Below are 115343 nucleotides of genomic sequence, written 5' to 3' on the forward strand. Positions count from 1 at the left end.
GATTAAGGGGTGTTACCACGGCCATGCCTCAAGATAAGGTGCAAGGGAATACTGCAGTTTTTCTGCGTAATCGCTAGAATAGCGGCCTTTGTGAAGTTCTGGAGTTTCCCCCTAATGCGCACTTTTCGGCTGGTGATTGCTTGCCCGGACCGGGTTGGCATCGTTGCCAAGGTCAGTAACTTTCTGGCTTCCCATAATGGCTGGATCACCGAGGCGAGCCATCACTCGGACGATCTCAGTGGTTGGTTTTTCATGCGTCACGAAATCCGTGCCGATACGTTGCCCTTTGGCCTGGAAGCCTTCCGCGAGGCGTTTGCGCCGATTGCCGAAGAGTTTTCGATGACCTGGCACATCACCGATACAGAGCAGAAGAAACGCGTGGTGCTGATGGCCAGCCGCGAATCCCACTGCCTGGCAGACCTGCTGCACCGCTGGCACAGCGACGAACTCGATTGCGAGATTGCCTGCGTGATCTCCAACCATGACGACCTGCGCAGCATGGTCGAATGGCATGGCATCCCTTATTACCATGTGCCGGTCAACCCACAGGACAAGGAGCCGGCATTCGCCGAAGTGTCGCGCCTGGTCAAGCAGCATGACGCGGATGTAGTGGTGCTGGCGCGCTACATGCAGATCCTGCCACCGGAGCTGTGCCGCGAATACGCTGGCAAGGTGATCAACATCCACCACAGCTTCTTGCCGTCCTTTGTTGGTGCCAAGCCTTATCACCAGGCTTCCCTGCGTGGCGTGAAGCTGATTGGTGCAACCTGCCACTACGTGACCGAAGAGCTGGACGCCGGCCCGATCATCGAGCAGGACGTGGTGCGCGTCAGCCACAGCGACAGTATTGAAGACATGGTGCGTTTCGGCCGTGATGTCGAGAAGATGGTGTTGGCCCGTGGCTTGCGCTACCACCTGGAAGATCGCGTGTTGGTGCACGGCAACAAGACCGTGGTCTTCTGACCCAGCGGTTTTGATTGAAAGACACCGGGGCCTGGAGGTAAAACTCTCCAGGCCCTTTTTTATTTCTGTTTCAGGAGATTCCCATGAGCAACCCGCTGGATAAAGCCACCTCAAGGGCACCTGCTACCTTGGGCGAGGGCTGTTTGAGTCGTTACGACCCGGACGCGCTGGATGCCGAGGATGGTACTGATTTTCCAGGCGCGGCGCGTTTATGGGAACAGACACAGGCGCAGGATGAGCAGCCTGCCGCCCCTGAAAAAGACGCTTGAGCAGCGGTTTGCCGACCATCAATAGAAACACTGGCGCACCGGCCAGCAAATAGAAGTAGTAGGTCACCGCGCGCCAGATCAGAATCGCCGCAGCCGCTGTGGATGTGCCCACCATGGGCGCCAGCAGTGCCGCTGACGTCAACTCCGCAGCGCCGGCCCCGCCTGGCGCCAGGCTGAACTGCCCGGCAGTCAGGGATAACATCTGGATCAGAAAGCTCCAGGCCCACTGCACCTCGCCCCCCAACCCGCGCAGCGCCAGGTACAGCACGCTGTAACGCAGCAGCCAATGCAGGCTGGTCAGCGCAAAGACCCCAAGCAAGGTGCTGCGGGGTAGTTTCAGGGTGGCGCTGAACGCCGCAAGAAAACGCAGCAACCGGCGTGCCCAGCGTCGGCGGGTGATAGCACTGACCTTCATGGCCTTGAGTACCAAACCCGCCAGGCGAATCAGCCGTCGGTGAAAATGCACCACGGCCCAGCCACTGATTACCCCACCCACCATCGACACGGCGCTGAGCCCCAGCAACCACTCCAGGCGCGGGCTGAGGCTATGGAACAGCGCATATAGCAAGATCCCCACCAGTGCGCAGAGAAAAAACACGAGGTCGCTCAACTGGTCCATGGCAAACACCGCGCTGCCTTGGGCGGGGCGGATGCCATTGCGTGCCAGCAGGGCCATCAGGGTCAACGGCCCGCCGCTGCCGCCGGGTGTTGCACACATGGCGAACTCGGTGGATATCACCACGCCAAGGCTTTTAAGCGGGCCTAACTCGCCGCGATGCTCGCCAAGCAGTAGGCGGATACGCAGACTGTTGATCAGCCAGCAGCCAATGATCATGGCGAACATCCCCAGTAACTGGGGCAAGGGAAACTGGCGCAGGCGCGCAATGCTTTCGCCGCCGCCCAGCCACAATGGGATCACCAGCGCCACCAAGAGCGCCAACACTAACCAGATCAGTCGGCCCATGGCTGCGTCGCCAGCCAGGCGGCCTTGGTTTGGGGGACGCGCCCCGTGTTGAGCAGGCGTTGCAGGGTGTCTAGCCAATAATCGCGGGAAAACCTGTGGCGCATGTCCACCGGGTGCAAACCCAGTCGGATCAGCGGGGCCTCCTGCCACCGCTGTTCACGGCGATCACTGAGGATTTTGGACAATCCCCGGCGCCAGGCACTGCGGGCGCTCCACACCAGGCCGGGGGCGTTGATAGGCGTGAAGTCCGGCAGGCGATAAAGATGTTGTGGGTCGCTGGTGTAGCTCAGCGGCAACTGGCGCAATGCCTGCCGGGTGCCGTCGCTCATCAACCAGGCGGGCGCAACAAAGCCATGCAGAGGCCAGCCATTGCGCTCAAATACCTCAATGCCGGCGGTCAACCGCCGCAACGCCTCGGCTTCGGACAGCTGGTAAAACTCGCCTTCGTGGGTATAGATGCGTCGCATAAACCATTCTTTTGGCGTACGCGGCCGAGGTTGGTCGTCGCAATGGTAGTAACCGTGCAAGGTGAGCTCATCGCCCTTGGCGACACGGCTGTCGAGCAGGCGCCGAAAATCGCGGTGGGCGGCCAAGTCGTCATGGTGATGGAAGTCTGGCACCACCAGCCAAGTGATGGGCACGTGGCCCAGTGCATCGACGGCCTCGACGAACGGCCGGTAGTCGGCCCAGGTGTGCGGAGCCACGTCGTGCAGTACCAGCATCAGCGCGCGCTCAGCCATGGGCGAGCATCGGTTCATGGCTGCCCAGCACGGCGCAGTAATGCCCCAGCAGGCTGTCGACTACCGTGTCCCACGCATAATGCTGCTCGACATGGCGCCGAGCCTGAGCACCCAGGCGTCGGCTGTCGGTACTGAACAGCTCGCGCACCGCCTCGGCCATGGCCTTGGGGTTGTTTGGCGCGCACAGCAGGCCACAACGCTCGTCGACAATCTCGGTAAAGGCCCCGGCCGCCACGGCGACCACTGGAATACCGCAGGCCATGGCTTCCAGGATCACCAGGCCGAAGGTCTCCTGGTCGCCACCATGCAGTAAGGCGTCGGCGCTGGCCATCAACCGAGCGACATGTTGGGCGGGCCGGAATCCGTCAACCACGGTGACATTGTCTGGCACGCTGGCCGGCATGCCGGAGCCCACCAGCAGCAAGTGGTAGCCTTCCCCCAGGCGTTTCATGCAGTTGAGCAGCACCGGCAGGTTTTTCTCCTTGGAGCCGCGCCCGGCGAAGATCAGTAGCCGAGTGTCTTCGCCAATCCCCAGTTCGGCGCGCAGGCCGGGGTCACGTACCTCAGGGGTGAAGGTTTGCAGGTCTACGCCCAGGGGTTGTACGAAGACATTTCTGACGCCAAGCCCGATGAGCTTGTCGGCCATTACCTGGCTGGGGGCGAGCACTCGGTCAAAATTCCCATAGAGTTTGCGCACATAGGCTTCAACATTGGGGGTAAACCAAGGCCCCATGCGGTTGCTCACCAGCAGTGGCAGGTCGGAGTGGTAAAAGCCGATGACCGGCACATCCAATTGGCGTCGGGCATCCAGCGCGGCCCAGGCGGTCAGGTAAGGGTCGCCAACTTCGATCAGGTCGGGCTGTAAATCGTGCAGGACATTTCGCCAAGGCGCCAAACGAAGGGGGAAGCGATAGCCTTTGCCGAAGGGCAGGGCGGGCGCCGGTACTTTGAAGATGCCGTCCTGCTCGCTCAAGTGTGCGCCAGGAATCAACAGGCTATGGCGAATGCCCGGCTTGAGCGCCAGACGCCGGTGCTTGGCGTCAAGGTAAGTGCGTACGCCACCGCTGGCCGGGGCGTAGAACATGGTTATGTCAGCGATATGCACGATGAACATCCCTCCGATCCATTGCTCTCCCTAGATGGACCTGAGGTAAGGATAGATGTTCGGTTTAGATTCGCAGCATGACGGTGGCGGGAGTGGACAAACGCACGCTGTAGGAGCGAGCTTGCTCGCGAAAAACTCACAGACTCCGCGTTTCTTCAGGCAGCCCGCGTTATCGTTGACGTTTTTCGCGAGCAAGCTCGCTCCTACAGGTGGATTAAGGTGGGGGCACCTCAGATCCGGAAGCTGCCCACCAATTGCTTCAAGCGCGAGGCCTGTTGTTCCAGGTCCGAGCAGGCGCGCAGGGTCGATTGCAGGTTTTCCACCCCTTCCTGGTTGAGGGTGTTGATCTCGGTGATGTCCATATTGATCGACTCCACCACCGAGGTTTGTTCTTCCGTTGCGGTGGCGACCGACTGGTTCATGCCGTCGATCTCGCCAATGCGCTGGGTCACGCTGTTCAGGCGCTCGCCGGCCAGGTTGGCGATTTCCACGCTGTCCAGGCTGTGGCGTTGGCTTTCGCTCATGGTAGTCACAGAGTCCCGGGCACCCACCTGTAGCTCTTCGATCATCGTCTGCACCTGTTGCGCCGACTCCTGAGTGCGATGAGCGAGGTTGCGCACTTCATCGGCCACGACCGCAAATCCACGACCGGCTTCCCCCGCGCGCGCCGCTTCGATCGCCGCATTGAGCGCCAGCAGATTGGTTTGCTGGGAAATGCTGGTGATCACCTCAAGAATCTGGCCGATATTCACCGTTTTGCTGTTAAGTGCTTCAATATTGGTGCTTGAGGTGCTGATCATGCTGGATAACTGCGTCATCGCCTTGATATTGCGTTCAACCACCTGCTGGCCGTCTTCGGCCAAGTGTCTGGCATCGCTGGCCTGACTGGAGGCTTGGGCGGCGTTGCGTGCGATCTCCTGGGCTGCGGCCCCCAGTTGATTGATGGCGGCAGCGACGCTGTTGGTGCGGTTGGCCTGTTCGTCAGAGTTGACCATCGACGAGTTGGAGGCGCTGACCACCCGCAGGGCCACTTCATTGACGTGCTCGGTGGCTGAAGACACTTCGCGAATCGAGGTATGAATGCGCTCGACGAAGCGGTTGAAAGCATTGCCCAGGGTGCCGAATTCATCATTGTTCTGGATGGTCAGGCGGCGGGTCAGGTCGCCTTCACCGTCGGCAATGTCTTGCATGGCGCGGGTCATCAGGTGCAAAGGTTGCAGCAAGACGCGGATCAGCATGCCGAGCAGGGCGATGATGATCACCACCGCGATGATCGTGGCGATCACCGCCGAGGTGCGGAACTCACTGAGCATGGCGAAAGACTTGTCCTTGTCCACCGAAACGCCCAGGTACCAGTTCACCGATGGCAGGCCCTTGATCGGTGTGAACGTCACGATATTGGTCTTGCCATTGGCTTGCACTTCGCTGAAGTCGCCGCTGATCTTCGGCGTGTCTTTTGGATAAACGTCCGACAGGGTCTTCATCACCAAGGCTTTATCGGGGTGCACCAGCACTTTGCCGTCGGCGCTGACCAGGAACGCATAGCCCATGCCGCCAAAATCCAGCGCGCCGATGTTGTCCACCAGGGTCTGCAGGCTCAGGTCGCCGCCGACTACGCCGATGCTCTGGCCGCCCTTGGTACTGGGCGTGGCAACGGAGATGATCAGTTGCCCGGTCGCCGCGTCGATATAGGGTTCGGTCAGGGTCGAGCCATTACTGGCCTGGGCGCCCTTGTACCAGGGGCGAACACGCGGGTCGAAGCCGTCGGGCATCTTGGTGTCAGGGCGGATGGTGAACGTGCCCTGGCTGTCACCGACGTAGGTCGCCATGAATGACGAAGTCAGCGCTTTCTGCTCCAGCAGGCTGGCGACGACGGTTTTTTCAGGGTTGATGGCGATGTTCTGTGCGGCGTTTTCCACCAGGGCGATACGTCCGGTGAGCCAGGTCTGGATGTTGCTGGCGGTAACGTCGCCCATCTCGTGCAGGTAGTTGTTGAGGTCGTCGCGAATCGCGTTGCGCTGCAGATAGTCGTTGTAGAGGGTAAACAACGCAAAGGCGGCGATGACGATAAGGGAGGCTGCAAGCAGGATCTTGTGGCTGAAGCGCAGATTTTTGTTCATGGCTTGAAGGGTCCGCTAAGGTCTTAATATCCGAGGCGCATCCAATGCGGGAGGCGCGAAATGGCAGCGTTAAAAAAGGTGTGGTATTTCTGGTGATAGCTCCGTTGGTCCGTATCGGAATTATCTGACCGTTTTTTAGTCTTTGTCGGGCTTACATCCGTCTATATCGACCTCGCGGCACTAAAGATTAACCATAGGTGACGAAATGCCTGACTCCACACAACTGCTTATCGGTGCAGGCCCTGACGGCCAGCCCATCGCCCAGTCCATGCGCCTGGCCAACCGTCATGGGTTGATCGCCGGCGCCACCGGCACCGGCAAGACCGTCACCTTGCAGCGCCTGGCGGAAGCCTTCAGTGATGCGGGCGTGGCGGTGTTCGCTGCCGACATCAAAGGCGACCTCTGCGGCCTGGGCGCCGCCGCCAACCCCCAGGGCAAAGTGGCCGAGCGCATCGCCGGTATGCCCTTCCTTGATTACACGGCCCAGGCGTACCCGGTCACCCTGTGGGATATCCACGGCCAATCCGGTCATCCGTTGCGCACCACCATCAGTGAAATGGGCCCGCTCTTGCTCGGCAGCCTGTTGGAACTCACCGACAGCCAGCAGTCGGCGCTCTATGCGGCGTTCAAAGTGGCCGACCGCGAAGGCCTGTTGCTGCTGGACCTCAAGGACCTCAAGGCACTGCTCAATCACCTGCGCTATCACCCGGAACTGCTGGGCGAAGACGCCGCCTTGATGACCACCGGTTCCAGCCAGGCCTTGTTACGACGCCTGGCGGTGCTGGAGCAGCAGGGCGCCGAAGCCTTGTTTGGCGAGCCGGCCCTGCAACTGGAGGATATTTTGCAGCCCGCCAGTGATGGGCGTGGTCGCATCCACCTGCTGGACGCCAGCCGCCTGGTGCATGAAGCGCCGAAGGTCTACGCGACCTTCCTGTTATGGCTGCTGGCAGAGTTGTTCGAACAATTGCCGGAACGCGGCGATGCCGACAAACCGTTGCTGGCGTTGTTTTTCGATGAAGCGCACTTGTTGTTCGCCGATACGCCAAAAGCCTTGCAGGAGCGTCTGGAGCAAGTGGTGCGCCTGATCCGTTCCAAAGGGGTTGGCGTGTACTTCGTCACCCAGTCGCCGGGCGACCTGCCGGATACGGTACTGGCGCAACTGGGCCTGCGCATCCAGCACGGTTTGCGCGCATTCACCGCCAAAGAGCAGAAATCCCTGCGAGCGGTGGCGGACGGTTTTCGGCCCAACCCGACGTTCGATACTTTGTCGGTGCTTACAGAATTGGGCACCGGTGAGGCATTGGTGGGAACCTTGCAGGAAAAGGGCACGCCGGAAGTCGTCCAGCGCGTACTGGTTGCTCCCCCGCAATCGCGGATCGGGCCGCTCACCGAAGCCGAACGTAAAGCGTTGGTTGCCAGTTCGCCGCTGTTGGGGCGCTATGACAAACCAGTGGATCGTGAGTCTGCCTATGAGGTGCTGATGGCCCGCAAGGAGCTTGGGCCTGCCGAGCAGGCTGCTCCGGCCGCCGAAGAGCCGAGCTTCACCGACAAGGCGGGTGCATTCCTGGGGACCACGGCGGGCAAGGCGTTGAAATCAGCCATGCAGCAGGCCGCCAATCAGATGGGGCGCCAGTTGGTGCGGGGGTTGCTGGGTTCGTTGCTGGGCGGCAGCAAACGCAAATAGCGCTTCAGGCTTTGGGCCGGGCATGGGCGGCCAGCCGTTCCAGGGCAGCGCGCAACCCCGGGTCGTTGATCCCTTCAGCGGTGGCCTGAAGGGTTTCGGCGGCCGTTTCCGACAGGTCCATGGTATGCCCCACTGCGCCTTGCGGCACGGTGGGTGGCTGTACCTTGAACTGAATGCGCGTCAAATTGGCAAATTCGTCGAACGCCATCAACTGGCGCTGCAAGCGCTTCTGTTGGTAGCGCAAGCGGGTCGCCCAATGCCCATCGGTGACAATTAATAGCAGGTTGCCTTCACGCCAGGAGGCGACGTGACAATGTTCCCGGGCGGCCGGCTGCAGTTGGCTTTCCAGCAGGCGTTGCAGATGGCCCAAGCGTTGCGCCTGGCCGAAGATAGCTTTCAGCGGTTTGGCTTCGCGGAGCAACGCGCCGGGGGCGCGGGCTGTGAGAGGGCGAAATGCCATGTTTAGACACCTTAGGTAACAGAGCGGCTATCTTAGCAGAAAGCGCCTGTATGCCCTGAGGCTCTGCGTCGGCAGGGCTTTCTCCGTCAAATCAATAAGTAACTTCTGCGCCTGGTGGGTTGAAGTTCCAGCAAAAGCCCTTATTTTAAACATGCCCTCTCACTATGCCGTGCCTGTCTCAGGGAACAACGCCACTTTCCTCACCCACGATTCCGGGTAGAATGCGCGTTCGCAATGCGGCCGTGAGGGCTGCTCGGGCCACTCACGGTGCGCCCTCCATCCCTATGTGTGGAAGAACCTGCCGATATGTTTGCGCCTTTGTTAAAGAAACTTTTTGGAAGCAAGAATGAGCGCGAAGTCAAACGCATGCTCAAGACGGTGCAGCTGGTCAATGCCTTCGAAGAGCAGATGGTTGCTCTGTCGGACGAGCAATTGCGCGCCAAGACCCAAGAGTTCAAGGCCCGCATAGCCAAAGGTGAAACCCTCGACAAGCTGCTGCCCGAAGCCTTCGCGGTTGCCCGTGAAGCCGGTAAGCGCGTCATGGGCATGCGCCACTTCGACGTCCAGTTGATCGGCGGCATGACCTTGCATGAAGGCATGATTGCCGAAATGCGCACCGGTGAAGGCAAGACCCTGGTGGCAACCCTGGGCGTTTACCTCAACGCACTGTCCGGCAAGGGCGTGCACGTTGTGACGGTGAACGATTACCTGGCTCGCCGGGACGCCAACTGGATGCGCCCGTTGTATGAATTCCTCGGCCTGACCGTCGGCGTGGTAACGCCGTTCCAGCCGCCGGAAGAGAAGCGCGCCGCGTACGCCTGCGACATCACCTACGGTACCAACAACGAATTCGGTTTCGATTACCTGCGCGACAACATGGCGTTCAGCATGGATGAAAAATTCCAGCGTGAACTCAACTTTGCCGTGATCGACGAAGTCGACTCCATCCTCATCGACGAAGCCCGTACCCCGCTGATCATCTCCGGCCAGGCCGAAGACAGCTCGCGCCTGTACACCGAGATCAACAAGTTGATCCCGCGTCTTGAGCAGCACATCGAGGAAGTGGAAGGCGTGGTGACCAAAGAAGGTCACTTCACCATTGACGAGAAGACCCGCCAGGTCGAACTCAACGAAGCCGGTCACCAGTTTGTCGAAGAAATGCTGACCCAGATCGGCGAACTGGCCGAAGGCGAAAGCCTGTACTCGGCGCACAACCTGGGCCTGTTGACCCACGTGTACGCTGGCCTGCGCGCCCACAAGCTGTTCCACCGCAACGTCGAATACATCGTGCAGGACGGCCAAGTGGTACTGGTTGACGAGCACACCGGTCGTACCATGCCCGGTCGTCGCCTGTCCGAAGGCCTGCACCAGGCCATCGAAGCCAAGGAACACCTCAACATTCAGGCCGAAAGCCAGACGTTGGCGTCCACCACCTTCCAGAACTACTTCCGTCTGTACAACAAGCTGTCCGGCATGACCGGTACGGCCGACACCGAAGCGTTCGAATTCCACCAGATCTACAACCTGGCCGTGATGGTCATTCCGCCGAACAAACCGTTGGCGCGTAAAGACTACAACGACCTGGTGTTCCTGACCGCCGAAGAGAAATACGCGGCGATCATCAACGACATCAAGGACGGCATGGCCAAGGGCCGTCCGATCCTGGTGGGTACCGCCACCATCGAGACCTCCGAGCACGTGTCCAACCTGCTCAACAAGGAAGGCATCGAGCACAAGGTACTGAACGCCAAGTTCCACGAAAAAGAAGCCGAGATCATTGCCCAGGCCGGTCGCCCAGGCGCATTGACCATCGCCACCAACATGGCCGGTCGTGGTACCGACATCCTGTTGGGCGGCAACTGGGAAGTGGAAGTGGCCTCGCTCGACAACCCAACGCCTGAGCAGATCGCCCAGATCAAGGCCGACTGGCAGAAGCGTCACCAGGCTGTGCTGGAATCCGGTGGCTTGCAGGTGATCGCGTCCGAGCGTCACGAATCGCGTCGTATCGACAACCAGCTGCGTGGCCGTGCCGGCCGCCAGGGTGATGCCGGTTCCAGCCGTTTCTACCTGTCGTTGGAAGACAGCCTGATGCGTATCTTCGCATCGGACCGGGTGAAGAACTTCATGAAAGCCCTGGGCATGCAGTCCGGTGAAGCGATCGAGCACCGCATGGTGACCAACGCCATCGAGAAGGCCCAGCGCAAAGTAGAAGGCCGCAACTTCGATATTCGCAAGCAACTGCTCGAGTTCGACGACGTCAACAACGAACAGCGTAAAGTGATCTATCACATGCGTAACACGTTGCTGGCCGCCGACAACATTGGCGAGACCATCGCTGATTTCCGTCAGGACGTGCTCAACGCCACTGTCAGCGCCCATATTCCGCCACAGTCGCTGCCTGAGCAGTGGGATGTTGCCGGCCTGGAAGCGGCATTGAAGAGCGACTTCGGTGTGGACTTGCCGGTTCAGCAATGGCTGGACGAAGACGACCACCTGTATGAAGAAACCCTGCGCGAAAAACTGATGGCCGAGTTGCTGGCGGCGTACAACGAGAAAGAAGAGCAGGCGAGTGCCGAAGCTCTGCGCACCTTCGAGAAACAGATCGTATTGCGCGTGCTGGATGACCTGTGGAAAGACCACCTGTCGACCATGGACCACCTGCGCCACGGTATCCACCTGCGTGGCTACGCCCAGAAGAACCCGAAGCAGGAGTACAAGCGCGAGTCGTTCACGCTGTTCTCCGAATTGCTGGATTCGATCAAGCGCGATTCGATCCGCGTGCTGTCCCACGTTCAGGTGCGTCGCGAAGACCCGATCGAGGAAGAAGCACGCCTGCGTCAGGAAGCCGAAGCACTGGCGGCGCGCATGCAGTTCCAGCATGACGAAGCGCCGGGCCTGGATGAGCCTGAAGCATTGGGTGAAGAGGTCGATGTGGCCCTGGCCCAGACCCCGGTTCGCAATGACCAGAAGCTGGGCCGCAACGAGCTGTGCTACTGCGGTTCGGGCAAGAAATTCAAACACTGCCACGGCCAGATCGAATAAGATTTTCGCCTGACGCTGCAACACCCCGCGCCGCGACCGGCCTTTGCCGTCGCGGCGTTTTGCCATTAATTCCCACCGTCGATAGCGACGGCACAGACATCACCTATTTTTGAGGAGCGCATTCATGGCTGTTGGTCTTGGTCCTTTGCCCACGTTGCACCCGGTTGCCGGTTTTGAACTCGGTATCGCTTCGGCGGGCATCAAGCGCCCGGGGCGCAAGGATGTGGTGGTGATGCGTTGTGCGGAAGGCTCGACCGTGGCGGGCGTGTTCACCCTCAATGCCTTCTGCGCTGCGCCGGTGATTCTGGCCAAGCAACGAGTGGCCGGGTCGATTCGCTACCTGCTGACCAATACCGGCAATGCCAACGCCGGCACCGGAGAGCCGGGCCTTGTCGCGGCGGCGCGCACCTGCGCCAAGCTGGCCCAGTTGACCGGCGTCGATGCCAGCCAGGTGCTGCCGTACTCCACCGGTGTGATCGGTGAGCCGCTGCCGGTGGAAAAAATCGAAGGTGCCCTGCAAGCCGCGCTCGATGACCTGTCTGCGGATAACTGGGCGGCTGCCGCTACCGGCATCATGACCACCGATACCTTGCCAAAAGGCGCGAGCCGTCAGTTCGTGCATGAGGGCGTGACCATCACCGTCACCGGTATCAGCAAGGGCGCAGGCATGATTCGACCAAACATGGCCACCATGCTCGGTTATATCGCCACCGACGCCAAAGTCTCCCGTGATGTGCTGCAACGCCTGATGCTGGACGGCGCCAACAAGTCGTTCAACCGCATCACCATCGACGGTGATACCTCCACCAACGACTGCTGCATGCTGATCGCCACCGGCCAGGCCAACCTGCCGGAAATCACTTCCACCGAAGGTCCATTGTTCGCGGCGTTGAAACAGGCAGTGTTTGAAGTGTGCATGGACGTGGCCCAGGCCATCGTGCGTGACGGCGAGGGCGCGACCAAGTTCGTCACTGTTGAAGTCAACGGTGGCGGCAACCATCAGGAGTGCCTGGATGTGGGCTACACCGTGGCGCACTCGCCGCTGATCAAGACCGCGCTGTTTGCTTCGGACCCGAACTGGGGCCGTATCCTCGCGGCTGTCGGCCGTGCTGGCGTGCCGGACCTGGACGTGAGCAAGATCGACGTGTTCCTGGGTGACGTGTGCATCGCCAGCCGTGGCGCCCGCGCCGAAACCTACACCGAAGCCCAGGGCTCGGCGGTGATGCAGCAGGAAGAAATCACCATCCGTATCGAACTGGGTCGTGGTGACTGCAGCGAAACCATCTGGACCACCGACCTGTCCCACGAGTACGTGAAGATCAACGCGGAATACCGTACCTGAAAATGACCCTCCCCCTGTAGGAGCGAGCTTGCTCGCGAAAAACTCAATGCCATCGCGGTTATCCTGGATGCACGCGTTATCGTTGACGTTCTTCGCGAGCAAGCTCGCTCCTACAAAGGGCTACGACGAGAGGAAGCAGTGGCGTGAAACGAGTGCATGTAGCAGCAGCGGTGATCCGCGGTGTCGATGGCAGGATCCTGCTGGCGCGCCGTGCCGATACTCAGCATCAAGGCGGCCTCTGGGAGTTTCCCGGCGGCAAGGTGGAGGCTGATGAGTCGGTTGCCACGGCTTTGTCCCGTGAATTGCAGGAAGAGCTGGGCATCCAGGTCACCACGGCGCGGCCGCTGATCAAGGTGCAACATGACTATCCGGACAAGCAGGTATTGCTGGATGTCTGGGAAGTCTCGGCTTTTACCGGCGAGCCCCATGGCGCTGAAGGGCAGCCGTTGGCGTGGGTGGCACCGCGGGACCTGGTCAACTATGAATTTCCGGCGGCGAATGCGCCGATTGTCGCCGCGGCACGCTTGCCCGCCGAGTACCTGATCACCCCTGGCGAGCTGGAGACCCCGACGCTGTTGCGCGGTATCCAAAAGGCTATTGCTGGTGGCATCAAGCTGGTTCAACTGCGTGCGCCCAACGGCTATGACCCCAAATACCGTGACCTGGCGGTAGATGCGGTGGGCCTGTGTGCCGGCAAGGCGCAATTGATGCTCAAGGGGCCGTTCGAGTGGCTGGGGGATTTCCCAGCTGCCGGCTGGCACATGACCTCGGCGCAGTTGCGCAAATACGCCAGTAAGGGCCGCCCACTGCCCAAAGACCGTTGGCTGGCGGCTTCGTGCCACAACGCGGAAGAGCTGGCCCTGGCAGAAATGATGGACGTGGATTTCGTCACCCTGTCGCCGGTGCAGCCGACCCAGACCCATCCGGATGCCCAGCCGTTGGGGTGGGAGCAGGCGCAGCAGTTGATCGCCGGGTTCAGCAAGCCGGTGTTTCTGTTGGGCGGGGTTGGGCCGGCGCAGCGGGAGCAGGCCTGGGAGGCTGGTGCGCAAGGTGTGGCAGGTATTCGAGCGTTCTGGCCGCAGGTGTGATGATCATTCCCACGCTCTGCGTGGGAATGCCTCCTGTGACGCTCTGCGTGATGTTTTGGACGCGGAGCGTCCCTTGATACATTCCCACGCAGAGCGTGGGAGCGATCAGGTCAGTGTGGCTTGGCCGCCGCCTGCCACAACACTTCCGCAACGCCTTGGCGCTTGGCAATCACCCTGGCCGCCACAAACAGCAAATCCGACAACCGATTGATGTACGCCAACCCCACACCCTCCAGTGGCTCCACCGCATTCAAGTGCTGACAGCGGCGCTCGGCGCTGCGCGCCAGGCTGCGGCACACATGGGCCTGGGCAATCAGGGCTGAGCCGCCGGGCAGGATGAAATTCTCAAGCGGCCCGACTTCCTCGTTCCAGCGATCAATCGCTGCTTCCAGCCGATCCACTTCCGCCGCATTCAGCGCCTTGTATACCGGCATCGCCAGTTCACCGCCCAAGTCAAACAGACGGTGCTGGCAAGGCGTGAGCACTTCAATCACGTCCTTCAACGCCGGGTGCTTGCCGCTTTGTTCTTCAAGGTTGGCCAGCAGCAGGCCCAGTTGGCTGTTCAGGGTATCCACCTCGCCAATCGCTTCCACGCGTGGATGGTCCTTGGGCACGCGGCGGCCGTCGCCGAGGCCGGTTTCGCCTTTGTCGCCGGTACGGGTGTAGATCTTCGACAGGCGAAAGCCCATGGTCAGTGCTCCAGTTGGGTAAGTTCAGTGGGGGGCAATTGGCTGCCGGCCAAAGGCAGGCGCAAGGTAAAGCAGGTGCCCTGGCCCAGGGTGGAATGCACTTCCATCTGGCCCTTGTGGTTGTTGGTGATGATGAAATACGACACTGACAGCCCAAGCCCGGTACCTTGGCCGATTTCCTTGGTGGTAAAGAACGGTTCGAACGTGCGTTTGCGCACGTTTTCGCTCATGCCGATGCCGTTGTCTTCCACCTGGATTTCCGCCCACGGCGGGTTGAGGCGGGTGCGCAGGATGATGCGCCCCGGCTCGCTGTCGTCCTCGCGCAGGTGAATCGCCTGGGCAGCGTTTTTCAGCAAGTTGAGCAGCACTTGCTCCAGCTCGTTGGCGGTGCCGGGCACCGGGCCCAGTTGCGGATCGAACTGGCGGATGATCGCCTGGCCCTTGAAATCGAAACCGATGGTCAGGTCAAAGTCGTTACCGGCGATGTCCACGGCCTGGTCGATCAGCGCTGGCAAATCACAGGGCGCCATCTGGCGATTGCTGCGGCGGCTGAAGCTGAGCATGTGGGTAACGATTTTCGCGGCACGCGCCCCGGCCTGCTGAATGCCGTCGAGCAGTTGCGGGACTTCGCGGCCTTGCAGGTATCGGTTGACCGTCTCCAGCTCGATGCCCACCTGTTCGGCAAGTTCAAGGTTCTTGGGCAGCTCGGGGGACAGGCGCCGCCGAATGTTCTGCACGTTATGCAGGATCGCGCCCAACGGGTTGTTGATCTCATGGGCCATACCTGCGGCCAGGCCGCCCACGGAGAGCATTTTTTCCGATTGCACCATCATTTCTTCCAGGGACAGGCGCTGGGTGATGTCGTCGATTCGGATCACCACACCGCGCCCGGCGCCGCCCATCAACGGGTAGAACGTCAGCGCATAATGCTTGGGCTCGTCGTCCTTGATCCAGGTGACCCGTTCTATCCGCTCCACTGTGTGCTGCTCCACGGTGGCCTTGATCTGTGGCAGGTACGGCTTGAGCGGCTGGAAGGCCAGGAACACCGGCTGGTTCAGGGCTTCGTCCAGACGCGTACCGGAGAGGGCGGTAGCTTCCTGGTTCCACTGGGTGACATAGAGTTGTTCGTCCAGGGCGATCAGCGCCGAGGGCATCGAGTCAATGATGCTGTTCAGGTAGTTCTGGAAGCCCGTGAGCTTTTTCTCGATCTTGCTGCGTACCTGGACCTCCAGTTCCAGCTTGCGGTTGGTATGCCGGGTTTCTTCGGCCAAACCCTGGGCCTGGTCATACGCGGCCTGGGAGTCGTCGCGCGCGCGTTTGAGTTGCTGCTCGCGGGCTTCGATGCGCGACAACATGGTGTTGAACGCTTCGGCCAGGCTGCCGATTTCATCACGGTTGCCACGCCCGGCGCGTAAAGCGTAGTTCTCCTCGCGGGTCACCTGGCGGGACAGTTCTTCAAGTTCATGAATTGGCCGTGTGATCAGGCGTTTGATCTGCCGGGCGATGACCAGCCACAACAACACACTGAAAATCAGGATGCCCAGGCTGGCGGTCAGCGTGCCGGTATAGAACGCCACCGGCAGCTCACTGCTGGCCACCAGCAACAAATGCCCCGAAGGCTGAGTACCACGGGGCAGGGTGATGACCTGGTTACTTCGAAATTCAGTGAGGCGCCACGCTTCGATATGCCGGTAGTGGTCCGGCAGGTGCAGGCGGTCGCCGTGCTGCATCTGCGCCAGGCGGTTGCCTTCGCCATCGTACAAAGCGGCGGCGCGCAACGGTGAATAGCTGGTCAGCTCATTGAGCAGCGCCTCGGCCTTGGTCGGAGACTCAAGAGCCTCGGCGGCAAGCGCGGGGTTGGACACCAGTCGACCAATGGACTGCAAGGCCTGGGGGGCCATGCTTTCCTGGGAGATCCAGTAGGCGGCGCTGATAAACGTCAGGTTGGCCACCAGCAATACGGTGGTCAACAACACCAGCAGGGCCGCCAGCAGTTTCTGCCCTACCGGTAGATTTTCAAGACGCTGGCGCAATGGCATCAGGGGTTTCCCAGGTGATAGACAGGTAGGCAGGGTAGCGCGTGCCTCAGTCGCTGGCCAATCCGCGTGCGCGCAGATATTCGACCAGGCGCGCTTGCAACTGTTGCAGGTGCGGCAACACCAATTGATGGCGGGCCGCCGCCTGGCAGGCATAGCCCAGCAGGTAGCTGATCTCGGTACGTCGGTGGTTGGCCACGTCCTGGTGCATGGACGAGTAATTGGCCGCCGTGGCCTGGATCACCCGCTGCACTTCGCTGTGCAGGTCCTGTGCGGCAGCAGGCTGGCCGCAGCATTCCAGCAGCTCGGCCAATTCAGCGCACAAGGTTGCCACTTCACACGCGTGGGCTTGCAAACCGCCGTTGCGGCACTGGTAAAGCACGGTCAGCGGGTTGATGGCGCAATTGAGCGCCAGCTTGCGCCACAGGCGTGTGAGGATATCACTGGCCCAATCGTGGGGAATGCCGGCCGCTTGCAGGTCGTTCAGCCACAGCGGTGGCGTGGGGTGGCTCGCATCCCCCAGCCAGGTGTAACCATGGCCGGCAAATACCACCCGCCAGTCGCCTTCGCGAAACGCGCCTTCGGTACTTGAGGCATAGATGCAACGGGCCAACGGCACTTGTGCAGCCACTGCGTCCTGGCTGCCAAGGCCGTTTTGCAGCAGGATCAGTTCGGCGTCGGGCGCAAGTCTAGGGTGCAACTGGGCGATAGCGCTTTGAGCATCGTAGGCTTTGCACGCGACCAGCAGGCGATGAATCGGCTCCGGGCTGCCAGGCGTTTCACCGACTACCGGGTAAGTCTGTTCCACACCCTGCTCGACCAGGGTCAGCCCTTGGCCGGCTCGATAGTCGGCCAGGCGCGCTTCATTGCGCAGGATCAGCCTGACGGGCACCCCCGCACGTGCCAGCCGCGTGGCCCAGAGGGTGCCCAGGCTGCCAGCGCCAAGAATATGCCAGGGGGTCGACATCAGTGTGTACTCCATAAGGTCGCCAGCGGTGAACGGCGCGAAAGAACCGCTATAATGCCCCGGCATTTTAGCTCGGGCGCGCTCCATCTCTACTGAGCCCGCCCCTTATATTGGAGAAATCACATGCCTTCGTTCGACGTGGTATCTGAACTGGACAAACACGAAGTCACCAACGCCGTCGAGAACGCCGTCAAGGAACTGGACCGTCGCTATGACTTGAAAGGCAAGGGCAGCTTCGAATTCAAGGAAAAGGAACTGACCGTCAACCTGACCGCTGAAGCCGATTTCCAGCTGGAAGCGATGATCGAGATCCTCAAGCTGGCCCTGGTCAAGCGCAAGATCGACGTGCAGTGCCTGGAAGTCAAGGACGCCTACGCCTCAGGCAAACTGATGAAGCAGGAAGCCGTGCTCAAGGAAGGCATCGACAAAGAGCTGGCCAAGAAGATCGTGGCGCACATCAAGGACGCCAAGCTCAAGGTCCAGGCCGCCATCCAGGGCGAGCAGGTTCGTGTCACCGGCAAGAAGCGTGACGACCTGCAAGAGGCCATCGCGGCCCTGCGCGCCAAGACATTTGACATGCCGCTGCAGTTCAATAACTTCCGCGACTGATGGCACTTTGGGGAACCTGTGGGCACTTTTGGCGTCCCACGCCCCAGCATCAGTGCCTACAATTGAGCCCTTCGGGGCTCAATTGCGTTTTCAGGCAGTCAATACAGCCTTATCGCCGCACAACAGGAGAAAGTAGATGGATTTGAACGCTGAAATGGATCACCTGATCAAGACCTCCCAGTCTTGGCTCCCCATGATCATGGAATATGGCAGCCGCGTATTGCTGGCGTTGGTCACCCTGGCCATCGGCTGGTGGCTGATCAACGTCTTGACTCACCGCGTGGGCCGTCTGCTGGCCATGCGTAACGCTGACTTGGCACTGCAACACTTCATCACCAGCCTTGCTAACATCGCGCTCAAAGTCATGCTGGTGGTCAACGTGGCCTCGATGATTGGTGTGGCCACCACCTCGTTCGTTGCGGCGATCGGTGCCGCTACCCTGGCAATCGGCCTGGCCTTGCAAGGCAGCCTGGCGAACTTTGCCGGCGGCGTGTTGATTCTGTTGTTCCGCCCGTTCCGTATCGGTGACTGGATCGAAGCCCAGGGTACCTCGGGTACCGTCGACAGCATCCAGATCTTCCACACGGTGCTGCGCACCGGCGACAACAAGACGGTGATCATTCCCAACGGCAGCCTGTCCAACGGCCTTATCACCAACACCAACCGCCAGCCGACCCGCAAGGTTGTGTTTGACGTGGGTGTGGACTATGAGGCGGACCTGCAGAAGGCCCGTGAAGTGCTGCTGGCTTTGGCTGAAGACCCGCGTGTACTAAAGGACCCTGCCGCCGTGGCGGTGGTGTCGACCTTGGGCGACAGTTCCATCACCGTCTCCCTGCGTTGCTGGACCAACACACCGGATTATTGGGACGTGATGTTTATGTTCAATGAGCTGGCGCGTGACCGTTTGAAAGCGGCCGGGATTGATATTCCGTTTCCGCAACGGGTTATTCGAGTGATGCAGGAAAGTGCGCCGAAGTAACTTGGCGTGATGCTATCGAAGTTGGCCGAAAGGTCAGCTTTGAAAAACTAGTTACTTAGCTTGCTAGTTGTTTTGTTGGTTGAAATAAAACTGCAATAAAAAAGCCGCTCCCTGTTTAAACAGAGGAGCGGCTTTTTGTTTAAGGCCGAGGCCTCAAGTCATCGTTGTAATTGAACCGGCAATTACAAGATGTTCAGCGGGTAGTTGGCGATCAGACGCAGCTCGTCGATCGATGGCGAACCGTAGTACACGCCATCACCGGAACGGTAAGTCGCTTGACGCAGGCGCAGGCTCAGGTCTTTTGCCGGGCCGCTCTGGATCACGTACTTGGCTTCGATGTCGCGTTCCCACTCTTTGCCATTCGAGGTGGTGCCCGTATTGGCGCCGCTACCGGTTACATAACGGGTCATGAAGCTCAGGCCCGGAATGCCGAAGGTTGCCATGTTGATGTCATAACGCGCCTGGTAGGACTTTTCGCCTTCGGCGTTGAAGTCGGAACGGGCGATGGAGTTGGCCAGGAACACAGTGCCGCCGCCGTCTACGCCGTAACCGTAGTCGCCGTCACCGGTGACTTTCTGGGCTGCCAGGGTGAAGGTGTGAGCACCGATGGTGTACGCGCCCTGCAAGCTGAAGGCGCGGTTGTCGAGCTTGGTCACGCCATCTTTCTCTGCGCGTTGCAGGCCGGCGCCGTCGCTCTTGGTGTCGTAGATGTTGAAGTCCAGGGCGAACGACTGATCATCGCTCAGGGCGTGGGTCCAGTTCAGGTTGCTGTAGTACTTGCGGAAGTAATCTTCGGTTTTCGCGTAGTACAGGCTGCCGGTGACTTCTGGAGTGAAGGCATACACACCGCCGACGAAGTCGGTTTTGGTCAGGCCCAGGCTGTCGTGGTAGGTCTGGTTCTGCGCGACGCTGGAAGTGAAGTGACCGCCTTCAAGCTTCAGGCCCTTGATTTCGTTGCTGGTGATGGAGATACCTTGCGGCAGCTCTGGCAGCAGGCGGCTGTCGTCGGAGGCAAACACTGGGGCTGTGGTGTATTGGTCACCGACTTTCAGCACAGTGTTGGAGATGCGGAACTTCACCGCGCCGCCGCCTTTGGAATAGTCATCTTGCGAGCGACCGTCGGAACCGGTTGGGAACAGGCCGGTGCCGGCGCGACCCTTGCCGCTGTCGAGCTTGACGCCCATCAGGCCGATCACGTCGACACCGACACCAATGGTGCCTTGGGTGAAGCCCGATTCGTACAGGGCATTGAAGCCCAGGCCGGTTTCTTCAGCACGGCTCTTGGAGCCTGGGCCCGACGGGTTGTTACGGAAGTCACGGCTGAAGTACAGCGCGCGAGTATTGATGCTGAACGTACTGTCTTCAACAAAGCCCTTGGAATCGTCCTGGGCGGACGCCATTGCGAACTGCGAGGTGCCTGCTGAAACAGCCAGGGCGATCATGCTCCACTTCATCACGCGCATCGTGATTTGCTCCTTTGGTTTTAGGAAGAGTACTGCCGTCCCACCTGTATTTTTATCTGGGCGGCTCTTTCTTTTTGTGTCGGCGCAAAGTTATCTCACGCAGACCCTATTGACGATACTTACTCAGTTATCCTTTCAGCTTCTTTACGAGGCTGTCGTAAATCGCTAGATCCATGTCGCAAATTCACAGCCTGAAATGTATCCAGGCTGACAACTTCAATGCTGTTTTCAGACTTCTTTCAAAGTTTGAACGCATCCCTGATACACATTGAAACGCCACTATTTTTATCGCGAAACACCTGTGTCCAAACGGGTGTCGTTGCCGACGATATGGGGGTGAATGCAACAAGCGTGCTCAAACCACTTACCGAATGTCATTTTTTCGTGAAAAGTGTGATGAACCTGTAAAAACCGCATAAGCACGGGGGTTTTACGCCATTTCGGTTGGGCTTGACGCCAGGGTGTTACCCCGGTTCGGTGGTACCTGAATCCTGTACCTGGGTAAAACGTTACCGGTTGACCCTTATCAGTGGGTAATCGGCGGATCCCTTTGAGGCACAGGTGGGTCATTTTGGTGCGTCCCGTTGAGGCCCGGCCTAGCGTTGCTCACCTGGGCTATTGCCTCTAAAGGGTGCATTTTTTTGCCTGGTTGCCTCAAGGCTGCCAGCATTGCCCGTGAAGCCTTGGGCATTCGAAGGTATGCTGGGCACCTGTTACCGACCTGCCGAACGGAGTGTCACGTGTTCGCCTTAGATCAACGCCTGCAACAAGATACCTTGGCCATTGGGGACTTCCCGCTCTGTCGCCTGCTGCTGTCCAATGACGCCAATTACCCCTGGTTCATCCTGGTGCCGCGCATCGAAGGTATCAGCGAAGTGTTTCAACTGGATGTCGCAGATCAACAAACCTTGTGGCAAGAAACGACGGCCCTGGCGCGGCTGCTTAACGACGGGCTGGCGGCCGACAAGATGAACATCGGCGCGCTGGGTAACGTGGTCAGCCAGTTGCATGTGCATGTGATTGTGCGCAAGCGCGACGACGCCGCCTGGCCAGCCCCGGTGTGGGGCAAGCACCCGGCCCGGCCCTACACCGAAGAGCAGGTGGCCGCGACTCGCAGCCGATTGCGCGAGCTATTGCCTGCCGACTTCATCTTTACCCAGGACTGAACCATGGACCTGCAAGAACGCGTCACCGACCTGGAAAGCCGCCTGGCCTTCCAGGACGACACCATTGAGACCCTCAACGACATCCTGGTCACCCAGCAGCGGGCCGTCGAACGTCTGCAATTGCAAATGACTGCATTGCTCAAGCGCCAGGAAGAAATGGGCGGGCAGTTCGAGTCATCCGAAGAGGAAGCGCCGCCGCCACACTATTGAGTGCGCAAGCAATAAAAAAACCGCGCCCCAGCCAAGGCTGGATCGCGGTTTTTTTTGCTGCGAGGGCTGGGATCAGCGACGCGGCAGGGCAGCGATGACATCTTCGGCTTGCAGGCCCTTGTCACGGTTCATCACCGAGAACTCTACGCGCTGGCCTTCGACCAGGACGCGATGGCCTTCGCCACGAATGGCTCGGAAGTGGACGAAGATATCGTCGCCCGAGTCGCGGGAAATGAAGCCGAAGCCCTTGGAGGTGTTGAACCACTTGACGGTCCCGGTATCCCGGTTGGTCATGTCATAGTTTTGCGACGCGGCCGCTGGAGACGAGCGGTAGAAGCTGATGGCCAGGTGAAGAACGATGGCGACCACAGCGATCACCAGGCTGAGCAGGATGGCCGGATGGCCCCCGACTTCAGGCATGGGCGCCAGGAGGGTGAGGGTTTGTACGACAACAGTCAGCACCAGCAGCGCACTGACCAGGTTTTGCAGTTGATGACGCGTGCCTTTGTTCCAGTAAGGGATTACCGGTGCGAGCGTCAGGTTAAGAAGGCCGAACAAGGCCAGGTACAGGGCGTCGTGTTGTTCCAGGTAGGGCAGGCTTTCAGGCTGCAGGCTCGGAATAAAGGACAGCAGCAAGGCTGCGACGCCCGTTAGCAGGTGGACGATTTTCAACATTTTGGTTAACTCACGTTAAGACGGATCACAAGGAAGAGCTGACTGGCACGGTTCGCTTCTGAACAATGGGAGGCGTTGAGCACGTGCGCGGGTATCAGCCTATGTGACGTGCCGCAGGAATAAACGGCAGCCACACCGCGTCTATTTAACAGCAAAGGCTGTGCCTACTCAAATCAAGCATTTCGGGGTGTTGCCACGGCCACGGCATTTCTGCGTCAAACGCTTGTCCTAGACAGGTGCGGGATTTTTTCAGTGGTGGCCTAGACCCTTCCTACAGGTAAATAGGCTTGCCAAGTCAGATACCGCAGTCGGTGCGGGGCGATTTGCCGCATGCAGCCCGAGTGTGTCGGGCTGCACGTGGCGCACTCTCTTGCTAGAGTGGAACTGCACCTGATCAATGAATGCTCGTCAATTGAAGGGGAAACACATGGCAATCGATATTGGTATCAGTGAAGAAGACCGTAAATCCATCGTCGACGGACTTTCCCGCCTACTCTCCGATACCTATGTTCTGTATCTGAAGACCCACAATTTCCATTGGAACGTCACAGGCCCCATGTTTCGTACGCTGCATCTGATGTTCGAAGAGCAGTACAACGAGCTTGCGCTGGCAGTGGACTCCATCGCCGAGCGTATCCGTGCCCTGGGCTTCCCGGCGCCGGGTGCCTATTCGATTTACGCCCGCCTGTCTTCCATCAAGGAAGAAGAGGGGGTGCCGAGCGCCGAAGAGATGATCAACCAGTTGGTGGCCGGTCAGGAAGCAGTCACGCGTACCGCGCGAGGCATCTTCCCATTGCTCGACAAAGTCAGTGATGAGCCGACGGCGGACCTCTTGACCCAGCGTATGCAGGTTCATGAGAAAACCGCGTGGATGCTGCGCTCCCTGCTTGAAAACCAGTAACTGTCGAACCCAGGCGGCGCCTTTTCGGCGCCGCCTGCTGGTTTCCCTGCGCTTCCTGGCGTTGTCCTACAACTAACAACTCCCCGTCTTCTGGCTGCTCTGCGCTGGCTGCTGTTTTATAGGCCATCGTCCAATGGGAGAAGCCCATTGGCTGCTGTTTGGCAATGGAGTGTCAGGTGTATGTCACGTGGAGTGGGTAAGGGAATGATGGAAGCCTGTGGTTTTCACAAGATAAAGGTCGACCCTTTTACCAAGGGTTTTGATATGGGGCTGGCCAAGCCACTGTCCCGTTCGGTCAGGCTCAATGGGTTTTCTACCTGCCTGCGGCTTGAACAGATCTATTGGAATATCCTGACGGAAATCGCCAGGCTCAATACCTGTTCGGTCAGTGCGCTGTTGTCCTATGTCGATCGGGAAGTGCATTTGCGTTACGGAGGCGTGAAGAACTTCAGTGGGCTGGTGAGGGTGGTGTGCGTGGTTCACGTCCTCAAAGGTCGGGGCGCCCTCACGTCCGGGGATACGCTCGCGCAGTAGTCCGATGGCCGGGCCTTCAGCCCGACGGGCCGGGTCCTGGGCACAAAGCCGGCTGCGCTGTATTGATTTACCAGATATAATCCCGCGCTTTGCTGCGCATGCCGGGCTTTATGCACAGGGCAGGGCGTGGCGCTGTAACGATCTGATCGCCGAGACATCTCCATGCCCATGTACGACTATCAATGCGCTTCCTGTGGTCATCAGTTGGAAGCCATTCAGAAGATCAGCGCCGCGCCGCTGGTCGATTGCCCTGCCTGCCAGGCACCTGAGTTGAAGAAGATGTTGTCCATGCCGGGCTTCCGCCTGAGCGGCAGCGGCTGGTACGAGACTGATTTCAAGACCGGTGCCAAGAAGAACCTGGCCGGCGGCGACAAAGCAGACTGAGTTGAACTCTACGCGCAGGCTCCTGCATTATCCGTCCCCTGCTTTAATGTGCGGTGACGAGGCGGGCCTGCCACCGAATTTCGAATTACGAGAAGTGAAACCACGACCATGATGCGCAGCCACTATTGCGGCCAACTGAACGAGACCCTGGAAGGTCAGGAAATCACCCTTTGCGGATGGGTTCACCGTCGCCGCGACCACGGCGGGGTAATCTTCCTCGATATCCGTGACCGTGATGGTCTGGCCCAGGTAGTGTTCGACCCGGACCGCGCCGAAAGCTTCGCCGCCGCCGACCGCGTGCGCAGCGAATACGTCGTGAAGATCACCGGCAAGGTACGCCTGCGTCCGGCCGGTGCCGTGAACAAGAACATGGCGTCCGGCGGCATCGAAGTGCTGGGCTATGAGCTGGAAGTGCTGAACGAGTCGGAAACCCCGCCGTTCCCGCTCAACGAATACTCCGACGTGGGCGAAGAAACTCGCCTGCGCTACCGTTTCCTGGACCTGCGTCGTCCGGAAATGGCCGAGAAGCTGCGCCTGCGCTCGCGCATGACCACCAGCATCCGCCGCTTCCTGGATGAAAACGGCTTCCTCGACGTCGAAACCCCGATCCTCACCCGGGCCACCCCGGAAGGCGCGCGCGACTACCTGGTACCGAGCCGTACCCATGCCGGCAGCTTCTTCGCCTTGCCGCAATCGCCGCAGCTGTTCAAGCAACTGCTGATGGTGGCTGGTTTCGACCGCTACTACCAGATCGCCAAGTGCTTCCGTGACGAAGACCTGCGTGCCGATCGCCAGCCGGAATTCACCCAGATCGACATCGAGACCAGCTTCCTCGATGAAAAAGAGATCATGGGCCTGACCGAGCAGATGATCCGCAACCTGTTCAAGGAAGTCCTGGACCTGGAGTTCGGCGAGTTCCCGCACATGACCTTCGAAGAAGCCATGCGCCGCTACGGTTCCGACAAGCCAGACCTGCGTAACCCGCTGGAGCTGGTGGACGTGGCCGACCAGCTCAAGGACGTCGACTTCAAGGTGTTCAGCGGCCCGGCCAACGATCCTAAATGCCGCATCGCCGCCCTGCGTGTGCCTGGCGGCGCGAGCATGCCGCGCAAGCAGATCGACGACTACACCAAGTTCGTCGGCATCTACGGTGCCAAGGGCCTGGCGTACATCAAGGTCAACGAGCGCGCCAACGGTGTCGACGGCCTGCAATCGCCGATCGTGAAAAACATCCCTGAAGCCAACCTGAACACGATCCTCGATCGCGTCGGTGCGGTGGATGGCGACATCGTGTTCTTCGGCGCCGACAAGGCCAAGATCGTCAGCGAGGCCCTGGGCGCGCTGCGTATCAAGCTCGGTCACGACCTGAACCTGCTGACCTGCGAATGGGCGCCGATGTGGGTTGTGGACTTCCCGATGTTCGAAGAGAACGACGACGGCAGCTTCAGCGCCTTGCACCACCCGTTCACCGCACCGAAGTGCTCCCCGCAAGAGTTGGAAGCCAACCCTGCAGGCGCGCTGTCCCGTGCCTACGACATGGTGTTGAACGGTACTGAACTGGGTGGCGGTTCGATCCGTATCCACCGCAAAGAGATGCAACAAGCGGTCTTCCGCCTGCTGGGCATCAACGAAGCGGAACAGGCAGAGAAATTCGGCTTCCTGCTCGACGCCCTGAAATACGGTGCGCCGCCGCACGGTGGCCTGGCGTTCGGCCTGGACCGTCTGGTGATGCTGATGACCGGCGCCCAGTCGATCCGTGAAGTGATCGCCTTCCCGAAAACCCAGAGCGCTGCGGACGTCATGACCCAGGCTCCGGGTGTGGTTGATGCCAAGGCACTGCGCGAGCTGCACATCCGCCTGCGCGAGACGCCGAAGGCTGAGTAAGGCTGCAGCGTGAAAGCGCGATAAGGTTGTACGCAGTCAAAAAGGCGCATCTTCGGATGCGCCTTTGCGTTTAAAAGAGGGAAATCTCGCCTGGGGCGTAATGCCGATCAGTTAAGGCTTTTTGTAGGAGCGAGCCTGCTCGCGAAAAACTCACAGGCGCCGCGTTCAATCAGGAAGCACGCGTTATCGTTGACGTTTTTCGCGAGCAAGCTCGCTCCTACAGGGGGCGATATACGCTTAACTGAACGGCATTACGCCGAGGGCGGGATTGATAAGATTTCTAGAGAATTCGGAGTTGTGTTATGGCTGGCCATTCCAAGTGGGCGAACATCAAGCACCGCAAAGAGCGTCAGGATGCCAAGAAAGGCAAGATCTTCACCAAATGGATCCGCGAACTGACCGTGGCGGCCCGCCAGGGTGGCGGTGACCCGGGCTCCAACCCGCGTCTGCGCCTGGCGCTGGACAAGGCGCTGGGCGCCAACATGAGCCGCGACATCATCGACCGCGCCGTGGCCCGTGGTGCTGGTGCGGCCGACACCGACGACATGGTCGAGCTGACCTATGAAGGCTACGGCCCGGGCGGCGTGGCGGTGATGGTCGAATGCATGACCGACAACCGCAACCGTACCGCGGCAGCCGTGCGCCATGCGTTCAGCAAGTGTGGCGGCAACCTTGGCACGGACGGCTCGGTGGCCTACCTGTTCGAGCGCAAGGGGCAGATCACCTTCGCACCGGGCACCGATGAAGACGCGCTGATGGAAGCCGCGATGGAAGCGGATGCCGATGACGTGGTCACCAACGAAGACGGCTCCATCGATGTGTTCACCTCGTTCGCCAGCTTCTACGCCGTGCGTAATGCCCTGGAAGCCGCTGGTTTCAGCGGCACCGACGCGGAGATCGTGATGCTGCCGACCACCAGTGCCGAACTGGACCTGGACGGTGCCCAGAAGGTGCTGAAGCTGCTGGACATGCTTGAAGATCTGGATGACGTGCAGAATGTGTATTCGAATGCCGACATCCCTGAGTCTGTGGCCGAACAGCTCGCTTAAGAACGATGAATATCCACTGTGGGAGCTGGCTTCTATGCTGTTACACAAATGTGTGCCTGGCACATACCGTTGTAAATCCAACCCGCAGGCGTTATGACTTTAATCCTAGGTATCGACCCCGGTTCGCGCATCACCGGCTTTGGCGTGGTGCAGCAGACCCCACGCGGCTGTGTGTACGTCGCCTCGGGCTGCATCCGCACTGGCGCAGGGGAATTGGCCGAGCGGCTGCAGATCGTCTATCGCGGCGTACGTGAAGTCATCCAGACCTACGGCCCGGTCACCATGGGCATAGAGAAAGTCTTCATGGCCAAGAATGCCGACTCGGCGTTGAAGCTCGGGCAGGCCCGGGGCGCTGCCATCGTGGCAGGTGCCGAGGAGGGCATGGAGATCGCTGAATACACCGCGACCCAGGTCAAGCAGGCCGTGGTCGGCACCGGTGGCGCCAACAAGGAGCAGGTGCAAATGATGGTCATGCACATGCTCAAGCTCACTTCAAAGCCGCAGATCGACGCCTCGGATGCCCTGGCCATCGCCATTTGCCATGCCCATACCCGCTCCAGCCTGTTGCCTCACGGCTTGGGCGCAGCACGTAGTCGTGGCGGGCGGCTGCGTCTCTGATAGCATCAGCGCAATCGTTATTTTTGCGGTCAGGCTCCGATCTGACCCCCAAGCTTTAAGGATCTGAACCGTGATTGGACGCTTGCGCGGCACCCTGGCTGAGAAACAGCCGCCGCACCTGATTCTGGATGTGAATGGGTTGGGTTATGAGCTGGAAGTGCCCATGACCACCCTGTATCGCCTGCCGTCGGTCGGCGAGCCGATAACCTTGCACACTCATTTAGTGGTGCGCGAAGACGCGCAACTACTCTATGGTTTCATCGGCAAGCGTGACCGCGATTTCTTCCGCGAGCTGATTCGTCTCAATGGCGTGGGGCCCAAATTGGCCCTGGCCTTGATGTCGAGCCTGGAAGTGGATGAATTGGTCCGGGCTGTATCGGCCCAGGATACCTCGGCCCTGACCAAGGTGCCGGGGGTGGGCAAGAAGACCGCCGAGCGCTTGTTGGTCGAGCTCAAGGACCGCTTCAAAGCCTGGGAGGTGGTGCCGAGCATGTTCGCCCTGGTACCGAACCAGCCGGATATGCCGGCGGCCCAGGTCGCCAGCGCGGAAAGCGATGCCGTCAATGCGCTGATCTCCCTGGGCTACAAGCCTCAGGAAGCCAGCAAGGCCGTATCGGCCATCAAGGACAAGAACCTGAGCGCTGAAGACATGATTCGCCGTGCCCTGAAGGGAATGATTTAAGTGATTGAAGCCGATCGTCTGATCGCGGCCACCGGCCCGCGTGACCGTGAAGAAGTCCAGGACCGGGCCATCCGCCCGTTGAGCCTGGCCGAATACATCGGCCAGCCCACCGTGCGCGAGCAGATGGAGCTGTTTATCCAGGCCGCTCGCGGGCGCAGTGAGTCCCTGGACCACACCCTGATCTTCGGCCCGCCGGGTTTGGGCAAGACCACTCTGGCCAATATCATCGCCCAGGAAATGGGCGTGTCGATCAAGTCCACCTCCGGCCCGGTGCTTGAGCGTCCTGGCGACTTGGCCGCGTTGCTGACCAATCTTGAACCCCATGACGTGCTGTTTATCGACGAAATCCATCGCTTGTCGCCGATTGTCGAAGAAGTGCTGTACCCAGCCATGGAAGACTTCCAGCTCGACATCATGATCGGCGAAGGCCCGGCGGCCCGTTCGATCAAACTCGACCTGCCGCCCTTTACCCTGGTGGGCGCGACCACCCGCGCGGGCATGTTGACCAACCCGCTGCGAGACCGTTTCGGCATTGTTCAACGTCTAGAGTTCTATAGCACCGCCGATCTGGCGACCATTGTCAGCCGGTCGGCGAGTATCCTCGGCTTGCCCCTGGACCCGGAAGGCGCCTTTGAAATCGCTCGACGCGCTCGCGGTACGCCACGAATTGCCAACCGTTTGCTGCGCCGCGTGCGAGACTTTGCCGAGGTGCGTGCCAAGGGCCACATCACCAAGGCCGTGGCGGACCTGGCCTTGAACCTGCTGGATGTGGACGAACATGGTTTTGATCACCAAGATCGACGCCTACTTTTGACCATGATCGAGAAATTCGACGGTGGCCCGGTCGGCGTGGACAGCCTGGCCGCAGCCATCAGTGAGGAGCGCCATACCATTGAGGATGTGCTGGAACCGTACCTGATTCAGCAGGGCTACATCATGCGAACCCCGCGGGGCAGGGTGGTGACGCGTCATGCCTATTTGCACTTCGGGCTAAACATTCCGTCACGATTGGGAGAGATGCCCGTGGTAGACGAATTCCTCGATGCAGTGGACGATTAAAAAATTGCAGGAGCGAGCTTGCTCGCGAAAAACGCCAACGATAACGCGGTATGTCTGGTTATACGCGGCGTGCTCAGGTTCTTCGCGAGCAAGCTCGCTCCTACAGGGTATTTGTCATGTGGGGTGATTTATCTGAGCTTTGTGCTGTCCCAGTGTCTGGCGTCGTCATTTGAAAGCGTTCAGGAATGAAAAAACAGTTGCCCAGCCAATTGGCAACCTGAGGAGTAAGCACTAGAGTATGCGCGCGCAAAACGGGGATCAGTCGTTCGCACATCGCTGTCGCGTTTATTACGAGGACACCGATGCCGGCGGCATCGTTTATTACGTCAATTACCTGAAATTCATGGAACGGGCTCGAACCGAGCGGCTGCGGGAGTTGGGTTTTGCCCAGTCCGAGCTGGTAGGCGAGGACCTGTTATTCGTCGTGCATTCCAGCGAGGCGCGGTATTACGCGCCGGCGCGACTGGACGATGAGTTGCTGGTCAGCGCTGAAGTCATCGAATTGAACCGTGCCAGCCTGCGTTTCAAACAGCAGGTCAGGCGGGCCACGGATGCAACGCTGCTCTGTGAGGGGCAGTTCCTGGTGGCGTGTGTGCGCACCAACAGCTTGAAACCTCGGGCCATTCCCGAAACTCTACGCGCGGCCTTTGCCGCCGTGAGCGGCGCGGGTCAACAATCAAAGCAGGAGATTTAGCGTGGAACCTACCGTCGTCGACCATTCCTCCATGTGGAGCCTGGTCAGCAATGCCAGTGTCGTGGTTCAACTGGTCATGCTGACCCTGGTAGCCGCATCGGTTACCTCTTGGGTCATGATTTTTCAGCGCAGCAACATGTTGCGCGCCCGTCGACGTGCCCTGGAGAGCTTTGAAGAGCGCTTCTGGTCGGGTATCGACCTGTCCAAACTGTACCGCCAGGCAGGCAGCAACCCGGATCCGGATTCGGGCGTCGAGCAGATCTTCCGTGCTGGCTTCAAGGAGTTCTCGCGCCTGCGCCAGCAGCCAGGTGTCGATCCTGAAGCGGTGATGGAAGGTGTGGCCCGTGCCATGCGCGTGGCCATCTCCCGCGAAGAAGAGAAACTCGAGCAGGGCCTGCCGTTCCTTGCCACCGTCGGTTCCGTCAGCCCGTACATCGGCCTGTTCGGTACCGTATGGGGCATCATGAACTCCTTCCGTGGCCTGGCCCAGGCGCAGCAAGCCACACTGGCCACCGTGGCCCCGGGTATTGCCGAAGCCCTGATCGCCACCGCGATCGGCCTGTTCGCCGCTATCCCCGCAGTAATCGCCTACAACCGTTTTGCCGCAACCAGCGAAACCTTGATCGGCCGTTACTACACCTTCGCCGATGAATTCCAGGCGATCCTGCACCGTAAAGTGCACACCAGCGAAGAATAAGCAGGTAATTCCCAATGGCTTTAATCGCTCGAGCTCGCAAAAAGCGCAAGCCGGTCGCCGAGATGAACGTAGTGCCCTACATCGACGTGATGCTGGTGCTGCTGGTGATCTTCATGGTGACCGCGCCGATGCTCAACCAGGGCGTGAAAGTTGATCTGCCCAAGGTTTCCAGTGAAGCCTTGCCGCAGGACAACAACACTCAGGTCCTGACCATTTCGATCAAGGCTGACAAGACCTATTACTGGAACCTTGGCAGCGAAGTCGATACGCAAAAGCAGCAGGACAAGGCCCTGACCTTGCCTGCAATGACCGATGCGGTGACCAAGATCATTCGCTCCGGCAACGAAGGCGGCAAGCACACCCAGGTGTTTATCCGGGGTGACAAATCGGTCGACTACGGCTCCGTCATGGGCGCCATGGGCGGGCTGCAGAAGGCCGGCGTCGGTAACGTTGGCTTGATTACCGAGGCGCCCTGATGCAGCAACAGCGAGAGCCGTCCGCCTCGGAAAGCTACTTCTGGCCTGGCGTGTGGGCAATTGCCCTGCACGTCCTGGTGTTCGGCATGCTGTTCGTCAGCTTTGCCATGACCCCGGACCTGCCGCCAGCCAAGCCGATCGTGCAGGCGACCCTGTATCAGCTGAAATCGAAAAGTCAGGCCACCACCCAGACCAATCAGAAGATTGCGGGTGAGGCCCAGAAGTCGGCCGCGCGCCAGACTGAAGTCGAGCAGATGGAACAGAAGAAGGTCGAGCAGGAAGCGGTGAAGGCTGCTGCGGAACAAAAGAAAGAAGAGGCGGCTCAAAAGGCCGAGGAATCGAAAAAGGCTGACGAAGCCAAGAAGGCCGACGAGGCTAAAAAGGCTGATGAAGCCAAGAAAGCCGAGAAAGCTGCCGAAGCGAAAAAGGCCGAAGAGAAACAATTGGCTGATATAGCCAAGAAGAAATCGGAAGAAGAAGCCAAGAAGGCTGCCGAAGAAGAGGCCAAGAAAAAGGCCGCTGAAGAAGCCAAGAAAAAGATAGTCGAAGACGCGAAAAAGAAAGCCGCCGAAGACGCCAAGAAAAAAGCTGAAGCAGACGAGGCGAAGAAGAAAGTCGCCGACGAAGCGAAGAAGAAAGCTGCCGCCGACGCCTCCAAGAAAAAGGCCCAGGAAGCAGCACGCAAATCCGCCGAAGAGAAAAAGGCCCAGGCCCTGGCAGATTTGCTTTCCGACACGCCGCAGCGTCAGCAAGCCTTGGCCGATGAGCGTGGCGATGAAGTCGCGGGCAGTTTCGACGACCTGATTCGGGCGCGGGCAGCGGAAGGTTGGACACGTCCACCTTCGGCACGTAAAGGCATGACAGTAGTGCTGCAGATCGGCATGTTGCCGGACGGTACGGTGACTTCGGTCAGCGTGGCCAAGTCCAGTGGTGACGGTTCGTTCGACAGTTCGGCGGTTGCCGCGGTCAAGAATATTGGCCGGTTGACCGAGATGCAGGGAATGAAACCAAGTGACTTCGCTCCCTATCGTTCATTCAAGATGACATTCACACCTGAGGATCTAGCCTTGTGAGAAACCTTCTTCGAGGAATGCTTGTCGTTATTTGCTGTATGGCAGGGATAGCGGCGGCGGATGAAAAGAACATCCTGGTAACCAGCGGCAGTGATCGGGCCACCCCGATTGCAGTCGTGCCGTTCGGTTGGCAGGGCGGCAGCGTGCTGCCGGACGACATGGCCCAGATCGTCAGCGACGACCTGCGTAACTCCGGTTACTACGCGCCGATTCCAAAAGGCAACATGATCAGCCAGCCAACCCAGGCCAGCGAAGTCATCTTCCGTGACTGGAAGGCGGTGGGTGCCCAGTACCTGATGGTCGGCAGCATCACGCCGGCCGGCGGTCGCCTGCAGATCCAGTACACGTTGTTCAACGTGGCCACCGAGCAGCAGGTCTTGACCGGCAGCGTATCGGGTACCGCCGAACAACTGCGCGACATGGCTCACTACATCTCGGACCAGTCGTTTGAAAAACTCACCGGTATCAAGGGGGCGTTCTCGACGCGCCTACTGTATGTCACGGCTGAGCGTTTCTCTGTAGACAATACCCGCTACACCCTGCAGCGTTCGGACTACGACGGTGCTCGTGCAGTGACCTTGCTGCAGTCCCGTGAGCCAATCCTGTCGCCGCGCTTCGCGCCGGACGGCAAGCGTATTGCCTACGTATCGTTCGAACAGCGTCGCCCGCGTATCTTTGTGCAGCACATCGATACTGGCCGTCGTGAGCAGATCACCAACTTCGAAGGCCTCAACGGTGCGCCAGCCTGGTCGCCGGACGGTTCGCGCCTGGCTTTCGTGCTGTCCAAGGACGGCAACCCGGATATCTACGTGATGAACATGGCCTCGCGTCAACTCTCGCGTGTGACCAGCGGCCCGGGCATCAACACCGAACCGTTCTGGGGCAAGGATGGCTCGACCATCTACTTCACCTCCGACCGTGGCGGCAAGCCTCAGGTCTACAAGGCAAATGTGAACGGCGGCGGTGCGGAACGTGTGACCTTTATTGGTAACTACAACGCCAACCCCAAGCTTTCGGCCGATGAAAAGACGTTGGTGATGATTCACCGTCAGGATGGTTTCACTAATTTCCGGGTTGCGGCCCAGGATTTGCAGCGCGGAACCGTAAAAATCCTTACAGATACCAACCTTGATGAGTCAGCCACTGTTGCGCCCAACGGCACCATGGTAATCTACGCCACCCGCCAGCAGGGCCGGGGAGTCTTGATGCTCGTGTCCATCAACGGACGCGTAAGGCTCCCACTTCCTACCGCACAAGGCGAAGTCAGAGAACCATCCTGGTCCCCTTACCTGAACTGACGCGGCGCTACAAAAAGAAGTACTTAACACACTGGGGTTCATTAGGAGTTTCACGATGGAAATGCTGAAGTTTGGTAAGTTTGCTGCTCTGGCTCTGGCTCTGTCCGTAGCCGTTGGTTGCTCCTCTAAAGGCGGCGACAATGCCGGTGAAGGCGCAGCTGTTGATCCAAACGCTGGTTACGGCGCCAACACTGGTGCGGTCGACGGCTCCCTGAGCGAAGAAGCTGCTCTGCGCGCTATCACCACTTTCTACTTCGAATACGACAGTTCGGACCTGAAGCCAGAAGCCATGCGCGCTCTGGACGTTCACGCCAAGGACCTGAAAGCTAACGGCGCTCGCGTTGTTCTGGAAGGTAACACTGACGCCCGTGGTACTCGTGAGTACAACATGGCACTGGGCGAGCGTCGTGCGAAAGCCGTTCAGCGCTACCTGGTACTGCAAGGTGTTGCTCCAGGCCAACTGGAACTGGTTTCCTACGGTAAAGAGCGTCCAGTTGCAACTGGCAACGACGAACAGTCGTGGGCTCAGAACCGTCGCGTCGAACTGCGTAAGTAATTCGTCATGCGAACGTGCCGTCGTGCTCTAACTGTATTGGCTCTCAGCTTCGCACCGCTTGCGGTGTGGGCTGCGGTTCCTGTAACGGATAGCAACTCAGGCTATAACAATAGCGGGAGCAGTTATCCGCCAGCGGGTTATGGCACGAACGGCGCCTATGCGGGGGGAGCGGCTACGTCCGCTCCCTCGGCACAGGGCGAACTGTTCAACCAGCTGCAACGCATGCAGGATCAGTTGGCCCAGCAACAAGGCGCCATTGAAGTTCTGCAGAACCAAGTGAACCAGCTGAAGCAAGAAGGCCTGGAGCGTTACCAGGATCTTGACCGTCGTATTGGAGCCGGTGTTGCACCTGCCGCTACTCCTGATAATTCTTCTACCGGTGGCGCACCCAGTGCCGCTGCCGGTGGCGCAGCAGCGGGGGCCGCCGCGGCTGCCCCTGCCGCCAGCAGTGAACCGGGTGATCCGGCGAAGGAAAAACTGTATTACGATGCAGCCTTCGACCTGATCAAGGCCAAGGATTTCGATAAGGCCAGTCAGGCCTTCACCGCTTTCCTGCGCAAGTACCCCAACAGCCAGTACGCGGGCAATGCCCAGTACTGGTTGGGTGAGGTCAACCTGGCAAAGGGTGATTTGCAGGGCGCGGGCCAGGCTTTTGCCAAGGTCAGCCAGCTGTACCCCAAGCACGCCAAGGTTCCGGATTCGCTGTACAAACTAGCTGACGTAGAACGCCGCCTGGGTCACACCGACAAGGTCAAAGGTATTCTGCAGCAGGTGGTTGCCCAGTATCCGGGTACCTCCGCGGCGCAGTTGGCCCAGCGGGACCTGCAACGCTTGTAAGCAATGCAGCCCGTTCAGAAGAAACCCGCGCTTGTCGCGGGTTTTTTCGTTAGAATCCACGCCCTTTTATGAAACACGCTTCCTGGGGTTGACGCGTTGGCGCAATCCCTTGAAGTGCCTGACGGAGGCGGACAGCCTGTTTAGCTGTTACGCCCGTGGCGACTATGCAAGACACATTACGTATTACCGAAGTCTTTTACTCGTTGCAGGGTGAAACGCGCACTGCTGGCCTGCCCACTGTCTTTGTACGGTTGACCGGCTGCCCGTTGCGTTGCCAATACTGTGACAGCGCCTACGCCTTCAGCGGCGGCACTGTGCGCACCCTCGACGACATCCTGGAGCAGGTTGCCGGTTACCGGCCGCGCTACGTCTGCGTGACGGGCGGTGAGCCTCTGGCGCAACCCAACGCCATTCCGTTGCTCAAACAGCTGTGTGATGCCGGTTACGAGGTCTCCCTGGAAACCAGTGGCGCCCTGGACATCTCCGCGGTCGACCCGCGCGTCAGCCGAGTGGTTGACCTCAAGACCCCGGACTCCAAGGAAGCCCACCGCAATCGCTACGAGAACATGGACTTGCTGACGGCCAACGATCAGGTCAAGTTCGTCATCTGTTCCCGTGACGATTATGACTGGGCCACCTCCAAGCTGATCCAGTATGGCCTGGAGCGTCGAGCGGGCGAGGTGCTGTTCTCGCCAAGCCATCACGACCTGAATGCCCGTGACCTGGCGGATTGGGTAGTGGCGGACAACCTGCCGGTACGCCTGCAATTGCAGCTGCACAAGTACCTGTGGAACGACGAGCCGGGGCGCTGATCCGGCTGCTGCGATAGGCGTTCTACCCACCGAATTACCGTTCAAATGCGTTTTTTCTGATTTATTTAAAATAAGGTGTTGAATAATCCTTAGAAATCAGTATTATACGCGCCACCACACAGCGGGTCGTTAGCTCAGTTGGTAGAGCAGTTGGCTTTTAACCAATTGGTCGTAGGTTCGAATCCCACACGACCCACCATTTTTGGCGGTTTAGAAAATCCGGAAGGCCCACGCAAGTGAGGATTTCCGGGTTTTTTTTTGCCTGTGATTTGGCCTGCCCGAGTCGACGTTGGGTCAACGTCTGCGCAAATTTCCGTTGTCGTCCAAAAATTCCTTAAATTCAAATATTCATATGCGGACCGGTGCTGACCCAATAGTCCGGGCGTTCGTGTGGGTGCTCAATGTGTATCAAATCTGATACCGCTGGTCGGAAAACAACCAATAACTTCAAGCGATATCCATTCTTATTCGATTATTTTCTTTATTCGTCAGCTAGTTACAGTTTTTTTAGGGTGTTACCCAAAGGTGGGTCAGATTATTGGCGAGAAAGGCGGTCGATGTTAGTTTGCCACCCTTCGTAAATTCGATGGATCGAACATGAATTCCCAACCGCCACGGACTCGGTATTCACTGAGCATTGCCCTGCTTGTCTGCCTCGCCTCCCCCAGCGTGATGGCGGCAACCCTTCCGGGTGATCAGGACCTGATCCGCGACCGGCAAAACCGCCTGTTGGAAGATCAGCAACGCCGCCTTGAACAACTCAAGGAACTGCCCGGCAAAGAGGCCAGGCCCGAAGCGCCAGCAGCCCCGGTGGACAGCCGTTGCTTCCCGATCCAAACCATTGAACTCCAGGGGGCCGACCACCTGCCTGCCCCTGAACGCGAGCGTCTGCTCAAACCGTACACCGGTCAATGCCTGGGCGTCTCACAACTCAACGCCCTGCTCAAAGACCTCACCGACTTCTACATCGACAAGGGCCTGATGACGAGTCGCGCCTACTTGCCGCAACAGGACATGTCCAAGGGGCATCTGCAAGTGCTGGTGGTGGAGGGCAAACTCGAAGGCTTAAAGGGCGCCGACAACAGCAAGTTGACGGACCGCGAGCTGGCCATGGCCTTTCCCGGCAAAAGCGGCGAGATATTGAACCTGCGAGAAATCGAGCAGGCCGTCGACCAACTCAATCGCTTGCCGTCCAATCAAGCCCAAATGGAGCTGACCCCGGGCGAGGCCGTGGGCGGCAGCTCGGTATTGGTCAAAAACACCCCGCAAAAGCCATGGCGCGCCAGCCTTTCACGTAACAACGACGGCCAGAAAAGCACCGGCGAACAGCAGTGGGGCACCGGCTTTGAATGGGACAGCCCGCTGGGCCTGGCCGATCAGCTGATTCTGCGCGGCGGCCATGACGCGGTCAGCGACCATCAGAAAACTTCCAAGAACGCGATGCTCTACTACAACGTTCCCTGGGGGTGGTGGAACTTCAGCTACAGCTACAACCAGAGCGATTACCGTTCGGTCGTCCAGGGCGACGGTTTCGACTTCAAGCAAACCGGTGACAGTGAAAACCATCAGTTACGCGCTGAGCGGGTGATCCACCGTGATGCCGTGAGCAAGACGTCGCTCAACGTCGGCTTGTCCCACCTGCGAACCAACAACTACATCGATAGCAGCCGCCTCAAAGAGAGCAGCAACCGCCTCAGTGAACTGCAGTTGGGCATCAACCATGGTCGTCGTATCGGTAGTGCGTTCGTCAACGTCGATGTGGGCATGCAAAACGGCACCGGCGCCTTCGACGCCCAAGGCAATCATAACCCCCTGCCTGGCGTGCCGGATGCGCGCTACCGCAAGTACACCGCCACCGTCAGCTACCTGCAACCCTTCACGCTGTGGGGCGAGTCGTTCAGTTTCACCAGCCTGGCCACCGGCCAACGCAGCGAAGACGTGCTGTTCAGCCCCCAGCGCATGAGCCTCGGTGGCTCGGCGTCGGTACGCGGCTACAAGGATCAGCAACTGACCGGCGACAGCGGCGGTTACTGGCGCAATGACCTGCGCTGGAGCCGCCCGGTGACCCTCGGTTGGCTGCGCCCGGTGTTCGGCGAGTACGGTGCCAGCGTGGGCTACGACCAAGGCGTGATCCGCAATGGTCGCTACAACGGCGAAGTGCACGGCCGCGTCTCGAGCAACTCCCTTGAGCTGTTCGCCCGCGGCCAACACGTGAGCACCAGCGTGACCTTTGCCCACTCGCTGGAACGACCGGCCGCGCTGCTTGAGCGCGAAGCACCGATCTACTTCCGCATGGATTTCTTCCTGTAATTCAACGCCCAGTTGCAACGAGAATTTGAAATGGATGTTCGCCAATTTGCCTTCCTGGTTCGCCAGCCTTCTGCTGCCCTGAAAAGCCGTGACGCGTTCCTGGGCCTGCCCAAACGTGGCGTGGCGCTGATCCTGGCCAACGCGCTGTTCTGGCAACCGCTGCTGGCCCAGGCCGAAGGCATCGTGGTCAGCGCGCCGGGCACCACGGTCGGCCAGGCGGGCAATGGCGTGCCGGTGGTAAACATCGCCGCCCCCAATGGCAGTGGCCTGTCCCACAACCAGTTCAAGGACTACAACGTCGGCGCCAACGGCGTGATACTCAACAACGCCACCGACCGTACCCAATCGACGCAACTGGGCGGCATCATCCTCGGCAACCCGAACCTGCAAGGCCGCGCCGCCAACATCATCCTCAACGAAGTCAACGGCGGCAGTCCCAGCCAACTGCGCGGCTACACCGAAGTGGCGGGCCAGTCGGCCAAGGTCATCGTCGCCAACCCCTATGGCATTACTTGCAGCGGCTGCGGCTTCATCAACACCCCCAACGTCACCCTGACCACCGGCAAACCGATACTCGACGCAAGCGGGCAACTGCAACGTTACCAGGTTGATGGCGGCGCCGTGACCATCGACGGCCAGGGCTTGAATGCCGATAACGTCGACCGCTTTGAAATCATCACCCGCTCGGCCAGGATTAACGCACAGATCAATGCGCGCAACTTAAGTGTGGTTGCCGGGCGCAATGACGTCGATGCTAAAAGCCTGCAAGCCACTGCCCGCGCCGACGACGGCAGCGCTAAGCCCGAGCTGGCGATTGATTCGACGGCGTTGGGTGGGATGTATGCCGGGGCGATCAAACTGGTGGGCACCGAGGCCGGGGTGGGCGTGAAGCTCGACGGTACGTTAATGGCCAGTGGCGGTGATATTCAGCTCGATGCCAATGGACGACTGAGTTTGGCTAATGCCAAAGCCAGCGAAGCGGTGGTGATCAAGGCCGGTCAATTGGACGCTGCGGGTGCGGTGTATGCCGGCACGCGAGTCGATGTACAAACTACGACAGGCCTGAGCAACCAGAAAAGCCTGGCGGCCCGCGACAGCATCACCGTGACCAGCGGTGGGGCGCTGGTCAACAGCGGCATCATCGAAGCCGGTGTCAACGCCGATGAAAGCCGCAATGCTGGTGGCGATGTCAGTCTGCGCGCGGCAAACCTGAGCAATAGCGGCAGCGTGGTTGCCAGCCGAACCCTTACCGCCACGGCCAACCAAACCTTGAACAATCAAGGCGGCACTCTGAGCGGTACCACCGCCGTGATTAACGCCGGTCAACTCGACAACCGTGGCGGTCGTGTACTGGGTACGGACTCGCTCAAGGTCACGGCCACCGGTCTGGATAACCGCACCAACGGTCTGCTGCACAGTGAAAACAGCACCGACGTTACGGTGACCGCTGCGCTGGATAACCAGAACGGTCGCGTGATCGGCCTCAAGAACCTGACGCTCAACGCCGGCCAACTGACTAACGATAACGGCCTGGTCGCCAGCCAGGCGCAGGCCCGTGTAACCGCAGGGCAACTGAGTAACCAGGCGGGTGAAATCTCTGCCAGCCAGACAACCGTGATTGCCACGAACCTGGATAACCGTTCAGGAAAATTGCTGGGCAGCAACCTCAACGTAACCGCCAGCGGTGCCATCGATAACCGCCTGGGGATTTTCTCTGCGTCCAGCCTGACAGTACAGGCGGCCAGCCTGGATAACCGCGACAAAGGTTCCATCGCCGCCCAAGGCGTGATGAACCTGACCGTCGCCGGGCTGCTGGACAATCGCAATGAAGGCAACCTCGTCAGCCAGGGGGCTCAACAAATAACCGCAGGGCAGTTGAACAACAGCCAGGGCGGCTTGGTGTCCAGCAAAACCACCCTGGCGTTGCACGGCGACAGCCTGATCAACCAGGGTGGCGTGGTCATTGCCGACGGCGCGCTGACCCTCACCGGCGGCGATCTGGATAACAGCCAAGCGGGCGTGATCAGCACCAAGGCCGCCGCGCACGTGCAACTGAACCAGTTGAACAACAGCAATGGCGGCAAGTTGGGCAGCGATGGTGCGCTGACCCTCAACGCCAACCAGCTCGAAAACGGCGCCGGTCGTATCAGCGCCAAGGGCGACCTGCAGGCAACCGTCGGTGTGCTCAATCAACAAGCGGGCGAACTCGTCAGCGACGGTGCGCTGAACCTGACCGGCGCGTCCCTGGATAACCGCAACGGCGGCCTTATCGCTGCCACCAAGGGCGTGGACCTGCGCAGCCAGACCATCCTCAATCAGCAAGGCGAGATCTCCAGCCAGGCCAGGGTGCTGGTGGTCGCCGATCAACTGAACAACACCACCGGCAAGGTCATCGGCGACAGCGGCCTGACGCTCACGGTGCAGCGCCTGCTCAACCAGAGCAACGGCTTGCTGGCGGGGCGTGAGAGCCTGGCATTGAATGGCGACCAACTGGATAACAGCCTGGGTGGCCGCGTTACCAGCCAAAAAGACCTGACCATTAGCCTGACCGGAGGCTTGCTCAACCAAGGGCAGGGCACGCTGCTGAGCGAGGGCGGACTGACCGTCAGGGCTGGCACCCTGGATAACAGCCGGGGCGGTATTCTTTCTGCGGCCAATGCGCTGTCGATCACCACCCAGGGCCAACTGAACAATCAGGCTGGCAAGCTGCTGGCCGATGGCACCGCCACGCTGGTCAGCACTGCGCTGAACAACAGCCAGGGCGGCGTGATCAGCGCCAAGCAACAGGTGGACGTGCGCAGCGCCGGCCTGGACAACAGCCAGCGCGGCAGCATCAGCAGTGACGCTGGCATCACCCTCAACGCAGGGCGACTGGACAACAGCCAACAAGGTTCGATCTTCGCCAAGTCCACGGTCAAGGCAACCCTGACCGGGCTGGACCAACATGATCGTGGCGAGCTGATCAGCAATACCAGCATCGACCTGGACTTGAGCCATGGGCAACTGATCAACCGTGACCACGGCCTGATCGCGACACCGGGCCAACTGCTGCTGAACAACCTGGGCACCGTCGACAACAGTCAGGGCGGTGAAATCTCCAGCACCCAATCATTCCTGTTGATGGCCGATGCGCTGAATAACCGCGGCGGTAAAGTCATCAGTGGCGACAGCCTGCAGGTACGTATCGCCAAGGCGCTGGATAACAGTGTGGAAGGTGTACTGTCCGCCAAGAGCGTTCTGCAGGTGGCAGCCGACAGCCTGGACAACCAGGCCGGTGGCGCGCTCGCCAGCCGTGGTGCGCTGGACCTGAAGGTCACCGGCGTGCTGGATAACCATAACCAGGGGCAGATCTTTGCCGCTACGGTTTTGACGACCACCTCAGGCTCCTTGAACAACAGCGACAAGGGCAGCCTCTCGGCCGGCACGCTACAGACGCTCAACACCGGCGCGCTGGACAATCACCAGGGCGGGCGAATCGTCAGCGATGGTAGCCAGACGGTCACCGCCGCCAATGTGGATAACCGCGCGGGTGTGATCGGCAGTCAACAGGCGTTGAACCTGACCACTGCCAACCTCGATAACACTGCCGGGTTGATCAACAGCCAGGCTGATTTGACTCTGACCGGGCAAACAGTCGACTCAAGCCTGGATGGCGAAATCTCAGCCAAGGGCGACTTGAAACTCATCGTCCAACAGCTGATCCAGCGCCAGGGCCGCTTGATCGGCGAACGCGCTGTGAGCCTCGATCTGCAAGGCGGAAATCTCGAAAACAGCGCAGGCTTGATCAGCGCCAAAGGCCCGCTGACCTTCGCGCGCCTGGCTAACCTGACCAACCGAGAACAAGGCGAAATCTCCAGCCAGACGGCGTTCACCATCGCCGCCAAACGCATCGATAACGGTGATCGCGGGGTCATCCTCAGTGCCGATCAATTGCGCCTTGAAGCGGATACCGTGGTCAACACCAACAAGGGCTTGATCTCCGGCTGGAACGGTCTGACGGTGGTCGGCAATGGCCTCGACAACAGCGCCGAGGGCACGTTGTCGAGCAAGAGTGGCACCCTGCACACTGACCTCACCGGTGTATTGGATAACCACGCGGCGGGTGCCCTGGTCAGCATGGGCAAACAAACGCTCATCGCGGGCAGCCTGAACAATGATCAGGGGATCATCTCCGGCCAGGCCGATGTCGACCTCAACGTTGCCGGTCGCCTGGATAACAGCAACAACGGCCTGATTTCCGCAGCTCAACACCTGGGCTTCAATAATGCCCAGAGTCAAATTCTCAACCGTGGTGGGCGTATCAACGCCGCCAACATCACCTTTATCGGCGAGAGTCTCGACAACAGTGCTGGCCAACTGATCAGCCAGGGCACCTTGGACGGCACCCTCAGTGGCGCGCTGATCAATGCCAACAATGCGCGCCTGGCCAGTGGCGCAGCCCTGTTGCTGAACGCCGCCAGCCTGGGCAACCAAGGCGGCCAACTGGTCAGCCAGGATCGCCTTGACCTGACCCTCGCCAATGGCGACCTGGATAACAGCGCCAAAGGCACGCTTGCCAGCCAGAAAGACCTGGTGATCAAGCTGTTGGCCGGTGACGTTCAAAACCAGCAAGACGGCCTGATGTTCAGCCAGAAGGGCAAGCTCGACCTTACCGCCCGCGCCCTCACCAACGATCAAGGCACGCTGCAAAGCCAGACCGATAACCGCCTGCGCCTCAGCGGCGCCCTGAGTAACCAGGGCGGCCGCGTCGACAGCCTCAGTGGCAACCTGGACCTGGAAACCGCCAGTGTAGCCAACACGGCCGGTGGCGTACTCAACAGCAGCAAGGGCTGGGTCAAACTGGTCACTGGGTTGTTCACTAACAGCAACGGCATCACTCAGGCGCAGTCGCTGGATATCCAAGCCAAGGGCGGGCTGCTCAACCAAATGGGGCATTTGTCCGCACTCGGCGGTGAAAGCCGCATCGTCACCACGACCTTCAATAACCAGGGCGGCGGTGTCTACGCCGATACCTTGCTCAAGGTCACTGCCCAGGCTTTCGATAACCAGGGCACGGCGGCCGGTAAGGGCGGCAAGGTCGGTGCACGCAATATCGACTTCGGCCTCACTGGCGCCCTGAGCAATGGCTATGGCCTGATTGAAAGCGACGACGTCCTGCGCCTTGCTGCGCAAACCATCAACAACGTCGGCGGTAACCTGCGGGCCATGGGCCGTACGGGCACGACCGACATCGATGTTTCCGGCCTGTTCGATAACCGCTTCGGCGTGCTTGAAAGCGCCAACGAACACCTGAACCTGCAAGCCGCCGGCCTGGACAATAACGGCGGGCGCATCGTACACACCGGCACCGGTACGTTCGACCTGACCTCCGACCAAGTCACCCGGGCCGGCGGCAGCTTCGTCACCAACGGCCAGTTGGACATCAAGGCTGCCAGTTGGACCAACAGCAGCGTGATCCAGGCCGGGCGCCTGAACCTCGACATCGGCCAGTTCACCCAGACCGCCAGCGGCCAGTTGCTCGGTGCACAAAGCCTGATCGGCATTGGCGACACCTGGACCAACGACGGCCTTCTGGCCAGTGATGGCACCCTCAGTGTGACGCTCACCGGTGGCTACAGCGGCAACGGCCGCGTCAGCAGCCTGGGCAACATGAGCCTCACCAGCGCCAGCATGGACCTGGGCGAGAACGCCCGCATTGCCGGCGGCGCACTCAACCAGGTCACTAGCACGAGCCTGAATAACCACGGGCGCCTGACTGCCATCGGCGACCTGACAGTCAATGCCACCACCCTGAACAACTACGGCACCCTGGGCGGCGCCGGAAAAGTCCGGCTGAACGCCACGCACTTGGTCAATGACAAGGGCTTGCTCTTCAGCGGCAACGACATGGCGTTGCGCGTCAATGATTTCAGCAACCGCTATGGCGACGTCTACAGCCTCGGCGCCCTGGACATCGCCCGGGATGATGCGAGCGCGCGCAGCAGCCTGATCGAGAACGTCTCCGGCAGCCTGGAAAGTGGCACCGGCATGCGCTTGCTGGCAGACACCCTGAGCAACCGTCGTGACCAGTTCACCACTGAAATGAAGCTGGTGTCGGGCAACCTCAATATCTATTGGAACGACTACTGCAAAGGCAAAGGCTGCGAGCTGTACTTCAACTCGGTGGAGAAATACGAAGATGTCATCACCGGCAGCTCGGCCTCTGCGTTCATCAACGCCGGTGGCGACCTGACTGTGGGCAGCCAGACCTTCGATAACCTTTACAGCTCGGTATCCGCCGCCGGGAATATCCTGATCAACACCGATGTGCTGACCAACCGTGGCGCGGCAGGCGGCGAAGAGCGTCACTTCAATTCCGGGCTCTATACCCGCGACCGTGGCATCTACAACACCTTCATGGAGCGCCAGAACCAGTTCAACATCTACAACAATCCCAACTCAGGCGACTACCGCCCGGGCCAGATGACGATGGACCAGGTCAGGGCAGGCGTTGGCAATTTCTATGAAAGCAGTAGCTATGTAGTGCCCACCACCGGCAGCGTGATTGCACAGGCGGTGATTCAGGCCGCAGGTGCGGTGACGGTCAATGCGACCTCCAGGATCGACAACAGCGTCATCCGCCCCAACGCTACCCACATCGACACCCCGGCGGCCAACCGCAACACCAATTCCGAGGTATTTGCCTCCACCGTCAAGCCGGCGATCACCGCACAGCTACCGCCAGATCTGGCCCAACGCCAGGTCAACCCGGTGACCTTGCCCGGCTTCAGTTTGCCGACCAGCCAGAACGGCCTGTTCCGTCTCAGCGGCCAGGCCGCGAAGGGTGGTGCAGCGGGTAACGCGGCTACCGGTAGCGGTGACTTCAGCGTGAGTGGACGTGTAATCAGCGCCGCCGAGCGCGAGAAAACCCTCGACTACAACGCCGTGCAAGAACGCGGTTTCAGCCTCGATGGCCAGCCCGTCAGCGGTGCAGTCAACGGCCAGGGCCCGCTGGCCTTGGACAACCGCGCGCCCTCCGTCATCCGTGTTCAAGGAATGCCGGACATCACCCCGGCGGATAACAGCCACAAATATCTGATCGAAACCAACCCGGCGCTCACCGACCTCAAGCAGTTCATGAGCTCCGACTACCTGCTCGGCAAACTCGGCTACAACCCCGATACCAGCTGGAAGCGCTTGGGCGACGGCCTGTACGAGCAACGTCTGATCCGCGAAGCCGTTGTGGCTCGTACCGGCCAACGCTACATCAACGGCCTCGCCAGCGACGACGCACTGTTCCGCTACCTGATGGACAACGCCATCTCCTACAAGGACTCGCTCAACCTGCAACTCGGCGTGTCCCTCACCGCCGAGCAAGTCGCGGCACTGACCCACGACATCGTTTGGATGGAAGAAGCCGAGATCAACGGCCAGAAAGTCCTCACCCCGGTGCTCTACCTGGCCCAGGCCGACAACCGCCTGGCCCCCAACGGCGCGCTGATCCAAGGCCAGGACGTGAGCCTGGTCACCGGCGGCGACCTGCACAACAGCGGCACCCTGCGTGCCACCAACAACCTGAACATGGTTGCCAACAACATCGACAACAGCGGCCTGATGCAAGCCGGCAACCGCCTGGAAATGCTCGCCACCGACTCGATCCGCAACAGCCGTGGCGGCATCATCAATGGCCGCGACATCAGCGCCACCGCCGTGACCGGCGATATCATCAACGAACGCACCGTCACCACCTTCAAACAGGAAGGCCAGGGCTACAAACTGCGCAACGACGTGGCCAGCGAAGCCTCCCGTTTCGAAGCCACCGACACGCTCAAACTGAACGCCGGGCGCGACGTGCTTAACCTCGGCAGCAACCTCAAGGCCGGTGGCAACGCCAGCGTAACCGCAGGGCGCGACGTACTGATCGCCAGCCAGACCGAACAGGACGACTACGCCTACCAACGCCGTCGCATCAGCGGCACCGAGCAAACCATCCTGCAACATACCTCCGCCGTGGACGTCGGCGGCAACCTCGCCATCGACGCCCGCCGCGACATCGCCGTGGTCGCCAGCACCGTAAGCGCGGCCAAAGACCTCAGCGTCAAAGCCGGCGAAAACCTGACCCTGGCTGCTGCCGCCAACGAACAACACGACTACTCCAAAGGTAAAAAAGGCGGCACCAAAACCACTACTCAACTGGACGACGTCACCCAACAAAGCGCCGAACTCAAAGCCGGCGGCGACCTGATCGCCATCGCCGGCACCGACCTCACGCTAGTCGCCAGCAAAATCAGCGCGGGCAACGAAGCCTATGTGCACGCTGATAACGAACTGCAAATGCTGGCGGCGCAGGACAGCCACTACTCGCTGTACGACATGAGCAAGAAGGGCAGTTGGGGCAGCAAAAAGACTCAGCGTGATGAAGTGACCGATGTGAAGAATGTCGGGAGCGAGATCAAGACTGGGGGGGATTTGACGCTGGAGAGTGGGGGGGATCAGAAGTATCAGGCGGCGAAGCTTGAGAGTGGGGGGGATATTGCGATTGTCAGTGGAGGGGCCGTCGAGTTTGAGGCGGTGAAGGATCTGCATCAGGAGAGTCATGAGAAGAGCAATAACAATGCCTTCTGGGTGTCCTCCAAAGGCAAAGGCAACACCGACGAAACACTGCGCCAGACCCAGATGGTTGCCGAGGGCAACATCGCGATCAAGGCGGTGGAAGGCCTGAAGATCGACGTCAATCAGGTCAATCAACAGACCGTCAGCCAATCGATTGAGGCGATGGTCAAGGCCGATCCGCAACTGGCCTGGATTAAGGATGCAGAGGCTCGTGGGGATGTGGACTGGAGGCAGGTCAAGGAGATTCATGACAGCTTCAAGTACAGCAACTCAGGGTTGGGGCCTGCGTCGCAGATCATTATTGCGATTGTGATGGCGGCGGTGGTTGGGCCGTTGGCTGCGGGTGCGGCTGCCAGCGCAGGGGCGGGCGTTGGCGTGGCAGCTGGAGCTGGAGCAGTGGCTGCAGGAGCAGCGACCAACGCTACGGTCAGTGTCGTTAACAACCGTGGCAACTTGGGCGCGGTACTCAAGGACGTGACTTCTTCGGATGCGATGAAGGGGTATGTGATTGCTGGCGTCACGGCTGGCATGACCGCTGCATATTTTGGTGATTGGACGGGGACTCAAACAAACACAATCACTGGGAAAGTCACGACGCCAGGTCTACTGAATACGTGGAGCGGTGTCGGTAAATTTGCCGCCAACCAGACGTTGCAAAGCGGCACATCCATGCTGCTGAGCAAGGCACTCGGGCAGGGCGGTAGCGCCAGCGATGCATTAAAAAGTGCGCTGTTCAATACGTTGGCGGCAGCTAGTTTCAATCTGGTGGGAAATTACACCCAAGGTGTAGTTGCCGATGGGTCGGCACCCAAGATTGCGATTCACGCGATGGTAGGTGGTTTGCTGGCTGAGGCTACGGGCGGCGATTTTAAAACCGGTGCGTTGGCAGCGGGGGCGAATGAGGCGCTGGTTACTCATCTGAATACGCTGGTTAACGGCAACGAAGAGTTGCTGACGATGAGTTCGCAGATCGTGGGTGTGTTGGCGGCTGCGGGGCAGAAAGATGCGGACGCTGCCAAGATCGAGAAAGGGGCTTGGGTTGCGCAAAACCTGACGCAATACAATTTTCTGGAGCATCTGCCACCAGGCTTAAGTGAATACGGATCAGCGGCGACTACTCTGGCAAAGGACATGCTGGAAAAAGGTGCCACTAACGACCAAATTGCCCAAGCACAGCTGGAGCTGGCCCAAGGACAAGGTTTTGAAGGGGTTCAACCGGCTAACGAGTTCGTCAAGGCTTGGGGCTATTTTATGGCCGGTGAACTCACAGGTGCTGGGCTGGCGGCAGTATTAGGTCGGCTTGTGATGGGAGGTGCAAAAGGATTGCCTTCCGCCCTGCAAAATTTCGGCGGCCGCACTTTCGATGATCTATCTGCCGCAGCTTCAAATCCTATCAATAAGGAAGGTCTGACAGAGGCTGCTAGGGCGCTCACAAAGCATGCTTCTGGCCAGCGAGCTACTGGAACGTTCCCAAAACTCACAGGTGGAATTGAAAAGCAAAATGCAACTGCACTCGGTATTATTGATGACGTTCTCAAGAATCCAAATTCAACATTCTCAAATTTGAGTCGCGGTGGGCTAGAGGTCCGGGCTCCCGATGGAAGAGGTCTGCGCTACAATAATGATGGCTCATTTTCTGGGTTTTTGGACCCTAAGGCGAAACCATGAAACTTGAAAGTAATTCGGATTTTGAAGTTCTGGGCTTTAGTGATAATCGCTATAAAAGGCTGACTGCGGAGATTCAATATAAAGGCGAACCAATTGCTCAAGTTAATCAGGATAAAGGGGTGGACGCTTTAGAGGTGGAGATCTTTGCTGACTTAAGTAGCGCGACTTTGAGAGTTCCATTCTCTGGTTTTTTTGAGGCGATGATTCTAGCGAAAGATTTCATTGTTGAGTCGGGGTGAGGCTAGAAGAAAAAATGGGGCAAATTTGAGCGTCACTTACTTGACAAGAAAAGGGGGCAGGTTTTTTGAGGTTTGGGCTTTGTGAAGATCTTGAGACGTAGCGGATGAGTCTCTGAAAAAATAAATCTGTCCATTTTTTTTCGTTCAATTACCTTACAAAGGTTCCACCGTTATCGGTCATGCACTATCGAAGCACGCGGGTAGAAATCCTGATATTTGGGGTAAGACTACAGGGTCTATGGCTACTTGGAACGAGCAGGCTATGAAGCAGTTACGTGAAATAATACGTGCTCCCGGCGAGTTTAAGTCGGTGACAACAGAAAAAGGAATTCCATTTATAGAGAAACGTCTTGGCGACGGGCGTGGCATACGGTTGAATTTAGATGGGGCATTTAAAGGGTTTGTCGACTAATTTATGAAAGAGTTATATGAGGTTGTTCTAGGTGGTGTGGTTGAAGACGATATTATTATTCTTCTGAAGGATTTGGAGAGTCATTCGGAGCGCGTCGACGATGTGACAGCTTCAGAAGTGCTCGGTATTGCGAGTTGCTTGGGCCTTGATCAAAGTATGGTTGCGGAGCTTTGTCGTTTTGAAGGTGATGTTTGTGTGTCTGCTAAGTTGTATGGTTTTGATATTGTATCTGCTTCCTCCGATTTTTTTGTATTACTTAGAGTTGTAAAATGTGGGGGCGGTGTTGACGTAGAGCTGTGTTTTGACGATTCTGTTTTTAGTGATGTTGATAAAGTTATGCTTCTACTGCAGAAATATCTGAAAGAGATTTCTGATAGAGTTCGTATGAAGGAGTATTACGGAGGGATGGAGCCTGCTAAAGACTTAGGAACTCGGTACTTTACTGGCGAAATGTTAGGCCCTCTGGTTACGCGTTTTCGCTGACAGGTGGCAAAATGGGTGAGTATAAGCCTACATCCACGAAAACGACTTACGATCCAAAGGTTCTGCCGGATAGCAGGGTGGCTGATATGTCTAGTCGAGCGGCAGTCCAAGCCGAGTCTTTGTTTAAAACCAACCCAGCGTTGAGAGAAGCTAGTATTAAAGTTGATGGCTATCACTTCCAAGTGACACGTAATAGCAAGACAGGAGAAATAACAAATTCCTTTATCACTATGCCCCCGAGGACAAACTAATGGATAGCTTGGCTTGGCTTAAGAGGTTCAAGGAGTCATTTGCTTCAACTGGTCTGGACTATGAAGATCTTTACGAATTGATAGAGGCTTCTATGGCGAGGGGAAGGACTAATTTTCCAGCGTTCATCTATGACGCTTCGCAGGGATTTGGCTTCTCTGTGAGTGAAGGTTTTTTTTACGCCCTTGATCAGGACTGGGACGATCCAGAAAGTTTCAATAAGGTTAGTTTCTTTTTGGGCGAAGTGGAAACTTCAAGTATCCCAGTGCCTGACTACGTTTCCCTGATGAAAATTGCAGCAGATGTTTATTCTGCTTTCTTTCCTGATGATGGGGATGGCGTTCTAAGGTCTGCTGAAAGATTAGAAGAGCGTTACTCAAAAAAATTTTCAGTCTAGTTGGAGTGGAAAAGGGGCAGATTTATTTGATTGCTCTATTGGCGGTTTGCTGTTTAATAACGTGGTTTTATTTTTTGGTACCTGCTAGCTTTATAGTTAGCCAAAATGGATGTCTATAAGGCACCATTTTTTTGTAAGTATTCAATTGTTTAAATATAAGTGATAGATGGGGTAGGCCACGATATTTCGAATAAAACTGCGTAACCTATCCTCATCTATTTTTCTCCATTAAAAATCAGAGGGTTACTGGACTCGTTTTTTTCAGAGCATCGTTTACTAGAAGGTGCGCGCTTTCGATCAGCTGGGCCAACCCGAAGGTTTGAAGTCGCTGTGATCCGTTTGAGGAAAACGCCTGTTCATTCGCCATTGCTGATGCCGAAGCCAAAAGCTCACTCGCATTGAGAAAAAAGGGGACAGATTTATTTTTTCCCCATTTGCTAGGCTGTAATTCTCTAAGGAAGGAGGTTACCTATGCCCAGAGTGGGACGTGTCGTTTTGCCCAACTATCCTCATCATGTTGTACAGCGTGGTCACAACCGCCAGGTGATCTTTGCTGCCGAGGAGGACTACCAGCGCTACGTGAGAGACCTTCGAGAGCTTAAGGACGCATTTGGCATAAAAATATACGCCTACTGTTTGATGACAGAAAAAAGGGGACAGATTTATTTTTTTCTGATAGAAAAAAGGGGACAGATTTATTTTTTTCCATTTGCTAGGCTGTAATTCTCTAAGGAAGGAGGTTACCTATGCCCAGAGTGGGACATGTCGTTTTGCCCAACTATCCTCATCATGTTGTACAGCGTGGTCACAACCGCCAGGTGGTCTTTGCTGCCGAGGAGGACTACCAGCGCTACGTGAGAGACCTTCGAGAGCTTAAGGACGCATTTGGCATAAAAATATACGCCTACTGTTTGATGACTAATCATGTCCATTTACTGGTTTCTCCGGGTAACTCGGTTGCAGGGCTAGGGCAGTTAATGAAGGCGCTCGCGGCTCGGGCCACTCGGTATCGAAACAGGTTAGAAGGGCGGACAGGTACATTATGGGAGGGACGGTATAAATCAAGCGTGGTGCAAACGGAGGCTTACTTGCTAGCTTGCTGCAGGTACATTGAATTAAATCCGGTTCGTGCATGCATGGTAGCTGACGCGGCGGATTATCCATGGTCAAGTTACAGTGCCCGCACAGGGGTGGTGCCTGATAGTGACTGGCTTGATGTTGATGCTTGTTTTTCCATATTGGGGGATACAACGCTGAAGCGCCGCGAAAATTATAAGGTATTTGTGAAGCAGTCCGTTTCGAGTGATGAGACGAGAATTATTCGTGAGGCGTTGCAACGGGGGCAGCTTACCGGAACTGCTCGTTTCATTGAAGAAGTTGAGAGGATTGCAGGCGTTCGTATTGAGCGCCGAGGGCAAGGGCGGCCGAGGTTGGATGGTGGTAAATAAATCTGTCCCCTTTTTGGTCGTCGTCCCCTTTTTGGTCGTCACCCCCTTTTTGGTCGCTTTTTGCTCGTCCTGAACGTAACCTACAGGTATCCAATCAAGTGTGTTCAGAAAACCCGAGAGCCTTACACAGGTAAGGTTCTCGGGTTTTTTTTGCCCGTCAGAAATGTTTTCCCTGGCTCCCTCAGCCCGTTCATCCAAGCGATAGGTTCTTTTTTACTGATTTTGCCGGTAACTCCTGGCTTGCGGTCTTTGATTGTTGATTTTTATTCCTTTGCGCAATATTTTTTCGGTTTTTTTGAACGTTTTGGATTTTTCTTTGGATTTTTTCATTCCGCAAACTCAACAACGCAATTTGTATCAAACTATGTTCGTTTAGTATTGGATCCAATCAGTCGGCATTGCCGGTGGTGTGTCTGACACAAACAAACTGCTGAAAAAGGAGAAACGCCATGATGCTCAAGGACCCTTCCCGCAAATATCGCCACTTCACCACGGTCAACCTGCCGGATCGCACATGGCCCAGCACTGTCCAGGCTGCCGCTCCCACCTGGTGCAGTGTGGATATGCGTGATGGCAACCAGGCTTTGATCGAGCCGATGAATGCCGAGCGCAAGCGGCGTTTCTTCGATTTGCTGGTGAAGGTCGGTTTCAAGCAGATCGAGGTGGGCTTTCCTGCCGCTTCGCAGACCGACTTTGACTATGTCCGTGAGCTGATTGAAAGCGGTTCGATTCCTGATGATGTGACGATTCAGGTCATGACCCAGGCGCGCAGCCACCTCATCGCGCGCACGTTTGAGGCGTTGAAGGGCGCGCCTCGCGCCATCGTGCATGTTTACAATGCGACGGCGCCGGTGTTTCGGGACGTTGTCTTCAATGTGGACAAGGCGGGCTGCATCGAGATTGCTACCCAGGCAACACGAGAGATCAAGCAGCACATGGACGCGAACCCCGATACGCAGTGGACGTTCCAGTACTCCCCGGAAACCTTTTGCTTCACCGAGCTGGATTTTGCATTGCAGGTGTGTGAAGCGGTGACGGATACGTTCGAGCCGACCCCGAGCAACAAGATGATCCTGAATCTGCCCACCACCGTGGAGGTCTCTACCGCCAATGTCTTCGCCGACCAGATCGAATGGTTCTGCCGGCACTTCAGTCGCCGTGACAGTGTGGTCATCAGCGTGCATCCGCACAATGATCGGGGCACTGGAGTTTCCACCGCGGAGCAGGCGTGCCTGGCCGGTGCCGAGCGTGTCGAGGGCACGTTGTTCGGTAACGGTGAGCGTACCGGCAACGTCGATATCCTCACGTTGGCGATGAACCTCTACACCAGCGGCATCGATCCGCAGTTGGATTTCTCCGACATCCTGCACGTCCAGCGTGAGGTGGAGTTCTGCAATCAGTTGCCGACCCATCCTCGTCACCCTTACGCCGGTGAGTTGGTGTTTACCGCGTTCTCCGGCTCGCATCAGGACGCGATCAAGAAAGGCTTTGCGGCGCGCCAGGCCAATCCGCAGGGCATGTGGGAAGTGCCGTATCTGCCTATCGATCCTGCCGATATGGGCCGTAGCTATGAAGCGGTGATTCGCGTGAACAGCCAGTCGGGCAAGGGGGGCGTGGCCTATCTGTTGGAGCAGCACGGCATTGTGATGCCGCGTCGCTTGCAGATGGAGTTCAGCAGCCTGGTACAACAGGAAGCCGATGGCTCCGGCCAGGAAATCAGTGGCGAGATGATCCTTGCCTGCTTCACCCGGCATTACCTGGAGCAGGGCAAGCCTTACGCGTTACGAGCCCCCAAACTGGTGAGCGAGGGCGATGTGACTTACCTGGAGGCCACCCTTGAACAAGGTACACAGCGTATCGACTTGAGTGGCGAGGGCAACGGCCCGCTTGCGGCGCTGGTCGATGCGTTTGCCCAGCGTGGCATTCATTTTGATATCGCCGATTACCACGAACATGCCACCCGTGACGGTGCCCAGGCTGAGGCGTTGGCCTATGTGGAAATTCGCGTGGGCAACCAGTTGCTGTTCGGCGCCGCTCGCGATGGCAGTAGCCTGCTCGCTTCCCTCGAAGCGGTCACCAGTGCGGTCAATCGTGCATCGCGCCTGGGCCTGCTCAGCGTGGTGAATGCTGCGGTGCCGTCCTGAGATGAACGCGCATACCGCATTGGCGGCACTTGCCGGTAATTATGGCCACGGTGACATCGTGGCCTCGCATCGACATGACGAAGGCCAACTGGTCTACGCCATCAACGGCGTGATGCTTGTGTCGGTGGAGGAGACCACTTGGGTGGTACCTTCCGGGCATGCCCTGTGGGTGCCTTCAGGTTTGGAACATCAGATCCGCATGACCGGCGAAGTGCGCATGCGCACTTTGTTGATCTCACCGGGAGCGCACCGTCGTTTGACGGAGGAGTGCGAGGTCATCAGGGTTTCACCCTTGCTGCGCGAGCTGATTGTGGCCGCCGGCGATGAGCCTGACAGCCACCCGGCGTCGTTGCGTCATGTACAGATTGTCGAGCTGATTTTCTCGGAACTTGACCGTGCGCAAAGGGTGCTGGCTCACGTGCCGATACCGGACGAGCCGAGGCTCAAGTCACTGTGTGCGGACTTTATCGACAACCCTTCTCAGGAGTCGAAACTGGAGAGTTGGGCGGTGCAACTCAATATGAGTTCACGCACCTTGGCTCGGCTGTTCCAGAAAGAGTTGGGCATGAGTTATGGCGAGTGGCGCAAGCGCACGCGGCTGCTGCTCAGCATGCAGCGGCTGGCCAGTGGTGCCTCCATCCTTGAAGTGGCATTGGAGCATGGTTATCAGAGTCCGAGTGCATTTACCGCGATGTTCAAACGCACCATGGGCTACACCCCGAGTAACTGTCGCTTGGTCTGAATCTGACTGGCGATAGCACCACCTCCTTTTGAACATGGCCCCGCCTCCAGGCAGGGCCATGTTTACCTGTGCCTGGTGTATGGAGCCTGCGGCGCAGAGGGCGCGCCGGCACATTGTCCCAATCGAAACGATGGTTGTCTGGAACTCGGGAGATGCGCAAGCGGTTGCTCTCTTACCCTGCGTCTCTACTTGGCATTCTGGATTTCTTCGATGGGTTCGCCTTCTCTTTTCCCACGGCATTGCCGTCTTTCGCTGCTTGGCATGGCGGTGGCGTTGTTGGCGGGTTGTTCGTCCTGGGTCGCCCATACACCGGCACAGCCACATCCGGAACGCATCAATGCCCTGAGCCACCTGCCCCAAGGTGTCTCGGACCAAGCGTTACCTGAGCGCTGGTGGCAGTTGTATAACGATCCGCAACTCGATGCGCTGGTGCAACAGGCGTTGCTGCACAACCGCGACCTGGCGGCGGCCCAGGCCCATGTGCAAGCGATGCTGGCCGGGATCCAGCAGGCCGATGCCGAGCGCTGGCCGTCCACCCAGGCGTCGCTGGGGGCCGCTTATGGCAAGACGGCCGATGACCAGACGCTGGCCAAGGCCACCGATAGCCATGCGCCGTCAGAGTGGGCATTCAACCCAGGCTTCGAGCTGGCTTATCAAGTGGATGTGTGGGGCCAGGTTCAGCGCACCATTGAACGTGCCCAAGTGCAAACCGCAGCGGCGCAGGATGCCGAGGACTTGCTGCGCATCACGGTCGTGGCGCAAACCACTCGCGCCTATGTGAATGCCTGCGCCCTGGGGGCGCGTGCCAAGGTACAGCGCCATTCGTTGGACGTGGTCGGGCATAGCCTGGCGTTGACCGATCGCCAGCGCCAGGCCGGTGTGGTGACAGACCTTGAATACAGCCGCATGCAAGCCCTGCAAGGCGAAACCCAGGCGTTGCTGCCGATGTTGGAGGCGCGTCGACAAGCCGCGCTCTACGAATTGGCCATGCTGACCGGCGTCGCTGAACTGGACCATGGCTCTGGCGCCGCAACGTGTGAAGTGGTGCCCCAACTCAATGCCGAGTTGCCGGTGGGTGATGGCTGGCAACTATTGGCGCGCCGCCCCGACATACGTCAGGCCGAGCGCGCGTTGCAGGCGGCCACGCTGCAAGTGGATATCGTCCAGGCCGACCTGTACCCCAAGGTGACCTTCGGCGCTTCAGTGTCCTCCTCGGCCAACAAACCCCATGAGCTGGGGGACAGCAGTGCGGTGATGTTCGGCATCGGCCCACTGATTACCTGGCAGTTCCCTAATTGGCAGGCCAACCGCGCGCGGGTCAAGCAGGCACGGGCACTCGAGCAGGTGGAGGTCGCGCAGTTCGAGGCCAGCGTCCTCAAGGCCCTCAAGGAGGTGCGCCAGGCCCTGGCGTTGTACGACGGCGAACGGCAGCGCCACGCGGCCTTGAGCCGGGCGCTGGACAGCAGCCGCCAAGCCTACAAGTTGGCCCAATTCAACTACGACGCCGGTTCTATCGACTTTCTCGACGTGCTGGACAGTGAGCGTGAACTGATCCGCTTGCAGGCCACGCGCGCCGACGCCGATGGCCAGTTACTGCAACGCCAGATCGGCCTATTCCGTGCCCTTGGTGGCGGTTGGCAGTCCGGCGCCGTCGATACCCCGGCCGCTGCGCCCACCCACGCGTCTATCCCTTCTTCCGGTACCCAGCCATGAATATCGCCGTTGATGAAAAAACTGCTGTCCAGGACGAGCAGGAGAATGTGCTCGAGCAACTTATGCATGCGCGTAAGCAACGGCGCAAAAGAAACCTGATCCTGCTGGGCGGCGCCGGGTTGTTGATCGCGGCGGTGGTGTTCGGCGTGTACTGGATGACCGTCGGCCGCTATCTGGAGCAGACCGATGATGCGTATGTGCGGGCCGACTGGATCCCCATCAGCCCGAAAGTCTCAGGCTACGTGGCCGAGGTGATGGTAGAGGATGATCAGCCGGTCAAGGCAGGGGATGTGCTGGTACGCATCGAGGACCGTGACTACCAGGCCCGTTTGGCACAAGCCCGCGCAGAACTGGCCGAGACCCAGGCCTCGGTGGCAGCGCAAGAGGCCAACTTGACAGTCACTGACAGCCTGATCGCCCAGCAAAAGGCCGGGGTTGCCCAGGCTGAGGCCCATGCTCGCAGTGTGGCCGCTGAGTTACGCCGCGCAAGCCTTGACCAGCGTCGCTACGAAGGCTTGGTGCGCGAACATGCTGCCAGCACGCAGCGTCTGGAAACGGCCGCCGCCAGTTACACCCAGGCCAATGCTGCGGTGGAAATTGCCAAGGCGATGCAACGCCAGCAGGAAACCCGCTTGACCGTGGCCACCACCCGCCGTCAACTGGCCCAGGCTTCGCTCCAGCAGCAGATAGCCCGGCGCAGCCAGGCCGAGGCGCAGTTGAACCTGGCGACGCATGCGTTGGAGGACACCTTGATCCGCTCACCCATCGACGGCGTGGTGGGGCAGCGCAAAGTCCGTACCCGCCAATACGTCGCGCCAGGGTTGCCACTGCTGGCGGTGGTGCCTTTGCAGCAGGCTTACGTCGTGGCCAACTACAAAGAAACTCAATTGCGCGATATGCGTGCCGGCCAACCGGTGGATATCAGCGTCGACAGTTATTCGGGGCGCAAGCTCAAAGGCCATGTGGTGAGCTTCTCGCCAGGCTCCGGGGCGGTGTTCGCACTGTTGCCGTCGGACAACGCTACCGGCAACTTCACCAAGATCGTGCAACGCTTTCCAGTCAAGATCGTCATTGATGAGCATGACGAAGGCGGGCCCATCCTGCCGGGCATGTCGGTGATCACCACGGTGGACACCCGCCCAGCTGAGCAGGGCGCTGCACATGACTGAAGCGGCTGAAAAGAGCGTCTCCTTTCGCGCCTGGGTGGCGGTGATCGGGGGGCTGTTCGGCTGTTTCATGGCCGGCATGAACGTGCACGTGACCAGCGCCGCGCTGCCGGAGATCGAAGGCTCCCTGGGCGCGACGTTCGAGGAAGGCTCGTGGATTTCCACCGCCTACCTGGTCGCGGAAATCGTGATGATCCCGCTGACCGCCTGGTTGGTGCAGGTGTTCTCTCTGCGACGTGTGATGCTCGTGGGCTCGTTTGTATTTTTGGTGGCGTCCATTGCCTGCTCCTGGGCGCCCAACCTGGAAGTGATGATCATCATTCGGGTAATCCAGGGCGCTGCCGGCGCAGTGCTGATTCCCTTGTCATTCCAGCTGATCATCACTGAACTGCCGCCCAGCAAGATCGCGATGGGCATGGCGCTGTTCGCGTTGTCCAACAGCGTCGCCCAGGCCGCCGGGCCGTCCATTGGCGGCTGGCTGACCGATGCCTATTCCTGGCGCTGGATCTTCTACCTGCAACTGGCCCCCGGCATTCTCTTGCTGTTGGCGGTGGCATGGTCGATCGATGCCAAGCCCATGCAGTTGAGCCTGCTCAAGCGCGGCGACTGGGGCGGGATCATCGCCATGATCGTCGGCCTGGGTGGCTTGCAGATCGTGCTGGAAGAAGGTGGCCGCAAGGACTGGTTCGGCTCCGATTTCATTGTATGGATGTCACTGATTGCCGGCGTTGCCTTGGTGTACTTCGTGCTGTCGCAGTTGTATGGCAGTCGCTCCTTCATCAACCTGCGCCTGCTCAAGAGCTACAACTTCGGCGTGGCCAGCGCAGCGATGTTCATCTTTGGCGCGGCCACCTTCGGCCTGGTGTTCCTGGTGCCCAATTACCTGTCTCAGTTGCAGGGCTACAACGCCCGGGAGATTGGCATCAGCCTGATCGCCTACGGCATGGTGCAACTGGTACTGGCGCCGTTCATGCCGCGCCTGATGAAGTGGCTCAACCCGAAACTGATGGTTGCCAGTGGCTTTTTCATCATGGCCCTGGGGTGCTATCTCGGCGCGCACCTGGACGTGGACAGCGCCGCCAACGTGATTATTCCGTCCACCGTGGTACGGGGCATCGGGCAGCCGCTGATCATGGTGGCGCTTTCCGTGCTGGCGGTGTCTGGCCTGGCCAAAGATGAAGCCGGCTCGGCCTCGGCCTTGTTTTCCATGCTGCGTAACTTGGGTGGTGCCGTGGGCACGGCGGGCCTGACGCAGATCGTGGCCATGCGCGAGCGCTTTCACTCTGAGCGGGTAGGGGAGTCGATCACCCTGTTTTCCCCGGCCTTTCAGGAGCGCCTGCGCGCCAGCATGGCCGACAGCGAGGCTTTTATCTTCAACCAGCTATTACCCGCTCAACAGCAGGTCCTTGAGGGCTTGATCCACACCGTGCGTCGTGAGGCGTACCTGATGGCCTACAGCGATGCGTTCTATGTGTCCTGTATTGCTTTGATCTTGTGCGGGGTCGCGGCCCTGGCATTGCGCCAATCAGCAAAGAACTGAACTCATTACTGCCCGCAGGTAATACGCGGGCGCTTATCAGCGGTAAGAGGGAACTTGAATGGTAAAAAGGCGAATGGCCGCGTTCATAGACTAGTTAATTGCTAACTTAGCAATTCCATACAGTTTGTTTGCACTCCCTTGAGGGGTGTTAGCCAACTATTGCCTGGCGAAGTTGATTTTATTAACTTCGGTCGGGCTTCTGTTTTTGTGGGTTTTACAACTTGGAAATAAATTGTATTAATTTTCCAAAAAACACTTGCTGATCATCATGAACTTCCTCTAAGTTTCGTCTTGCTTCGACGGCTGACCTTCGGGTCACGGAAGCATAACCGTACAACTTAATTGAATAAGACTCTAGCACTGGCCAAGAACGGCGAGGCAGGCCTGCTTATGCCTGAAAAAAGGTAAGCGGGTATCTCTCGAGTGGTCAGCGTTAACTAAAGCCTGATAAGGAGCGCAACATGGAAGATAAAAAGACGCTGTTGAACGCCAAGAAAGTATAGCTGGGCAATCATCGGATCTTTGCTGAAATCAATTCGCTGCCGGTCCTGCGCGCCTTTATGGAAACCCATGTGTTTGCGGTGTGGGATTTCATGTCCCTGGCCAAGCGCCTGCAACAGGACCTCACCTGTACTCGCCTGCCTTGGCTGCCTCCCGTGGACCCGGCGGCCGCGCACCTGATCAACGAAATCATCCTGGGCGAAGAGTCCGACCAGAACTTGCAAGGCGGTCACTACAGCCACTTCGAACTCTACCTGCATGCCATGCGCGAAGTCGGCGCCAGCACCGACAAGATCGAACACTTTGTCAAACTGATGCGCGAAGGCGTCGATCTGAAAACGGCCTTGAGCCGTTGCGGTGCAGGCCTGGCAGCGTCGGCTTTCGTCACTGACACCATCGAAACCGCCATCAACGCTTCCACCCACAGTGTGGCTGCTGCGTTTTTGCATGGCCGTGAAAGTGTCATCCCGCAGATGTTCCAGCGCATTCTGGACGATTGGGATATCACCGCAGACGACGCGCCAACCTTTCGCTATTACCTGCAGCGCCACATCGAAGTCGACTCGGAAGACCACGGCCCGGCGGCAGAAAGCCTGTTGGCGCGCCTGGTCAATGGCGATGCGCAGCGTCAGGAAGAGGTCTACGTATCGGCTATCGCGGCGGTACAAAGCCGCCTGGCGTTGTGGGACAACCTGCGCGTGGCCATGGGCGAAACGGTCAGTGAGTGCGTGGCATGAACTTCGAAGTGATCGAGGCCGACCAGGCCCAATGGTTTGAGGTGACCTCTGAACGCGGTATCACGCTGACCGTCTTCAAAGACACATTGGACCCTGTTACGAAAACTGGAGTGCGTACACGTCTGGTACGTTTTCACCCTGGGGGCGGCACCCGTGAAATCTATACCCATGATTATCACGAAGAAGTGTATTTGATTGAAGGCGACCAGACAGAGCAGGCCAGTGAGGGGCGCCCGGAGAAAACTTACCGCGACGGTAGTTACTTCTTCAGGGCCGCACACACGGAGCACGGGCCGTTTAATTCGAAAGACGGATGCCTGTTGTTTGAAGTGCACTACTACTGAGTATCATGAATAAAGGAAGTAGTCATGAGAGCTGAAGCATATCAATCGTTTTCCGAGTCGTGGGAGGAAAGGGCGACCATTCGGACGCGCCCGAGACGACGCTTGGAAGATGACGAAAAGTTAATATTTCCGGCCAGTCGTCAACCATTGGTCATGAGCGCAACCTTTATGCAGGAGTGTAGTCACTTACAGCATTTTGTTCTCGTTCAGAGCTTGTATAAGTTCATTAATGATGTGGTGATTTTCGAAACCGAAATTGTCGACAAGACCGCCAGGAGCATTGCGAAAGATAACTTCGCTATCCGCTTTCCGTTTGCGTGCCGTTACGACGCGATGACCGTGGTCGTCGATGAGGACTATCACGCGCTAGTGGCGATGGACTACATGCAACAGACCATCGAGTTGACGGGCATCGAACCCATCACCTTGCCAGCGGAAATCGAGCTCAGCCGTTCTATCCCCAAGGCATTGGCCATGGCGCCCGCGCACCTCAAGGCTGCTGTCGAGCTGATCTGCGTGGCCATTGCGGAAAACACCCTGACCAACGATGTTGCCGCGTTTGCCCGCGACGACTCGGTCAAGGCATCGGTCAAGGGGTTGATGGCCGACCACTTGGCGGATGAGGGTCGACATTCGGGCTTTTGGGCCAAGTTGACGCGCATTTACTGGAATACCGCGAGCGAAGAGGACAAACGTGTGCTGGCCTCGATCATGCCGGTGTTCTTGGGTGAGTACCTGACCAACGAGATCCAGCAGGGGTTTGATTTCGCGCTGATCGAGCAACTGCCGGTGAACCCCAGCGTCAAGGCGGCGTTGCGTGAAGAGGTCGAAGGCATGAGTTTTCCGATCACGCCGTCTCACCCGCTGGTAGGCAACATCGTCCGATTCTTCAAACACAGCGGCCTGCTCGACGCTCCCTGCATGCAGGAAGCGCTCGCCGATTATCTGCGCTAGAGGACAACTTCGATGAGACATCTTGATATCGTTTTGTGCGGGCGCAGCCATGCGCTCGCCTGCCTTACGCAAGAGTTGGAACAGATGGGGCACACCGCCCGCTTGTTGACCAGCGATAACGCCATTGAGCTTTGCCAGTTATCGGCGCCGGACGTGCTGATAGACGACGCCAGCACGGCGCAACTCCCGCACTATCCGTCGTGTCATCGCCTATCTTTGCGGGCGCAGGCTGACGATGACAGTGATGTTCTCGCGCCACTGCGGGTGGACTGCCTGTGGCGTCCTGGCGATGGCGACTGGATGCTGCTGGGGCGTCGTGAAGTCAGCGCCTCCCTCGCCGGCAACGGTGCCGACCGGGCACGTGAAGCGATAGCGCAAGTGGTAGAGATGGCCAGTGTGCACATCGGGCGTTTCTCACGCAGTGCTGACTATCTTGAGGCGCCCCGTGAGCCGGTGCAGGCGATTGATCGCTTGTCGAGCCTGACCCTGTTGGATGGCCTGGCCTGGCGTCATCGCCACAATGCGAGCGCTAATACCGGCATTCTGGAGGAGGCCAGGCGCCCCTTTGTGCAGCGCTTGGCCGATAGCCTGTTGGCCAACGCCGAGCGCAACGCCCTGAAAGTGCAAGGGCGGGGTATGTCCTATGCGCAACTGCACGCTTATAGCGTTGCGATCCAGGAACGCTTGCAACCCTTGCTTGAAACCTCGACCCCAGGGTTGACGGTGGTCGGCATCTCGTTGCCCAAAGGCACTGCGCTCTATGCAGCGATCCTGGCGGTGATTGGTTGCGGTGCGGTGTACCTGCCGTTGGACCCGAACCATCCTGTCGAACGCCGTGCGGCCATCCTCAAGCATGCCGGTGCCAGCCTGCTGATCCAGGACACCGAGGCAGACAACCCGCTACCGGGCCTGGCTACCCTGGATATTGGCCATCTGGACTTCTTCCACCACGGCGCCAAGGGCTACAGCCGTGTCGCCCTGGCCCCGGATCAGAGCCTGTTGCGCGTAGCGCTGGACGGTTCGGCACCCTGCGTGGCGATCTACACGTCCGGTACCACCGGCCAACCCAAAGGCGTGTTGCTCACAGTCGACAACTTGAGCCACTTCTGTGCGTGGTATGCCCGTTATGTGGAACTGGACCGCCATAGCCGTGCCCTGCAGTTCTCGACCATCAATTTCGATGCATCGCTGCTGGATATCTTCCCGACGCTGATCCAGGGTGGCGAGTTGATCGTGCCCACCGAAGACCAACGCCGCGACCCGGTGGCGCTTGCTGAATTGATCCAACAGGAGCAGGTCACCCACGCCTTTTTGCCGCCGGCTTTGCTCAGCATCATCCAGCTTGAATCGCTGTACGGCATTCAGCACTTGGTGACGGGCGGCGATGTGTGCGAACCCCACGTGATCGAACAACTGGTTGGCCATTGTGCACTGCACAACATCTATGGCCCCACCGAGACCACGGTGCTCGCCACCTGCCGTACCTTCCAACGGGGGGACAACAATCGCAACCTGGGCGTACCGATTGCCAATACCGCGATTTACCTGCTGGATGAGCACGGCCAACCGGTAGGCGAAAATGACAGCGGTGAAATCCACATCGCCGGGCCAGGGGTGGGCGCCGGTTACCTGGGCGCCTTGCAAATGACGGCCGAACGCTATCGGCTGCACGAGTTGCCCGATGGCCAGTGGGTGCGCCTCTACCGTACCGGTGACCTGGCGCGTTGGACCGAGGAGGGCATCCAGATCATCGGGCGCCTGGATAACCAGGTGAAGATCCGCGGTTTTCGGGTGGAGCCGGAAGAGATCGAACACCTGCTGCAATCGAGCCAGTTGTTCCGGCAACTGGCGGTGGTCATCGATCACCAGCGCCGCATCCTGACGTTTTTCTCCCAGCCTCAAGAGGGCGAGGGCCAGGCGGCCAGTGAGCAGTTGCAGGCCTATGCGCTCAAGCATTTGCCCGACTACATGCGCCCCAGCGCCTATTGCCTGCTGGACCGGTTGCCGGCCACGGCCAATGGCAAGGTCGACCGCAGGGCCCTGAGAGACCTGCCGGTCAACTACAAGACGCAAGGGCCGCGCCTGGCTCCCCAGAACGCCACCCAGGCGCAGTTGCTGGAGCTGTGGTCCAGGCTGCTCGACTTGCCTGGGCCGGACATTTCCGTAGATGACAGTTTCTTCAATCTGGGTGGCCATTCGATCCTGTTGTCGCAGATGCTCATGGGGATTCGCGAGGCGTTCGGCAAAGGAGTCTCGATCAACCGTTTTATTGAGCAACCCACCTTGGTCAACCTCGCCAACCTGATCGAGCAGGACGTCGAGGCCACTGCTACGGTCAGTCCGCAGGCGCTGCAAGACGCCATGATCCGGCCTGAGCTGGAGGTACTGCCCATCAGTCGATTGGGCAACGTACATAAAGTCATCGTGACCGGTTCCAACGGGTTCCTGGGTGTGCATATCGTCGAGGCCCTGCTGGAACTGGGCAGCACCGAAGTGGCGTGCCTGGTGCGCGAGTCCGGCGGCATGAGCGCGCAAGAGCGCTTCGAGGATGCGCTGATCCAGAACCGCCTCGAACATCTGGACCTGAGCCGGGTCAAGGTCCTGGCGGCGGATATCAGCAAGCCGCGCCTGGGGTTGTCCGAGCAGGACTATGAATGGCTGGATCGTGAATACGGCGTGTTGATCTACAACGCGGCCAACGTCAACCACGTGCTCGACTACGAGTCGCTGGTCAAGGACAACGTCACGCCGGTGCTGGAATGCCTGCAATTGTGTGAAGGGCGCAGCAAGAAAATTTTCAACTTCATTTCCACCCTGTCGGCCTCCAGCACGGTGGACGAGCAGGGCCGGGTATTGGAAGAACCGCCTGCCTTCACGCCGCCCATCTACATCCGCAATGGTTACAACCTCTCCAAATGGGTGGCTGAGCGCATCTTGTGGAACGCCAGTGAGTCGGGGGTGTGGGTCAATCTCTATCGCCCTGGAAACATCGCGTTCAATACGCGAACCGGTGTGTGCCAGCCTCATCAGAACCGTTTGATGCTGATGCTCAAAGGCTCCTTGCAGCTTAAGCAAGTGCCCGAACTGGCGCTCAACTTCGACCTGATGCCGGTGGACTTCCTCGCACGCTTCATTGCGTTTCACGCCAGCCGTCATAACCGCACCAAAGCGGTGTTCAACTTGCACAACCCGCTGCCTTTGACATGGGCTCACTATCTGGAGGCGTTCCGCGCGGCCGGTCACGATTTCCAGATGGTCCCGGTGACACAATGGCAGCAACGCCTGTCGGCCATCGACAGTGATAACGCGTTGTTCGGCGTGGTCGGTTTTTACCTCAATGGGTTTGAAGAAGACATTGGCGATATCTCGATGATCGAGTACCGCAATGCACTCTCAGGCATCCAGAGCATGGGCGAAGACTACCCAGCCAAGAACAGTGAGTTGCTGCAAAAAGGCTGTGACTACCTCAAGCAAATCGATTTCATCTGAGCAAAAAAAAGGAGCTTACCCATGCAACATTTTGAACCCGATACCCTGGTCCGTAATCCAGTCGGCAACCCTGTCGTCGCCAGCGTCAGCGTGAATGGCGATGCTCGCAGTGTGTGGAATGTCGTCGGAGATTTCGCCGGTTTCGCGAAGTTTATTCCGGCCTTGTCCCATATCGAGATGACGGGCGAGGGCGTGCGCTCGGTACGCAAGAAGCTGTTCAAGGACGGCAATGTCGTGATTGAGCAACTCAACAGCCATGACGATCAAGCCATGACCATGACCTGGTCGCTGATCTACACCTCGCTGAACATCGGTAACCTGTGGGCGCTGATGGAGGTGGTGCCACAAGGCCCGAACCAGAGCCTGGCGACCTGGACCATCATTGGCCAGCCCTACACGGGCGGCAAGGAAGACGTACCGGCGTTCGAAGCTTTCCTGCAAGGCTTTGCCGATGACGCGATGAAGAACGTACAGGCGCTCTTCAACTGACATAGGAAGAGCAGGCAGTGGCTGATTCCGTGGCGAGGGAGCTTGCTCCCGTTGGGGCGCGAAGCGACCCTGAGAATAGGACTGCTGCGCAGTCCAGCGGGAGCAAGCTCCCTCGCCACAGAAGCGTTCTGCTGTTTTAAGCGTTAGTTGATGGCCTGATCAATCCCCGCCTGCAAGGCCTGGCTTTCACTGTGCCCACCCGCTCGCAGCGGGCCCAGGTTGAAGGCTTGGTCATTGCGTGTGGCGTCGTCGTGTTTCTGGGTCAGTTCGTCCTTGGCACCCAGGGCCAGGTTGACCGGTGACTTCGAAACGTTCAGCCCGACATCGGCGCGGTAGTCGCTGCCGGCCAGTGTGGTTGCCGTCACCTTGGAGCCACCCAGCTCAACCTTGCCATTGGGCGCACTGATCCTCGCGCCCGTAAGCTGGGTATCACCCTTGACCTGCAGGTTGACGCCGTGGCTCGCGCGAATGCCTGACGCCTGGGTGACGCTGTCCTTGGCCACATGGCTGACATCCAGATACAGAGTCGGGGTGTAGCTGGTGTTGCCGCTCTTGTCGCCGAACAACACGCTTTCGGCGGTATTGGCCACCTTGCTGCCGGTGGTGTCTTTGCCACTGACGGTGTAGCTGTCGCTGGTTTTTGGCCAGACCTTATCCTTGAAGCCAGACAAGCGCGTGCCCAGGGCATCGGTCTTGTCTGCCAGGTATGCCTTGGCCTTGTCCACGCGGGTACCGAAGGCGCCACGGGGTTCCGGGTTCACATCGTAGCTGCCACTGCGAGTGAGTTTTTCGCCCAAGCGTTCCTTGGCATTGACCACGCTGTTGACCACGCTGTCCTTGGCCGAAGCCAGGTGCCCGGTGCCTTTGTCGACGACGTTCTCCAGCTTGTCGCGATGCTTGTCGAACGCGCCTTCAGCCTTGGCTTGTACCTTGTCCTTCAGTGGGCCGCTGGCTTTGGCCAGTTTATCCACCACCCCCGGCTGGTTTTTTTCGACATCCAGCCTGGCGTCGACATTCACCTGAGTGCTGTTGACCTGGTCCTTGCGGCTTTCGACGACGAGGTCGCCGCCCACCGTGCCATGTACCTTGTTGGCGTCGATACGCGCTCCGGCCAGATGGGTATCGCCGGCACTGTTGAGGGTGACGTCACCCGCTGTGATCAGGCTGTTGTGCTGGGTGGTACCTTGCAAGTGATCCACATCGACCTTGGCCCGCGCATTGATGCCGCGCTGGGTCTTGGGTGTCTCATGTTCACCGGCGTCGGCCAAGGTGGTTTTGCCGACGCTGCCCCCTGCGCCCAGGGTGACGCCCCAGTTGCCACGGGCCTGGTTCGATTGCGCAGACTCTTGCAGGATGCCTCCGTTTTGCGCATCCAGGCTAATGCTGGCTGCGCTGACCTGAGTGCCCTGCAAGTGGATGGCATCGGTTGCATCAGCGCCGCTGGCGAGGCTGACCTTGCCGCTGCTGTGCAACTGCCCGACGACGGCGCTCTGGTCGTTTTCCGCTACTTTGCCAATGTTGAAGTTGGCGCTGAGGCTGCCGGTCTTGCTGCTGCTTTCGGCGCTGCTGGTCTTGCCGGCACCGAGGGTCAGGCCACCGCCCAGGTTACTGCCGTTGCTGACGTGGCTATCGGTGGCGGCTTGCAGGTTTAGCTTGCCGCCGGCATTGAGGCTGATATCGCCAGCCTTCGCGCCCGTACTGCCGATCTGCGTGCCTTGCAGGGTCATGTCAGCGCCGCTGCTGAGCTTGACGGGGCCGCTGCCCTGGATGGTTGCGACCTGCGCCTGGCTGTCCTGGGTGTCCAGGCGCTTGTTATCCAACTGCACGCCGGCACCGAGGTTGACGTTGCTGCCATTGGCGCCGGGCGCGGTGCCCACCGTCAGTGAGCCGTTGCCGCGCAGCGTGCTGCTGTTTTTACTCTGGGTGTTGGTGGCCTGGTTGAGCGCCAGCTCATCGCCGGTCTTGAGGTTGACCCCGGCCTGGCCGCCGTCGAACTGGCTGCCTTCATAACGGGCATCGCCCTTGGCTTCGATGCTCACGCCTTGGCTGGCCACATAGCTGCCGACCACCGCCGTGCTGCTGGACTCGCGCACATCGCTGCTGCCGCCCAGGCCACTGCCGCGCACATTCAGGTCTTCACCGGTGGTGGTATAGACTCGCACGCCAGCCTTGGCGTCCACGCCTTGCTCGCTGCTGCTGTGGGTGTTGGCCGCTGCGGTAGCAACGTGCTCGCCCGCCTTGATGTTCAGCCCGCCCTCGGTGGCGCGGTACTGGGTGCTCTCGTCCTGCAAGGTGCTGGCCGCATTGACCTGCACTGTGGCGCCACTGAACTGGCTGACCACGGCGGTGCTGTCCTGCGTTGTGCCGGTTTTGTTCGTGTGCCCGACTTCCACATCCAGGCCGACATTGGGTTGCTCGAATGCATCCAGCAAACCGGGCTGATGGAACTTGGCCTGGGCCACGCCCTCGACGGCTTTTTCGATCGGGCGGGTAATGCCTTTGTATTCCACATTGGCGCCAACATCGGCGGTCCAGCCGTTTTCCTTGTGGGTGCTGGTCTCGGTGGAATGGGCGGCCTGGTTGTCGATCTGGCCAGCGTTGACCTGCAGCCCGGCGCCGGCCTTGGCCTGTGCACCCTCGCTGGTGAAGGTGTTGCCAGCGTTGATGGTCAGCTTGCCGGCCGCGGCCACGGTGCTGGTTTGCGCAGTGGTTTTTTCAGCGGTGTCTTGGCTGCTTTGGTGGCTGAACTGAGCGCCACTGCCTGCCCGATCAATGCCGCCGGTGTAGTAGAAACTGCCGCCGGTGGCGGTTTTGTCGACGGCTTCGGTGCGCTTGTCGTGGGCGGCCAACAGCTCGACGTTTTTGCCGCTCAGGCTCGCATCGCCTTCGGTGGCCTGGAGGTTGGACCCGGTGATGCTGACATCGCCTGCGGCGTTAACCGCCACACTGGCGCCTTTAAGGCTGGAAGCCTGTTGTTGCGTGGTGTCGGTCTGGCGGGTTTGCTGCTGGTCTTCATAACTCAGGCCCGCACGGTACTGGCGGCTGACACCCTCGGTTTCCTTGGCGTAGCCATCGAAGCCACGGCTATGGGTGCGAGTGGTGTCGTGGGTTGTGTTCTCGGCGGCAACTACCTTGATATCGCCCTTGGCATCCGCTTGCAGTTCACCCGCGGCGGACACCTGGGAGCCACTGACGGTGATGTCCTTGGCACTTTGCAGCTTGAGGTTGCTGTCCGAGCGCAGGTTGCTGGCAACCACGGTGCTGTCCTTGAGGTTCTTGCGGCTTTCGTCCTTGGAGATACCGAAGAACTTGCTGTCATTGTTGTAGCGGTTGTCGTGGGAGCTGTCCTGGACGCCGTCGATCACCAGCGAGCCTTTGTCGCTGATGACGCTGGCCTGTTTGCCGCCTCGGGCCTGGCTGCCGCTGATGCGCACGTCGTCGGCCTTGACGATCAGCTTGCCGTCGGCGTTGACCTTGCTACCAGTGTTCGACGTCTTGCCCTGGTTACCGTCGCCTTGCTTGCCGAAGAAGCTGCCACCGGTGAGGTCGCCGGAGTAGGCATTGTCGCTGCTGCTCTGGGTACGGCTGGCGCTGGCGATTTCCACGTGCCGGGCGGCCAGTTGGATATCGCCGGGGGTTTTCAGCTCGGCGCCTTGCAATTGCAGCTTCTGTTGGCTGGTCAGCTCCAGTGTCTTTCCGGCCTTGAGGCTGCTGGTGATGCTGCGTTGTTCGCTGCTGGATTTATCCCAGTTGGCTTTCCACAGGTGCTTGCGATGGTTGCCCTGGTCGCGGGTTTCATGGGTTTCGGTGGCGGCGTTAACGTGCAGGTTGGCACCGCTGTCGACGCGCAGAGTGTTGCCCGCTTCCACATGGCTGGCTTTGATCTCGGTGTTGGCACCGGAAGACAGCGCCGCATCCTGTTGCGCCACAACCTTGTTGCCGTGCTGGCGCGAGTCTTTGTCGCTGGTGGTGCGGTCGTAGGTTTCGTAGGTGAACAGGAAGTTGCTGTTGTTCCACTGTTCACGCTTTTCCTGGAGCTTGCGGCTTTCCAGGCTGCTGAGGGTCAGGTTGCGGCTGGCGTCGAGTTTGACGTTGCGCCCGCTGACGTCGGTGGCGGCCAGGTTCAGGTCCTTGGCGCTGTGCAAGTCGATATCGCCCTGGCGGCTGTGCACGCCAGCGCGAGTGGCGTCGAGGCTGTCGGCGCGCACCTGGCCGCTGATATCAAGGTCGCCGGCCGAACTGATCTTCACCCCGTCAGTGCCTTGCACCTGCACGCCGCCCACGCGTACACCGGCGCCTTCGGCGGTGCTGATGATGTTGATGCGCCCGGCCTGCATGGCGCCGAACAGGCGCGCGTCGATGCGTTGGTCCTGGGTCTTGCTGGCCGGGTCCACCTGGCGTACCTGCCCGCTGGCGAAATCGACCTGGTTGCTGCCGACGGTGAGGTTCAATTGATCGCGGGCACTGAGGCGACCTTCGCTGTCGATGCGCGGCGCGATCAGGTTGATGGACCCTTCGCGGTTGTGCAGGCCCTGGCCTTGCACTGTCAGTTGGCCGTTGGCATCGCGGGTGCTCAAGGCTTGCAGCTTGCCGTCGTTGAGTTCAGGGCGGCCCACCACCAGGTTGGCATTGGGCGTGTTGATGAAACTGCCGCCATTCACCGAAATACCGTTAGGGTTGGCCAGCACGTAATCGGCCGCCTGGCCGAAAATCTCCTGGGCGCCGTTGAGGGTCGAGGCGTTGCGGCTGATCACTTCGTTGAGGATCACGCTCGCCGCCTGGCCCTGGAACTGCGGGTTGGCCGCCAGTTGCCCGGCAAGTTGGGACTGGCCAGCTTGCAAGGCATTGTTCAACACCAGGCCCTGGCGGTCGACGTTGTAATCCAGGAACTGGTTATGGGACAGGCCACCGGCGTTCGGCGCGACGATGTTGACGATGGGTACGCCGCCCTGGTTTTGCAGCTGCGGCGTACCGCCAGGGCCTTCGACGACGGTCAAGCCTGCGGCGAGCGCGAGCTGCGGCAGCAGGAAGAGACTAGCGATGGCCCAGCGCAGTTTGCCCTGGGGTGAAAGGTGGAAGCTGTGTGAAGTAGTCGGCATAAATAATCTCGCTCTGTGTTGGCTGATCCACGACGCGCGTTGTTCGTTGCAACGCTGCTGGGGTGGTCAGGTACGGCGGTGACTCAGGCTAAAAACAGGTATTGGCTCATCGGTGCACACTCATATCTGCAAGCTAAGGCGCGTCAGCCAGACCTCCGGCTCCTGGCGAAAACCTGTGGGGGTGTTGAGGTTGCGTTGGTAGTCGATGTCGAGCTGTACGTTCTTCCAGCTCAGGTTGAGCCCCGCGCTGGCGCCGCTCAGGCGTTGGCTCTGGGCGCCGTGTTCGTGCTTGACCCAGCCGTTGTCCAGGCCCAGGCGCGGGGTGAGCTTCACCGGCAAGTCAGTGTTGAGCGGCAGGCGCAAGGTGTTGCGCCAGACCGCGCCAATGGCACCGGAACTACTGTTTTCGCGGTAGCCGCGCACGGCCGAGTCGTCGGTGATCAGCAACTGTTCGATGGCGGGCAACGCATCCGGGCTGTACTGCACCGACAACTGGCTCTGCCACTGCCATGGCTGCGCTGCCCATTGGCCGTTGCGCCATTGGGTGAGGTTGGCGCGGTACTTTTGAAACTGCGCCTTGGGCCGGTTTTTCTGCACCTGGTCGGCATCGCGATCGGCGCCGAACCAGGTCAGGCCCTGGGCGTAATTGACGTCTAGGTTCCACACCGCGCTGTTGAGCCAGAACAGGTTCATGCCCGCTTCGGCTACGGTCAGCGTGGGGCTTTGGATGTCCAGGTGTACCTTCTGTAGGTAGCTGTCGACGTCTTTGTAGGCCAGTTGCAGGTTGGCGCTGAGTTGGTGGCCCTGGTCGCGCCACAACACACGGTCGCTACGCAGGCTGACCTGATCGGTGCGGCCACTGTTGTAAAACGTGGTGCGGCTGAGTTTGAACGGCGAGCGGTATTCGGCATGGCTGGCGAACAGGCTGTAGGTCCAGTAACCGTAGGGGATCGAGTAGAACAGGCTGTGGCTGCGGCTGTAGCGCGGCCCATGGTTGAGCGTGTCGCTGAAGCTCAGGTTGAGCGAGTCGTTGATTTGCAGCGGGCTGTCCAGGCTCAAGTTGATCGCATTGCGATCACGCCCGGTGCCGGCGCTGCCGAGGTTATCCACCCCCAGGCCCAGGGCCCAGCGCGAGGCACTGCTGCGCGAGCGCAGGATGATGCGCGACGCGCCCGCGGTGCTGCCTGGGGCGATGTCGGCCGTGAGGTCCACCGAGCGCAGGCGGTTGAGCTGGTCCAGGCCCTGCTCCAGATCTCGCAGGTTCAGTGGCTTGCCGAGCATCCCGGGGAATGCCCCACCCAATGACACCGGCAGGCTCTGGTCGGCCAGTTCGATGGCCTCCAGGTAGCCTTCTTCGACGTGAATATCCAGCGGTTGCCCGGCGGCGGGCGCGCTGATCAGGTAGGGGCGGCTGGCGATATAACCGGCCTCGACATACAGCCGCGTAATCTCGGCCAGCAGGCGGTTGATCTGGGTGACGCCCATGCAAGGCGCCACGTAGGGCTCGATGTGTTTGTCCAACTCGGCACGGCTGAACAGCGTGACCCCGGCCAGGCGCGTACCGCTCAAGGGCCAGCAGCGTTCGTCCTTGGCGATGTCTGTTGGCAAGGCCGGTGTGGCCGCTGGCGTACCGAAACTGCCACGTTGCATCTGGCGTTGGCGCTGCTCCAATTGTAATTGCTGCAGGTCGCGTTGCTGTTGCTGTTGCAAGCGCAGGGCTTCCTGGCCTGGCTGCGGCGCCTCGGCGCCAGCCACGGGCAGCGCCCACAGGCAGAGCAGGGCAATGCCCAGGTTCCGGGTACAACTCAAGTGTCCGGTTGAGAGCTGATTTGGCACTCGACATCCTTAACGTAGAAATACACACGATCCACACCGCACGAGCTAAACCTTGAACTCAGCGCAGACTTGCCCCACTTGAGTGAGTGCTGAACGGTTTGTTACATCGCCGTAGGATTTATTGCACATTTTGTAAGAAAAATCGTGTGATGTAGTGCTCAAATGCACAAATTTAGTGCGCGAATGGGCGTCTCAGCCCAAAAATCCTGATTTTTCAGGAGGCGGGAGGGGGCGGCGCGGTTTTGATTGTTGTCTGGGCTTCACCTAATCGGCGTGCCGCGGCGAGGAACTGAGTACCTTGCCCGGTTGCCAGATTAGGCTTTTGAATCCATTGGATATTCTGTAGCCTTGCGCAGCTTTAAGCTGTACCCGTGCTTGATGAACAAAAACACTTCGTCCGGCGGCGCCCGAAGGGCTCCTGAGCCGGTGGTACACTCGACTTTCGCGCTACTGCGCCTGCAGGTCTTGCGAACATGACGCACATTTCCGAACGCCTACTGGTTCAAGCTCACCTCGACGCCAAGCAGCCCAAGGTTCTCAGCGCTGCCGAAGAGGCGAGCCTGCGAACCGCCATTGCCGCCGAGCTCAAGGCTCAGGACGCGGTGCTGGTTGCCCACTTTTATTGCGACCCGGTGATTCAGGCCCTGGCCGAAGAAACCGGTGGTTGTGTTTCCGATTCCCTGGAGATGGCGCGCTTCGGCGCCGCTCACCCGGCCAAAACCGTACTGGTGGCTGGCGTGCGCTTCATGGGCGAGACCGCCAAGATCCTTACGCCTGAAAAACGCATCCTGATGCCTACCCTGGAAGCCACGTGCTCCCTGGACCTGGGTTGCCCGGTGGATGAGTTTTCCGCGTTCTGCGATCAGCACCCCGAGCGCACCGTGGTGGTCTATGCCAACACCTCGGCGGCGGTCAAAGCTCGGGCGGATTGGGTGGTGACTTCCAGCTGCGCGCTGGAAATTGTCGAAAGCCTGATGGACAACGGCGAGACCATTATCTGGGGTCCGGACAAACACCTGGGCACCTACATCCAGCGCCAGACTGGTGCCGATATGCTGCTGTGGGACGGTGCCTGCATCGTCCACGAAGAATTCAAGTCCAAGCAGCTCGAAGACATGAAGGCGCTGTACCCGGATGCGGCAATCCTGGTGCACCCGGAGTCACCGACTTCGGTGATCGAATTGGCTGACGCGGTGGGTTCCACCAGCCAACTGATCGCTGCGGCGCAACGCTTGCCGAACAAGACCTTTATCGTCGCGACCGACCGCGGCATCTTCTACAAGATGCAGCAGTTGTGCCCGGACAAAGTCTTTGTCGAAGCGCCTACCGCCGGTAACGGTGCAGCCTGTCGCAGTTGCGCGCACTGCCCGTGGATGGCAATGAACACACTGGAGCGTACGTTGCAGTGTTTGCGTGAGGGCAGTAATGAGATCTTCGTGGAACCGGCGGTGATTCCGCAGGCGGTACGACCGCTCAAGCGCATGCTCGACTTTACCCAGGCAGCACGATTGAAACTGGCCGGCAACGCCTGAACACAAATCAAAATGTGGGAGCAGGCAAGCCAGCTCCCACAGTTGATCTGTGATGCGCTTGAGTTACTTCTTTTGCTTCGGGATCCGCACCAACTGCGTATCCGAATAGATGTCATGCCAGCTGCGTTTGTGTTTATCGAACAACGACCAGATAAATCCCAACCCCACGCACAGCCATGACGCAATCGACACCACAAAACGCAGCAGTGCCTGCCACAGGCTGATCCGCGACCCGTCGGCGTTTTGCACGCGCACGCCCCACACCTGCATGCCCAGGGTTTGCCCCGAATGAGTCCAGAACTTGGCGAAGAACCCGAAGAGCACGAACAGCAGGATCGTGGACAGCAACGGGTCACCGTCCAGCGCGCCGGATTCGGTGAGCGTGCGCATCTTCGCTTCGCCCACGAAGGCGATCCACACCAGCTTGTAGATAAATGCGGTGACGATCAGCAGTGCGGTACATAAAAGAAAGTCGTAGAACATCGCTGCCAGGCGGCGGCCCAGGCCAACGGCGGGGAATTCGCCCTGGGGGCTCAACAGGGGTTTGGACATGGCAGGGCTCTCTGGAGAAAGCACGCAGTTTACGCAATGGCGCCCATAAAAAAGCCCCTGATGTCATATCAGGGGCTTTTTGTCGCAGGTAAGGATCAGGCTTCTGCGTGGACTTCGTCAGCCTGCATGCCTTTCTGGCCCTGCACAGCGACGAAAGTCACTTTCTGGCCTTCCTTCAGGCTCTTGAAGCCATTGCCCTGAATAGCGCGGAAATGCACGAACAGATCCGGGCCGCTTTCAGGAGTGATAAAACCAAAGCCTTTTTCGTCGTTGAACCACTTGACGGTACCGCTCTGACGCTCAGCCATTTTCTTCTTTCCTTTGACGCTAAAAATTAATGACAGCCCCTTTCAAACGAAAGAGTACTGGGCTGGGTTGCAGGAAAGTAAGAGACGTCGAACGGGTTGTAGCAACTACTTGAGCTACTGCCCAGGTCCAGGTTCCAAGCGACCCATGCAAACACAGTGGGCAAACTCTACGCCAACTAATATGAAAAAAACAAGCCCTTGTGCAGGCCCTGATTTTACTGGGGCTCATGACACTTTGTTGAATGTTCTGATACTGGCTTATTCGATAGAGTTATTCACTTGTTATAGGGCGTCAGCTATAAAAAGCCTATCGTGAATGCACTGTTTTATGGCGGTTGCGTTACAGTTTAGTGCACATTAACGCAACCGCGTTACTTATAGAAACAGTCAATCAGCCACGGTAGTAACGTTGCGGAACAAATGGCATTTTACTTACACGCAGTGGCACCTTTTTCCCACGTACCATTGCGCAAACTTCGGTATCCAGTGCGACAAATGCGCTGTCCAGGTAACCCATTGCCAGAGGGCCGCCCAAGGTTGGACCAAAGCCCCCGCTGCAGACGCTGCCGATAACCGTACCTTGTGCATCGACAATTTCAGCGCCTTCACGCACCGGGGTACGCTCCTGCGGCAGCAGGCCTACGCGTTTGCGCGCCACACCGGTTTGCTGCTGAGTGAAGATGCGGTCGGCGCCAGGGAAGCCGCCGGCCCGTGCGCCATCGGCACGCCGAGCCTTGGAAATCGCCCACAGCAGGCTGGCTTCGATTGGCGTGGTGTCGGTGTTCATGTCGTGGCCGTACAAACACAAGCCGGCTTCCAGGCGTAGCGAATCGCGAGCGCCCAGGCCGATCGCCTGCACTTCGGTTTCGGCCAGCAGGCTGCGGGCCAGGCTCTCGGCATTGGCGGCCGGCACGGAGATTTCAAAACCGTCTTCACCGGTGTAGCCGGAGCGGCTGACGTAGCAGTCCACGCCCAGCAAACGCAGGGTGGCGAATTGCATGAAGGTCATCTGAGTGACTTCAGGGGCCAGGCGCGCCAATACTTTCACTGCCGCAGGGCCTTGCAGGGCCAGCAGGGCGCGTTCTTCGAACAGCGGTTCGATGGTGCATTGGTCGCCGATATGTGTACGCAGGTGCGCCAGGTCCTGGTCCTTGCAGGCGGCGTTGACCACCAGGAACAATTCGTCGTTGCCCAGGTTGGCGACCATCAGGTCGTCGAGGATGCCGCCTTGCTCATTGGTGAACATCGCATAGCGCTGCATGCCTACTGGCAGGTCGATGATATCGACGGGCACCAGGGTCTCCAGAGCCTTGGCGGCATTCGCGCCAGTGAGACGAATCTGGCCCATGTGGGAGACGTCGAACAACCCGGCCTGTTCACGGGTATGCAGGTGTTCCTTCATCACGCCCAATGGATACTGCACCGGCATGTCGTAGCCGGCGAAGGGCACCATGCGTGCGCCCAGTTCCAGGTGCAGGGCATGCAATGGGGTTTTCAACAGGGTTTCGGTGGACATATTCAACTCCTGAAAAACGTGCCGACGCGCTTGTGGGCGTCAGCACTCGATAATGTTGACCGCCAAACCGCCACGGGCGGTTTCCTTGTATTTGCTTTTCATGTCGGCGCCCGTCTGGCGCATGGTGCGGATGACCTTGTCGAGGGACACAAAGTGCTGCCCGTCGCCACGCAGGGCCATGCGCACCGCATTGATCGCCTTCACCGAGCCCATGGCATTGCGCTCGATGCACGGCACCTGCACCAGCCCGCCAATTGGGTCGCAGGTCAGGCCGAGGTTGTGTTCCATGCCGATCTCGGCGGCGTTTTCCACTTGGGACACGCTGCCGCCCAGCACTTCGCAGAGTGCGCCTGCGGCCATGGAACAGGCCACGCCGACTTCGCCCTGGCAACCGACTTCGGCGCCTGAGATCGAAGCGTTTTCCTTGTACAAAATGCCGATGGCGGCCGCGGTGAGCAAAAAGCGCACTACGCCGTCTTCGTTCGCGCCGGGGATAAAACGCATGTAGTAATGCAGCACGGCGGGAATGATCCCGGCCGCGCCGTTGGTGGGCGCGGTGACCACGCGCCCGCCATTGGCGTTTTCTTCGTTGACCGCCAGCGCATACAGGTTGACCCAATCGAGCACCGACAGCGGGTCGCGCAGCGCCGACTCCGGGTTCTTGCACAACTGCCTGTGCAAGGCCGCTGCCCGGCGCTTGACCTTCAAGCCTCCGGGCAAGATGCCTTCGTTGCGACAGCCGGCATCGACGCAATCCTGCATGACCTGCCAGATCTTCAACAAACCGCTGCGGGTTTCGGCTTCCGGGCGCCAGGCACTTTCATTGGTCAGCATCACCTGGCTGATAGACAGGCCATAGGTGGTGCAGTGGCCGAGCAAGTCCTTGGCGTGTTTGAACGGGAAGGTCAGGGGGGTAGCGTCTTCGACGATACGGTCGGCGCCCGCCGCGTCTTCATCCACCACGAAACCGCCACCGACCGAGTAGTACTCGCGGCTGCGGGTCTGGATGCCGGCGGCGTCAAAGGCACGAAAGATCATGCCGTTGGGATGATAGGCAAGGGGCTTGCGGATCATCGCCAGGTGTTCTTTCTCGTTGAACGCAATGCTGTGTTCGCCGAGCAGGTTGAGGCGCCCGTCACTGCGCATCTGCGCCAGGCGTGCTGCCACGGTTTCGGTATTCACGGTGTCCGGGTGTTCGCCTTCCAGGCCCAGCAACACAGCCTTGTCGCTGCCGTGGCCTTTGCCGGTGGCGCCCAGTGATCCGTAGAGTTCCACCTTGATGCTGGTGGTGGCCTCCAGCAGGTTGTCACGCTTGAGCCCCTCGACGAATCGAGCGGCGGCACGCATCGGGCCGACGGTGTGGGAACTGGAGGGGCCGATGCCAATCTTGAACAGGTCGAACACGCTAAGGGACATGGTTGTTCTCCGGTTTCTTATTATTTTCTGAAAGCCGACTCGGTCAATGTGGGAGCCGGGCTTGCCCGCGATAACGGTGGGTCAGGCAACATCACTGTCGGCTGATACACCGCTATCGCAGGCAAGCCAGCTCCCACACTGGCCGCGTATCTCCCGTCAGATCAGGCGTAGCTCTCGATAGAAGGGCACGCACACACCAGGTTACGATCGCCAAACACGTTGTCGACCCGGCCAACCGGCGGCCAGTACTTGCCTTCGATCAATGAAGCCACCGGGTACACCGCTTGTTCACGGCTGTATGGGTGGCTCCATTCGCCTACCAGTTCCGCAGCCGTGTGCGGCGCGTTCTTGAGGGGGTTGTCGTCTTTGTCGAGGGTGCCGTTTTCTACCGCGCGGATCTCTTCGCGGATGGCGATCATGGCGTCGCAGAAGCGGTCCAGCTCTTCCTTGGATTCACTTTCGGTGGGCTCGATCATCAAGGTGCCGGCCACCGGGAACGACATGGTCGGCGCATGGAAACCAAAATCGATCAGGCGCTTGGCCACGTCGTCCACGCTGATGCCGCTGCTGTCTTTCAACGGGCGCAGGTCCAGGATGCATTCGTGGGCCACCAGGCCATTGCTGCCGGTGTACAGCACCGGGTAGTGCTCTTCCAGGCGACGGGAAATGTAGTTGGCATTCAGGATCGCCAACTGCGACGCACGCTTGAGGCCGGCGCCGCCCATCATGCTGATGTACATCCAGGTGATCGGCAGAATGCTCGCGCTGCCGAACGGCGCAGCGCACACCGCGCCTTTCTTGCGTTCCATGGCTGCGTGGCCGGGCAGGAATGGCGTGAGGTGCGACTTGACGCCAATCGGGCCAACGCCCGGGCCGCCACCGCCGTGGGGAATGCAGAAGGTTTTGTGCAGGTTCAGGTGGGACACATCGCCGCCGAACTTGCCCGGTGCGCACAGGCCGACCATGGCGTTCATGTTGGCGCCGTCGATGTACACCTGGCCGCCGTTGTCATGAATGATCCCGCAGATTTCGCGGATACCTTCCTCGAACACGCCGTGGGTGGACGGGTAGGTGATCATCAGTGCTGCGAGGTGCTCGCGGTGCTCGATGGCCTTGGCGCGCAGGTCTTCGATGTCGACGTTGCCGCGTGCATCGCAAGCGGTGACCACCACGCGCATGCCGGCCATGTTGGCGGTCGCAGGGTTGGTACCGTGGGCTGACGACGGGATCAGGCAGATGTCGCGACGTTCTTCGCCACGGCTCTGGTGATAGGCACGGATAGCCAAGAGGCCGGCGTACTCACCCTGGGAACCGGCGTTGGGTTGCAGGGAGATCGCGTCGTAACCGGTGGCCGCGCAGAGCATGGCTTCCAGTTCGCTGGTCAGTTGCTGGTAGCCGGCGCTTTGCGCGGCGGGGGCGAACGGGTGCAGGGCACCGAATTCGGCCCAGGTCACCGGGATCATTTCGCTGGCGGCGTTGAGCTTCATGGTGCACGAGCCCAGCGGGATCATGGTGCGGTCCAGGGCCAGGTCCTTGTCGGCCAGCTTGCGCAGGTAGCGCATCAGCTCGGTTTCCGAGTGATAACGGTTGAACACCGGGTGGCTGAGGATCGGCGACTGGCGCAGCAATGCGCTCGGCAGCGTGCTTTCGGTTGCAGCAAAGGCTGGCAGGGTTTTGCCGTCGGCGAAGATGGCCCACAAGGCTTGGATATCGGCCTGGGTGGTGGTTTCGTCGACCGACAGGCCTACGCGCTCGCCATCTACCACACGCAAGTTGATGCGCTGGGCGCGGGCCTTGTCGTGCAGGGCTGCGGTGTGGGCGCCGGTGTGGATTGTCAGGGTGTCGAAGAAGTGTGCCTGCTCGACTTTCTGGCCCAGGGCAGTCAAACCCTTGGCCAGGATCGCGGTCAGTTGGTGAATGCGCTGGGCGATCTGCGTCAGGCCCTTGGGGCCGTGGTACACGGCGTACATGCTGGCGATATTGGCCAGCAGCACTTGCGCGGTGCAGATGTTGCTGGTGGCTTTCTCGCGGCGGATATGTTGCTCGCGGGTTTGCATGGCCAAGCGCAGGGCCGGCTTGCCGAAGCGGTCGACGGAAACACCGACCAGACGGCCTGGCATGTCGCGCTTGAACGCATCCTTGGTGGAGAAGTACGCCGCGTGCGGGCCACCGAAGCCCAGTGGCACGCCAAAGCGTTGTGCGCTGCCAATGGCGACGTCGGCGCCGAATTCACCCGGCGGCGTCAGCAGGGTCAGGGCCAGCAGGTCGGCGGCCACGGCGACCAGTGCGTTGGCGGCGTGGAAACGTTCGGTCAGTTCGCGATAGTCGAACACATCGCCGTTGCTGGCCGGGTATTGCAGCAGGGCGCCGAAGAACGGGCTGACGTCGGTCAGTTCGCGCTCATCGCCCACTACTACATCGATGCCCAGTGGTTCGGCGCGAGTGCGCAGGACGTCGAGGGTTTGTGGGTGGCTGTGCACCGAAGCGAAGAACGCGTTGCTGCTTTTGTTCTTGCTCAGGCGCTTGCAGAAGGTCATGGCTTCGGCGGCGGCCGTGGCTTCGTCGAGCAGGGAGGCGTTGGCAATCGGCAGGCCGGTGAGGTCGCTGATCAGGGTCTGGAAATTCAGCAGGGCTTCCAGGCGGCCTTGGGAAATCTCGGGTTGATACGGCGTGTAGGCGGTGTACCAGGCTGGGTTTTCCAGCAGGTTGCGTAGGATCGGCGACGGCGTATGGCAGTTGTAGTAGCCCTGGCCGATGTAGGTCTTGAACAGTTGGTTCTGGCTGGCGATGGCCTTGATCTTGGCCAGGGCCTCGGCTTCGCTCAGGCCGTCTTCCAGGCCGAGCACGCTGGTGCCCTTGATGCTTTCCGGGATGACGCTGGCGCTCAGGGCTTCGAGGGAATCAAACCCCAGGCTGGCGAGCATTTGCTGCTCATCTTCCTGGCGCGGGCCGATGTGGCGGGCGATGAATTCGTTGGCGGTGGTCAGATTAACGGTCATGGCGCGCTCCTCAAGCTTCAGCGTTGGCTTTGATCAGGCGGTCGTACGCATCCTGATCCAACAGCTTAGCCACTGCATCGGCATCGGCGGGTTTAAAGCGGAAGAACCAGCCTTCGCCCATCGGGTCTTCGTTGACCAGTTCCGGGCTGCCATCGAGCTTGTCGTTGACTTCGAGGACTTCACCGTCCAACGGCATGTACACACCACTGGCGGCCTTGACCGACTCCACGGTGGAGGCTTCGGCGCCCTTGGTATAAGCCTGCAACTCTGGCAGTTGCACGAAAACCACATCACCCAGCGCATTCTGCGCAAAAGCGGTGATACCCACGGTGACGCTGCCATCGGCTTCGGCGCGCAGCCATTCGTGATCTTCAGTGAAACGCAACTCGCTCATGGAAACTCCTCAGGGCCAGAATCGTCTGGTGGACGGGATTGGAATAATGGGGAGTTGCTTAGCAATATCGCGGCCAACGTTATTAAGCCGTTATAAATCAATGGGTTAATAAATTTCGCTATAAAGTCCGAGCAGTGAGCTGTAGCGTTTTCGCTACAGTCGAGTGCGTGAAAAAAAGCCTATGTGGATCAAAGCCTTGCATGGCACGCAAAAAACAGGGATGTAGCGATATCGTTACGCTGTAGCGCTTTCAGTACACGGAATGTCGTTCTCAGACCAAATCTGTAATGCGGTTTCTGTGGGGGCTTGCCTGCGATAGCGGTCTACCCGTTACTAAGGAGTTGGATGACCCGACGCTATCGCAGGCAAGCCAGCTCCCACAGTTGAACCGCGTTTATTCCGTCAGGGTTTGTTGGGAATGCCGTATTTGCGCAGGCGATGGGCGATAGCCGTGTGGGAGGTTTGTAGCCGGCTGGCCAGTTGGCGGGTCGAGGGGTAGCGGCTGTAGAGGCTTTCCAGCAGGCTGCGCTCGAAATCTTCCACGGCCTGTTCCAGGCTGTCGACTTCACCATCGCTCTGGCGCGCCACGGAGGTGCCGGCGATGTCCAGGTCACCGATGTCCACCAGGCTGCTTTCGCAGATGGCGGCAGCGCGGAAGATCACGTTTTGCAACTGCCGCACGTTGCCCGGCCAGTGGTTGCCCAGCAGGGCTGGATAGGTACCCGGCGCCAGGCGGCAGACCGGGCGCTGGATCTGCGCGCAGGCTTGCTGCATGAAGTAGCGCGCCAGCAGCAGGATGTCCTGGCCGCGTTCACGCAAGGGCGGCACGGCGACGTTGAGCACGTTGAGGCGGTAAAACAGGTCTTCGCGAAAGGTGCCTTCGCTGACCATCTTTTCCAGGTCGCGGTGGGTGGCGCTGAGGATGCGCACATTGACCTTCACTTCGCGGTCGCCACCCACGCGGCGAAAGCTGCCGTCATTGAGAAAACGCAGCAGCTTGGCTTGCAGGTACGGCGACATCTCACCGATCTCATCGAGGAACACCGTGCCCTGGTTGGCCAGCTCCATCAGCCCCGGTTTGCCACCGCGTTGCGCGCCGGTAAAGGCGCCAGGGGCATAGCCGAACAATTCACTTTCGGCGAGATTTTCCGGCAGTGCCGCGCAGTTCAATGCCAGAAACGGCGCACTGTGGCGCGCACTGATGGCGTGGCAGGCGCGGGCCACCAGCTCTTTGCCGGTGCCGGTTTCGCCCTGGATCAGCAGCGGTGCATCCAGCGCCGCCACCCGTTGCGCCCGAGCCTTGAGCGTGCGGATCGCCGGGGACTCGCCCAGCAGCGCATCAAACCCTTCGGCATGGTCATGGTGCAGCGCCGACAGTTGTTCGCCGATGCGGTTGGGCTGGTAGAGCGTGAGCAGGGCGCCGGCGTCGGTGATCGGCGTGGCGCCCAGCAGCAAGGTCTGGCCGTTCACGCTGATCTCGCGCAACGGCAATCGAAAGCCCTGGTCCAGCAAGGTTTCCAGCAATGCCGGATCATCGAACAGCTCGGCGATGCTTTCGCCGGCCGGTTCACGCCCGTACAAGGCGATCAGCGCCGGATTGGCCAGCAGGATCTTGCCTGCACTGTCCAGGGCCAGCACCGGGTCGGTCATGGCCGCCAGCAGGGCATCGAGTTGCAAGTGGCGACGCTGGCCCGGAAGGATGTCGACGACCTTTACCGCTTGCACGCCGTGCACGCTGAACAACGCGTCGCGCAGTTCTTCGAGCACTTCGGCGCTGAGGGTCGGCGCATCGATATAGACATTGGGCGGCACCATCTCCACCGCATCCAGATTGAGATTGCGCCCACCGAGCAAGGCCAGGACTTCCTGGGTGATGCCGACGCGGTCGATGAAGCTGACGTGGATACGCATGGGGCGGATCTTGATTCTGGAGTGCTGAGGGTGGCCAGTATGCCTTGGAGCCGGTGGAGATCAAAATGTGGGAGCTGGCTTGCCTGCGATGGCGGTGGGTCAGTTACCGAAAATATCGTCTGACACGTCGCTATCGCAGGCAAGCCAGCTCCCACATTCGATTGGGGGGCAGGTTATTCCAGGTGTTCGGGTTTGACCGGGTCGCCGGATTTCATATCCAACTGCTGGCGCACATCCTCAAACATCAGGTCGTAATGCTTGTGCTGTGAACCGACGCTGCTATGGGTCTTGGGAATGCCGTATTTTTCGACAATCTTGGTCACATTGCTGGCGAAGTTATAGGCCTGGTCCTTGGGCAGGAAAAAGGTTTCCTTCATGTCCTTGCCCTGGATGCTGCCATGCAGGGTGAACTGCATGCCTTTGCCTTCGCGGTCATCCGTGACGACTTCGTAGTCCAGGCACAGGTCGTAGCTGACATCGTCCTTGTTCAGCGCGTGTCGCTCGATATGCAAGTGGCCGGGTTCAAAGATAGCCATAGGCGTTTCTCCTCAACTTCACAGGTAGGTGATGCCAGGTTTTGCCGTGCTGATGCGCGTGCCGGCGCTGCCCTGGACGATGGCTTCGATGTCCGAGAGTGAACCGATCACCGCGGTTTTGCCAGTCTGACGGGCGAACTCGCAGGCGGCTTGTACCTTGGGGCCCATGGAGCCGGCGGCGAAGCCGAGTTTTTCCATATCGTCGGGGTGGGCCTGGCCGATGGCCTTCTGGGTGGGCTTGCCGAAGTCGATAAAGGCGGCGTTGACGTCGGTGGCGATCACCAGCAAATCGGCCTCCAGTTGCGTGGCCAGCAAGGAGGAACACAAGTCTTTGTCGATCACCGCTTCAATGCCGCGCAGCTTGCCGTCTTCGCCATACATGGTGGGGATGCCGCCACCACCGGCGCAGATCACGATGGCTTTTTTCTCCAGCAGCCACTTGATCGGGCGAATTTCAAAGATGCGTTTGGGACGCGGGCTGGCGACTACACGGCGGTATTTGTCGCCGTCGGGCGCGATGGCCCAACCTTTTTCGGTGGCGAGCTTCTCGGCTTCGGCTTTGGCGTACACAGGGCCGATAGGCTTGGTGGGGTTCTGGAAGGCCGGGTCCTTGGCGTCGACTTCGACCTGGGTGAGCAGGGTGGCGAACGGCACTTCGAAGTCCAGCAGGTTGCCCAGTTCCTGTTCGATGATGTAGCCGATCATGCCCTCGGTCTCGGCGCCCAGCACGTCCAGTGGGTAAGGCGAGACGCTGGTGTAGGCCGCCGCCTGCAATGACAGCAGGCCGACTTGCGGGCCATTGCCGTGGGCGATCACCAACTCGTTGCCGGGGTGGATCTTGGCGATCTGTTCGGTGGCGATGCGGATATTGGCGCGTTGGTTGTCTGCGGTCATGGGTTCACCACGACGCAGGAGGGCGTTGCCGCCCAAGGCTACGACGATGCGCATACAGAATGTCCTTCTAGAATGATCGTTCCCACGCTCTGCGTGGGAATGCCCCACCGGACGCTCTGCGTCCGCTCTTGTGGCGCAGAGCGCCACTGGCTGCATTCCCACGCGGAGCGTGGGAACGATCAGAGTGGGGTTAGATATCCGCCAACGCCGACACCAGAATCGCCTTGATGGTATGCATGCGGTTTTCCGCCTGCTCGAAGGCAATATTGGCCGGCGACTCGAACACCTCTTCGGTCACTTCCACGCCATTGGCCAGGTGCGGATAGCGCGCCGCGATGTCCTTGCCGACCTTGGTTTCGCTGTTGTGGAACGCCGGCAGGCAGTGCATGAATTTCACCCGAGGGTTGCCCGAGGCTTTCATCATCTTGGCGTTGACCTGGTACGGCAGCAGTTGCTCGATGCGTTCGTCCCACGCTTCCACCGGCTCACCCATGGACACCCAGATATCGGTGTGGATGAAGTCCACGCCCTTGACGGCTTCTTTCGGGTCTTCGGTGATGGTAATGCGCGCGCCGCTTTCCTCGGCGAAGGCCTGGCACTGTTTGATGAAGTCTTCATGGGGCCACAGCGCTTTCGGCGCGCCGATGCGCACGTCCATGCCGAGCTTGGCGCCGATCATCAGCAGCGAGTTACCCATGTTGTAGCGCGCGTCGCCCAGGTAGGCGTAGCTGATGTCATGCAGCGGCTTGTCGCTGTGCTCGCGCATGGTCAGGGTGTCGGCGATCATTTGGGTCGGGTGGAATTCAGCGGTGAGGCCGTTGAACACCGGCACACCGGCGAACTTGGCCAGCTCTTCGACGATTTCCTGCTCAAAACCACGGTACTCGATGGCATCGAACATCCGGCCCAACACGCGGGCGGTGTCTTTCATGCTTTCTTTGTGGCCGATCTGCGACGACACCGGGTCGATATAGGTGACGTGGGCGCCTTGGTCATGGGCCGCGACTTCGAAGGCACAGCGAGTGCGGGTCGAGGTTTTTTCGAAGATCAGCGCGATGTTCTTGCCCTGCAAGTGCGGGCGCTCGGTGCCGGTGTATTTGGCGCGTTTGAGGTCGCGGGACAGGTCCAGCAGGTAATGCAGCTCGCGGGTAGTGTGGTGCATCAGCGACAGCAGGCTGCGGTTGCGCATATTGAAAGCCATGATGGAATCTCCTTAATAGTCGATAGGGTCGCGGATGATCGGGCAGGTCATGCAGTGGCCGCCGCCACGGCCACGGCCGAGTTCACCGGCGCTGATGGTGATCACTTCCACACCGGCCTTGCGCAGCAGGGTGTTGGTGTAGGTGTTGCGGTCGTAGCCAATCACCACGCCCGGTTCCACGGCCACCACGTTGTTGCCGTCATCCCATTGCTCGCGTTCGGCGGCGAAGCTGTTGCCGCCGGTCTCGACGACACGTAGCGCCTTGAGGTTGAGCGCTGCGGCCACGGTTTCGAGGAAGTTGGTTTTCTCGCGCTGGATGTCGATGCCGTGGGGCTTGCTCTCGTCAGGGCGCAGGGTGAACGGCACGATCTGGTTGACCACTTCGGGGAAGACGGTGACCAGGTCGCGGTCGCAGAAGCTGAACACGGTGTCCAGGTGCATCGCGGCGCGGGATTTGGGCAGGCCGGCCACAATGACGCGTTCCACGGCTTTGTTCTGGAACAGGTTGCGCGCCAGTTGGCCGATGGCCTGGTGGGAGGAGCGCTCACCCATGCCGATCAACACCACGCCATTGCCAATCGGCATCACGTCGCCGCCTTCCAGCGTCGCGGCGCCATGTTCCAGGTCGGGGTCGCCGTACCAGATCTGGAAGTCCGCGTTGGTGAACTCAGGGTGGAATTTGTAGATGGCGCTGGTCAGCAGGGTTTCCTGGCGGCGCGCCGGCCAGTACATCGGGTTGAGCGTCACGCCGCCGTAGATCCAGCAGGTGGTGTCGCGGGTGAACTGGGTGTTGGGCAGTGGCGGCAAGATGAAACTGGCGTGGCCGAGAAAATCGCGGAACATCTCGATGGTCTTGCCACCGAAGCTGCTCGGCAGGTCGTCGGCCGACACGCCGCCAATCAGGTATTCGCTGATTTTGCGCGGCTCCAGGCTGCGCAGCCACGAGCCGACTTCATCGACCAGGCCCAGGCCTACGGTGTTGGCGGTGATCTTGCGTTCCAGAATCCAGTCCAGCGCTTCGGGGTTGGCGACGATGTCGGTGAGCAGGTTGTGCATTTCCAGCACATCAATGTCCCGCTCGCGCATCTTGGTCACGAAGTCGAAGTGGTCGCGCTTGGCCTGGGCCACCCACAGCACGTCATCGAACAGCAGCTCGTCGCAGTTGTTGGGGGTCAGCCGCTGGTGGGCCAAACCTGGGGAGCACACCATGACTTTGCGCAGTTTGCCGGCTTCGGAATGTACGCCGTACTTCACTTTTTCCGTGGTCATTACAGATCCTCCAGTGAACAACAATTACAGGGTCAGGAAGCCGTCGTAGAGCCCATAGGCCGCCACCAGGGCGCCAATGACCACTGCGGCGAAAATCAGCTTCTCGACGGGGGTGAAAATCGGTTTGCCCAGTTCACGCTTGGCCTTGGCGAACAGGATCGCGCCGGGGGCGTAGAGCAGGGCGGAGAGCAGCAGGTATTTGGTGCCGCCGGCATACAGCAGCCAGATCGCATAGATCAGGGCGATGGCGCCGATGAACAGGTCTTTCCTGCGCTCTTTGAGGGCGTTCTCGTAGGTCTCGCCGCGCACCGCCAGCAGCAGGGCGTAGGCCGCCGACCACAGGTAAGGCACCAGGATCATCGAGGTGGCGAGGTAGATCAGTGACAGGTAGGTGCTGGCGGAAAACAGCGTGATCACCAGGAATATCTGCACCATTGCGTTGGTCAGCCACAGTGCGTTGACGGGCACATGGTTGGCGTTTTCCTTGCGCAGGAACTCCGGCATGGTGTGGTCCTTGGCGGCGGCGAACATGATCTCCGCACACAGCAGCACCCAGGACAGCAGCGCGCCGAGCAGGGAGATGATCAAGCCCACGCTAATCAGCACCGCGCCCCAGTGGCCCACCACATGCTCCAGCACGGCGGCCATCGACGGGTTTTGCAGCTTGGCCAGTTCCGGCTGGGTCATGATCCCCAGGGACAGCACGTTCACCAGCATCAGGAACAGCAGCACAGTGATAAAGCCGATCACGGTGGCCTTGCCCACGTCACTGCGTTTCTCGGCACGGGACGAGAAGATGCTCGCGCCTTCGATGCCGATAAACACCCACACGGTGACCAGCATCATGTTGCGCACCTGGTTCATCACACTGCCCAGGTCCGGGTTTTTCACGCCCCAGATGTCAGCGGTGAAGATGTCCAGCTTGAACGCGAACAGCGCGATGAGCACGAACAGCAGCAGCGGCACCACCTTGGCGACGGTGGTTACCAGGTTAATGAACGCCGCTTCCTTGATTCCGCGCAGCACCAGGAAATGCACGGCCCACAACAGCACTGACGCAGCGATCACCGCCGTCGGGGTATTGCCCTCGCCAAAGACCGGGAAGAAATAGCCCAAGGTGCTGAACAGCAAGACGAAGTACCCGACGTTGCCCAGCCAAGCGCTGATCCAGTAGCCCCAGGCGGATGAAAAGCCCATGTAGTCGCCGAAACCGGCCTTGGCGTAGGCGTAGACCCCGCCGTCGAGGTCAGGCTTGCGGTTGGCGAGGGTCTGGAACACGAAGGCGAGGGTCAACATGCCGATGGCGGTAATCACCCAGCCGATCAACACCGCACCGACATCGGCGCTGGCGGCCATGTTTTGTGGCAATGAAAAGATACCGCCGCCAATCATCGAGCCGACGACAAGTGCGACCAGGGCGCCTAGTCGAAGTTTTCCGGGAGTTTCAGACATTGCATGACTCCAATGCAGGAGAAGAGAGACCACAGAATAATTCCGTGCGCTAATCAAACAGCTGACTCAGATCACTTCATTGGCACATTCCATTGTGAATTAACGACTTAGGGTGAGGTTTTTGCGGGCGAACAAGTCCCGCAAAGGCGCTTGATAGAGCGCTCTTTGCTTTGTGGTTAATCATTTGGTCGAGGACATGGGTGTTGACGCTAGTTCGTATTTGCGAATGTGCAAATTTTTTGTACGTTGTTTGACTATCGCTTCATAATTGACGTATTTAAATTCTAAATAAGCCTAAACTTCCTACCTTTACATATCCTTATGTTATGACAACGTCATTAATCTGAATTACTTATGTGCGCAGTTGTCGCCCAACCGTTTATTTCGAGGAAGCTGCATGACCCAACCCGCCCAGAAACTTCGGCTCAGTGCCCTGATTGCCCTGGTGGTGGGCTCGATGATTGGCGGCGGCATCTTTTCATTGCCGCAGAACATGGCTGCCCGTGCCGAAGTGGGGGCCATCTTGATCGGCTGGGCGATCACCGCCATCGGCATGCTGACCCTGGCCTTTGTGTTCCAGACGTTGGCGAACCGTAAGCCCGAACTGGACTCCGGGGTGTATGCCTACGCCAAGGCGGGTTTTGGCGATTACATGGGCTTTTCATCCGCCTGGGGTTACTGGATCAGCGCGTGGATGGGTAACGTCGGTTATTTCGTCTTGCTGTTCAGCACCCTTGGCTACTTTTTTCCGGCATTCGGCCAGGGTAATACACCGCTCGCCATCGGCTGCGCGTCGCTGTTGCTGTGGGCCGTGCATTTTCTGGTGATGCGCGGGATCAAAGAGGCAGCGTTCATCAACCAGGTGACGACGGTGGCGAAGATCGTGCCGCTGCTGATGTTTATCGTGATCGCCGCCGTTGCATTCAAGGCGGATATTTTCACCCGCGATATCTGGGGAATGGGTAACCCGCAGATGGGCAGCGTGGTCGAGCAGGTGCGCCACATGATGCTGGTCACGGTGTTTGTGTTTATCGGGATCGAAGGCGCCAGTGTGTATTCGGCGCGGGCGCGGAAACGCTCGGACGTGGGGCGCGCCACTGTGATTGGTTTCGTGGGCGTGCTGGCCTTGCTGGTGCTGGTGAATGTGTTGTCCCTGGGCATCATGAGCCAGCCGGAGCTGGCGCAATTGCAGAACCCGTCTCTGGCCGGTGTGTTGGAGCATATCGTCGGGCCTTGGGGCGCGGTATTGATCAGTATCGGCCTGGCGGTTTCGCTGCTCGGCGCGTTGCTCTCCTGGGCGCTGCTGTGCGCGGAAATCCTCTATGCCACCGCCCAGGACAAGACCATGCCGGCGTTCCTGAAGAAGGAAAACGCCAATCAGGTGCCGGTCAATGCCTTATGGCTGACCAACGTGATGATCCAGGCATTCCTGGTGATCACGCTGTTTTCCGCCAGCACCTACACCACCCTGATCTACCTGGCTTCCTCAATGATCCTGGTGCCTTATTTGTGGTCGGCGGCCTATGCGGTGCTGTTGAGCGCGCGCGGCGAAACCTATGCAGGCTGGCAGCGTCGGCGCATGAAAGATCTGCTGGTGGGGCTGGTTGCCCTCGGTTATGCGATCTGGCTGCTGTATGCGGGGGGCTTGAAGTACTTGCTGCTGTCGGCGTTGCTGTACGCACCGGGTGTGATCCTGTTTGCCCTGGCCAAGCGCGAGCAGGGCCAACCCTTGTTTACCACCGTGGAAAAAGGCATTTTCAGCGGCGTGATCGCGGGCGCCGGGTTAGCCGCGTATGGGCTGTATAGCGGGGTATTGTCACTGTGAGACTGGCGTATCAACCGCCCTACGACTGGGCGGCGATGCTGGGGTTCCTATCGGCGCGGGCGATTACCGGGTTGGAAACCGTGGACGCCGGGGTGTATCGGCGCAGTATCAGTGTGGCGGGCCGACATGGCTGGGTCAGCCTCGAACCGGGCGTGGGGGATTGGCTGGAGGTGACGGTCGACTTTCCCGAGCCTGCAGCGATGCCTGAGATCGAGCGGCGCTTGCGCAGGATGTTTGATCTGGATGCGGTGCCTGAGGTGATCAACGCGCAATTGTCGCAAGCCCCCCTGATGGCGCAACTGGTTGCGGCCCGCCCTGGCCTGCGGTTGCCAGGCACCTGGGACGGGTTGGAACTGGCGATTCGTGCAGTGCTGGGCCAGCAGATCACCGTGGTGGCGGCGATTCGCCTGGCGGGCAAGCTGGTGGCGCAGTATGGCCAGACCCTGCAAACCCCGCACGCCGGTATTACCCACCTGTTTCCGACACCTGAAGTGTTGGCTGCGGCGGACCTGACTACCCTGGGCATGCCCAAGGCGCGGGGCCGTACGTTGTCTGGTGTGGCCCAGGCGCTGTTGGATGACCCACAGCTTTTCGAACCCAAGGCCAGCCTCCAGGACGGGGTTGCACGGTTGGTGGCATTGCGGGGGATTGGAGAGTGGACCGCGCAGTACATCGCCATGCGCCAGTTGCGCGAGGCGGATGCGTTTGCGTCGGGGGATATCGGGCTGATCAATGCTTTGGCGGCTTTGGAAGGTGGGCCGGTGTCGGCGCGGCAGTTATTGGCGCGGGCCGACGCGTGGCGGCCGTTGAGGGCGTATGCGGCGCAGCATTTGTGGACAACCCTGTAGGAGCGAGCTTGCTCGCGAAAAACCTGAGAACGCCGCTGTGTATCAGGTTTCCCGCGTTATCGTTGGCGACCTTCGCGAGCAAGCTCGCTCCTACAGGGTATTAGTCACCACTGAGGCCGGTGCGAACCCAGTTCCACCGCCGGAAAATCCCACTGCAACGGCGTGCCACTGATGCTCAGCGGGGCTAGCAGCCGATGAGCCTGGCCCCAGGCTGTCTGCTCCACCACCAGGCCTTGGTCATTGATATCTTCTTCGCGCAATGCCGCTTGCTGTGACACTTGCCCGGCCTCCACCAGCAACTTCGCCGTACGCGCCAACGACAAGCGCGCCGAACCGCCGCGTCCGGAGTCCAGGCGCTCGGCCAACGCCCGGATCGCACTGGCGGCCATCAAATAGCCGGTGGCGTGATCCAGCGCCTGCACCGGCAGCGGCAGCGGTTTATCCGTCTGTTTCCAGGCCATGCCCGCCTCGGCAATCCCGCTGCTCATCTGCACCAGGCTGTCAAAGCCACGCCGATTACGCCATGGGCCGCTCCAGCCGTAGGCGTTGAGGCTGACGTCGATCAGTCCGGGGGCGATGTGCTGACGTTCGCCAAGGGTATAACCGAGTTGCTCCAGGGCATCGGCGCGGTAACCGTGGAACAGGATGTCGGCGTCCTTGAGCAACGCTTCGAACACTTGCCGGTCGTCGTGGCTCGTTAGATCCAGGCGGGCGCAGCGTTTACCCAGGGTCATTTCCGGGACGACGCCAGGTTCGTTCCAGGTGGGCGAGTCGATGCGCAGTACGCTGGCACCCAAGCCGGCGAGGAAACGACTGGCCACCGGGCCGGCCAGCACCCGGGTTAAATCCAGCACCTTGATGCCGGCCAGTGGGCGCGCTGCGGAACCGAGCCAGGGTTTGTCGGTGCCGCGTTCGAAGACCTGACGCTGGATCAACGCTTCGGCGTTTACCGCCAAGCCTTGGGGATGCTGCTGCCAGGCTTGCCAGCTACGCATCTGCGCCGCACAACCGCCCGCATCGACAACCGCCTGTTCCAGTTCGGCGGCTTTCCAGGTCGCGACTCTACTCGCCATGGCTGCGCGATCAGCGGCAGGCCCCAATACCCGCTCGGCCGCTGCGCGGTGATGGGGCGCGTTGGTGTGCAGACGGATCCAGCCATCCACGCTGGCGTAATCACCCGCTACCGGGTCCCACAAAGGCGGCACTTGCCACCCCACGGGGCGAATCGACGAGGAGAACCACAACGAGGCCAGGCGCCGATCCACGCTGACGCTGGGCAGGCGCCCGGTTTGTTGCTCAATCAACTGGGCGACGGCCTGGCCCGCGGCGCCGATGCTGGCGGCCGCCAGGTCTGTCACGGCGAAGGTCGAGGGCAAGGCGCCGGCCTGGGTCTGGGGCAGTGGGGCGTGCGGTAAAGCGAGTGCGGCTTGGATGGGAGTCAGCAGGTCTGTCATCAAAGGCCCTCCGTAAGAGAAGGGCCACTATAGAAGATCATCCCACCGGTGTGGCAACCCCAGGGATCAAGGGCAGTTCGATGCTGGCGATAAAGCCGCCATCGGGATGGTTGGCCAGGATCAGGTTACCGCCATGGCGCTCGGCGGCGCGACGGGCGATGGCCAGGCCCAGGCCATGGCCTTGGGCGGTCTGGCCTGGCGCCCGGTAGAACGGCTCGCCCAATTGGCTCAGGTGCTCGGCTTCAACGCCGGGGCCGTGGTCGCGTACGCTGATCAGAATGCGCCCGCCTTGATGCTGGGCCTGCAATTCAATCGGTTCGCCCACCGGGTTGAAGCGCTGGGCATTGCGCAGCAGGTTGTCCACGGCGCGTTCGATCATGGTCGGCCAGCCTTTAAGCTGCAAGTCATTGGCAGTCGTCAGTTGCACCACTTGCTCGGGGGCACTGAGTTGGGCGTCCTTTTGCAGCGTTTTAAGCAACGGGGTGAGGTCGATGTCTTCGGCGCTGGCGTTGTCGGCGTCGACCCGCGCCAATACCAGGATCTCGCTGATCAAGGCCTCCAGTCGATCGCATTCGCGGGTCAGGCGCGGCCAGAGTTTTTCCCGTTCTTCGGGGCTGGCGCGTTCGGCCAGGGCCAGGGCGATACGCAAGCGCGCCAACGGCGAGCGCAGTTCGTGGGACACGTCGCGCAGCAACTGGCGCTGGCTGCCGATCAGGCTTTGCAGGCGTGCGCCCATGCGGTTGAAGTCGTTGGCCAGCACGCCGAACTCGTCGCGCCGATTGGCCAGTTGCGCCAGGCTGTTCTGTTGATAAGTGGTTTGCCCCAGATCATGCACCGCGCCGCGCAAACGGCTGAGTGGGCGGGTGATGGACAAGGTCACCAGCAGGCTGAACAGGGTCAGCACCACCAGGGTAATCGCCAATGCACTGAGCGGCCACAGCAGGCTGCTGCGGTGCCAGGCGTCCAGCTCCGGGTGAGGAATACGGTAGATCAATAGGTAGGTGTCGCCGGTTTTGGCGCTGGTGTACTCGGCGGTCAGGCGTCGCCACGGCAGGTGGCCGTCCTGGCTGTCGTTCTGGCGGGCTTCGAACGCGGCGGCGCGGCGCGGGAAGGTGCCGCGCACCACCGGGTCGCCGCTTTCGTTAAGCACTTGCACGTCGATGTGGTACTGGCGTTTGCGCTGCTGCAGCAACTCCTGGGCGGCGTCTTCGCCCTGGGTTTCGTAGAGCTGCGTCCACTCTTGGGCCAGGTTGTTGAGGCCAGGGTGGCGGCTGAGAATCCAGGCATCCTGGTTGAGCATGTGCCCAAGCAGGATCGACAAACCGGCAACCAGGGCGATGGCCAGCCAGAAACTCGCCAGGATACGCCAGAACAATGAACGCACAGGAAACCCTCAAACAGGAAAAGCCCAGCGGCGCGAACCACTGGGCTGGGGTGAAGCTAGGCCATTATTGCGCTTTTTGCGCTTGCTGGGCTTTCCAGGCCTGGAACTCTTTCCATTCGGCGCGGCGTTCGGCTTGTTTCTTGACGATTTCGTCGTACTTCTTCTGCTGGTCGGGCTTGAGCACGGCACGGATATCGGTCTGGGTTTTCTGCTTGCCTGCGGCGATTTCGTCCTGCATCGCCTTCTGGTCAGCGGCTGGCAGTTTGTCCAGGTACTTTTTGACCAGGTCTTTGCGGGCGTGCCATTGGTCACCCATCAGCTTGCGGATCTGCTCGCGCTGTTCCTTGCTCAAGTCCAGCTGGCTGAACGGGCCGCCTTTGCCACGCGGACCGTGTTCACCGTGGCCTGGGCCGCCCATCATGTGGCTTTCAGGACCACCCATCGGGCCTGGGCCTTCCGGCATTGCCATGGCAACGGTGGGCAGGGCAGTGGCGAACATCAAAGCGATAAGGGTCTTGCGCATGGTGATTCTCCTGTCTCTATTCCGGTGAGTCCGGATGTGAGTAGGTTACGCAGCGCAAGGTCAGCGGCGGTCAGGGGAGGGTAAAGCTTCGGTAAAGACGGGTTTGATAGGAACTGACAAAACCCTCGAGGCTGATGAGAACGCGGGTGGGAGCTGGTTTGCCCGCGATAGCGGTGTGTCAGTCACCCTCATGCTAACTGGCCCACCACTATCGCAGGCAAGCCAGCTCCCACGGGTTGAGCGTGATGTTTAGAGGCTGTAGTAGTAACCACGACTACGCAGCGCCACGATCCGTGGCCGGCCATCGGGGTGTGGGCCGATCTTTTTACGCAGGTTGCTGACGTGCATATCCAGGCTGCGGTCATACAGGGTCAGCTTGCGGCCCAGGGCGATCTGCGCCAGTTCCTGTTTATCCAGGGGCTCGCCGGGCTGACGCAGCAATGCTTCGAGCAGGCGGCTTTCGGAGACGGTGAGGGCGAACTCCTGTTCATCGATGCTGACCACGCCGCGCACCGGGCTGAAGCACAGGTCGCCCAGTTCCAGCTGGGTCGATACCGCGGCCGGGTGGCTACGGCGTAACACGGCGCGCAGGCGCGCCGTCAGCTCGCGTGGGTCGCAAGGCTTGGCCAGGTAGTCGTCGGCGCCCAGTTCCAGGCCGAGGATGCGGTCCAGGGGTTCGCCCCGGGCCGAGAGCATCAGCACCGGCAGCTCCGGGTGGTCGTTGCGCAATTGCTTGAGCAGCTCCAGGCCGCTGCCGTCGGGCAGCATAACATCCAGTACGACGGCCGCCGGCGCACTGTCGGCCAGGGCTTTTCGGGCACTCAAGCCGTCATGGCAGGCGCGTACCTGGAAACCTTCCTGGCTCAACCAACTGGTCAGCAGCTCACAGAGCTCCTGGTCATCATCTATCAGTAACAGCTCGCTCATGACTCACTCAATTTAGCCATTGTCGGCGGCGAAGGCCCCACCGGTGACGCCGTGAGCCATTAGGAGTGCGCCGAAACGATTAGGTTCGACGCAGCCAGGCTCAAGGCAAGACTTGCTTGAACGGCTTGACCACTACATCGGCGTAGACGCCTGCTGCGACATAAGGGTCAGCCTTGGCCCAGGCCTGGGCGTCGGCCAGGGAGGCGAACTCGGCGACGATCAGGCTTCCGCTGAAACCCGCGTCGCCTGGGTCGTTGCTGTCGACGGCCGGGTGCGGGCCGGCCAGTACCATGCGGCCTTCGGCTTGCAGCTGTTTGAGGCGCTCGACGTGGGCCGGGCGTACGCTCAGGCGTTTTTCCAGGGAGTTGGCAACGTCGGTGGCAATGATGGCGTAGAGCATGTCAGTCCTCGGTTTTCGGTGTGGTGTCATGCAGGTGGCGTGACAGGTAGATGCCCTGGCCGATCAAAAACAATACGGTCATGCCCAGGCTGCCAAACACTTTGAAGTCGACCCAGTAGTCCTGGAAGGTGAAGGCCACGAACAGGTTGGCGGCGCCGCAGAACAGGAAGAACACGATCCAGGCCACGTTCAGGCGCACCCACACCGGCTCCGGCAAGGTCAGCGCATGGCCCATGATCCGCTTGATCAGCAGGCGGTCACCGATGAAGTGGCTGCCGATAAACACCAGGGCGAACAGCCAGTTCACCACAGGGGCTTTCCATTTAAGGAAGGTTTCGCTGTGGAAGGCCAGGGTGAGGCCACCGAACACCAGGCAGGCGACGAGGGTGAGCCATTGGCTTTTTTCCAGCTTGCGCTGCGAGATGAAGATGGCGCCGTACACTACGATAGAGCTGATGATCAGTACGGCAGTGGCACTGTAGATGCCCCCGAACGACAGCTCGTGGCCGGCGATTTCGATGACCCTGGGGTCGAGTTTGGTAACGATGAAAAACAGCAACAGCGGGATGAAGTCGATGAATTGTTTCACAGTAAGAGCCAGAAGCTGGATGTGGCGGCATAATAACAAACATCCTTGGTTGCGATAGCGCCAGCTGACTTGAGGTTACACACCCCCGTGAATGTTGATTTGCACTGCCACAGCACGGCCTCCGACGGCGCCCTGGCGCCCGCTGTACTGGTTGCGCGTGCGTTCGAAAAAGGCGTGCGAGTTTTGGCATTGACCGACCATGACACCCTTGAAGGCCTCGACGAAGCCCGCCAGGCCGCGCACTCCCTGGGTATGCAGCTGGTTAACGGCGTGGAATTGTCCTGCACCTGGGGCGGCGCCACCATCCACGTGCTGGGCTACGGTTTTGATCAAAAGGCTCCGCCCTTGGTGGCGGCGATTGCCCAATTGCACGATGGCCGCTGGCTGCGGTCCGAAGAAATAAGCCGCAAGCTCAGCCTTAAAGGCATGCCAGGTGCCCTCGATGGCGCCCGTGCTATCCAGCAGGAACTGGGCGACAGCGGCAACGCACCGGCCCGTCCGCACTTTGCCGACTGGATGGTGCGTGAAGGCTATGTGAAGGATCGCGCCGAGGCCTTTCGCAAATGGCTGGGCGCCGGCAAGTTGGGCGATGTGAAGCTGCACTGGCCAACCCTGGAAGACACCGTCCAGACCCTGCGGGCCTCCGGGGCCTGGGTGAGCCTGGCGCATCCCTGGCATTACGATTTCACCCGCAGCAAGCGCCGCAAGCTGATCAGCGACTATATTGGAGCGGGTGGCCACGCCATCGAGGTGGTCAACGGGCATCAACCCGCCGAACAGGTCGGCAGCCTGGCGATCCTCGCCCGCGAATTTGGTCTGCTGGTCAGTGCCGGCAGTGATTTTCATGGCCCAGGCGGCTGGTCCGAGATTGGCGAATATCGCCAGGTCCCGGAAGATCTGCCGCTATTGTGGGGGCGATTCAAGCATGACCCCATTATTGCCACCGTCTGAACAGGTAGAGCACGTGAGCCAATTCTTCCAGATTCATCCGGAAAACCCTCAGGCGCGCCTGATCAAGCAGGCCGTGGAGATCATCCGTGCCGGCGGCGTGGTGATCTATCCGACTGATTCGTCCTACGCCATTGGCTGCCAGATCGGCGACAAGGGCGCGGTGGAGCGAGTAAGACGCCTGCGCCAGCTGGACGACAAGCACAACTTTGCGCTGATCTGCAGCGACTTGTCCCAGCTCGGGCTGTTCGCCAAGGTCGACACCGGCACCTTCCGCCTGCTCAAGGCCCACACGCCGGGGCCCTACACCTTCATCCTCAACGCCACCCGCGAAGTGCCGCGCCTGTTGCTGCACCCGAAGAAACGCACCATTGGCCTGCGCGTGCCGGAACACCCGATTGCCCTGGCGCTGCTTGCCGAATTGGGCGAACCGCTGATGAGCGTGTCGTTGATCCTGCCCGGCGAAACCGAGCCGTTGTACGACCCTTACGAAATGCGCCGTTTGCTGGAAAAGCACGTCGACCTGATCATCGACGGCGGCTACGGTGGCAACAAGGCCTCCACGGTGATCAACCTGGCCGATGGCGAGCCAGAAGTGGTGCGTGTGGGTTGTGGCGATCCGGCTCCGTTCATGGTCGAGGCCTGAATGTCAGCCGTGGAAGCCGCTGATCCCCAGGCTGGCGCCCAGCAGGAACTGCCGTTTGCCATGGTGTATGGCCAGGCGGTCATGGAAATGCCCCTGGACCTGTACATCCCGCCGGACGCCCTGGAGGTGTTCCTTGAAGCCTTCGAAGGCCCGCTGGACTTGCTGCTGTACCTGATCCGCAAGCAGAACATCAACATCCTTGACATTCCGGTGGCAGAAATTACCCGCCAATACATGGGCTATGTCGAGCTGATGCAGTCGGTGCGCCTGGAACTGGCCGCCGAGTACCTGGTCATGGCCGCCATGCTCGCCGAGATCAAGTCGCGCATGCTGTTGCCGCGCTCGGAGACGGTAGAAGCCGAAGAGGATGACCCGCGCGCCGAGCTGATCCGCCGCCTGCAGGAGTACGAACGCTTCAAGGCCGCCGCCGAAGGCATCGACGGCCTGAGCCGTGTGGGCCGTGATGTGGTGGTGCCCAAGCTCGACGCTCCCGAGGCGCGCGCGCGCAAGTTGCTGCCGGACGTGAGTCTGGAAGAATTGCTGATGTCCATGGCCGAAGTACTGCGCCGCGGCGATATGTTCGAGAGCCACCAGGTCAGCCGTGAAGCGCTGTCCACCCGCGAGCGCATGAGCGATGTGCTGGAACGTCTCAAGGGAGGTGGGTTTGTGCCCTTTGTCGAGTTGTTTACTGCCGAAGAGGGCCGACTGGGCGTGGTGGTGACCTTTATGGCGATCCTTGAGCTGGTGAAGGAGTCCTTGGTCGAGCTGGTGCAGAATGAGCCTTTTGCGGCTATCCACGTGCGGGCGCGAGCCGAATAACGAGCTGAATCGATGAATCTGACTGAACCCCGCGAACTGGCCCCTTTGCTGGAGGCCTTTCTCCTGGCCTCGGGCAAACCGCAATCTCTGGAGCGCCTGTTCGAACTCTTTGAAGAGGCCGAACGCCCGGAGCCGCCGGTCTTCAAGAAGGCCTTGGAGATCCTGCGCAAATCCTGCGAGGGCCGTGCCTTTGAACTGCGTGAAGTGGCGTCGGGTTACCGCCTGCAGATCCGTGAGAAGTTTTCACCGTGGGTCGGGCGTTTGTGGGAAGAACGCCCGCAGCGCTACTCCCGGGCGATGCTGGAGACCATGGCGCTGATCGCCTATCGCCAGCCCATCACCCGGGGCGAGATCGAAGACGTGCGTGGTGTGGCGGTCAACAGCCATATCGTCAAGACCCTGCTGGAACGTGAGTGGATCCGCATTGTTGGCTACCGCGATGTGCCGGGCAAGCCGGCCATGTTCGCCACCACCAAGGTGTTTCTCGATCACTTCAACCTGAAAAACCTTGACGATTTGCCGCCCCTGGCCGAGCTGCGCGAAATGGAGGCCGAGCCGGTGCTCGACTTCGACGACGCACCGGTGCCGCAAAGCCTGCAGGAACTGGCCGACGCCAGCGCCGAGCCGGAGGAGCCCAAGGACGAAACCAGTTTCCATACGTTGTTGCTGGAGCTGGACGACATGGAGCAGGGGATCAAGACCGACTTCGACGATTTGCTGCGTGATGGTGCGGCGGAGCCAGAAACCCAGGTGAACGTTGAATCCGAGCCTGAGGTCGAAGCCGAAGACGATGTGCTTGGCGTGGCCCAAGCCCGGGAAAAGCTCCTGGCCGCCGTCGCCGACCTCGAACAGCCGCCCCTGAGTGACGAAGAAGACGAAGCCCGGGCGCTGGCCGAAGCCATCGAAAACGAACGCCGACAGCTCGAAGACTGACCGGCTCTGACTTTCACTGCGCAACCCATGTGGGAGCTGGCTTGCCTGCGATGCAGGCGCCTCGGTCTCTCAGATGCAAGGAGGTGATGCCATCGCAGGCAAGCCAGCTCCCACAGAGGATCGACCATGAGTGCCATGAAAGACCCGTGCATCAGCATCTGCAAATTCAACGATGACATCTGCGTCGGCTGTGGCCGCAGCAAGCGTGAAATCCGTGCCTGGAAGAAGCTCGATAAAGCCGACAAGCGCACGGTGCTGGCCGAAGCCGAGCTGCGATTGCTGGCCCTGGGGGCCACCGGTCGGCGGAAAAGCAAATGAGCTGGGCGTTATCGACTAGTCTGTGATGCGCAACACGCGCCATGCGCGTATGATTCGCGACCCCTTGCCGAGCTATTTGGCCAAGGCCCCGCTTTCAATACCCTCAGGCCACGCCTGAATCGACCCACCGGGAGGTGCTTACGATGAATGACCAAGACCAGAAAGACCAGGAAATCGGCCCAGCAGGCGAAAAGCTGCAAAAAGTGCTGGCGCGTATCGGCGTGGGCTCGCGCCGCGACGTCGAAGCCTGGATCACCCAGAAGCGCATCAAGGTCAACGGCGTCGAGGCAACCCTCGGCCAGCGCGTCGACCTGCACGATGCAATCACCATTGATGGCAAGGTCATCAAGCGTGAAGAGGCCGCCGAATCGGTGCGCCGCGTGATCATGTACAACAAGCCCGACGGCGAGATCTGCACCCGTGACGACCCGGAAGGCCGTCCGACCGTGTTCGACAAGATGCCCAAGCCTAAAGAAGGCCGCTGGATCAACATCGGTCGCCTGGACATCAACACCACCGGCTTGCTGATGTTCACCACTGACGGTGAGTTGGCCAACCGCCTGATGCACCCGTCCTACGAGATGGACCGTGAATACGCCGTGCGTGTACGTGGTGAAGTCGATGACGAGATGATCGAACGCCTCAAGGCGGGCGTGGTGCTCGAAGACGGCCCGGCCAAGTTCACCGACATCAAGCAGGCGCCGGGTGGCGAAGGTTTCAACCACTGGTACCACTGCGTGGTGATGGAAGGCCGTAACCGTGAAGTGCGTCGCCTGTGGGAGTCCCAGGGCCTGGTGGTCAGCCGCCTCAAGCGCGTGCGTTTTGGTCCGGTGTTCCTGAACTCCGACCTGCCGATGGGCCGCTGGCGCGAAATGAGCCAGTACGAAGTCGATATCCTCAGCGCCGAAGTGGGCCTGACGCCGGTTGCCATGCCGCAGATGAACGCCAAGAGCAAAGACAAGCTTGAGCGTATGCAGCGCAAGTCGTCGCGCCCAGTGCCACGTACCGAACGTGTTGCTCGCACCCTGCGTCCTGCGCTGGATGCACCGGCCACCGGCGGTCGTATCTCGCGTCAGCCGCACATTGAAGGCGAACGCCGCCCCACCACGCCATCGCGTCAGGAAGGCGAGCGTGCGCCACGTACGCCGCGTCCTGCTCCGGCGGGTGGTCGCAGCAACCGTGGTGAAGCGGATCGCCCGGCCGACAACGCCAGCACCAAGCGTCCAGCCAAGCCAGCGGCGAACAAGCGCCCTGGCCCGAAACTGGTCGCGGACGAGCCTTCGGGCAAGCGCCGTGGCGCCCCGGCCGGTTCCGGCCAGCGCCCTGGTTTTGGCCGCAAGAAGCCGCAGTGATGCGCTAAGTGCTGCGCGAAAACGCCAACCCTAGGGTTGGCATTTTTTTTGCGATCTACATTCGAAATGCAATCAACTGTGGCAGCTGGCTTGCCTGTGATAGCGGTGGGCAAGCCCTAATGCCAGTCAGTTAAGACAGAATCGGCAACTGTGGCGAGGGAGCTTGCTCCCGCTGGGGCGCGAAGCGGCCCCAAAAATGGGACTGCTACGCAGTCCAGCGGGAGCAAGCTCCCTCGCCACAAGTCACTGGTTGTCTGCTCTAGCTCTTAACTGACTGGCATTAGGGCAAGCCCGGCTCCCACAGGGATCTCTACACGTCTGACGGTCTTTTAAAAGGCAAAGGCGCCATCAAACACCGGCTTGTCATCCAGCGCCAACACCCCGCTGGCGAAGATCAGGTCCAGGTGATGGCTGCCCTTCTGCCCGCCACCCAAGCCCAGGTGCAGCCCGCAGTGACGCTCTTCAAACCCGGCATTGCGCGCATACAGGTCCTTGACCCCTTCATTGGTGCCAATCCCTAACTCCTCCACGCGACGGTTGGACGGGTTGGCATTCAGGTACTTGTTGAAGTCATCTGCCAGCCCCGGCACTTCGCTGGCCACGCTGCAAACGGTGGAGTTCTCGATCCATAACTCCAACGGGGATTGCAGCACGCCGTATTTGCGTGCAAAGGGGATGGTACTGAGGAAGGTGCCGACAAACCGCACCTGGCCGTTGATGGCTTCGCTGTGGGTGGCGATTTCGCCGGGCGCCAGGTCGTGGTTGCCGACGCCGTTGATATTGGTCCACTTCTTGATGCTGCTCATCGGTGCTTCCAGGCGCGAACCGTGTTTGTCGGTAAAGCTCAGCACGTTGGCCTGGGCCATGCGCCGGATCAGTGTGGCGTTGAGGTCGGCGATGCGTTGGGGCTCGACGCTGAAGGTGTCGTAAAAATAGTCGCCGTAATCCTTGAACAGCAGGGATTTCTTCCAGTGCTCGGCCATCACGCCTTGCAGGGCGCGGATAAAGTCAGGGCCTTCGGCGCGCGGGTTGGGCAGCGTGGAGGAATCGTAGAGAAACAGGTACAGATCACAGGTTTGAATGGCCTTTGCCAGGGTGTCGCTGGGCGCCAGGTCCAGGCGTTGCAGTTGGAAGTTGAAGCGGGCGGCGCTGCCGTGGGTGATCGCCTGGGCGATGGCGTCATAGCGCTCGGTATGGCCCAGCAACACGGTGGGGCGGTTCAGGCCGTTGAGGGCCGGGTGGTGAGCAAGGTAGTAGAGAAAGTGTTCGACGGCGCGGGCCTTGTCCATGACGGGTGTCCTTCGGTGCCTTGGGTAAGGGGGCAGGCGCCGTGCACAGCGCCTGCCGGATGCCTGCCGGTTATTAGAAAGGCCACATCGCGGTGCCAAAAGGCACAACGGCATCGGCTTGCATCATTTCAACGGCGGCCTCATGGGTCGGCGCTTCAAACCAATCGTCGAGTTGCAGTTCGGTTTCCAGGTCGTTTTCCAGTGCTTGCATGGTGTATCTCCTAGAGGACGTTGATTGAGAACGGCTCACCCACGGGCTTCGCGGGCAAGTGGAAAGAACCTAGAAGAGAGTGTTTCGAAATGCAAAAAATTTATTGACACGGTTTCATTTGGATTTTTTCTTCTGTTTTTTGGCGGATTTTTTTATTCAGGCAAAACAGTGAATTGGCTGAAGCGATTCTTCAGACGTGGCCTTCCGACAGAATTCCGTTGAGGGCTGCCAAAGTCTGGCTGTAACGCAGGATTTCCGCGGTGTAACGATAGATTTACGCAACTGCCCTGCCGTTGTTGGGGGGCGCGCCGATGTAAGCATTAGCTGACAGAATTGCCTGTGCACTTTCCCGGTGCGTGCCGAAGCTGTCGAGCGGTGTACAATGCGCCGCGTTTTACTGTGACCCCCCTTGCGTACCCACGCAAAAGGCCAAGACCTCAGGGTTTGATCCCCCTGATCACTCCGCCTGGCCACGAGCCGGACGGGTTCGATTTCGTCACAGATAAAAACAAACAGGTGACGCATGACCGTTAGAAAGAAGCTGTACTCCTGGTGCCTGCGCTGGGGTTTGAGCGGCGCTGCTTGAGTCGGTAATTCAAGGCAGCAACCTGCATTCAACTCTTCAAACCTTGCGTGAGACCCTTTTCATGAGTGGACCCCATTCCTCTTCAGGCGAGCTGAAACGCGGCCTGAAAAATCGGCATATCCAGTTGATCGCCCTCGGTGGCGCCATCGGCACCGGCCTGTTCCTGGGCTCGGCCGGGGTGCTCAAATCCGCCGGCCCGTCGATGATCCTGGGCTATGCCATTTGCGGCTTTATCGCCTTCATGATCATGCGCCAGCTTGGCGAAATGATCGTCGAGGAGCCCGTCGCCGGCTCCTTCAGCCATTTTGCCCACAAGTACTGGGGCGGTTTCGCCGGTTTTCTGTCGGGCTGGAACTGCTGGATTCTCTACATTCTGGTGGGTATGTCGGAGCTGACGGCCGTCGGCAAGTACGTGCATTACTGGTGGCCGGAGATTCCGACCTGGGTCTCTGCGGCGGCCTTCTTCGTGCTGATCAACGTGATCAACCTGGCCAACGTCAAAGTCTTCGGTGAGGCCGAGTTCTGGTTCGCCATCATCAAGGTGGTGGCGATCGTCGGCATGATTGCCCTGGGCAGCTACCTGCTGGTCAGCGGCAGCGGCGGTCCCCAAGCCTCGGTCAGCAACCTGTGGGAGCATGGTGGTTTCTTCCCCCATGGCGTCGGCGGCTTGGTGATGGCCATGGCGATCATCATGTTCTCCTTCGGCGGCCTGGAAATGCTCGGCTTTACCGCTGCCGAAGCCGACCAGCCACGTACCGTGATCCCTAAGGCGATCAATCAGGTGATCTACCGCATCCTGATTTTCTACATCGGTGCCCTGGTAGTACTGCTGTCGCTCACACCGTGGGACAGCCTGCTGGCGACCCTCAACGCCTCCGGCGATGCCTACAGCGGTAGCCCGTTCGTGCAGGTGTTCTCGATGCTGGGCAGTAACACCGCCGCGCATATCCTCAACTTCGTGGTGCTGACCGCCGCGCTGTCGGTGTACAACAGCGGTACCTACTGCAACAGCCGCATGCTCTTGGGCATGGCCGAGCAGGGCGACGCGCCCAGGGCCCTGGCGAAGATCGACAAGCGCGGCGTGCCGGTGCGTTCGATCCTGGCCTCGGCGGCGATCACCCTGGTGGCGGTGCTGATGAACTACCTGATGCCCCATGACGCGCTGGAACTGCTGATGTCGCTGGTGGTGGCCACGTTGGTGATCAACTGGGCGATGATCAGTTTCTCCCACGTCAAGTTCCGCCAGCACATGAACCGCACCGGCCAGGTGCCGCTGTTCAAGGCGTTGTGGTATCCGTATGGAAACTACATCTGCCTGGCGTTCGTGGTGTTTATCCTGGTGATCATGCTGATGATGCCGGGGATTCAGGTGTCGGTATATGCGATCCCGGTGTGGGTAGCGTTCATGGCAGTGTGTTACTGGATCAAGAACAAGCGCACGGCGCGGTCAGCTATTGGCGCAACGGGTCCGGTTCTGGAGTAGGACTTTTCCCCTTGCAGAAAACCCGGCGCCCTGCCGGGTTTTTTGTAGGTATGGGCAGGTTAGAGTCGCCCCCTCTTTTTTCCGCATGCCCGGAGGCCCCGATGCAATACACCGACGTCGCCGATAGCGCCTTGCAGCGCGATGAGCTGGAAGACTTGATAGACCGGCACAGCGGCCCTTTGCGCTTGATCGGAGTAGATTTAAGTGGTGTCGACCTGTCGCGCATGGCACTGGACAACTGGGTGTTCGAGCGCTGCACCCTGGTCCAGACCTCGTTTCTCGGTTCTCGACTGGAAGGGACTCAGTGGAAAAACTGCCGAGCCAGCCTCGCCATTTTCGAAGCGGCCAACCTGCTCGAGGCGCAATTCCACAGTTGCGATCTGAACAACACTCGTTGGCAGCGCAGCAAACTGTCCCAGGCGACTTTTACCCAGTGCAAGCTGACGGGCGCCAATTTCACCCATTGCGCGTCACTGGGGCTGAGCTTCAGCGAAACCCTGCTCAACAGTGCCTTTTTATCCGGGTTGTCGTTTGCTCGAAGTGTGCTCAAGAATCTGGATTTTTCCGACAGCGACTTGTCGGATACGGACTTTCGCAAGGCTGAACTGGTCGACTGCAGCCTCGCACATGCCCGCATCAACGGCGCTAATTTTGCGGGTGCCGACTTGCGCGGTGCAGATTTGAGCGGTTTTCGCCTCAATGATGCCAAACTGTTCAAAGGCGCCGTGATTTCCAAAGCCCAGGCGTCGATATTGTTGTCTGAGTTGGGCTTGTCCGTTGCCTAAGGTTTTGATTGATGCTGGTAGTTTCCAACAATGTGCACCTGCCCGACGCCGAGATCGAGCTGACCGCTATCCGCGCCCAGGGCGCCGGTGGACAGAACGTCAATAAGGTGTCGAGTGCGGTGCACCTGCGGTTTGATATTCCGGCCTCGTCGTTGCCGGAGTTTTACAAGGAGCGCCTGCTGGCGCTGCGTGACAGCCGGATCACCAGCGAAGGCGTGCTGGTGCTCAAGGCCCAGCAATATCGCACCCAGGAGCAGAACCGTGCCGATGCGCTGGAGCGCCTGGTGGAGTTGATCCAGAGCGCCACCAAGGTCGAGAAAAAGCGTCGTCCGACCAAGCCCACCCTGGGTTCGAAGAAACGCCGCCTGGAGTCCAAGACCAAGCGCGGCAGCATCAAGGCCGGGCGCGGCAAGGTCGACTTCTAGGCGTCGCGTGTTTCGCGGGCCTTAGGCGCCTGGCGGTACAGGTAGAAGCTCAGCAGCAAACCGGCGAAAGCTGCGAGGGCCGCGAACAGGAAGATTGAGGCAAAGCCAAAACCTGCCGCCACGGCGCCCGCCAGCGGCCCGGTGATGCCCAGGGACAAGTCGATAAACAGCGAATAGGCGCCCACCGCCGAACCTCGGCTGGAGGCCGGCACCAGGTTGACCGCCTCTACCCCCAGCGCCGGGAACACCAGGGAAAAGCCGAAACCGCTCAACGCCGCACCCGCCAACGCCAGTTGGGCATCCGGCGCCAGCCACAGCAACAGCAGGCCCAGTACTTCCACTGACAGGCAGGCGATTGCGACGCGAAAACCGCCAATGCGGTTGATCAAATTGCCAAACAGCAAGCGTGCGCCGATAAAACTGGCACCGAACAGACTCAAGGCCCACACCGCGTTATCCCAGTGCTGGGTGCTGTAATACAACGTGATAAAGGTGGCGATGGTGCCAAAGCCGATGGAGCCCAGCGCCAGCGCGCAACCATGGGGCAGCACGCGGCCCAGCACGTTCATGAACGGCAAACGTACGCCGGGCACAATCGGCGCCGCTTGTTTTTTCCAGGCCAACAGCACACCCAACACGGCCAACAGAATGATGCTGACGCCCATGCTCCACAGCCCCAAATGGCTGACCAGCAGCACCCCCAACGGCGCACCCACCGCCAGCGCGCCGTAGCTGGCGATGCCGTTCCAGGAAATAACCTTGGCCGTGTTCGCCGCGCCGACACGGCCAATGCCCCAGCCAATCGCGCCCGAACCCACCAGGCTTTCAGCGCTGCCCAGCACCAGCCGCCCGACCAGCAGGCAGCCGAGGCTCAGAGCCGGCAGGCTGGAAAACCACGCCGCAAACAACATGAACACGCCACTCAAACCGCAGCCCACCAAGCCGAGCAGCACGGCGCGCTTGCTGCCCAGATTGTCGATGATCTTACCGGCATAGGGGCGGCTCAGCAGGGTTGCCAGGTATTGCACGCTGATCACCAGCCCGGCGATGACGGCGCCATAGCCCAGCTGGCTATGGACATAACCCGGCAATACGGCCAGGGGGATGCCGATATTCAAGTAGCCGATGAAGGTAAACAGCACGATGGAAACGACTTGCAGCGTGACCGTCATGGGGCGCTGGGTATCTGGCATGGGAGAGATCCACTGTCGCAGCAGGTAAAGATAGGCTGCTAATGATACCGGTGCGCAAGCCGGGCAGGGCGGCAAAAATGTAAAACGTCAGATCTAAGGTAGATCAAGCTTGGGCGGGGGCCAGCAATTGGGTGGTCACCAGGGCCGCCAGGGCGTTTTCCTGGGTGCCGAAGCGCTTGAGCAGTGCTGCTTGCTTGTCGGCACTGAGGCGGTTCCAGACTTCGACCATCTGCAAGGCAGCGTCGAGTACAGCGGCGTCCGGCGTGACGGAAGGGGAAGTGGTCATAGTGAAGGTCTCGGATGATTCAGGCAGTGTGGAAAGCGCTCAAAGGCGCGCTTTCCACACGGTCTGGTACGGCGTCAGTCTCGGCTTTCGCGCTCGACTGGTTTTGCTTCTTTGGCCTCAGGCTGCTTGTCGCTGGCCTGCTGCGGTGTTGGCTGCTCAGTTGGGTGCAGGCTTGGGAAGGGGAGATTAGGTATCTCGTGCATCGTGGTCGCTCCTCGCAAGGTCTGTTTTTTCAATCGCAGGTGATTCCGCGCTCTCAAAAAGCCTTGGCAGGATACAGCACCGTAAATGACAAAAAGACTTTTATCTCCACAGATGCACAATTTTTAATGGTTCAGGCGCAAGTGACATGAGGTCACACCCCTAGAACGGCACCTTGCCCAGGATCATGTCGCGGTACATCACAAAATCCCCCAGCAAGCTGTAGAACGGGTGCTGAAAGGTGGCGGGGCGGTTCTTTTCGAAGAAGAAGTGGCCAATCCAGGCAAAGCTGTAGCCTGCCAGGGGCAACGCCAGCAGCAGAACCAATGAGCCTCTGCCGATGGCGTACGCGAGAATGCCTATTACCAGGGTGGTGCCGATAAAGTGCAGGCGTCGGCAGGTGCTGTTGCCATGTTCGCTCAGGTAGTACGGGTAGAACTCGGCAAAACTGTTGAATTTCTTGATGTTTTCCACGGTCACCGGCCCTCTGGTTGCTGTGCCGCCAACGGGTGCGCGGCGGGGAGCTTATTTGAGTCTAGAGTGATCAGTGCTAACAGCCAGTGACAATAGATGCCACTTTAGTATCCTTGGCTTCCTGGCTGCCGTTTGAGCCTGCTTTCAACAAGAAGACGCCATGAGCGAACGAACAACTTCTGCAAGCTGGGCGATGGGCATCGTCAAGGCGCTGGAAATGGATGGCCTGGATTGCCGTGCCTTGTTCAAGCAACTGGGCCTGGACTACGCCGCCCTCAGTGACCCCGATGCGCGCTTCCCGCAAGACGCCATGACCCGCCTGTGGCAACGCGCGGTAGAGGTGTCGGGTAACCCGGCGATTGGCCTGAACATGGGCAAGGTGGTGCGCCCGGCCTCGTTTCACGTTGCCGGTTATGCGTTGATGTCCAGCAACACCCTGGCCGAAGGTTTTATGCGATTGGTGCGCTACCAGCGCATCATCGCCGAAAGCGCTGATTTGAGTTTTCGACTGTTACCCGAAGGCTATGCGTTGATTCTGACGGTGCATGGCGATCACCTGCCGCCGACCCGTCAAAGCGCCGAAGCCTCGCTGGCCAGCGCCCTGGCCCTGTGCGGCTGGCTCACCGGGCGCACCCTGCAGCCCCGCAAAGTGCTGCTGCAAGGCGAGCAGCCGGCGGACCTGGCGCCCTACCAACAGGCCTTTCATGCGCCTTTGCAATTCAATGCACCCTATGACGCGCTGATTTTCGAGCAGGCGGACATGGAGGCGCCGCTGCCCACGGCCAACGAAGCCATGGCGCTGTTGCATGATCGCTTTGCCGGTGAATACCTGGCGCGTTTTTCCGAAAGCCGCGTGACCCATAAGGCGCGTCAGGTGCTGTGCCGCCTGTTGCCTCAGGGCGAGCCCAAGCGCGAAGCCGTGGCCCAGACGTTGCACCTGTCCCAGCGCACCTTGCAGCGGCGGCTGCAGGAGGAGGGCACCAGCTTCCAGGCCTTGCTTGATGACACCCGGCGCGAACTGGCCGAGCAGTACCTGGCACAACCCAGCATGACCTTGCTGGAAATCGCTTACCTGCTGGGGTTTGCCGACCCGAGCAACTTTTTCCGCGCGTTTCGCCGCTGGTTCGATGCCACGCCCGGTGAATACCGGGCGCGCTTGCAACAAATGTCGTCGGTCAGTGACGCCAGAACGCCGGAATGCACAACACAAACACGGTGATGATCTCCAGGCGACCCAACAACATGCCCAAAGACAGGATCCACTTGGCGGCATCCGGCAGGGTGGCGAAGTTGCCGGCCGGGCCGATGGTTTCGCCCAGGCCGGGGCCCACGCCGGAAACGGTACTGGCGGCGCCGGTCAACGCGGTCATCCAGTCCACGCCTAGCAGCGACAGGGCCAGGGCGATCATGCAGATGGTGATGGCGAAGAAAAACGAAAAAGTCAGGATCGACCGCACAATCTCTTCATCGAGGCGATGGCCGTTGTACTTCTGCTTGATCACCGCGCGCGGATGGATCAACTGATTCAAGTTGGCCTTGAGCAGGATGTAGGCCACCTGGAAACGGAAGATTTTGATACCGCCCGCGGTGGAGCCCGAGCAGCCGCCGATAAAGCCCAGGTAGAAAAACAGCATCAGTGAGAAGTTGCCCCACAAGCTGTAGTCCCCCAGTGCAAAGCCGGTGGTGGTCACCACAGACGTCACGTTCAGCGCCACATGGCGCAAGGCATCGAGCCAATGCAGGTTGGTGGTCCACCAGTACCAGGTGCCGAGTACCAGCCAGGTCACCAGCAACAGGCCGAGCAAGCCTTGCACCTGCTGGTCCTTGATCAGCGCCCGACGGTTACCACGTAAAGTGGCAACGTACAGGGCGAACGGCAAGCTGCCCAGGATCATCACCACCACCGCGACCCAGTGCACCGCCGGTTGTTTCCAATGGGCCAGGGACTCGTCCGAGGTGGAAAACCCGCCCGTGGAAATCGCCGACATCGCATGGTTGATCGCATCGAACACGCCCATTCCGGCCCACCAGAAGGCCAGGCTGCCGAAGATAGTGATGCCCACATACGCCGCCACGATCAGGCGCGCCACCATGTGTGAACGAGGCATGACCTTTTCCGAGCGGTCCGAGGATTCGGTCTGGAACAGGCGCATGCCACCAATGCGCAGCAGCGGCAGGATCGCCACCGCCATGCCGATAAAGCCGATACCGCCGAGCCAGTGCAGCAGCGAACGCCACATCAAGATGCCCGGCGACATGCTGTCCAGCCCGCTCAACACGGTGGAGCCTGTGGCGGTGATGCCGGACATGCTTTCGAAGAACGAGTCGGTGTAGCTGATGTGCTGGGTCAGCAAAAAGGGCAGGGCGGCGAAGATGCACACCACCACCCAACTACTGACCGTCAGCAGGTACATGTCCCTGGGGCGCAGGTGCACGTGCTCTGGGCGACCAGGGATGACCAGCGCCAGGCCGGCGATAAAGGTGATCAGGCTGGCCCACAGGAACGAGGGCAGGTCGCTGGTGCGTTCGAAGATCACCAGGGTCGCCATCGGGATCACCATGGCGACCGCAAGGGTGATCAGGAAGATGCCGATGATGAAACCGATGATGCGCAGGGTCGGCAACGCCATGAAGTTCGCTCGGGTGATTGGGCAGAGGCGCCATTCTACCTGCGGTGCAGGTCTTGTAAACCAAGGGCTGCCGGTTGATGGAGAACCCCTGTGGGAGCTGGCCTGCCAGCCGGCGGATATCCACCTGACGCCCCGCAATCCAATGTGGGAGCTGGCTTGCCTGCGATGGCGGTGTGTCAGTTACAGATCAGTCGACTGAACCACCGCCATCGCAGGCAAGCCAGCTCCCACAGGTATAACGGCGGCAGTTATTGCGCGCATGAAAAAGGCGACCCGCAGGTCGCCTCTTTCAACTGCGCTTGATCAGAACTCGTGATCAGCGCTGTCCGGGTTCAGGTCGCTGATGCCCAGCTTGCCGGCAGCAGCCTCGATCGAGCCGGTCTGCTTGACCAGAGCGGCAATCGAGTCACGCACGATCTGGTTGCCCTTTTCATTGTCGGCGGCGATCAACTGGTCGTAGTGCTCGCCGTTGTTGGCGTGGTCAACCATCACCTGGATCTTCGCTTCGGTGGCGGCCAGGTCAGCCTTGAGGGCTGCATCGGCTGCCGGGTCGGCCTTGGCCACCAGGGACGACAGGCTGGCGCCGGTCAGCTTGGTGCCGTCAACACGGGTGTATTCGCCCAGGTAGACGTTACGGATGCCCTTGGCGTCGTAGAAGTGCGAGTAATGGGTGTTGTCGCTGAAGCAGTCTTGCTCGTCTTCTGGCGAGTTGGCTTCCAGGGATACTTTCATGCGCTCCCCGGCGAGTTCGCCCAGAGACAGGCTGCCCATGCCGAACAGCATTTTGCGCAGGCCATCGGTCGCAGGTTCCGACTCCAGGGTGGCGCGGTAGTTGTCTTCGACGTTGGGCTTCCAGTTGCCGACCATTTCCTGCAGGTCGCTGACCAGCAGTTGGGTGACGGCGCGCAGGTAAGTGCGGCGACGCTCGTTGTGGCCGCCGGTTGCACCGTCACCGGTCATGTAGTCCGATGCCGGGCGGTTGCCCGCGCCTGGGCCGGTGCCGTTGAGGTCCTGGCCCCACAGCAGGAATTCGATGGCGTGGTAGCCGGTGGCGACGTTCGCTTCGGAACCGCCCAGTTCATTGAGGCTGGCGAGTTTTTCCGGAGTGATCTCCTTGACGTCGACCTTGTCTTCGCCGACCTGGATCTCGTTATTGGCGATGATATTGGCGTTCGCACCTGGGTTGCCCAGCGCGTGCTCGTAGGACTTGTCGACGTAGTCGATCAGGCCTTCGTCCAGGGGCCAGGCGTTCACCTGGCCTTCCCAGTCGTCGATGATGGTGTTGCCGAAGCGGAATACTTCGCTCTGCAGGTAGGGTACGCGTGCGGCGATCCAGGCGGTACGGGCCGCTTTCAGGGTTTCGTCGTTCGGGTTGGCGAGGAAGGTATCGATTGCGGTCTGCAGGGTTTTTGCGGTGGATTCGGCATCGCTGTACACCGCAAACACCATGTCTGCGTAGTGCGCGACCACGGCCTTGGCGGCCGCTTCGTCGACCTGGCCAGCCGGGGCAGCCGCCGGTGCGGTAGTGCTGGCGGCAGCGGGTGCCTGGGGCGCGGCGGCCTTGTCTTTACCTTCGCCGCAACCGGCGAGAGAAATGGCAATGGCCAGCAGACTGGCGGTGGCCAGGGGCATACGAATCATGGCGAACATCCTGCTTCGGTTGTTGAAAGGGCGCGCGGGGAGCGCAAACGCTGCGACATAATGCGAAAGATTTGCATTTTGTGTAAAGGCTTATACGCGGGAAATATTGAGTATCGAAGTGTAAATTCAAAGACTCACGGCGTTATTGCGCTCGGACTGCTTCAGATAAGCCGTCAACTCCCGGGCCTGCAGCGGTTTGCTGTAGTGATAACCCTGCCCCTCATGGCACCCCTCGGAGATGATGTAGGCCTCCTGTTCGGCAGTCTCCACGCCTTCGGCAATCACCTGCATGCCCAGGCTTTTGCCCAATTGGATAATGGCGCGCACGATGGTGGCGTCATCGTCGTCGTCCTGCAGGTCCTGGACGAAGCTCTTGTCGATCTTGATCTTGTCCAGGGGCAGGCTCTTGAGGTAACTCAAGGATGAGTAGCCGGTGCCGAAGTCATCAATGGCGATCAGCGCCCCGGAGCGACGCAGGCTCAGCAGGTGCTGGGCTGCGGTGCTGATGTCTTCCATCAGGCCGGTCTCGGTAACTTCCAGCTCCAGGCTGCGGGGCGGCAGGCGATAGATCTGCATCAGGTTGTTGACCACCCGCGGCAACTCGGTGTGGTGCAGTTGCACGGTGGACAGGTTGACGGCCATGCGCAGCGCGGTGAAACCCTGATCATGCCATTCGCGCAGTTGCCGACACGCCTGGTCCAGTACCCATTCGCCGATGGGAATGATGGTGCCGTTCTGTTCCGCCAACGGAATGAACAAGTCCGGCGGTACCAGCCCATGTTCCGGGTGTTGCCAGCGCAGCAGCGCTTCCACACCGACCACGTGATGGTCGAGATAGCTGATTTGTGGTTGGTACACCAAGTGAAACTGCTCGCGGCCCAAGGCGTCTCGCAAGTCTTTCTCCAGTTCACGACGCCGGCGCATTTCGCTGTCGACGCTGGCGATATAAAACTGATAGCGGTTGCGCGAGCGGCTCTTGGCCAGGGTCATGGTCTGCTCGGCTTTCTGGAGCAACTTCTCGGTGCTGTCGCCATCTTCCGGGAACAGCGTGATGCCGATGGTGGCGCGCAGGCGGATCAGGTCATGCTCAAGGGCGAACTCTGCTTCCAGGTCATCAAGGATGCTTTGCGCCAGTTCGGCGGCTTCGTAGGGCTGGTCGATATCGGCTTGCACCAGGGCGAACTGGTCGCCGCCCAGGCGGGCGAGCGTGCCCAAGTGGCCACTATGGGCGCGCAAGCGATCAGCCAGCGCCAACAAGAGTTTGTCGCCGGCCTGGTAGGTGAATTGCTCGTTGACGCTCTTGAAATCATCCAGCCCCACGCACAACACCGCGACACGGCGTTGCCGGCGGCCGGCGTCCGTGAGGATTTTGTCCAGTTGCGCCTGCAACTTCTGGCGGTTCGGCAGGCCGGTCAGGAAGTCGTATTGGGCCATGCGCAACAGGCTCGATTCGGCCTCGTGGCGCAGGTGGGTATTGCGCTCGATGGATTCGAGCAATTGGTTGGCGGTGTTTATCCACTGCCCCAGTTCGTTGCGTTCGTGGCCCTTGAGCTGAGGGATCTTGTGCTCGCTGGGGCGGTCCGGGTTGATCGAGGTCAGGTGCTCGATCATCCGCGACAGCGGTTTGGTGAGCATCCAGTGATACACCAGGTACAGCACCAGCCCCATGACCAGGGCGCGCAATACGCCCGAGATAAAGATGATGACCGAGCTGACCAGAAAACTTCGGCCATAGGTGGCGGTGTCGAGGGTGATGCTCAGGTCGCCGTAATATTCGCTGTAGGGGCCCTTGCCCACCAACGCAGTAGTAAAGGAGCGTTCCTGGCCAAGAATCAGGTCGGTCAACCAGCGGCTGGGCGACTGCTGTAAAGGACGGCTTTTTTCCGCCAGCATGGTCTCGTTGGGGTGCCCGATGGAAGCCATGCGCACAGCGTCGTCCTGGAACAGACCTTCGATCACCTGCATGCCCATCTCGCGATCCAGGCTGTACACGGCCTGGGTCGAGGGGTCGCGAAACATGTCGAGGATGCGTTGGGCATCTTCCGCCACGGCCTGGCGCGTCTTGTAGGCATCAAAAACGATCTGCGCCACGCTCAGCGCCACACCCACGATCAATGCCGACAGCAGCACAACCCGTAGCAACTTCACCGACAAGCTGTTCTTGAGTTCCAGCTTCAAAGGGGCATTCCTTGTCTCATGCGGGTGGCCGTCAATATGCCATGAGTATTGGCAATCTGGTGATGGCAGTCAAAGGGACATTCGGGCTTGAGATTAATTGAAGGGGCTGGATAAACGTGGAGGGATACCCGCTTATGTCAGGACGTTTGAGGCGTGGACTGGACGTCGGGCAGAGAAGAAGAAGGCGGAACAGATCCGCCCTCTGTTTGGCGACGCTCTCAAAAATTGATCTTACCCTCTGGCTGTTGCTCTTCCCCTCCGACCTTTGACTGTTCACCCGCTATGTCTACGAGTTTGTTCGTCAAGTCCAGTGCGCTTTTTGCCAGGTCCATTCCCTT

95 protein-coding genes, 1 tRNA gene and 1 pseudogene are annotated in these 115343 nt (G+C 59.8%); 57 read left to right on the top strand and 40 right to left on the bottom strand.

Going from position 1 to position 115343, the window contains the following annotated elements:
- The first annotated feature begins 114 nt into the window (after positions 1-114).
- Positions 115-963 (top strand): formyltetrahydrofolate deformylase, encoded by an 849-nt coding sequence (gene purU / locus FXO12_RS24980; RefSeq protein WP_019821236.1) that lies wholly within the window; start codon positions 115-117, stop codon positions 961-963.
- Positions 964-1086: 123 nt separating this feature from the next.
- Here purU and FXO12_RS24985 read toward each other — a convergent pair whose 3' ends face one another.
- The 5 genes and pseudogenes from FXO12_RS24985 to FXO12_RS29495 all read right to left on the bottom strand — a co-directional run.
- Positions 1087-2196, bottom strand: a complete 1110-nt coding sequence (locus FXO12_RS24985; RefSeq protein ID WP_054898010.1) for a lysylphosphatidylglycerol synthase transmembrane domain-containing protein — start codon at positions 2194-2196, stop codon at positions 1087-1089.
- Positions 2184-2936 carry a DUF2334 domain-containing protein gene (locus FXO12_RS24990; protein WP_057975101.1) on the bottom strand — a complete coding sequence of 251 codons (753 nt, stop codon included), beginning with the start codon at positions 2934-2936 and terminating at the stop codon, positions 2184-2186. The genes FXO12_RS24985 and FXO12_RS24990 overlap by 13 nt, the downstream gene beginning before the upstream one ends.
- Complete coding sequence (locus FXO12_RS24995; RefSeq protein ID WP_057975102.1) at positions 2929-4050, bottom strand: glycosyltransferase family 1 protein; 1122 nt, start codon at positions 4048-4050, stop codon at positions 2929-2931. Before FXO12_RS24995 ends, FXO12_RS24990 begins: the two co-directional genes overlap by 8 nt.
- Before the next feature lie 221 nt (positions 4051-4271).
- Complete coding sequence (locus FXO12_RS29490) at positions 4272-5036, bottom strand: methyl-accepting chemotaxis protein (RefSeq protein WP_370694806.1); 765 nt, start codon at positions 5034-5036, stop codon at positions 4272-4274.
- Positions 5037-5177: 141 nt separating this feature from the next.
- Positions 5178-6161 (bottom strand): annotated as a pseudogene (locus FXO12_RS29495) (cache and HAMP domain-containing protein); the annotation flags it as partial.
- Positions 6162-6366: 205 nt separating this feature from the next.
- On the opposite strand from FXO12_RS29495, the gene FXO12_RS25005 reads away from it, so the two are divergent.
- The gene (locus FXO12_RS25005) at positions 6367-7845 is read left to right on the top strand and encodes a helicase HerA-like domain-containing protein (protein WP_054918416.1); all 1479 of its coding nucleotides are present in this window, start codon (positions 6367-6369) and stop codon (positions 7843-7845) included.
- A 4-nt stretch (positions 7846-7849) separates the two neighbouring features.
- Here FXO12_RS25005 and FXO12_RS25010 read toward each other — a convergent pair whose 3' ends face one another.
- Positions 7850-8305 carry a DUF721 domain-containing protein gene (locus FXO12_RS25010; RefSeq protein WP_034128591.1) on the bottom strand — a complete coding sequence of 152 codons (456 nt, stop codon included), beginning with the start codon at positions 8303-8305 and terminating at the stop codon, positions 7850-7852.
- Positions 8306-8611: 306 nt separating this feature from the next.
- Here FXO12_RS25010 and secA point away from each other — a divergent pair, with 306 nt between their 5' ends.
- The 3 genes from secA (at position 8612) to FXO12_RS25030 (ending at position 13777) form a co-directional block, all read left to right on the top strand.
- Positions 8612-11347, top strand: a complete 2736-nt coding sequence (gene secA, locus FXO12_RS25020) for a preprotein translocase subunit SecA (protein WP_014719726.1) — start codon at positions 8612-8614, stop codon at positions 11345-11347.
- A gap of 124 nt (positions 11348-11471) precedes the next feature.
- Complete coding sequence (gene argJ / locus FXO12_RS25025; protein WP_034128590.1) at positions 11472-12689, top strand: bifunctional glutamate N-acetyltransferase/amino-acid acetyltransferase ArgJ; 1218 nt, start codon at positions 11472-11474, stop codon at positions 12687-12689.
- Positions 12690-12832: 143 nt separating this feature from the next.
- Entirely contained in the window at positions 12833-13777 is a 945-nt protein-coding gene (locus tag FXO12_RS25030) for a Nudix family hydrolase (RefSeq protein ID WP_047711674.1), read from the top strand.
- A 110-nt stretch (positions 13778-13887) separates the two neighbouring features.
- On the opposite strand, the gene FXO12_RS25035 is transcribed toward FXO12_RS25030, so the two are convergent.
- Genes FXO12_RS25035 through FXO12_RS25045 form a run of 3 tightly spaced genes read right to left on the bottom strand, consistent with a single transcriptional unit; the run spans position 13888 to position 17469 of the window.
- Positions 13888-14466, bottom strand: coding sequence for a cob(I)yrinic acid a,c-diamide adenosyltransferase (locus FXO12_RS25035; RefSeq protein WP_032895497.1), 579 nt, complete (start codon positions 14464-14466; stop codon positions 13888-13890).
- Between the two features lie 2 nt (positions 14467-14468).
- Complete coding sequence (locus FXO12_RS25040; RefSeq protein ID WP_054898005.1) at positions 14469-16505, bottom strand: ATP-binding protein; 2037 nt, start codon at positions 16503-16505, stop codon at positions 14469-14471.
- Positions 16506-16551: 46 nt separating this feature from the next.
- Complete coding sequence (locus FXO12_RS25045; protein WP_057975165.1) at positions 16552-17469, bottom strand: putative 2-dehydropantoate 2-reductase; 918 nt, start codon at positions 17467-17469, stop codon at positions 16552-16554.
- A 123-nt stretch (positions 17470-17592) separates the two neighbouring features.
- On the opposite strand from FXO12_RS25045, the gene FXO12_RS25050 reads away from it, so the two are divergent.
- Both FXO12_RS25050 and FXO12_RS25055 read left to right on the top strand, forming a co-directional pair.
- Positions 17593-18078, top strand: coding sequence for a YajQ family cyclic di-GMP-binding protein (locus tag FXO12_RS25050; RefSeq protein ID WP_003193880.1), 486 nt, complete (start codon positions 17593-17595; stop codon positions 18076-18078).
- Positions 18079-18214: 136 nt separating this feature from the next.
- Entirely contained in the window at positions 18215-19057 is an 843-nt protein-coding gene (locus FXO12_RS25055; protein WP_054898004.1) for a mechanosensitive ion channel family protein, read from the top strand.
- A gap of 182 nt (positions 19058-19239) precedes the next feature.
- Here the strand turns inward: FXO12_RS25055 and FXO12_RS25060 are convergent, their stop codons facing one another.
- Positions 19240-20520, bottom strand: a complete 1281-nt coding sequence (locus FXO12_RS25060; protein ID WP_034128586.1) for an OprD family porin — start codon at positions 20518-20520, stop codon at positions 19240-19242.
- 740 nt (positions 20521-21260) lie between these two features.
- Between FXO12_RS25060 and FXO12_RS25065 the strand changes: the two genes are divergently transcribed.
- Entirely contained in the window at positions 21261-21686 is a 426-nt protein-coding gene (locus FXO12_RS25065; protein WP_034128585.1) for an HIT domain-containing protein, read from the top strand.
- A 3-nt stretch (positions 21687-21689) separates the two neighbouring features.
- Positions 21690-21896 (top strand): SlyX family protein, encoded by a 207-nt coding sequence (locus tag FXO12_RS25070; protein WP_005790924.1) that lies wholly within the window; start codon positions 21690-21692, stop codon positions 21894-21896.
- Positions 21897-21968: 72 nt separating this feature from the next.
- Here FXO12_RS25070 and FXO12_RS29315 read toward each other — a convergent pair whose 3' ends face one another.
- The gene (locus FXO12_RS29315; RefSeq protein WP_003193875.1) at positions 21969-22571 is read right to left on the bottom strand and encodes a cold-shock protein; all 603 of its coding nucleotides are present in this window, start codon (positions 22569-22571) and stop codon (positions 21969-21971) included.
- 427 nt (positions 22572-22998) lie between these two features.
- Here FXO12_RS29315 and FXO12_RS25080 point away from each other — a divergent pair, with 427 nt between their 5' ends.
- The 23 genes from FXO12_RS25080 to FXO12_RS25185 all read left to right on the top strand — a co-directional run bounded on the left by FXO12_RS25080 (position 22999) and on the right by FXO12_RS25185 (position 50475).
- Complete coding sequence (locus tag FXO12_RS25080) at positions 22999-23472, top strand: Dps family protein (RefSeq protein ID WP_057975105.1); 474 nt, start codon at positions 22999-23001, stop codon at positions 23470-23472.
- A 180-nt stretch (positions 23473-23652) separates the two neighbouring features.
- A complete protein-coding gene (locus FXO12_RS25085) occupies positions 23653-24006 on the top strand; it encodes a ribbon-helix-helix domain-containing protein (protein ID WP_034128584.1) in 354 nt (117 codons plus the stop codon).
- A 162-nt stretch (positions 24007-24168) separates the two neighbouring features.
- The gene (locus FXO12_RS25090; protein WP_003193872.1) at positions 24169-24390 is read left to right on the top strand and encodes an FmdB family zinc ribbon protein; all 222 of its coding nucleotides are present in this window, start codon (positions 24169-24171) and stop codon (positions 24388-24390) included.
- A 108-nt stretch (positions 24391-24498) separates the two neighbouring features.
- A complete protein-coding gene (aspS, locus tag FXO12_RS25095) occupies positions 24499-26274 on the top strand; it encodes an aspartate--tRNA ligase (protein ID WP_057975106.1) in 1776 nt (591 codons plus the stop codon).
- Positions 26275-26576: 302 nt separating this feature from the next.
- On the top strand, positions 26577-27323 hold the full coding sequence (locus FXO12_RS25100; protein ID WP_034128583.1) for a YebC/PmpR family DNA-binding transcriptional regulator: 747 nt from the start codon (positions 26577-26579) through the stop codon (positions 27321-27323).
- 93 nt (positions 27324-27416) lie between these two features.
- Positions 27417-27941, top strand: a complete 525-nt coding sequence (ruvC, locus tag FXO12_RS25105; protein ID WP_019821257.1) for a crossover junction endodeoxyribonuclease RuvC — start codon at positions 27417-27419, stop codon at positions 27939-27941.
- Positions 27942-28011: 70 nt separating this feature from the next.
- Complete coding sequence (gene ruvA, locus FXO12_RS25110) at positions 28012-28623, top strand: Holliday junction branch migration protein RuvA (RefSeq protein ID WP_003193868.1); 612 nt, start codon at positions 28012-28014, stop codon at positions 28621-28623.
- Positions 28624-29682, top strand: a complete 1059-nt coding sequence (gene ruvB, locus FXO12_RS25115; protein ID WP_003193867.1) for a Holliday junction branch migration DNA helicase RuvB — start codon at positions 28624-28626, stop codon at positions 29680-29682.
- 238 nt (positions 29683-29920) lie between these two features.
- Positions 29921-30376 (top strand): tol-pal system-associated acyl-CoA thioesterase, encoded by a 456-nt coding sequence (gene ybgC, locus FXO12_RS25120; RefSeq protein ID WP_014719714.1) that lies wholly within the window; start codon positions 29921-29923, stop codon positions 30374-30376.
- 1 nt (position 30377) lies between these two features.
- Positions 30378-31073, top strand: coding sequence for a protein TolQ (gene tolQ / locus FXO12_RS25125; protein ID WP_160049775.1), 696 nt, complete (start codon positions 30378-30380; stop codon positions 31071-31073).
- Positions 31074-31096: 23 nt separating this feature from the next.
- On the top strand, positions 31097-31549 hold the full coding sequence (gene tolR, locus FXO12_RS25130; protein WP_161793227.1) for a protein TolR: 453 nt from the start codon (positions 31097-31099) through the stop codon (positions 31547-31549).
- On the top strand, positions 31549-32622 hold the full coding sequence (gene tolA / locus FXO12_RS25135) for a cell envelope integrity protein TolA (RefSeq protein WP_003193863.1): 1074 nt from the start codon (positions 31549-31551) through the stop codon (positions 32620-32622). The genes tolR and tolA overlap by 1 nt, the downstream gene beginning before the upstream one ends.
- 17 nt (positions 32623-32639) lie before the next feature.
- Positions 32640-33920, top strand: coding sequence for a Tol-Pal system beta propeller repeat protein TolB (tolB, locus tag FXO12_RS25140; RefSeq protein WP_032874245.1), 1281 nt, complete (start codon positions 32640-32642; stop codon positions 33918-33920).
- 55 nt (positions 33921-33975) lie between these two features.
- Positions 33976-34476 (top strand): peptidoglycan-associated lipoprotein Pal, encoded by a 501-nt coding sequence (pal, locus tag FXO12_RS25145; RefSeq protein ID WP_003193861.1) that lies wholly within the window; start codon positions 33976-33978, stop codon positions 34474-34476.
- A gap of 6 nt (positions 34477-34482) precedes the next feature.
- The gene (ybgF, locus tag FXO12_RS25150; protein WP_054898000.1) at positions 34483-35313 is read left to right on the top strand and encodes a tol-pal system protein YbgF; all 831 of its coding nucleotides are present in this window, start codon (positions 34483-34485) and stop codon (positions 35311-35313) included.
- A gap of 164 nt (positions 35314-35477) precedes the next feature.
- Positions 35478-36125, top strand: coding sequence for a 7-carboxy-7-deazaguanine synthase QueE (gene queE / locus FXO12_RS25155; protein ID WP_034128580.1), 648 nt, complete (start codon positions 35478-35480; stop codon positions 36123-36125).
- Positions 36126-36248: 123 nt separating this feature from the next.
- Positions 36249-36324, top strand: a tRNA-Lys gene (locus tag FXO12_RS25160).
- A 398-nt stretch (positions 36325-36722) separates the two neighbouring features.
- Positions 36723-38435 carry a ShlB/FhaC/HecB family hemolysin secretion/activation protein gene (locus FXO12_RS25165; protein ID WP_054897999.1) on the top strand — a complete coding sequence of 571 codons (1713 nt, stop codon included), beginning with the start codon at positions 36723-36725 and terminating at the stop codon, positions 38433-38435.
- 30 nt (positions 38436-38465) lie between these two features.
- On the top strand, positions 38466-48695 hold the full coding sequence (locus FXO12_RS29320; protein ID WP_306109889.1) for a filamentous hemagglutinin N-terminal domain-containing protein: 10230 nt from the start codon (positions 38466-38468) through the stop codon (positions 48693-48695).
- A complete protein-coding gene (locus FXO12_RS25175; RefSeq protein ID WP_054897997.1) occupies positions 48692-48934 on the top strand; it encodes a hypothetical protein in 243 nt (80 codons plus the stop codon). The genes FXO12_RS29320 and FXO12_RS25175 overlap by 4 nt, the downstream gene beginning before the upstream one ends.
- Before the next feature lie 262 nt (positions 48935-49196).
- Positions 49197-49346 (top strand): hypothetical protein, encoded by a 150-nt coding sequence (locus FXO12_RS28815; protein ID WP_164919369.1) that lies wholly within the window; start codon positions 49197-49199, stop codon positions 49344-49346.
- Positions 49347-49349: 3 nt separating this feature from the next.
- Positions 49350-49829 (top strand): hypothetical protein, encoded by a 480-nt coding sequence (locus FXO12_RS25180; RefSeq protein ID WP_054897996.1) that lies wholly within the window; start codon positions 49350-49352, stop codon positions 49827-49829.
- Positions 49830-50079: 250 nt separating this feature from the next.
- The gene (locus FXO12_RS25185) at positions 50080-50475 is read left to right on the top strand and encodes a hypothetical protein (RefSeq protein ID WP_054918452.1); all 396 of its coding nucleotides are present in this window, start codon (positions 50080-50082) and stop codon (positions 50473-50475) included.
- Positions 50476-50710: 235 nt separating this feature from the next.
- Here FXO12_RS25185 and FXO12_RS29500 read toward each other — a convergent pair whose 3' ends face one another.
- Positions 50711-50842, bottom strand: coding sequence for a hypothetical protein (locus FXO12_RS29500; protein WP_372241959.1), 132 nt, complete (start codon positions 50840-50842; stop codon positions 50711-50713).
- 379 nt (positions 50843-51221) lie between these two features.
- On the opposite strand from FXO12_RS29500, the gene FXO12_RS25195 reads away from it, so the two are divergent.
- The 11 genes from FXO12_RS25195 to FXO12_RS25245 all read left to right on the top strand — a co-directional run bounded on the left by FXO12_RS25195 (position 51222) and on the right by FXO12_RS25245 (position 65742).
- On the top strand, positions 51222-51923 hold the full coding sequence (locus FXO12_RS25195) for a transposase (protein ID WP_082631488.1): 702 nt from the start codon (positions 51222-51224) through the stop codon (positions 51921-51923).
- 449 nt (positions 51924-52372) lie between these two features.
- Entirely contained in the window at positions 52373-54067 is a 1695-nt protein-coding gene (gene leuA / locus FXO12_RS25200) for a 2-isopropylmalate synthase (protein WP_057975108.1), read from the top strand.
- A 1-nt stretch (position 54068) separates the two neighbouring features.
- Positions 54069-54809, top strand: coding sequence for a helix-turn-helix domain-containing protein (locus FXO12_RS25205; protein ID WP_054899116.1), 741 nt, complete (start codon positions 54069-54071; stop codon positions 54807-54809).
- Positions 54810-55019: 210 nt separating this feature from the next.
- Positions 55020-56522 carry a TolC family protein gene (locus FXO12_RS25210; RefSeq protein ID WP_057975109.1) on the top strand — a complete coding sequence of 501 codons (1503 nt, stop codon included), beginning with the start codon at positions 55020-55022 and terminating at the stop codon, positions 56520-56522.
- Positions 56519-57691: an HlyD family secretion protein gene (locus tag FXO12_RS25215; protein WP_054898385.1), complete on the top strand. Its 1173-nt coding sequence runs from the start codon at positions 56519-56521 to the stop codon at positions 57689-57691. The genes FXO12_RS25210 and FXO12_RS25215 overlap by 4 nt, the downstream gene beginning before the upstream one ends.
- On the top strand, positions 57684-59228 hold the full coding sequence (locus tag FXO12_RS25220; RefSeq protein ID WP_054918466.1) for an MDR family MFS transporter: 1545 nt from the start codon (positions 57684-57686) through the stop codon (positions 59226-59228). Before FXO12_RS25215 ends, FXO12_RS25220 begins: the two co-directional genes overlap by 8 nt.
- Positions 59229-59731: 503 nt before the next feature.
- The gene (locus FXO12_RS25225) at positions 59732-60466 is read left to right on the top strand and encodes a DUF3050 domain-containing protein (protein ID WP_178119870.1); all 735 of its coding nucleotides are present in this window, start codon (positions 59732-59734) and stop codon (positions 60464-60466) included.
- Entirely contained in the window at positions 60463-60810 is a 348-nt protein-coding gene (locus FXO12_RS25230; protein ID WP_034128561.1) for a DUF4437 domain-containing protein, read from the top strand. The genes FXO12_RS25225 and FXO12_RS25230 overlap by 4 nt, the downstream gene beginning before the upstream one ends.
- A 24-nt stretch (positions 60811-60834) precedes the next feature.
- The gene (locus FXO12_RS25235; protein WP_054918469.1) at positions 60835-61764 is read left to right on the top strand and encodes a diiron oxygenase; all 930 of its coding nucleotides are present in this window, start codon (positions 60835-60837) and stop codon (positions 61762-61764) included.
- Between the two features lie 12 nt (positions 61765-61776).
- Positions 61777-65253, top strand: a complete 3477-nt coding sequence (locus tag FXO12_RS25240) for an amino acid adenylation domain-containing protein (protein ID WP_057975110.1) — start codon at positions 61777-61779, stop codon at positions 65251-65253.
- Positions 65254-65274: 21 nt separating this feature from the next.
- Positions 65275-65742 (top strand): SRPBCC family protein, encoded by a 468-nt coding sequence (locus tag FXO12_RS25245; RefSeq protein ID WP_034128559.1) that lies wholly within the window; start codon positions 65275-65277, stop codon positions 65740-65742.
- Positions 65743-65885: 143 nt separating this feature from the next.
- Here the strand turns inward: FXO12_RS25245 and FXO12_RS25250 are convergent, their stop codons facing one another.
- Together FXO12_RS25250 and FXO12_RS25255 are read right to left on the bottom strand one after the other, a co-directional pair.
- Positions 65886-70841: a hemagglutinin repeat-containing protein gene (locus tag FXO12_RS25250; RefSeq protein ID WP_060772707.1), complete on the bottom strand. Its 4956-nt coding sequence runs from the start codon at positions 70839-70841 to the stop codon at positions 65886-65888.
- A gap of 120 nt (positions 70842-70961) precedes the next feature.
- The gene (locus FXO12_RS25255) at positions 70962-72677 is read right to left on the bottom strand and encodes a ShlB/FhaC/HecB family hemolysin secretion/activation protein (protein ID WP_054898391.1); all 1716 of its coding nucleotides are present in this window, start codon (positions 72675-72677) and stop codon (positions 70962-70964) included.
- Positions 72678-73150: 473 nt separating this feature from the next.
- Between FXO12_RS25255 and nadA the strand changes: the two genes are divergently transcribed.
- Positions 73151-74209, top strand: a complete 1059-nt coding sequence (nadA, locus tag FXO12_RS25260; RefSeq protein ID WP_003193840.1) for a quinolinate synthase NadA — start codon at positions 73151-73153, stop codon at positions 74207-74209.
- A 63-nt stretch (positions 74210-74272) separates the two neighbouring features.
- Here the strand turns inward: nadA and FXO12_RS25265 are convergent, their stop codons facing one another.
- The 12 genes from FXO12_RS25265 to arcD (FXO12_RS25320) form a co-directional block, all read right to left on the bottom strand.
- Complete coding sequence (locus FXO12_RS25265) at positions 74273-74761, bottom strand: RDD family protein (RefSeq protein WP_034128556.1); 489 nt, start codon at positions 74759-74761, stop codon at positions 74273-74275.
- A gap of 95 nt (positions 74762-74856) precedes the next feature.
- Positions 74857-75069 (bottom strand): cold-shock protein, encoded by a 213-nt coding sequence (locus FXO12_RS25270; RefSeq protein ID WP_034128555.1) that lies wholly within the window; start codon positions 75067-75069, stop codon positions 74857-74859.
- 391 nt (positions 75070-75460) lie between these two features.
- A complete protein-coding gene (gcvT, locus tag FXO12_RS25275) occupies positions 75461-76585 on the bottom strand; it encodes a glycine cleavage system aminomethyltransferase GcvT (RefSeq protein WP_054898393.1) in 1125 nt (374 codons plus the stop codon).
- Between the two features lie 39 nt (positions 76586-76624).
- Positions 76625-78001: an L-serine ammonia-lyase gene (locus FXO12_RS25280; RefSeq protein ID WP_057975112.1), complete on the bottom strand. Its 1377-nt coding sequence runs from the start codon at positions 77999-78001 to the stop codon at positions 76625-76627.
- 161 nt (positions 78002-78162) lie between these two features.
- Complete coding sequence (gene gcvP, locus FXO12_RS25285; RefSeq protein ID WP_057975113.1) at positions 78163-81000, bottom strand: aminomethyl-transferring glycine dehydrogenase; 2838 nt, start codon at positions 80998-81000, stop codon at positions 78163-78165.
- A 10-nt stretch (positions 81001-81010) separates the two neighbouring features.
- Positions 81011-81394 (bottom strand): glycine cleavage system protein GcvH, encoded by a 384-nt coding sequence (gcvH, locus tag FXO12_RS25290; protein ID WP_014719698.1) that lies wholly within the window; start codon positions 81392-81394, stop codon positions 81011-81013.
- Between the two features lie 402 nt (positions 81395-81796).
- A complete protein-coding gene (locus FXO12_RS25295; RefSeq protein ID WP_003193823.1) occupies positions 81797-83305 on the bottom strand; it encodes a sigma-54-dependent transcriptional regulator in 1509 nt (502 codons plus the stop codon).
- Positions 83306-83478: 173 nt separating this feature from the next.
- Positions 83479-83841 carry a DUF5064 family protein gene (locus tag FXO12_RS25300; RefSeq protein ID WP_057975114.1) on the bottom strand — a complete coding sequence of 121 codons (363 nt, stop codon included), beginning with the start codon at positions 83839-83841 and terminating at the stop codon, positions 83479-83481.
- An 18-nt stretch (positions 83842-83859) separates the two neighbouring features.
- Positions 83860-84789, bottom strand: a complete 930-nt coding sequence (arcC, locus tag FXO12_RS25305) for a carbamate kinase (RefSeq protein WP_057975115.1) — start codon at positions 84787-84789, stop codon at positions 83860-83862.
- Positions 84790-84925: 136 nt separating this feature from the next.
- Positions 84926-85936: an ornithine carbamoyltransferase gene (locus FXO12_RS25310; RefSeq protein WP_014719695.1), complete on the bottom strand. Its 1011-nt coding sequence runs from the start codon at positions 85934-85936 to the stop codon at positions 84926-84928.
- A gap of 12 nt (positions 85937-85948) precedes the next feature.
- The gene (arcA, locus tag FXO12_RS25315) at positions 85949-87205 is read right to left on the bottom strand and encodes an arginine deiminase (protein WP_054918486.1); all 1257 of its coding nucleotides are present in this window, start codon (positions 87203-87205) and stop codon (positions 85949-85951) included.
- A 24-nt stretch (positions 87206-87229) separates the two neighbouring features.
- Positions 87230-88657, bottom strand: coding sequence for an arginine-ornithine antiporter (arcD, locus tag FXO12_RS25320; RefSeq protein ID WP_014719693.1), 1428 nt, complete (start codon positions 88655-88657; stop codon positions 87230-87232).
- Between the two features lie 397 nt (positions 88658-89054).
- Here arcD (FXO12_RS25320) and arcD (FXO12_RS25325) point away from each other — a divergent pair, with 397 nt between their 5' ends.
- Together arcD (FXO12_RS25325) and FXO12_RS25330 are read left to right on the top strand one after the other, a co-directional pair.
- The gene (gene arcD, locus FXO12_RS25325; RefSeq protein ID WP_057975116.1) at positions 89055-90482 is read left to right on the top strand and encodes an arginine-ornithine antiporter; all 1428 of its coding nucleotides are present in this window, start codon (positions 89055-89057) and stop codon (positions 90480-90482) included.
- Positions 90479-91330 carry a DNA-3-methyladenine glycosylase gene (locus FXO12_RS25330; RefSeq protein ID WP_057975117.1) on the top strand — a complete coding sequence of 284 codons (852 nt, stop codon included), beginning with the start codon at positions 90479-90481 and terminating at the stop codon, positions 91328-91330. The genes arcD (FXO12_RS25325) and FXO12_RS25330 overlap by 4 nt, the downstream gene beginning before the upstream one ends.
- A gap of 104 nt (positions 91331-91434) precedes the next feature.
- On the opposite strand, the gene FXO12_RS25335 is transcribed toward FXO12_RS25330, so the two are convergent.
- From FXO12_RS25335 to FXO12_RS25360, 6 genes are all read right to left on the bottom strand, one after another.
- Complete coding sequence (locus FXO12_RS25335) at positions 91435-92784, bottom strand: CoA transferase (RefSeq protein WP_057975118.1); 1350 nt, start codon at positions 92782-92784, stop codon at positions 91435-91437.
- A 37-nt stretch (positions 92785-92821) separates the two neighbouring features.
- On the bottom strand, positions 92822-94168 hold the full coding sequence (locus tag FXO12_RS25340) for a HAMP domain-containing sensor histidine kinase (protein WP_054898400.1): 1347 nt from the start codon (positions 94166-94168) through the stop codon (positions 92822-92824).
- A 64-nt stretch (positions 94169-94232) separates the two neighbouring features.
- Complete coding sequence (locus tag FXO12_RS25345; protein WP_034128544.1) at positions 94233-94691, bottom strand: LTXXQ domain protein; 459 nt, start codon at positions 94689-94691, stop codon at positions 94233-94235.
- Between the two features lie 249 nt (positions 94692-94940).
- Positions 94941-95618: a response regulator transcription factor gene (locus FXO12_RS25350; protein WP_003193803.1), complete on the bottom strand. Its 678-nt coding sequence runs from the start codon at positions 95616-95618 to the stop codon at positions 94941-94943.
- Positions 95619-95718: 100 nt separating this feature from the next.
- A complete protein-coding gene (locus FXO12_RS25355; RefSeq protein WP_034128543.1) occupies positions 95719-96018 on the bottom strand; it encodes a YciI family protein in 300 nt (99 codons plus the stop codon).
- Between the two features lies 1 nt (position 96019).
- The gene (locus tag FXO12_RS25360; protein WP_034128542.1) at positions 96020-96607 is read right to left on the bottom strand and encodes a septation protein A; all 588 of its coding nucleotides are present in this window, start codon (positions 96605-96607) and stop codon (positions 96020-96022) included.
- Between the two features lie 87 nt (positions 96608-96694).
- Between FXO12_RS25360 and FXO12_RS25365 the strand changes: the two genes are divergently transcribed.
- The 6 genes from FXO12_RS25365 (at position 96695) to rluB (ending at position 101623) form a co-directional block, all read left to right on the top strand.
- Positions 96695-97558, top strand: a complete 864-nt coding sequence (locus FXO12_RS25365; RefSeq protein ID WP_003193798.1) for a PHP domain-containing protein — start codon at positions 96695-96697, stop codon at positions 97556-97558.
- Positions 97559-97571: 13 nt separating this feature from the next.
- Positions 97572-98201, top strand: a complete 630-nt coding sequence (locus FXO12_RS25370) for an L-threonylcarbamoyladenylate synthase (RefSeq protein WP_003193796.1) — start codon at positions 97572-97574, stop codon at positions 98199-98201.
- A 120-nt stretch (positions 98202-98321) separates the two neighbouring features.
- Complete coding sequence (locus FXO12_RS25375; protein WP_164365898.1) at positions 98322-99020, top strand: ScpA family protein; 699 nt, start codon at positions 98322-98324, stop codon at positions 99018-99020.
- A 12-nt stretch (positions 99021-99032) separates the two neighbouring features.
- A complete protein-coding gene (scpB, locus tag FXO12_RS25380) occupies positions 99033-99953 on the top strand; it encodes an SMC-Scp complex subunit ScpB (RefSeq protein ID WP_057975119.1) in 921 nt (306 codons plus the stop codon).
- A gap of 126 nt (positions 99954-100079) precedes the next feature.
- The gene (locus FXO12_RS25385) at positions 100080-100271 is read left to right on the top strand and encodes a DUF1289 domain-containing protein (protein WP_034128540.1); all 192 of its coding nucleotides are present in this window, start codon (positions 100080-100082) and stop codon (positions 100269-100271) included.
- A gap of 143 nt (positions 100272-100414) precedes the next feature.
- The gene (rluB, locus tag FXO12_RS25390) at positions 100415-101623 is read left to right on the top strand and encodes a 23S rRNA pseudouridine(2605) synthase RluB (RefSeq protein WP_014719681.1); all 1209 of its coding nucleotides are present in this window, start codon (positions 100415-100417) and stop codon (positions 101621-101623) included.
- A 329-nt stretch (positions 101624-101952) separates the two neighbouring features.
- On the opposite strand, the gene FXO12_RS25395 is transcribed toward rluB, so the two are convergent.
- Entirely contained in the window at positions 101953-102912 is a 960-nt protein-coding gene (locus FXO12_RS25395; RefSeq protein WP_054896691.1) for a hypothetical protein, read from the bottom strand.
- A gap of 73 nt (positions 102913-102985) precedes the next feature.
- Entirely contained in the window at positions 102986-103123 is a 138-nt protein-coding gene (locus FXO12_RS28820) for a hypothetical protein (RefSeq protein ID WP_003175756.1), read from the bottom strand.
- 647 nt (positions 103124-103770) lie between these two features.
- On the opposite strand from FXO12_RS28820, the gene FXO12_RS25400 reads away from it, so the two are divergent.
- From FXO12_RS25400 to arfB, 3 genes are all read left to right on the top strand, one after another.
- The gene (locus tag FXO12_RS25400) at positions 103771-105192 is read left to right on the top strand and encodes an amino acid permease (protein WP_057975120.1); all 1422 of its coding nucleotides are present in this window, start codon (positions 103771-103773) and stop codon (positions 105190-105192) included.
- Between the two features lie 101 nt (positions 105193-105293).
- On the top strand, positions 105294-105977 hold the full coding sequence (locus tag FXO12_RS25405; RefSeq protein ID WP_054918208.1) for a pentapeptide repeat-containing protein: 684 nt from the start codon (positions 105294-105296) through the stop codon (positions 105975-105977).
- 11 nt (positions 105978-105988) lie between these two features.
- Positions 105989-106402, top strand: coding sequence for an alternative ribosome rescue aminoacyl-tRNA hydrolase ArfB (gene arfB, locus FXO12_RS25410; RefSeq protein WP_057975121.1), 414 nt, complete (start codon positions 105989-105991; stop codon positions 106400-106402).
- Here the strand turns inward: arfB and FXO12_RS25415 are convergent.
- Both FXO12_RS25415 and FXO12_RS25420 read right to left on the bottom strand, forming a co-directional pair.
- Positions 106399-107595, bottom strand: coding sequence for an MFS transporter (locus FXO12_RS25415; protein ID WP_057975122.1), 1197 nt, complete (start codon positions 107593-107595; stop codon positions 106399-106401). The two genes, arfB and FXO12_RS25415, sit on opposite strands and share 4 nt — an antisense overlap.
- A 103-nt stretch (positions 107596-107698) precedes the next feature.
- A complete protein-coding gene (locus FXO12_RS25420; protein WP_057975123.1) occupies positions 107699-107881 on the bottom strand; it encodes a hypothetical protein in 183 nt (60 codons plus the stop codon).
- 14 nt (positions 107882-107895) lie between these two features.
- On the opposite strand from FXO12_RS25420, the gene FXO12_RS25425 reads away from it, so the two are divergent.
- Positions 107896-108234, top strand: a complete 339-nt coding sequence (locus FXO12_RS25425; RefSeq protein ID WP_057975124.1) for a hypothetical protein — start codon at positions 107896-107898, stop codon at positions 108232-108234.
- Between the two features lie 10 nt (positions 108235-108244).
- Here FXO12_RS25425 and FXO12_RS25430 read toward each other — a convergent pair whose 3' ends face one another.
- Positions 108245-108556 carry a DUF962 domain-containing protein gene (locus tag FXO12_RS25430; RefSeq protein WP_034128574.1) on the bottom strand — a complete coding sequence of 104 codons (312 nt, stop codon included), beginning with the start codon at positions 108554-108556 and terminating at the stop codon, positions 108245-108247.
- A 160-nt stretch (positions 108557-108716) separates the two neighbouring features.
- Here FXO12_RS25430 and FXO12_RS25435 point away from each other — a divergent pair, with 160 nt between their 5' ends.
- Complete coding sequence (locus FXO12_RS25435) at positions 108717-109775, top strand: AraC family transcriptional regulator (protein WP_034128534.1); 1059 nt, start codon at positions 108717-108719, stop codon at positions 109773-109775.
- On the opposite strand, the gene FXO12_RS25440 is transcribed toward FXO12_RS25435, so the two are convergent.
- The 3 genes from FXO12_RS25440 to FXO12_RS25450 all read right to left on the bottom strand — a co-directional run bounded on the left by FXO12_RS25440 (position 109732) and on the right by FXO12_RS25450 (position 115005).
- Positions 109732-111186, bottom strand: coding sequence for a TrkH family potassium uptake protein (locus FXO12_RS25440; protein WP_003193780.1), 1455 nt, complete (start codon positions 111184-111186; stop codon positions 109732-109734). The two genes, FXO12_RS25435 and FXO12_RS25440, sit on opposite strands and share 44 nt — an antisense overlap.
- A 303-nt stretch (positions 111187-111489) precedes the next feature.
- Positions 111490-112827 (bottom strand): imelysin family protein, encoded by a 1338-nt coding sequence (locus FXO12_RS25445; protein ID WP_034128533.1) that lies wholly within the window; start codon positions 112825-112827, stop codon positions 111490-111492.
- Between the two features lie 126 nt (positions 112828-112953).
- A complete protein-coding gene (locus FXO12_RS25450) occupies positions 112954-115005 on the bottom strand; it encodes a bifunctional diguanylate cyclase/phosphodiesterase (RefSeq protein WP_057975125.1) in 2052 nt (683 codons plus the stop codon).
- Positions 115006-115343: the final 338 nt, after the last annotated feature.

Origin of the sequence: Pseudomonas sp. J380 (assembly GCF_009827115.1) — a bacterium.
Classification (GTDB): domain Bacteria; phylum Pseudomonadota; class Gammaproteobacteria; order Pseudomonadales; family Pseudomonadaceae; genus Aquipseudomonas; species Aquipseudomonas paracarnis.

What these genes read in the sequence shown, in the direction of transcription:
- arcC (WP_057975115.1), bottom strand. Translation starts at nt 84,789, where the DNA reads ATGCGCATCGTCGTAGCCTTGGGCGGCAACGCCCTCCTGCGTCGTGGT.
- FXO12_RS25035 (WP_032895497.1), bottom strand. Translation starts at nt 14,466, where the DNA reads ATGGGCTTTCGCCTGTCGAAGATCTACACCCGTACCGGCGACAAAGGC.
- FXO12_RS24985 (WP_054898010.1), bottom strand. Translation starts at nt 2,196, where the DNA reads ATGGGCCGACTGATCTGGTTAGTGTTGGCGCTCTTGGTGGCGCTGGTG.
- secA (WP_014719726.1), top strand. Translation starts at nt 8,612, where the DNA reads ATGTTTGCGCCTTTGTTAAAGAAACTTTTTGGAAGCAAGAATGAGCGC.
- aspS (WP_057975106.1), top strand. Translation starts at nt 24,499, where the DNA reads ATGATGCGCAGCCACTATTGCGGCCAACTGAACGAGACCCTGGAAGGT.
- FXO12_RS25045 (WP_057975165.1), bottom strand. Translation starts at nt 17,469, where the DNA reads ATGTCGACCCCCTGGCATATTCTTGGCGCTGGCAGCCTGGGCACCCTC.
- FXO12_RS25085 (WP_034128584.1), top strand. Translation starts at nt 23,653, where the DNA reads ATGTCACGTGGAGTGGGTAAGGGAATGATGGAAGCCTGTGGTTTTCAC.
- FXO12_RS25335 (WP_057975118.1), bottom strand. Translation starts at nt 92,784, where the DNA reads ATGACAGACCTGCTGACTCCCATCCAAGCCGCACTCGCTTTACCGCAC.
- FXO12_RS25265 (WP_034128556.1), bottom strand. Translation starts at nt 74,761, where the DNA reads ATGTCCAAACCCCTGTTGAGCCCCCAGGGCGAATTCCCCGCCGTTGGC.
- FXO12_RS29320 (WP_306109889.1), top strand. Translation starts at nt 38,466, where the DNA reads ATGGATGTTCGCCAATTTGCCTTCCTGGTTCGCCAGCCTTCTGCTGCC.
- FXO12_RS25005 (WP_054918416.1), top strand. Translation starts at nt 6,367, where the DNA reads ATGCCTGACTCCACACAACTGCTTATCGGTGCAGGCCCTGACGGCCAG.
- purU (WP_019821236.1), top strand. Translation starts at nt 115, where the DNA reads ATGCGCACTTTTCGGCTGGTGATTGCTTGCCCGGACCGGGTTGGCATC.
- ybgC (WP_014719714.1), top strand. Translation starts at nt 29,921, where the DNA reads ATGCGCGCGCAAAACGGGGATCAGTCGTTCGCACATCGCTGTCGCGTT.
- FXO12_RS25250 (WP_060772707.1), bottom strand. Translation starts at nt 70,841, where the DNA reads ATGCCGACTACTTCACACAGCTTCCACCTTTCACCCCAGGGCAAACTG.
- FXO12_RS25230 (WP_034128561.1), top strand. Translation starts at nt 60,463, where the DNA reads ATGAACTTCGAAGTGATCGAGGCCGACCAGGCCCAATGGTTTGAGGTG.
- FXO12_RS25185 (WP_054918452.1), top strand. Translation starts at nt 50,080, where the DNA reads ATGGATAGCTTGGCTTGGCTTAAGAGGTTCAAGGAGTCATTTGCTTCA.
- FXO12_RS25010 (WP_034128591.1), bottom strand. Translation starts at nt 8,305, where the DNA reads ATGGCATTTCGCCCTCTCACAGCCCGCGCCCCCGGCGCGTTGCTCCGC.
- FXO12_RS24990 (WP_057975101.1), bottom strand. Translation starts at nt 2,936, where the DNA reads ATGGCTGAGCGCGCGCTGATGCTGGTACTGCACGACGTGGCTCCGCAC.
- gcvH (WP_014719698.1), bottom strand. Translation starts at nt 81,394, where the DNA reads ATGAGCGAGTTGCGTTTCACTGAAGATCACGAATGGCTGCGCGCCGAA.
- FXO12_RS25210 (WP_057975109.1), top strand. Translation starts at nt 55,020, where the DNA reads ATGGGTTCGCCTTCTCTTTTCCCACGGCATTGCCGTCTTTCGCTGCTT.
- FXO12_RS25300 (WP_057975114.1), bottom strand. Translation starts at nt 83,841, where the DNA reads ATGGCTATCTTTGAACCCGGCCACTTGCATATCGAGCGACACGCGCTG.
- FXO12_RS25055 (WP_054898004.1), top strand. Translation starts at nt 18,215, where the DNA reads ATGGATTTGAACGCTGAAATGGATCACCTGATCAAGACCTCCCAGTCT.
- FXO12_RS25435 (WP_034128534.1), top strand. Translation starts at nt 108,717, where the DNA reads ATGAGCGAACGAACAACTTCTGCAAGCTGGGCGATGGGCATCGTCAAG.
- FXO12_RS25070 (WP_005790924.1), top strand. Translation starts at nt 21,690, where the DNA reads ATGGACCTGCAAGAACGCGTCACCGACCTGGAAAGCCGCCTGGCCTTC.
- arfB (WP_057975121.1), top strand. Translation starts at nt 105,989, where the DNA reads ATGCTGGTAGTTTCCAACAATGTGCACCTGCCCGACGCCGAGATCGAG.
- leuA (WP_057975108.1), top strand. Translation starts at nt 52,373, where the DNA reads ATGATGCTCAAGGACCCTTCCCGCAAATATCGCCACTTCACCACGGTC.
- FXO12_RS24995 (WP_057975102.1), bottom strand. Translation starts at nt 4,050, where the DNA reads ATGTTCATCGTGCATATCGCTGACATAACCATGTTCTACGCCCCGGCC.
- gcvT (WP_054898393.1), bottom strand. Translation starts at nt 76,585, where the DNA reads ATGTCCACCGAAACCCTGTTGAAAACCCCATTGCATGCCCTGCACCTG.
- FXO12_RS25420 (WP_057975123.1), bottom strand. Translation starts at nt 107,881, where the DNA reads ATGACCACTTCCCCTTCCGTCACGCCGGACGCCGCTGTACTCGACGCT.
- FXO12_RS25385 (WP_034128540.1), top strand. Translation starts at nt 100,080, where the DNA reads ATGAGTGCCATGAAAGACCCGTGCATCAGCATCTGCAAATTCAACGAT.
- FXO12_RS25080 (WP_057975105.1), top strand. Translation starts at nt 22,999, where the DNA reads ATGGCAATCGATATTGGTATCAGTGAAGAAGACCGTAAATCCATCGTC.
- FXO12_RS25205 (WP_054899116.1), top strand. Translation starts at nt 54,069, where the DNA reads ATGAACGCGCATACCGCATTGGCGGCACTTGCCGGTAATTATGGCCAC.
- FXO12_RS25280 (WP_057975112.1), bottom strand. Translation starts at nt 78,001, where the DNA reads ATGTCCCTTAGCGTGTTCGACCTGTTCAAGATTGGCATCGGCCCCTCC.
- FXO12_RS25165 (WP_054897999.1), top strand. Translation starts at nt 36,723, where the DNA reads ATGAATTCCCAACCGCCACGGACTCGGTATTCACTGAGCATTGCCCTG.
- FXO12_RS25175 (WP_054897997.1), top strand. Translation starts at nt 48,692, where the DNA reads ATGAAACTTGAAAGTAATTCGGATTTTGAAGTTCTGGGCTTTAGTGAT.
- FXO12_RS25215 (WP_054898385.1), top strand. Translation starts at nt 56,519, where the DNA reads ATGAATATCGCCGTTGATGAAAAAACTGCTGTCCAGGACGAGCAGGAG.
- nadA (WP_003193840.1), top strand. Translation starts at nt 73,151, where the DNA reads ATGACGCACATTTCCGAACGCCTACTGGTTCAAGCTCACCTCGACGCC.
- FXO12_RS25400 (WP_057975120.1), top strand. Translation starts at nt 103,771, where the DNA reads ATGAGTGGACCCCATTCCTCTTCAGGCGAGCTGAAACGCGGCCTGAAA.
- FXO12_RS25245 (WP_034128559.1), top strand. Translation starts at nt 65,275, where the DNA reads ATGCAACATTTTGAACCCGATACCCTGGTCCGTAATCCAGTCGGCAAC.
- ybgF (WP_054898000.1), top strand. Translation starts at nt 34,483, where the DNA reads ATGCGAACGTGCCGTCGTGCTCTAACTGTATTGGCTCTCAGCTTCGCA.
- FXO12_RS25220 (WP_054918466.1), top strand. Translation starts at nt 57,684, where the DNA reads ATGACTGAAGCGGCTGAAAAGAGCGTCTCCTTTCGCGCCTGGGTGGCG.
- scpB (WP_057975119.1), top strand. Translation starts at nt 99,033, where the DNA reads ATGAATCTGACTGAACCCCGCGAACTGGCCCCTTTGCTGGAGGCCTTT.
- tolA (WP_003193863.1), top strand. Translation starts at nt 31,549, where the DNA reads ATGCAGCAACAGCGAGAGCCGTCCGCCTCGGAAAGCTACTTCTGGCCT.
- ruvC (WP_019821257.1), top strand. Translation starts at nt 27,417, where the DNA reads ATGACTTTAATCCTAGGTATCGACCCCGGTTCGCGCATCACCGGCTTT.
- FXO12_RS25405 (WP_054918208.1), top strand. Translation starts at nt 105,294, where the DNA reads ATGCAATACACCGACGTCGCCGATAGCGCCTTGCAGCGCGATGAGCTG.
- FXO12_RS25445 (WP_034128533.1), bottom strand. Translation starts at nt 112,827, where the DNA reads ATGATTCGTATGCCCCTGGCCACCGCCAGTCTGCTGGCCATTGCCATT.
- FXO12_RS25295 (WP_003193823.1), bottom strand. Translation starts at nt 83,305, where the DNA reads ATGCGTATCCACGTCAGCTTCATCGACCGCGTCGGCATCACCCAGGAA.
- FXO12_RS25350 (WP_003193803.1), bottom strand. Translation starts at nt 95,618, where the DNA reads ATGAGCGAGCTGTTACTGATAGATGATGACCAGGAGCTCTGTGAGCTG.
- FXO12_RS25240 (WP_057975110.1), top strand. Translation starts at nt 61,777, where the DNA reads ATGAGACATCTTGATATCGTTTTGTGCGGGCGCAGCCATGCGCTCGCC.
- FXO12_RS29490 (WP_370694806.1), bottom strand. Translation starts at nt 5,036, where the DNA reads ATGGTCAACTCTGACGAACAGGCCAACCGCACCAACAGCGTCGCTGCC.
- FXO12_RS28820 (WP_003175756.1), bottom strand. Translation starts at nt 103,123, where the DNA reads ATGCAAGCACTGGAAAACGACCTGGAAACCGAACTGCAACTCGACGAT.
- FXO12_RS25100 (WP_034128583.1), top strand. Translation starts at nt 26,577, where the DNA reads ATGGCTGGCCATTCCAAGTGGGCGAACATCAAGCACCGCAAAGAGCGT.
- FXO12_RS25440 (WP_003193780.1), bottom strand. Translation starts at nt 111,186, where the DNA reads ATGGCGTTGCCGACCCTGCGCATCATCGGTTTCATCATCGGCATCTTC.
- pal (WP_003193861.1), top strand. Translation starts at nt 33,976, where the DNA reads ATGGAAATGCTGAAGTTTGGTAAGTTTGCTGCTCTGGCTCTGGCTCTG.
- FXO12_RS25310 (WP_014719695.1), bottom strand. Translation starts at nt 85,936, where the DNA reads ATGGCTTTCAATATGCGCAACCGCAGCCTGCTGTCGCTGATGCACCAC.
- FXO12_RS28815 (WP_164919369.1), top strand. Translation starts at nt 49,197, where the DNA reads ATGAAGCAGTTACGTGAAATAATACGTGCTCCCGGCGAGTTTAAGTCG.
- FXO12_RS25270 (WP_034128555.1), bottom strand. Translation starts at nt 75,069, where the DNA reads ATGGCTGAGCGTCAGAGCGGTACCGTCAAGTGGTTCAACGACGAAAAA.
- arcD (WP_014719693.1), bottom strand. Translation starts at nt 88,657, where the DNA reads ATGTCTGAAACTCCCGGAAAACTTCGACTAGGCGCCCTGGTCGCACTT.
- FXO12_RS25235 (WP_054918469.1), top strand. Translation starts at nt 60,835, where the DNA reads ATGAGAGCTGAAGCATATCAATCGTTTTCCGAGTCGTGGGAGGAAAGG.
- FXO12_RS25060 (WP_034128586.1), bottom strand. Translation starts at nt 20,520, where the DNA reads ATGCGCGTGATGAAGTGGAGCATGATCGCCCTGGCTGTTTCAGCAGGC.
- FXO12_RS29500 (WP_372241959.1), bottom strand. Translation starts at nt 50,842, where the DNA reads ATGGCGAATGAACAGGCGTTTTCCTCAAACGGATCACAGCGACTTCAA.
- FXO12_RS25090 (WP_003193872.1), top strand. Translation starts at nt 24,169, where the DNA reads ATGCCCATGTACGACTATCAATGCGCTTCCTGTGGTCATCAGTTGGAA.
- FXO12_RS25345 (WP_034128544.1), bottom strand. Translation starts at nt 94,691, where the DNA reads ATGCGCAAGACCCTTATCGCTTTGATGTTCGCCACTGCCCTGCCCACC.
- FXO12_RS25355 (WP_034128543.1), bottom strand. Translation starts at nt 96,018, where the DNA reads ATGCTCTACGCCATCATTGCCACCGACGTTGCCAACTCCCTGGAAAAA.
- queE (WP_034128580.1), top strand. Translation starts at nt 35,478, where the DNA reads ATGCAAGACACATTACGTATTACCGAAGTCTTTTACTCGTTGCAGGGT.
- rluB (WP_014719681.1), top strand. Translation starts at nt 100,415, where the DNA reads ATGAATGACCAAGACCAGAAAGACCAGGAAATCGGCCCAGCAGGCGAA.
- FXO12_RS25395 (WP_054896691.1), bottom strand. Translation starts at nt 102,912, where the DNA reads ATGGACAAGGCCCGCGCCGTCGAACACTTTCTCTACTACCTTGCTCAC.
- arcA (WP_054918486.1), bottom strand. Translation starts at nt 87,205, where the DNA reads ATGACCACGGAAAAAGTGAAGTACGGCGTACATTCCGAAGCCGGCAAA.
- FXO12_RS25195 (WP_082631488.1), top strand. Translation starts at nt 51,222, where the DNA reads ATGCCCAGAGTGGGACATGTCGTTTTGCCCAACTATCCTCATCATGTT.
- FXO12_RS25040 (WP_054898005.1), bottom strand. Translation starts at nt 16,505, where the DNA reads ATGCCATTGCGCCAGCGTCTTGAAAATCTACCGGTAGGGCAGAAACTG.
- FXO12_RS25415 (WP_057975122.1), bottom strand. Translation starts at nt 107,595, where the DNA reads ATGCCAGATACCCAGCGCCCCATGACGGTCACGCTGCAAGTCGTTTCC.
- FXO12_RS25425 (WP_057975124.1), top strand. Translation starts at nt 107,896, where the DNA reads ATGATTCAGGCAGTGTGGAAAGCGCTCAAAGGCGCGCTTTCCACACGG.
- arcD (WP_057975116.1), top strand. Translation starts at nt 89,055, where the DNA reads ATGACCCAACCCGCCCAGAAACTTCGGCTCAGTGCCCTGATTGCCCTG.
- FXO12_RS25050 (WP_003193880.1), top strand. Translation starts at nt 17,593, where the DNA reads ATGCCTTCGTTCGACGTGGTATCTGAACTGGACAAACACGAAGTCACC.
- FXO12_RS29315 (WP_003193875.1), bottom strand. Translation starts at nt 22,571, where the DNA reads ATGTTGAAAATCGTCCACCTGCTAACGGGCGTCGCAGCCTTGCTGCTG.
- gcvP (WP_057975113.1), bottom strand. Translation starts at nt 81,000, where the DNA reads ATGACCGTTAATCTGACCACCGCCAACGAATTCATCGCCCGCCACATC.
- argJ (WP_034128590.1), top strand. Translation starts at nt 11,472, where the DNA reads ATGGCTGTTGGTCTTGGTCCTTTGCCCACGTTGCACCCGGTTGCCGGT.
- tolB (WP_032874245.1), top strand. Translation starts at nt 32,640, where the DNA reads ATGCTTGTCGTTATTTGCTGTATGGCAGGGATAGCGGCGGCGGATGAA.
- FXO12_RS25180 (WP_054897996.1), top strand. Translation starts at nt 49,350, where the DNA reads ATGAAAGAGTTATATGAGGTTGTTCTAGGTGGTGTGGTTGAAGACGAT.